106 protein-coding genes, 1 tRNA gene and 2 pseudogenes (2 of these 109 running past the window's edge) are annotated in these 115,343 nt (G+C 38.1%); 64 read left to right on the plus strand and 45 right to left on the minus strand.

Going from position 1 to position 115,343, the window contains the following annotated elements; all coding sequences use genetic code 11:
• Positions 1 to 539, plus strand: the 3' portion of a protein-coding gene (locus MED217_RS02230; protein ID WP_230199228.1) for a DUF1206 domain-containing protein. The gene continues 238 nt to the left of window position 1, outside the view; 539 of the gene's 777 nt are visible here — the last part of the coding sequence; its start codon lies off the left edge, out of view; its stop codon occupies positions 537 to 539.
• Between the two features lie 89 nt (positions 540 to 628).
• On the opposite strand, the gene MED217_RS02235 is transcribed toward MED217_RS02230, so the two are convergent.
• A complete protein-coding gene (locus MED217_RS02235; protein WP_009778849.1) occupies positions 629 to 2,023 on the minus strand; it encodes a dipeptidase in 1,395 nt (464 codons plus the stop codon).
• A gap of 321 nt (positions 2,024 to 2,344) precedes the next feature.
• Between MED217_RS02235 and MED217_RS02240 the strand changes: the two genes are divergently transcribed.
• The 23 genes from MED217_RS02240 to MED217_RS02345 all read left to right on the plus strand — a co-directional run bounded on the left by MED217_RS02240 (position 2,345) and on the right by MED217_RS02345 (position 26,544).
• A tRNA-Leu gene (locus MED217_RS02240) sits at positions 2,345 to 2,426 on the plus strand.
• A 393-nt stretch (positions 2,427 to 2,819) separates the two neighbouring features.
• Positions 2,820 to 4,607, plus strand: a complete 1,788-nt coding sequence (locus MED217_RS02245) for a ParB/RepB/Spo0J family partition protein (RefSeq protein ID WP_009778851.1) — start codon at positions 2,820 to 2,822, stop codon at positions 4,605 to 4,607.
• A gap of 258 nt (positions 4,608 to 4,865) precedes the next feature.
• Positions 4,866 to 5,027 (plus strand): hypothetical protein, encoded by a 162-nt coding sequence (locus MED217_RS18985; protein WP_154648891.1) that lies wholly within the window; start codon positions 4,866 to 4,868, stop codon positions 5,025 to 5,027.
• Positions 5,028 to 5,043: 16 nt separating this feature from the next.
• Positions 5,044 to 5,880, plus strand: coding sequence for a DUF932 domain-containing protein (locus MED217_RS02250; RefSeq protein ID WP_040533146.1), 837 nt, complete (start codon positions 5,044 to 5,046; stop codon positions 5,878 to 5,880).
• The gene (locus MED217_RS02255; RefSeq protein WP_009778853.1) at positions 5,858 to 6,283 is read left to right on the plus strand and encodes a DUF6660 family protein; all 426 of its coding nucleotides are present in this window, start codon (positions 5,858 to 5,860) and stop codon (positions 6,281 to 6,283) included. The genes MED217_RS02250 and MED217_RS02255 overlap by 23 nt, the downstream gene beginning before the upstream one ends.
• A gap of 138 nt (positions 6,284 to 6,421) precedes the next feature.
• Complete coding sequence (locus tag MED217_RS02260) at positions 6,422 to 10,855, plus strand: CusA/CzcA family heavy metal efflux RND transporter (protein WP_009778854.1); 4,434 nt, start codon at positions 6,422 to 6,424, stop codon at positions 10,853 to 10,855.
• A 22-nt stretch (positions 10,856 to 10,877) separates the two neighbouring features.
• Complete coding sequence (locus tag MED217_RS02265; protein WP_008613764.1) at positions 10,878 to 12,128, plus strand: efflux RND transporter periplasmic adaptor subunit; 1,251 nt, start codon at positions 10,878 to 10,880, stop codon at positions 12,126 to 12,128.
• Positions 12,129 to 12,224: 96 nt separating this feature from the next.
• Positions 12,225 to 12,563: a P-II family nitrogen regulator gene (locus MED217_RS02270; RefSeq protein ID WP_009778856.1), complete on the plus strand. Its 339-nt coding sequence runs from the start codon at positions 12,225 to 12,227 to the stop codon at positions 12,561 to 12,563.
• A gap of 15 nt (positions 12,564 to 12,578) precedes the next feature.
• Complete coding sequence (locus MED217_RS02275) at positions 12,579 to 13,001, plus strand: Fur family transcriptional regulator (RefSeq protein ID WP_008613756.1); 423 nt, start codon at positions 12,579 to 12,581, stop codon at positions 12,999 to 13,001.
• Between the two features lie 26 nt (positions 13,002 to 13,027).
• Positions 13,028 to 13,387, plus strand: coding sequence for a SpoIIAA family protein (locus MED217_RS02280; RefSeq protein ID WP_009778857.1), 360 nt, complete (start codon positions 13,028 to 13,030; stop codon positions 13,385 to 13,387).
• A 57-nt stretch (positions 13,388 to 13,444) separates the two neighbouring features.
• The gene (locus MED217_RS02285) at positions 13,445 to 13,636 is read left to right on the plus strand and encodes an SHOCT domain-containing protein (protein WP_009778858.1); all 192 of its coding nucleotides are present in this window, start codon (positions 13,445 to 13,447) and stop codon (positions 13,634 to 13,636) included.
• 57 nt (positions 13,637 to 13,693) lie between these two features.
• On the plus strand, positions 13,694 to 14,455 hold the full coding sequence (locus MED217_RS02290) for an AlbA family DNA-binding domain-containing protein (RefSeq protein ID WP_009778859.1): 762 nt from the start codon (positions 13,694 to 13,696) through the stop codon (positions 14,453 to 14,455).
• A 5-nt stretch (positions 14,456 to 14,460) separates the two neighbouring features.
• Positions 14,461 to 14,715 carry a zinc ribbon domain-containing protein gene (locus MED217_RS02295; RefSeq protein WP_008613749.1) on the plus strand — a complete coding sequence of 85 codons (255 nt, stop codon included), beginning with the start codon at positions 14,461 to 14,463 and terminating at the stop codon, positions 14,713 to 14,715.
• A gap of 57 nt (positions 14,716 to 14,772) precedes the next feature.
• Positions 14,773 to 15,663: a bestrophin family protein gene (locus MED217_RS02300; RefSeq protein ID WP_009778860.1), complete on the plus strand. Its 891-nt coding sequence runs from the start codon at positions 14,773 to 14,775 to the stop codon at positions 15,661 to 15,663.
• A gap of 6 nt (positions 15,664 to 15,669) precedes the next feature.
• Positions 15,670 to 16,110, plus strand: coding sequence for an MgtC/SapB family protein (locus MED217_RS02305; RefSeq protein WP_008613746.1), 441 nt, complete (start codon positions 15,670 to 15,672; stop codon positions 16,108 to 16,110).
• A gap of 1 nt (position 16,111) precedes the next feature.
• Positions 16,112 to 18,664, plus strand: coding sequence for a heavy metal translocating P-type ATPase (locus MED217_RS02310; RefSeq protein WP_009778861.1), 2,553 nt, complete (start codon positions 16,112 to 16,114; stop codon positions 18,662 to 18,664).
• A gap of 38 nt (positions 18,665 to 18,702) precedes the next feature.
• Positions 18,703 to 19,131: a Fur family transcriptional regulator gene (locus MED217_RS02315; protein WP_009778862.1), complete on the plus strand. Its 429-nt coding sequence runs from the start codon at positions 18,703 to 18,705 to the stop codon at positions 19,129 to 19,131.
• Between the two features lie 90 nt (positions 19,132 to 19,221).
• On the plus strand, positions 19,222 to 20,625 hold the full coding sequence (gene lpdA / locus MED217_RS02320; protein ID WP_009778863.1) for a dihydrolipoyl dehydrogenase: 1,404 nt from the start codon (positions 19,222 to 19,224) through the stop codon (positions 20,623 to 20,625).
• A gap of 97 nt (positions 20,626 to 20,722) precedes the next feature.
• Positions 20,723 to 22,072: a Na+/H+ antiporter NhaA gene (gene nhaA / locus MED217_RS02325; RefSeq protein ID WP_009778864.1), complete on the plus strand. Its 1,350-nt coding sequence runs from the start codon at positions 20,723 to 20,725 to the stop codon at positions 22,070 to 22,072.
• 10 nt (positions 22,073 to 22,082) lie between these two features.
• Entirely contained in the window at positions 22,083 to 22,874 is a 792-nt protein-coding gene (locus MED217_RS02330; protein ID WP_456237217.1) for a cation efflux transmembrane domain-containing protein, read from the plus strand.
• Between the two features lie 44 nt (positions 22,875 to 22,918).
• Positions 22,919 to 23,599 (plus strand): lipoprotein signal peptidase, encoded by a 681-nt coding sequence (locus MED217_RS02335; protein WP_009778866.1) that lies wholly within the window; start codon positions 22,919 to 22,921, stop codon positions 23,597 to 23,599.
• A gap of 2 nt (positions 23,600 to 23,601) precedes the next feature.
• Positions 23,602 to 24,600 (plus strand): sodium:calcium antiporter, encoded by a 999-nt coding sequence (locus tag MED217_RS02340; RefSeq protein ID WP_009778867.1) that lies wholly within the window; start codon positions 23,602 to 23,604, stop codon positions 24,598 to 24,600.
• A 12-nt stretch (positions 24,601 to 24,612) separates the two neighbouring features.
• Entirely contained in the window at positions 24,613 to 26,544 is a 1,932-nt protein-coding gene (locus MED217_RS02345; RefSeq protein WP_009778868.1) for a heavy metal translocating P-type ATPase, read from the plus strand.
• Positions 26,545 to 26,679: 135 nt separating this feature from the next.
• On the opposite strand, the gene MED217_RS02350 is transcribed toward MED217_RS02345, so the two are convergent.
• Positions 26,680 to 27,129, minus strand: a complete 450-nt coding sequence (locus MED217_RS02350; RefSeq protein WP_009778869.1) for a hypothetical protein — start codon at positions 27,127 to 27,129, stop codon at positions 26,680 to 26,682.
• A gap of 409 nt (positions 27,130 to 27,538) precedes the next feature.
• On the opposite strand from MED217_RS02350, the gene MED217_RS02355 reads away from it, so the two are divergent.
• From MED217_RS02355 to MED217_RS02370, 4 genes are all read left to right on the plus strand, one after another.
• Entirely contained in the window at positions 27,539 to 27,949 is a 411-nt protein-coding gene (locus MED217_RS02355) for a protein NO VEIN domain-containing protein (RefSeq protein WP_009778870.1), read from the plus strand.
• A 6-nt stretch (positions 27,950 to 27,955) separates the two neighbouring features.
• Positions 27,956 to 28,711: a hypothetical protein gene (locus MED217_RS02360; protein ID WP_154648892.1), complete on the plus strand. Its 756-nt coding sequence runs from the start codon at positions 27,956 to 27,958 to the stop codon at positions 28,709 to 28,711.
• 152 nt (positions 28,712 to 28,863) lie between these two features.
• Entirely contained in the window at positions 28,864 to 29,631 is a 768-nt protein-coding gene (locus tag MED217_RS02365; RefSeq protein ID WP_009778872.1) for a DUF6577 family protein, read from the plus strand.
• Positions 29,624 to 30,727: a nucleotidyl transferase AbiEii/AbiGii toxin family protein gene (locus tag MED217_RS02370; RefSeq protein ID WP_009778873.1), complete on the plus strand. Its 1,104-nt coding sequence runs from the start codon at positions 29,624 to 29,626 to the stop codon at positions 30,725 to 30,727. The genes MED217_RS02365 and MED217_RS02370 overlap by 8 nt, the downstream gene beginning before the upstream one ends.
• A 126-nt stretch (positions 30,728 to 30,853) precedes the next feature.
• Here MED217_RS02370 and MED217_RS02375 read toward each other — a convergent pair whose 3' ends face one another.
• The 31 genes from MED217_RS02375 to MED217_RS02525 all read right to left on the minus strand — a co-directional run bounded on the left by MED217_RS02375 (position 30,854) and on the right by MED217_RS02525 (position 57,679).
• Positions 30,854 to 31,678 (minus strand): RteC domain-containing protein, encoded by an 825-nt coding sequence (locus tag MED217_RS02375; protein ID WP_009778874.1) that lies wholly within the window; start codon positions 31,676 to 31,678, stop codon positions 30,854 to 30,856.
• A gap of 62 nt (positions 31,679 to 31,740) precedes the next feature.
• Positions 31,741 to 32,958: an MFS transporter gene (locus MED217_RS02380; protein WP_009778875.1), complete on the minus strand. Its 1,218-nt coding sequence runs from the start codon at positions 32,956 to 32,958 to the stop codon at positions 31,741 to 31,743.
• On the minus strand, positions 32,959 to 35,061 hold the full coding sequence (locus tag MED217_RS02385) for a copper-translocating P-type ATPase (RefSeq protein WP_009778876.1): 2,103 nt from the start codon (positions 35,059 to 35,061) through the stop codon (positions 32,959 to 32,961). It lies immediately after the preceding gene.
• An 18-nt stretch (positions 35,062 to 35,079) separates the two neighbouring features.
• Entirely contained in the window at positions 35,080 to 35,373 is a 294-nt protein-coding gene (locus MED217_RS02390; protein ID WP_009778877.1) for a hypothetical protein, read from the minus strand.
• 6 nt (positions 35,374 to 35,379) lie between these two features.
• Complete coding sequence (locus tag MED217_RS02395) at positions 35,380 to 35,976, minus strand: hypothetical protein (protein WP_230199229.1); 597 nt, start codon at positions 35,974 to 35,976, stop codon at positions 35,380 to 35,382.
• 44 nt (positions 35,977 to 36,020) lie between these two features.
• A complete protein-coding gene (locus MED217_RS02400; RefSeq protein WP_009778879.1) occupies positions 36,021 to 36,914 on the minus strand; it encodes a ribose-phosphate pyrophosphokinase in 894 nt (297 codons plus the stop codon).
• Between the two features lie 6 nt (positions 36,915 to 36,920).
• A complete protein-coding gene (locus tag MED217_RS02405) occupies positions 36,921 to 38,423 on the minus strand; it encodes a thymidine phosphorylase family protein (protein WP_009778880.1) in 1,503 nt (500 codons plus the stop codon).
• Positions 38,424 to 38,451: 28 nt separating this feature from the next.
• Positions 38,452 to 39,828 carry an MBL fold metallo-hydrolase RNA specificity domain-containing protein gene (locus tag MED217_RS02410; protein ID WP_009778881.1) on the minus strand — a complete coding sequence of 459 codons (1,377 nt, stop codon included), beginning with the start codon at positions 39,826 to 39,828 and terminating at the stop codon, positions 38,452 to 38,454.
• Between the two features lie 14 nt (positions 39,829 to 39,842).
• On the minus strand, positions 39,843 to 40,097 hold the full coding sequence (locus tag MED217_RS02415) for a hypothetical protein (RefSeq protein ID WP_009778882.1): 255 nt from the start codon (positions 40,095 to 40,097) through the stop codon (positions 39,843 to 39,845).
• 38 nt (positions 40,098 to 40,135) lie between these two features.
• Positions 40,136 to 40,978 (minus strand): ATP cone domain-containing protein, encoded by an 843-nt coding sequence (locus MED217_RS02420; RefSeq protein WP_009778883.1) that lies wholly within the window; start codon positions 40,976 to 40,978, stop codon positions 40,136 to 40,138.
• A complete protein-coding gene (locus MED217_RS02425; protein WP_009778884.1) occupies positions 40,975 to 41,811 on the minus strand; it encodes a universal stress protein in 837 nt (278 codons plus the stop codon). Before MED217_RS02425 ends, MED217_RS02420 begins: the two co-directional genes overlap by 4 nt.
• Positions 41,812 to 41,833: 22 nt before the next feature.
• Positions 41,834 to 42,607, minus strand: coding sequence for an SDR family oxidoreductase (locus MED217_RS02430; RefSeq protein ID WP_009778885.1), 774 nt, complete (start codon positions 42,605 to 42,607; stop codon positions 41,834 to 41,836).
• A 42-nt stretch (positions 42,608 to 42,649) separates the two neighbouring features.
• Positions 42,650 to 43,639 carry a 2-hydroxyacid dehydrogenase gene (locus MED217_RS02435; RefSeq protein ID WP_009778886.1) on the minus strand — a complete coding sequence of 330 codons (990 nt, stop codon included), beginning with the start codon at positions 43,637 to 43,639 and terminating at the stop codon, positions 42,650 to 42,652.
• Between the two features lie 10 nt (positions 43,640 to 43,649).
• The gene (locus MED217_RS02440) at positions 43,650 to 44,918 is read right to left on the minus strand and encodes an MgtC/SapB family protein (RefSeq protein ID WP_009778887.1); all 1,269 of its coding nucleotides are present in this window, start codon (positions 44,916 to 44,918) and stop codon (positions 43,650 to 43,652) included.
• 3 nt (positions 44,919 to 44,921) lie between these two features.
• Entirely contained in the window at positions 44,922 to 45,896 is a 975-nt protein-coding gene (locus MED217_RS02445; RefSeq protein WP_009778888.1) for an ATP-dependent 6-phosphofructokinase, read from the minus strand.
• Positions 45,883 to 46,803, minus strand: coding sequence for an alpha/beta fold hydrolase (locus MED217_RS02450; protein ID WP_040532535.1), 921 nt, complete (start codon positions 46,801 to 46,803; stop codon positions 45,883 to 45,885). The genes MED217_RS02445 and MED217_RS02450 overlap by 14 nt, the downstream gene beginning before the upstream one ends.
• Positions 46,800 to 48,158 carry a dicarboxylate/amino acid:cation symporter gene (locus tag MED217_RS02455; RefSeq protein WP_009778890.1) on the minus strand — a complete coding sequence of 453 codons (1,359 nt, stop codon included), beginning with the start codon at positions 48,156 to 48,158 and terminating at the stop codon, positions 46,800 to 46,802. The genes MED217_RS02450 and MED217_RS02455 overlap by 4 nt, the downstream gene beginning before the upstream one ends.
• Before the next feature lie 12 nt (positions 48,159 to 48,170).
• On the minus strand, positions 48,171 to 49,232 hold the full coding sequence (locus MED217_RS02460) for a class I fructose-bisphosphate aldolase (RefSeq protein ID WP_009778891.1): 1,062 nt from the start codon (positions 49,230 to 49,232) through the stop codon (positions 48,171 to 48,173).
• Between the two features lie 11 nt (positions 49,233 to 49,243).
• Positions 49,244 to 50,257, minus strand: a complete 1,014-nt coding sequence (locus MED217_RS02465) for a type II glyceraldehyde-3-phosphate dehydrogenase (RefSeq protein ID WP_009778892.1) — start codon at positions 50,255 to 50,257, stop codon at positions 49,244 to 49,246.
• Positions 50,258 to 50,276: 19 nt separating this feature from the next.
• Positions 50,277 to 51,632: an APC family permease gene (locus MED217_RS02470; protein WP_009778893.1), complete on the minus strand. Its 1,356-nt coding sequence runs from the start codon at positions 51,630 to 51,632 to the stop codon at positions 50,277 to 50,279.
• 7 nt (positions 51,633 to 51,639) lie between these two features.
• Positions 51,640 to 52,995, minus strand: a complete 1,356-nt coding sequence (locus MED217_RS02475; protein ID WP_009778894.1) for an NAD(P)/FAD-dependent oxidoreductase — start codon at positions 52,993 to 52,995, stop codon at positions 51,640 to 51,642.
• Positions 52,992 to 53,453 carry a universal stress protein gene (locus MED217_RS02480; RefSeq protein WP_009778895.1) on the minus strand — a complete coding sequence of 154 codons (462 nt, stop codon included), beginning with the start codon at positions 53,451 to 53,453 and terminating at the stop codon, positions 52,992 to 52,994. The genes MED217_RS02475 and MED217_RS02480 overlap by 4 nt, the downstream gene beginning before the upstream one ends.
• A gap of 29 nt (positions 53,454 to 53,482) precedes the next feature.
• Positions 53,483 to 53,998, minus strand: a complete 516-nt coding sequence (locus MED217_RS18420; RefSeq protein ID WP_009778896.1) for a hypothetical protein — start codon at positions 53,996 to 53,998, stop codon at positions 53,483 to 53,485.
• 16 nt (positions 53,999 to 54,014) lie between these two features.
• Complete coding sequence (locus MED217_RS02490) at positions 54,015 to 54,722, minus strand: lycopene cyclase domain-containing protein (protein ID WP_009778897.1); 708 nt, start codon at positions 54,720 to 54,722, stop codon at positions 54,015 to 54,017.
• Between the two features lie 16 nt (positions 54,723 to 54,738).
• Positions 54,739 to 55,017, minus strand: coding sequence for a DUF5676 family membrane protein (locus MED217_RS02495; RefSeq protein ID WP_009778898.1), 279 nt, complete (start codon positions 55,015 to 55,017; stop codon positions 54,739 to 54,741).
• 17 nt (positions 55,018 to 55,034) lie between these two features.
• Complete coding sequence (locus MED217_RS02500) at positions 55,035 to 55,253, minus strand: SHOCT domain-containing protein (protein ID WP_009778899.1); 219 nt, start codon at positions 55,251 to 55,253, stop codon at positions 55,035 to 55,037.
• A gap of 19 nt (positions 55,254 to 55,272) precedes the next feature.
• Positions 55,273 to 55,491 carry a heavy-metal-associated domain-containing protein gene (locus MED217_RS02505; protein ID WP_009778900.1) on the minus strand — a complete coding sequence of 73 codons (219 nt, stop codon included), beginning with the start codon at positions 55,489 to 55,491 and terminating at the stop codon, positions 55,273 to 55,275.
• 11 nt (positions 55,492 to 55,502) lie between these two features.
• Positions 55,503 to 55,772, minus strand: coding sequence for a hypothetical protein (locus MED217_RS02510; RefSeq protein WP_009778901.1), 270 nt, complete (start codon positions 55,770 to 55,772; stop codon positions 55,503 to 55,505).
• Between the two features lie 51 nt (positions 55,773 to 55,823).
• A complete protein-coding gene (locus MED217_RS02515) occupies positions 55,824 to 56,426 on the minus strand; it encodes a WG repeat-containing protein (protein WP_009778902.1) in 603 nt (200 codons plus the stop codon).
• A gap of 71 nt (positions 56,427 to 56,497) precedes the next feature.
• The gene (locus tag MED217_RS02520) at positions 56,498 to 57,079 is read right to left on the minus strand and encodes a helix-turn-helix domain-containing protein (RefSeq protein ID WP_009778903.1); all 582 of its coding nucleotides are present in this window, start codon (positions 57,077 to 57,079) and stop codon (positions 56,498 to 56,500) included.
• Between the two features lie 177 nt (positions 57,080 to 57,256).
• Positions 57,257 to 57,679, minus strand: a complete 423-nt coding sequence (locus tag MED217_RS02525) for an HYC_CC_PP family protein (protein ID WP_040532538.1) — start codon at positions 57,677 to 57,679, stop codon at positions 57,257 to 57,259.
• A gap of 198 nt (positions 57,680 to 57,877) precedes the next feature.
• On the opposite strand from MED217_RS02525, the gene MED217_RS02530 reads away from it, so the two are divergent.
• From MED217_RS02530 to MED217_RS02655, 25 genes and pseudogenes are all read left to right on the plus strand, one after another.
• Positions 57,878 to 58,312 carry a hypothetical protein gene (locus MED217_RS02530; RefSeq protein WP_009778905.1) on the plus strand — a complete coding sequence of 145 codons (435 nt, stop codon included), beginning with the start codon at positions 57,878 to 57,880 and terminating at the stop codon, positions 58,310 to 58,312.
• Positions 58,313 to 58,390: 78 nt separating this feature from the next.
• Positions 58,391 to 58,807 carry an HYC_CC_PP family protein gene (locus tag MED217_RS02535; protein WP_040532540.1) on the plus strand — a complete coding sequence of 139 codons (417 nt, stop codon included), beginning with the start codon at positions 58,391 to 58,393 and terminating at the stop codon, positions 58,805 to 58,807.
• A gap of 104 nt (positions 58,808 to 58,911) precedes the next feature.
• Positions 58,912 to 62,652, plus strand: a complete 3,741-nt coding sequence (locus MED217_RS02540; RefSeq protein WP_009778907.1) for an efflux RND transporter permease subunit — start codon at positions 58,912 to 58,914, stop codon at positions 62,650 to 62,652.
• A complete protein-coding gene (locus MED217_RS02545; protein WP_009778908.1) occupies positions 62,649 to 63,866 on the plus strand; it encodes a TolC family protein in 1,218 nt (405 codons plus the stop codon). Before MED217_RS02540 ends, MED217_RS02545 begins: the two co-directional genes overlap by 4 nt.
• Entirely contained in the window at positions 63,863 to 66,169 is a 2,307-nt protein-coding gene (locus MED217_RS02550) for a multicopper oxidase domain-containing protein (protein WP_009778909.1), read from the plus strand. The genes MED217_RS02545 and MED217_RS02550 overlap by 4 nt, the downstream gene beginning before the upstream one ends.
• Positions 66,170 to 66,171: 2 nt before the next feature.
• Positions 66,172 to 67,467: an APC family permease gene (locus tag MED217_RS02555; RefSeq protein WP_009778910.1), complete on the plus strand. Its 1,296-nt coding sequence runs from the start codon at positions 66,172 to 66,174 to the stop codon at positions 67,465 to 67,467.
• A 49-nt stretch (positions 67,468 to 67,516) separates the two neighbouring features.
• Entirely contained in the window at positions 67,517 to 67,903 is a 387-nt protein-coding gene (locus MED217_RS02560) for a DUF302 domain-containing protein (RefSeq protein ID WP_009778911.1), read from the plus strand.
• A gap of 38 nt (positions 67,904 to 67,941) precedes the next feature.
• Positions 67,942 to 68,571 carry a DUF3347 domain-containing protein gene (locus MED217_RS02565; protein WP_009778912.1) on the plus strand — a complete coding sequence of 210 codons (630 nt, stop codon included), beginning with the start codon at positions 67,942 to 67,944 and terminating at the stop codon, positions 68,569 to 68,571.
• Complete coding sequence (locus MED217_RS02570; RefSeq protein WP_009778913.1) at positions 68,572 to 69,024, plus strand: heme-binding domain-containing protein; 453 nt, start codon at positions 68,572 to 68,574, stop codon at positions 69,022 to 69,024.
• 18 nt (positions 69,025 to 69,042) lie between these two features.
• A complete protein-coding gene (locus tag MED217_RS02575) occupies positions 69,043 to 69,588 on the plus strand; it encodes a DUF3347 domain-containing protein (RefSeq protein WP_009778914.1) in 546 nt (181 codons plus the stop codon).
• Positions 69,589 to 70,142: 554 nt separating this feature from the next.
• Complete coding sequence (locus MED217_RS02580; protein WP_040533156.1) at positions 70,143 to 70,685, plus strand: potassium channel family protein; 543 nt, start codon at positions 70,143 to 70,145, stop codon at positions 70,683 to 70,685.
• A gap of 20 nt (positions 70,686 to 70,705) precedes the next feature.
• Positions 70,706 to 71,188, plus strand: coding sequence for a DUF4440 domain-containing protein (locus MED217_RS02585; protein ID WP_009778917.1), 483 nt, complete (start codon positions 70,706 to 70,708; stop codon positions 71,186 to 71,188).
• Positions 71,189 to 71,194: 6 nt separating this feature from the next.
• Positions 71,195 to 71,905: a PepSY domain-containing protein gene (locus MED217_RS02590; RefSeq protein ID WP_009778918.1), complete on the plus strand. Its 711-nt coding sequence runs from the start codon at positions 71,195 to 71,197 to the stop codon at positions 71,903 to 71,905.
• A 4-nt stretch (positions 71,906 to 71,909) separates the two neighbouring features.
• Positions 71,910 to 73,712 carry an efflux RND transporter periplasmic adaptor subunit gene (locus MED217_RS02595; protein WP_009778919.1) on the plus strand — a complete coding sequence of 601 codons (1,803 nt, stop codon included), beginning with the start codon at positions 71,910 to 71,912 and terminating at the stop codon, positions 73,710 to 73,712.
• Between the two features lie 54 nt (positions 73,713 to 73,766).
• A complete protein-coding gene (locus MED217_RS02600; RefSeq protein WP_009778920.1) occupies positions 73,767 to 73,961 on the plus strand; it encodes a hypothetical protein in 195 nt (64 codons plus the stop codon).
• A gap of 4 nt (positions 73,962 to 73,965) precedes the next feature.
• Complete coding sequence (locus MED217_RS19350; RefSeq protein ID WP_040532543.1) at positions 73,966 to 74,535, plus strand: helix-turn-helix domain-containing protein; 570 nt, start codon at positions 73,966 to 73,968, stop codon at positions 74,533 to 74,535.
• Between the two features lie 351 nt (positions 74,536 to 74,886).
• Positions 74,887 to 75,936, plus strand: coding sequence for a helix-turn-helix domain-containing protein (locus tag MED217_RS02610; protein WP_009778922.1), 1,050 nt, complete (start codon positions 74,887 to 74,889; stop codon positions 75,934 to 75,936).
• A 119-nt stretch (positions 75,937 to 76,055) separates the two neighbouring features.
• The gene (locus MED217_RS02615) at positions 76,056 to 77,036 is read left to right on the plus strand and encodes a glycosyltransferase family 9 protein (RefSeq protein ID WP_050759313.1); all 981 of its coding nucleotides are present in this window, start codon (positions 76,056 to 76,058) and stop codon (positions 77,034 to 77,036) included.
• Positions 77,037 to 77,135: 99 nt separating this feature from the next.
• Positions 77,136 to 77,270: pseudogene (locus MED217_RS19395) on the plus strand (helix-turn-helix domain-containing protein); the annotation flags it as partial.
• Between the two features lie 149 nt (positions 77,271 to 77,419).
• Complete coding sequence (locus MED217_RS02625) at positions 77,420 to 79,822, plus strand: TonB-dependent receptor (RefSeq protein ID WP_009778925.1); 2,403 nt, start codon at positions 77,420 to 77,422, stop codon at positions 79,820 to 79,822.
• A 2-nt stretch (positions 79,823 to 79,824) separates the two neighbouring features.
• A complete protein-coding gene (locus MED217_RS02630; protein ID WP_009778926.1) occupies positions 79,825 to 80,706 on the plus strand; it encodes a DUF4249 family protein in 882 nt (293 codons plus the stop codon).
• Between the two features lie 395 nt (positions 80,707 to 81,101).
• Entirely contained in the window at positions 81,102 to 81,665 is a 564-nt protein-coding gene (locus tag MED217_RS02635; protein WP_009778927.1) for a DUF305 domain-containing protein, read from the plus strand.
• A 265-nt stretch (positions 81,666 to 81,930) separates the two neighbouring features.
• On the plus strand, positions 81,931 to 84,189 hold the full coding sequence (locus MED217_RS02645; protein WP_009778929.1) for a heavy metal translocating P-type ATPase: 2,259 nt from the start codon (positions 81,931 to 81,933) through the stop codon (positions 84,187 to 84,189).
• 20 nt (positions 84,190 to 84,209) lie between these two features.
• Positions 84,210 to 84,422, plus strand: coding sequence for a heavy-metal-associated domain-containing protein (locus tag MED217_RS02650; protein ID WP_009778930.1), 213 nt, complete (start codon positions 84,210 to 84,212; stop codon positions 84,420 to 84,422).
• A 14-nt stretch (positions 84,423 to 84,436) separates the two neighbouring features.
• A complete protein-coding gene (locus MED217_RS02655) occupies positions 84,437 to 85,222 on the plus strand; it encodes a M90 family metallopeptidase (protein WP_009778931.1) in 786 nt (261 codons plus the stop codon).
• Positions 85,223 to 85,257: 35 nt separating this feature from the next.
• Here the strand turns inward: MED217_RS02655 and MED217_RS02660 are convergent, their stop codons facing one another.
• Entirely contained in the window at positions 85,258 to 86,472 is a 1,215-nt protein-coding gene (locus tag MED217_RS02660; protein WP_009778932.1) for a site-specific integrase, read from the minus strand.
• Between the two features lie 579 nt (positions 86,473 to 87,051).
• On the opposite strand from MED217_RS02660, the gene MED217_RS02665 reads away from it, so the two are divergent.
• Complete coding sequence (locus MED217_RS02665; RefSeq protein WP_009778933.1) at positions 87,052 to 88,125, plus strand: Fic family protein; 1,074 nt, start codon at positions 87,052 to 87,054, stop codon at positions 88,123 to 88,125.
• Positions 88,126 to 88,219: 94 nt separating this feature from the next.
• Positions 88,220 to 91,252 carry a carboxypeptidase-like regulatory domain-containing protein gene (locus MED217_RS02670; RefSeq protein WP_009778934.1) on the plus strand — a complete coding sequence of 1,011 codons (3,033 nt, stop codon included), beginning with the start codon at positions 88,220 to 88,222 and terminating at the stop codon, positions 91,250 to 91,252.
• A 60-nt stretch (positions 91,253 to 91,312) separates the two neighbouring features.
• On the opposite strand, the gene MED217_RS02675 is transcribed toward MED217_RS02670, so the two are convergent.
• From MED217_RS02675 to MED217_RS18425, 7 genes and pseudogenes are all read right to left on the minus strand, one after another.
• Entirely contained in the window at positions 91,313 to 92,335 is a 1,023-nt protein-coding gene (locus MED217_RS02675) for an aldo/keto reductase (protein ID WP_009778935.1), read from the minus strand.
• A 105-nt stretch (positions 92,336 to 92,440) separates the two neighbouring features.
• Positions 92,441 to 92,692: pseudogene (locus tag MED217_RS02680) on the minus strand (dienelactone hydrolase family protein); the annotation flags it as partial.
• A 133-nt stretch (positions 92,693 to 92,825) separates the two neighbouring features.
• On the minus strand, positions 92,826 to 93,281 hold the full coding sequence (locus tag MED217_RS02685; RefSeq protein WP_009778937.1) for a DUF6252 domain-containing protein: 456 nt from the start codon (positions 93,279 to 93,281) through the stop codon (positions 92,826 to 92,828).
• An 18-nt stretch (positions 93,282 to 93,299) separates the two neighbouring features.
• Complete coding sequence (locus MED217_RS02690) at positions 93,300 to 93,845, minus strand: hypothetical protein (protein ID WP_009778938.1); 546 nt, start codon at positions 93,843 to 93,845, stop codon at positions 93,300 to 93,302.
• Positions 93,846 to 93,901: 56 nt separating this feature from the next.
• Positions 93,902 to 94,552 carry a hypothetical protein gene (locus tag MED217_RS02695; protein WP_009778939.1) on the minus strand — a complete coding sequence of 217 codons (651 nt, stop codon included), beginning with the start codon at positions 94,550 to 94,552 and terminating at the stop codon, positions 93,902 to 93,904.
• A gap of 10 nt (positions 94,553 to 94,562) precedes the next feature.
• Complete coding sequence (locus MED217_RS02700; protein WP_154648894.1) at positions 94,563 to 95,855, minus strand: hypothetical protein; 1,293 nt, start codon at positions 95,853 to 95,855, stop codon at positions 94,563 to 94,565.
• Positions 95,856 to 95,865: 10 nt separating this feature from the next.
• Positions 95,866 to 97,173, minus strand: coding sequence for an OmpA family protein (locus MED217_RS18425; RefSeq protein ID WP_009778941.1), 1,308 nt, complete (start codon positions 97,171 to 97,173; stop codon positions 95,866 to 95,868).
• 116 nt (positions 97,174 to 97,289) lie between these two features.
• Here MED217_RS18425 and MED217_RS02710 point away from each other — a divergent pair, with 116 nt between their 5' ends.
• The 3 genes from MED217_RS02710 to MED217_RS02720 are packed head-to-tail and all read left to right on the plus strand — an operon-like array spanning position 97,290 to position 101,615.
• On the plus strand, positions 97,290 to 97,829 hold the full coding sequence (locus tag MED217_RS02710; RefSeq protein ID WP_009778942.1) for an RNA polymerase sigma factor: 540 nt from the start codon (positions 97,290 to 97,292) through the stop codon (positions 97,827 to 97,829).
• Positions 97,830 to 97,831: 2 nt separating this feature from the next.
• Complete coding sequence (locus tag MED217_RS02715) at positions 97,832 to 98,560, plus strand: tetratricopeptide repeat protein (protein WP_009778943.1); 729 nt, start codon at positions 97,832 to 97,834, stop codon at positions 98,558 to 98,560.
• A gap of 22 nt (positions 98,561 to 98,582) precedes the next feature.
• Positions 98,583 to 101,615, plus strand: coding sequence for a CHAT domain-containing protein (locus MED217_RS02720; RefSeq protein WP_009778944.1), 3,033 nt, complete (start codon positions 98,583 to 98,585; stop codon positions 101,613 to 101,615).
• Between the two features lie 267 nt (positions 101,616 to 101,882).
• On the opposite strand, the gene MED217_RS02725 is transcribed toward MED217_RS02720, so the two are convergent.
• The 4 genes from MED217_RS02725 to MED217_RS02740 all read right to left on the minus strand — a co-directional run bounded on the left by MED217_RS02725 (position 101,883) and on the right by MED217_RS02740 (position 105,869).
• Positions 101,883 to 102,770, minus strand: a complete 888-nt coding sequence (locus MED217_RS02725) for a dienelactone hydrolase family protein (protein ID WP_009778945.1) — start codon at positions 102,768 to 102,770, stop codon at positions 101,883 to 101,885.
• 17 nt (positions 102,771 to 102,787) lie between these two features.
• Complete coding sequence (locus MED217_RS02730; protein WP_009778946.1) at positions 102,788 to 103,969, minus strand: hypothetical protein; 1,182 nt, start codon at positions 103,967 to 103,969, stop codon at positions 102,788 to 102,790.
• A 110-nt stretch (positions 103,970 to 104,079) separates the two neighbouring features.
• Entirely contained in the window at positions 104,080 to 104,787 is a 708-nt protein-coding gene (locus MED217_RS02735; protein ID WP_009778947.1) for a LytR/AlgR family response regulator transcription factor, read from the minus strand.
• Positions 104,784 to 105,869: a sensor histidine kinase gene (locus MED217_RS02740; protein WP_009778948.1), complete on the minus strand. Its 1,086-nt coding sequence runs from the start codon at positions 105,867 to 105,869 to the stop codon at positions 104,784 to 104,786. The genes MED217_RS02735 and MED217_RS02740 overlap by 4 nt, the downstream gene beginning before the upstream one ends.
• A gap of 141 nt (positions 105,870 to 106,010) precedes the next feature.
• Between MED217_RS02740 and MED217_RS02745 the strand changes: the two genes are divergently transcribed.
• From MED217_RS02745 to MED217_RS02770, 6 genes are all read left to right on the plus strand, one after another.
• Positions 106,011 to 108,266 carry a GH92 family glycosyl hydrolase gene (locus MED217_RS02745; RefSeq protein WP_009778949.1) on the plus strand — a complete coding sequence of 752 codons (2,256 nt, stop codon included), beginning with the start codon at positions 106,011 to 106,013 and terminating at the stop codon, positions 108,264 to 108,266.
• A 1-nt stretch (position 108,267) separates the two neighbouring features.
• Complete coding sequence (locus tag MED217_RS02750) at positions 108,268 to 110,142, plus strand: sodium:solute symporter family protein (RefSeq protein WP_009778950.1); 1,875 nt, start codon at positions 108,268 to 108,270, stop codon at positions 110,140 to 110,142.
• Positions 110,143 to 110,188: 46 nt separating this feature from the next.
• Entirely contained in the window at positions 110,189 to 111,160 is a 972-nt protein-coding gene (locus MED217_RS02755) for a glycoside hydrolase family 130 protein (protein ID WP_009778951.1), read from the plus strand.
• A gap of 1 nt (position 111,161) precedes the next feature.
• Positions 111,162 to 112,220 carry a carbohydrate-binding family 9-like protein gene (locus MED217_RS02760; RefSeq protein ID WP_009778952.1) on the plus strand — a complete coding sequence of 353 codons (1,059 nt, stop codon included), beginning with the start codon at positions 111,162 to 111,164 and terminating at the stop codon, positions 112,218 to 112,220.
• An 8-nt stretch (positions 112,221 to 112,228) separates the two neighbouring features.
• Positions 112,229 to 113,350 (plus strand): glycoside hydrolase family protein, encoded by a 1,122-nt coding sequence (locus MED217_RS02765; protein WP_009778953.1) that lies wholly within the window; start codon positions 112,229 to 112,231, stop codon positions 113,348 to 113,350.
• 268 nt (positions 113,351 to 113,618) lie between these two features.
• On the plus strand, positions 113,619 to 115,343 hold the 5' portion of the coding sequence (locus tag MED217_RS02770) for a glycoside hydrolase family 20 protein (protein ID WP_009778954.1). 597 nt of this gene lie beyond the right edge of the window; only the first 1,725 of its 2,322 coding nucleotides appear in the window; it begins with the start codon at positions 113,619 to 113,621; its stop codon lies off the right edge, out of view.

Here is a 115,343-nt window from a genome sequence, read left to right on the forward strand (position 1 = left end):
GGCCGGGGGAGTCTTGGAGTGAAGCTAAAGGTTTTGTGAAACGTGCCGGTTTTATCGTAAGCGGAATTTTCTACGGAGCTTTAGGGTTTACAGCAGCAAAAATGGTTGTTTCCGGCAGTTCAGGTTCTGGTGGTAATTCGGCGGTTTCTACCTTGATGTCTAAACCTTACGGAGCATACTTGGTAGGCTTTGTAGCGGTTTGCCTTTTAGGAAAAGCCGTATTTCAAGTCTATAAAGCGTATTCCGGAAAATTTAGAGAAGACGTTAAAGAAAGTAGCCTTGATCAAAAGGAGCGTGAAGCACTTATACGTGCAGGGAAAATTGGATTTACCTCTCGCGGAATCGTTTCCGGAATCTTGGCATTTCTATTTTTCAAAGTAGCTTTAGGTAATGGTGCAGATGCCGGCGGAAAAGTTGCTGCTTTTGAATTTTTACAAGATAATTTTGGTGCAGCCGTAATGGGTATTGTAGCACTTGGTCTTGTCGCTTACGCCGTGTTTATGTTTATTCAGGCTAAGTATGCGCAGATCAGAATTTAGAATTCCAGGTTCAAAAGTGAACTTTTAAAATTAAAAAACCCGTTCAGCTTCAAGTTGAACGGGTTTTTTGTGGGTTGTATTGAATCTTATTACTCTGCAGTTTTAAGCTTGGTAAACTCGTGGTAAAAATGCGGAATCGTTTCAATGCCTTTAAAGAAATTCCATACGCCAAAATGCTCATTAGGCGAGTGAATTGCATCGCTATCCAGACCAAAGCCCATCAAAATGGTTTTGCTATTGAGTTCGCGCTCAAATAACGAAACGATAGGAATACTCCCGCCGCTGCGTTGCGGAATAGGCGTTTTGCCAAAAGTTTTTTCATACGCCTTTTCAGCAGCCTGATAGCCTATGCTGTCTATTGGGGTTACATAAGCCTGGCCGCCGTGATGCGGTTTAACCTTTACACGCACCCCTTTTGGCGCAATGCTCTCAAAATGGGTTTTGAAAAGTTGGGTGATCTCTTTCCAGTCCTGATCGGGAACCAGACGCATGCTTATTTTTGCATACGCTTTACTGGCGATTACAGTTTTTGCACCTTCGCCAATATAACCGCCCCAAATACCATTTACATCGAGGGTAGGTCTGATGCTGTTACGTTCATTGGTGGAGTAGCCGGCTTCCCCATAAACCGAATCAATATCGAGCGCTTTCTGATAGTTTTCTAGCGAAAAAGGAGCTTCAGCCATTTTTGCACGCTCTTCGGTACTTAGTTCTTCAACCTTGTCGTAAAATCCGGGAATGGTAATGTGGTTGTTCTCGTCGTGAAGCGACGCGATCATTTTGGTCAAAATATTTATAGGATTTGCCACCGCACCGCCGTAAAGTCCGCTATGTAAATCGCGGTTAGGCCCGGTAACTTCAACCTCCACATAGCTGAGTCCGCGTAGACCGGTGGTGATACTTGGTGTATCTTTAGCGATCATTCCGGTGTCTGAAATTAGAATTACATCGTTGGCTAGTTTTTCCTGATTGCGGGCAATAAACCAACCCAAGTTTTCGCTACCTACTTCTTCTTCGCCTTCGATCATAAACTTGACGTTACACGGCAGGTCGTCGTTTTGCGTCATATATTCTAAAGCTTTGACGTGCATATACATCTGGCCTTTATCATCACAGGCGCCACGCGCAAAAATAGCTCCGTCGGGATGCAGCTCTGTTTTTTTGATTACGGGTTCAAAAGGAGCGCTGTCCCACAAGTCTAATGGATCTGGCGGTTGCACGTCATAATGCCCGTAAACCAAAACGGTAGGTAGGTTTTTATCTTTAATAAGCTCCCCAAAGACAATTGGATAGCCTGGAGTTTTACAAATTTCTACAAGCTCACAACCCGCTTCTTTAAGGCGTTCTGCTACTGCGTCTGCAGTGTTGAACACCTCCTTTTTATAGGCTTTATCTGCGCTAATAGAAGGGATTTTGAGAAGTGTTATAAGTTCGTCGAGAAAACGTTTTTGATGTTTATCTACGTAAGTTTTTATGTCTTTCATATGTTTTATGTGCTTGTTTGCAAAAATACAGAATGGCTAAGGAATGATTTCCTAACAAATCTACAAAGCTTTATAAGGTCTCGAAGGTTGCTGAATAAGAGACTGCTAAAAATTATATGAGTAAAGCATTAAAATTTATTTCAAAAATGATTTTCATATTCAAAATCTTTCCTATATTTGCACTCGCATTTTTAGAGATAAGGATGCAAGTTTTTAACGGGAGTCCTAAGTACGTTAAAAATAGTATGCAGGCGTGGTGGAATTGGTAGACACGCTAGACTTAGGATTTAACCTAAGAAAAAGTGTTAAAATATTTAAAATGCGGATGTGGTGGAACTGGTAGACACGTCAGACTTAGGATCTGATGCCGCGAGGTGTGCAGGTTCGATTCCTGTCATCCGCACAAAAGCCGAAGAGAAATCTTCGGCTTTTTCATTTTAAAAAATGGGATTTTCTTCACGATTTTTGACCTTGGGTACAACATAGGTACAACATTTTACCTTTTTTCAGAACTGAATTGGCTTTAGTACTATATCCATTCATTTGATAACAAATCCTATTTTCTGTATTGAGGATTAATAAATTTTAGGTTATCTCAACCTCTGTTCTTCGTTTGAGGGGTTTATTATCATACAATATACACGCAAGGTAAACTCGTAAAATACTTCCATCAAAAGACTACGGCATAAAGCCAACGCTTCTTCCCCTACTCATTTATTCCGTTTCCTTTTGAGCCAAGATTTTATCTTCCGTTTGGTTTCTGCTCAAATATTGTTTAATCAAAAATTTGAGTATTATGACAACAAAAGCGAGTACCAAAATGAAGCGCAGTAGAGCGAAATCTACTGCCAAGAAAGAAGTAAACGGAAAGAAATCCGAAGTACTTCAAATTCAGAACTTACCATTGGGTAAAATCAAGCCTGACCTTGAACAGCCCAGAAAAACTTTTAATGATGATGCCTTGCAGCAGCTTTCTGAGAGTATCGAAAAGCACGGTGTGTTGCAGCCAATCACGGTAAGGCAACTAAATGGCCATTACATCATCGTGATGGGCGAACGCCGATATCGCGCAAGCAAGCTGGCAGGAAAGAAGACTGTGCCCTGTATCGTGAGGACTTATGAGACCAATGATATTCTGGAAGTTCAAATCATCGAAAATCTGCAAAGACAAGATGTTGAACCTACCGAAGAAGCTGAGGCGATTGCTTACCTAAGTGAAAAATATGCACCTACTGAAATTGCGAAGCGATTGGGTAGAACGGATAACTTCATCAGACAGCGACTTAAACTGGCTGGACTGATTGATGGTTTCAAACAATTTGTACGCAATGGCGAAATGACCATATCATTGGGTGTAGGTGTAGCGCTCTTTGAACCGGAACAACAGCAGATGATGCTGGAAACGATGGGCGAGGATTTCAGTGCCCATCAAATCAACAGAATGATTAAGGACCAGACCTATGATTTAGAAAAGGCATCTTTTGATGTGGCCGATAAAAAATTGGTCCCGAAAGCTGGGTCTTGTGTTGAATGTCCGTTTAATGCAGCTAATCAAGGTAATCTGTTCGGCGATGGTAAAATGGTCTGTACAAAAGCAGCCTGTTTTGAAACTAAGAAAAGTAAATCGTTCTTAAACCTGATTGAAAAGTCCAAGAAAGAGAATATCTTTTTAATCCCTGAAATACGACAGTATTGGGCAGATGACGAAAACAATCAGCTCATAATATCACAATTAGAAAAGAAGGGATTGAAAGTTTATCTACTGGATGATGTTGAAATTATAGAGCATCCGATTGAGCCAACAATCCAGGATATTAAGATAGAATATCAACACTATGATTATTCTGAAGAACAATTGAAAGCTGAACTTGAAGAAGCAAAACAGGACTATGATGAAGAATTTGTGAAATATAATTCAGCGAAAGAAAATGGATTTGTCAATGGCATTTTGTTCCATCCTGAAACGTACAGGAATAAAGAAGTCTTCATAAAAATTGTTGAAAAAACAAAAGATGAATCAACAGATTATTCGGCACCATTGGCCAACAGAAAAATGGCAGATTGTACGCCTGAAGAACAAATCATTAAAATCAACGAAAGAGAAATCCGCAAGAATCAAATAGAAAACAACAACCAGTTTGAAGAAGTTGTGCAGATGATTCGTGAAACAAAATACATTAATACGAAGAAGACACTTTCAATGGATGAAATGGTCGCATTCTCGATATCGCTCTTTGAAAATAATGTGGACTATATGAGTCAACAAAAGTATTTTTCAAAGTTCTTGGGCGACACTTCAAAGATGACTAAAGTTGAAATGGTCGAAAATTTCAAGAAGAAGTTCAAAAAGGAAATCTTTCACAAGTTGATACGCTATATGCTCACAAAGCAAGTGCATTTTGGCGAAAGCAATCACGTCAATAATCTGACGAACATTTCATTCTACAACGCAATGCAAGGATACTACAAATCTAAGATTGCCAGCATTGAAAAAGAATATGCCGATAAACGAAGCAAGCGTGAAGCACGTTTGAAAGAGCGCATCACAGTTCTTGAAAAGCAAATTCAGGAACTCAACGAGTAGCTTTTGTTGTTTGAAGAAGGGTCGGCATTCGTGCTGGCCCTTTTTCTTTTTTATGATAGTGTTTTAAAAGTATTTACAAGGAAGGGGTTATCAATCAATAGTTAGCGCAAAGGTAAACTCGTAAAATACACCCATCAAAAGACTACGGCATAAAGCCAACGCAACATCCTACGCTTATTTATTCCGTTTCCTTTTGAGCTGAGATTTTAGCTTCCGTTTGGGTACTGCTCAAATATTGTTTAATCAAAATATATCATTATGAAACGAGCATCTAAAAAACCTAAAATTTCGCTACAAGAGGCTGAAAAGCATTATCAGTCGAGTAGTGAAAATTATGACATTGATAGTGGCGAAAGTCACTTGGCTTATTACAGGGATAAGCATCCCAACTATTACCGAGTATTATCAGAAAATGTTTAATCTAAATTCAAAAGCTATGTATTTACAAAATTTGCAACAGGATGAAATTTTCGTACCATCAGAAATGAAATCCTTAAAAAGTCTGACACAGATGGAATCCCGAAGAGGGCTTGAAAATGCCATTATCTCTAATGGCAAAATCGTCAATGTGGTCTCGAACAGCTATGGCCATATTCCAAACCAACTTTTCTTCAAGAAAGCTGAAGAAATGCTGACCGATGCACAGCTGAACTTCCACAAACGCACCATCAACAAAAATGACAGGTCGTTCATTACCGACTTTATCATCGACGACAAAAGCCAGTTTACCGTCAAGAACGATAAGGATTTGATACTACCGATGCTTCGGTTCAAGAACTCTTATGACGGAAGTGAAAAGACCTCTGGACACTTCGGGTTTTATAGAGAAGTGTGTTCAAATGGTCTGCACGTTTCTCTGGCAGAAATCGAGTTTTCTATCAAGCATAGCAAGAATAATACACACCTCATTATGCCAAGGTTGAACAATCTATTCGATAAATTTCTGGACAATGAATTCTATACCATTACCAAGAAATTCGATAAGATGAAGGAATTTAAAATCATCGATACACAGGAATTTGTAAAGGCGATTCTCGACAGAACGAAATTGTTCAGATACGAGTGTAGCGACAAGAATAGCGACCCTTCAAAAAAGTCTCGTGAGGTCATAGAAATCTTGAACTACGAAGCCTTGCTACTGAATGAAGAACCAAATCTGTGGTTAGGTTACAATGCATTCAATTCAGTACTTCATAACGTTTTGAAGAAAAGCTTCGGCCAACAAGAACGGTTAGATAAAAAGCTGTTTGATGAAGTCTATGCTATGGCATAAAGTTAATATAGGTTTGTCCAGTACCTCAAACTGGATTTTTTCTGCCTTACCATTTTGCAACACAGTTGCACCAAAATATTTTTATCTTTGCATTGTGAAAGTTGTAGCAATCATTTTATCGTTTTATTTCTTGGCACTCAATGTAGTGCCTTGTAGCGATGCAGCAAATAGTGCCGATGATACCCAAGTTGTTACGGTAATAGATATTGATGGCGACCACGACCAAGACTGTGAGTTATGCTCGCCTTTCTGTCAATGTCATTGCTGCCACGTTCATACCATAAATTTTGGACTTGCTGCTTTTGAGCCGCTACAGCCTGCTATTCCTCAAGAATTCTTTGTCCATTTTGATGACCTTGGCAAAGATATTCCCCATTCCCTTTTTCAGCCACCACAGGCATAATTCAGTTTTTTTAAAGGATAATTATATCCTTTTTTGACCAAATCCTGGTTCTCATACTAGATCCTTGGTCCTATTGATAGATTTTGTTAGGCACAAAATTATTATCAAGAATTTTAACTGAATTAAATTTTTATTTATATGATTAATAAGATAATCGCATTTTCCATTAATAATAAATTTATTATTGGACTACTTACCTTAGCGCTGATAGGGACGGGTATTTGGTCCATGATGACCGTCAACCTGGGATCGGTGCCAGATATTACTAACAATCAGGTTCAGGTGATCACCCAGTCGCCAAATCTTGCCACAGAAGATATTGAACAATTTGTAACCTATCCCGTAGAACTATCTATGGGTAATTTACCAGGCGTTACAGAAATAAGATCTATCTCACGCTTTGGCCTTTCCGTAGTTACTATCGTTTTTGAAGACGATATGGGAACCTATCTTCCTCGACAGCTGGTACAGGAAAAACTAAACGAACTGGGCGAATCTATCCCTGAAAAATTTGGAAGTCCATCTATGGGTCCCATCTCTACTGGTTTAGGTCAAATCTATGAATACACTATAAAGCCAGAGGAGGGTTTTGAAAACAAGTATTCGCCTATGGAACTGCGCACCGTGCAAGATTGGGTTATCAAACGACAACTCACATTACTGGAAGGCGTGGTAGAGGTCAACTCTTATGGAGGCAGTATTAAACAGTACGAGGTCACTGTCAACCCAGATAAGTTGAATAGTTTGGGTATTAGTATTTCACAAGTGTATGAGGCTCTCGCTCGGAACAATGTGAATACAGGCGGTGCTTACATAGAAAAAAATAAAATGTCAAATTTCATAAGAGGTGAAGGTCTTATTCGCTCTTTGGAAGACATTAAAGATATTTCGATTATTAACGAGGGCAACATTCCCGTAACTATTGGAGATGTTGCAACACGCGTCCATTTTGGGAATCAGGTACGTTATGGTGCTTTTACGCAAGACGGTAAGGAAGCCGTGGGAGGAATAATAATGATGCTAAAAGGTTCAAACCCTAATGCGGTTATTCAAAATGTTAAGAATCGTATGGCAGAAATTGAAAAATCCCTGCCAGAAGGTCTCACTATCGCCCCTATCATTGATCGTAGTGAGCTAATTGCCAGAACGACCGATACCGTTAAAACCAATTTACTGGAAGGCGCCCTAATCGTGATATTTGCCCTTGTTTTATTGTTGGGTAGTTTAAGAGGTGGCATCATAACGGCCACGACCATACCGTTGTCCTTGCTTTTTGCCTTTATATTAATGAAGCAATTTAATGTATGGGCAAACTTAATGAGCTTGGGAGCTATAGACTTTGGGATTATTATAGATGGTGCCGTGATTATTATAGAAGGAACGGTGTATGAGATCCAAAAACGGATTAGGTCTGGAAAGCTAAAATTCAATCAAGGCGTAATGGATAAAGTAGCCTATGATGCCGGAACCACGATGATGGGTTCCGCATTTTTTGGACAGATTATAATTCTTATTGTATTCACGCCTATACTTTTTCTTACGGGGGTAGAAGGTAAAATGTTTAAGCCGATGGCGTACACTTTCGGTTTTGCCATGATAGGTGCTATTTTCTTATGCCTTACCTATGTCCCTATGATGTCTGCCCTATTTATGAAACCCATTCAGAATAAAAAGAACTGGTTTGGAAGGTTTGAACGCTGGCTGGAAAGGATAAGTGATAAGATAATTGGTGGAATACAAAGGGTATATATGCCTTTACTGAAAGGGGCATTAAAACTGAAGCTCATTGTTGTAGGTGCTGCTGCTGTTCTACTTGTATTAGCCGGTTTCCTTTTTTCCAGAATGGGAGGAGAATTTGTGCCTCAATTAGATGAAGGGGATATCGCGATGCAGGCTTTAATGAGACCAGGAAGTTCATTAACAGAGTCTATTGATGTTTCAAAAAAAATAGAGAATATCCTTTTAGAAAATTTTCCTGAAATTAAAACGGCAACAGCAAGAATTGGAGTGGCCGACATCCCAACAGATCCCATGCCGATGGATATAGCAGATATGTACCTGATTCTTGAAAAAGATAAGGATAAATGGACAACTGCTGAAACTAAAGAAGGACTTATAGCGCAGATCAAGGAAAAACTCAATAAAGAACTTACTGGGGTAAACCTTGTGTTTACGCAACCTGTAGAATTAAGGTTCAACGAATTATTAGAAGGGGTTAGAGAAGATATTGCGGTTAAACTATATGGAGAGGACCTGGGGGTGTTGTCGGAAAAGGTACAGGAAATGGCCAGTATTATCCAAACCGTGCCTGGTGCAGGAGACGTAAACGCGGAGCGAACATCAGGCCTCCCACAAATGACCGTTAAATTTAACCGTGATAAAATTGCCCAATATGGTCTGGATATTCAGAAAGTCAATGATTATATAAGTACTGCTTTTGCTGGAGGAACTGCTGGGGTCATCTTTGAAGGTGAAAAACGATTTGATCTGGTAGTAAGATTTGATGAAGATCATAGAAAGAATATTGATGATTTGCGTGGTATGTATATCGATCTTCCAGACGGAACTCAGGTGCCTATAAAAGAAATAGCAGATATTGAGTATGTTCCGGGGCCTATGCAAATTTCAAGAGATGATACCTACAGAAGAACCTATGTGGGTGTAAACGCCCGGGGAAGGGATGTAGAGTCTGTGGTGAACGACATTCAGCAAAAATTAGATGAGGAATTAGAATTGCCACCAGGTTATTATATTACTTATGGAGGGGAGTTCGAAAACCTTCAGAGTGCCAAAGACCGATTAGTGATTGTGGTACCGATAGCCTTATTCCTGATTTTCGTGCTTCTATATTTTGCCTTAAAATCTTTTTCCCAATCTATCATGATCTATATGGCGATACCATTGGCTGCTATCGGAGGTGTTTTTGCCCTTTGGTTAAGAGGTATGCCATTTAGCATTTCCGCAGGTGTAGGCTTCATTGTTCTGTTTGGTGTTGCAGTTTTAAACGGACTGGTACTAATAAATAGATTCAATTCTTTAAAAGAAGAAGGAGTAACCAGTCTAAGAGATAGAATTTTTACAGGAACCAAAGAACGAATACGACCTATTATGTTAACAGCAACAACAGATATTTTCGGTTTTTTACCAATGGCATTTTCCACATCTGCCGGTGCAGAAGTTCAACAACCACTTGCTACAGTTGTTATAGGTGGTATGCTTACGGCTACCTTGCTTACGCTGGTGGTTCTTCCTGTCCTTTATACATTTGTAGAGAAGAGACGGGAGAAAAAGGAACAGAACAAGCTTGGTTCTTCCAATTCACGATCTTTAGCCACAATTTTGATAATTGGATTGATGTTAGGCGGAACCTTTTCCGTAAATGCACAATCTGATGCAATGTCATCTGAATATTCACAACAGGATTCTTTACAAACTATTAGTTTGGAAGAGGCTAAAGAAATGGCAATCCAAAACTTTCCGCAATTAAAAGCTGCTCAACTTGAAATTGAAAGTGAGGAAGTATTGCGTAAAACCGCCTATGATTTTGGAAATACCCAAATCTTTACAGGAAAAGAAGAAGTAGGAAATGGCTCTGATGGGGTCTATACCCAAATTGGCGTCCAACAGCAAGGCATTGATATTTTTGGAATTGCCCCCCGGTTAAAATTGCAGAAAGAAAGGGTTGCCCTTGCTGAAAGTGCCTTAGAGTTATCTACTATTGAAATTGAACGTGAAGTAAGCAGGGCCTGGGCCTCGGTTTATACAACTAAAAGGACATTCCAGGTTTATAGAAAAATGGATTCAATTTTTGAAGATATTGAAAGGGCTGCAAGAATCAGGTATGAAACAGAGGCCACCTCCAAATTGGAATATCTTGCTACCTCCAACCAGGCGAACGAGGTTAAAATACAGCTGGAACAATCGTACCGAGATTACCTGAAATCAATACAGCGTTTAAACCTATGGTTCGTTAGTGACACAATCTATGATGTACCAGATTTGCCTGTTGAAACTTTAGACGAACCTTTAAACTTTCTGGTAGAGTCGCTTGAAAATCATCCGTTGCTACAGGTTTCGGAACAAAGGATAGATGTTGCCAAAGCGGTTACCAGAGAACGAAAATCTGAATTTTTGCCCAAATTTCAGGGTCAGTACGGTAGGCAGGAAATAGCCGGGCAATCGGGTTTCTTCCAATATCAAATAGGAATTCAAATTCCGCTGTTTTTTGGGCCGGAATTAGGCCGTACACAGGAAGCACAAGTAAATAGACAGATTGCAGAGCAAAACTTTTATCAGGATAAAATCGAACTGGAAACCGCCTATAAAAATATGCGTGAAGACTACATCAAATGGAGAAACTCATGGAATTATTATAGGGATGAAGCACTTCCGCTGGCCAAAGAGCAACAAGGTGGATCAGTGCTGGCCTTTAAGGAAGGCGCTATCGATTATGTGACATTTCTCCAAAATATAAGAGATGCCATTAGAATCGAGGTAAATGCCTGGAGTGCTTTTAACGATTATCTCGACAGCCGCTACCAACTGGAATATTACCTTAAGAATTCAAATTAAAAATTAAAATAAGAAAATCGATATGAATACAAGATCAATAAATATTCTAATGCTTGCCTTAACGCTCAGCATATTCTTTGGATGTAAAGAAAATCCTGCGGCAGGGGAAGATGCTTCCAGTGAAACTGCAACTACTAATACCGAAGAAGGTGAAAATCACGGTGAGGAAGGAGATGAAGAACACGGTGAAGAAGAAGGTGGGATGCGTTCGGTACATCTTTCAGAAATGAAATTCAATAGTCTGGGGATTAAAGTAGATACCTTGCCTAAAAAAGCTTTGTCGGGTATTGTGGAAGCCAATGGCCAGTTAGAAGTGCCGCCACAATATGAAGCTACCGTTACGGCAATTTTAGGCGGTAATATAACTTCTATAAAGGTTATTGAGGGGGATAAGGTAAATAAAGGTCAGGTGTTGGCTTATCTTTCTCACCCAAATTTAACCAGAATGCAGTCTGATTATATTAATGCATATAGTAGGATGCAATTTTTGGAAAAGGAATTTGAAAGACAGAAACGTTTATATGAAGCAGAGGTAGGATCTGGAAAATCTTTTCAACAAACCCAATCAGATTACCAGTCTGTACAAGGTGAAGTGCGGGGGTACGAATCGCAATTGCGCCAGTTAAACCTAAATGCTTCCCAGGTTAGAGACGGTGAATTATATGAATATATTCCGGTAGTAAGCCCAATTGGAGGTTATATTGAAAAAGTACTGGTACAGGTAGGACAATATGTAGACCCTCAGACCAGTATGTTTATGGTAGTTGATACTGAACATGTTCATGCCGATCTAATGGTTTTTGAAAAAGATATTTATAAGGTGAAAGAAGGCCAAAAGATTGCGTTTACACTGGAATCGGTTCCAGGTAGTAATTTAACCGGGGAAATTTATTCAGTGGGGAAACAATTTGAACAAAACCCCAAAGCGGTACATGTGCATGCAGAAATCGATAATAAAGAAGATTTTCTAATTCCGGGGATGTATATAAACGGAAAAATCAGGACCGGTGAAGAAGCTGTTCCTGCCTTACCGGAAGAAGCAATAATTGAAGAAGAAGGAAATCCCTACATCTTTACGGCCCAAAAACACCAGGAAGATGGTGAAACCGAATGGGAATTGAAACCAGTGCAGGTTAGAACGGGAATAAATGAAGATGGTTGGGTTGAAATTAAACTGCTGGAGCCTCTGCCTGAAGGTACGTTGGTTGCCTATAATAATGCCTATTATCTGGTTTCTGAAATGCAGAAAAGCCAGACTTCCCATGGTCATTAAATTAAAAAAATTAGATGGATGGACTCTCTGTTAAATGTTTGTCTTAATTAAAATTCCAGAGGGTTCATCCTTAATACTAAAATTAATATTACAGCAATGAAAGAAATAAAAGCATTTATAAAACCGAAACGAGTTCAAAATGTAATTGAAGCTCTTAGTGAAAGCGGATTTAAAAGTATGACCCTTTCCCAGGGAGAAGGAACGGGGGCTTTTAAAGCAAAAGGCGCATCACCTTCTTTAGATTTCCGTGTAACAGACAGTCCGGTGGTAAAGTTAGAACTGGTATGTCAAAACGAAGAAGCACAATCAGCAATAGATATTATCCTTGAGAATGCAAAAACAACTGAACCCGGTGACGGAATAATTTATCTTTCCGATATTGAAGATGCCTTCCAGATAAAAACCGGGGAATCCATAAAGCGTTACGATCCCTAAATACTTTTATAGCAAATGGAAAAAATAGTAAAAAAGTTGGAAAGCAAAGGCATCCGCCCTACGGCAATGCGCCTGATGACCTATAGACGGCTGGCACAACTGAATGTGGCCGTTAGCTTAGGCGACCTTGGAAAGGATTTCGAAAGCTCGGAAAGGAGTACGCTTTTCCGTACTATGAAGACATTTGAAGAAAAAGGAATCGTGCATCAAATTGAGGATGGCACCGGCATCATTAAATATGCCCTGTGCGAAGACAATTGTGAATGCGAGGTTGGCAACGACCTTCACTTACATTTTCATTGCAATAGTTGCGGGGAAACCGTGTGCCTTACAGAGCACAAAATCCCTCAGATAAACCTGCCCGAAGGCTATGTGGCAGAGGATATCAATCTGGTGGCCAAGGGAGTCTGTGAGAAATGTAGCAATGACTTGGATTAAGTTTTTTGATTTAAAAAATTGGAACAATGATGAAAATTTATAAGAAAGAAAGCAAGGTATATATGGTAGCTCAAAATAGATTGGATGCTACCGATTATGACAATTTGATATCTCAATTAAAAAACCATATACAGGCAAACCATAAAGTGTACTGGTATATTGAAATGGAAAATTTTGAGGGGTGGACCGCAAGTGCGTATTGGAAGGGCATTGAACTGAAACTTCCGAATGAAGAACGCGTTAAAAAGGTTGCATTGGTGGGAAATACAAAATGGAAGGAACAGTTTACGGAAGTTTTGATTCCCTTTACAAGGACACATATTAAATTCTTTAGCCCTGAAGAAAAAGATTTGGCCAAGGAATGGATGGAGAAAGGAAATCATTAAAAAAGTTAAATAAATTTAAACAGAAAGATTATGATGGACGACTGATATTTTGGGGGAATGCACTGGATATGGTGGGGGCTTTGGATAATCCTTATCTTTTGGATATTCTTAATTCCTTATCCCACCCCGGGACAAAACAGACGGAAGGATAAGGCTATGGAAGCCCTGAGAGATCGATACGCCCGGCACGAGATAAGCGATGAGGAATTTGAACAAAAGAAGAAAGTCCTTCAGGATAAGAAGAAGTAGTTATAAGGCACAGGCATCGAAAGCGATGGCACCTATGGTATATAAAAGAAGGTAAAAATGAAAAAACGGAAAGTATTTGTTTTTATATTCATTGGATTAGCCCTTGGCTTATTTATAATACAGCCCCTGGCTATTTCACTCCACATGTATGACATGCAGGGAGATAATGGCGAATGGTGGAAATCTCTGCTTGCTTCATATCAGCAGGAATTTAGAGTATGGGATTTGGATCAAGCCATAATCAAATTGCTATTTGGACTGCTGGGCATTGCCTTGTCGCTTATGTTTATGGTCAGGCAAAGAATATTTCAATTGACCGGAAGAAAAGATAAGCTGGAGGAGATCAGAGAGCTGATTGCGGCAGGAGAAAACCAGCAAGTAGAATTTAAATCTACCTTGAGATGGGATTTGAGGCAGTTTAAACCGAATAAGGCTTTGGAAGACGTAATAGCAAAAACAATTGCCGGGTTTATGAACACCCAAGGAGGGCATTTAATTATCGGAATTGATGATGAAGGTAGTATTCTGGGGCTGGAACAGGATTATGGTACTTTAAAAAAACCTGGCAAGGACGGGTTTGAGCAATATATAATGCAATTGGTGTCCCTCAAGTTGGGTACCCATTTTTGCACTTTGGTTAAAGTGTCTTTTCACCAATTTGAAGAAAAGGATATCTGTTATGTAAGGGTTCACAAATCACAAAAACCTGTGTATTTGAATTTGGGCGATCGTTCGCATTTCTTTATCAGAACAGGGAACGGAACCCGCGAGTTGGATATGCCCGAGGCGTTGGAATATATGGAAACATACTTAAACTAAACAATATGGGATTTTTAAAACATTTATTAAGAGGAAATTATGGTCATCATTCCAACAAGCATCAACGTAAAAATAATGACCCAAGATTTAATGAACCCAAGGTTGTTGTGAGATGTACAAAATGCGGCAAAGACAATCCTGAAAATGCTTCTTTTTGTCAACATTATGGCGAGCCTTTAGGTAAAGTAAAATGCATAAGTTGTCAAGAACCAATACCTATGGATGCAAAATTTTGTTCTAAATGTGGCAATGAAGTATAGTTTACATTATGAGAATAAGCAAACAACTTATTGAACGGACTTAAATAATTTTTAAATATGCTCTTAAATAAGCGGATATCAATTTTTGACTTCTTGAAAACCATAAAATTTGACCTGATATTTATCGGTAGTTATTCAATTCTGGTTGGCTATATAGACCAATATGGTTTTTTGTCAAAAATCTCTATTCCAATTGCAATAACCGGCGTTTTTGGTACTGCGGTGGCTCTACTTTTGGGTTTTCGAACCAATCAAGCCTATGAACGGTGGTGGGAAGCCCGTATTATTTGGGGGGCTATTGTCAATGATTCCAGAACACTGGTCAGGCAGTGTGTGTCTTTTTTTGCAAGGGATCAAGGAGGCTATCAAAAGATGGTGAAAGAGATGACCGATCGTCAGGTAATCTGGTGCTATGCCCTAGGGGAATCGTTGAGGAAACTACCCTTTTCCACTCGGGTTAAGGTATACTCAGAATCCTATGGGATTAAAGCATTTAATATTCCTAATGCTTTATTGTCACAACACTCTGAAACTTTGTTAAAGGCAAAAGAAATTGGTATGGTCAATGATTTTCAGCAGGTACAGATAGACAGTACTATAGCCAGGTTATGTGATTCAATGGGCAAATGCGAACGTATAAAAAATACTGTCTTCCCCAAAGCACACAGCTTATTGATTCATTTGATCATCTACGTTTTTGCTACAATGTTGCCTTTTGGATTGGACGATAAAAATATAGCAGTTGAAATCGCTATAACATTTATTATACCAGTCATTTTCATTGCCATTGAAAAAACATCCATACTCATGCAGGATCCCTTTGAAAACGACCCTTTGGATACACCCATGACTGATTTGGCCGAAACGATAGAAATAAACATTAAACAAATGATAGGTGAAACAGATGTTCCTGTAAAGAAAGAGCCAACAGATTATTATATTTTATAATACAAGATGAATACAATGGATTTTCAAACTGAAATAACACTGATACCGAGATTATTTGTCGCTCTTTTACTAGGTGTCCTGATAGGACTCGATAGGGAAATTGACGGAAATGCGGCAGGAATTAGAACGTATGCAGCCGTTTGCCTTGGGGCCGCATTAATTACAATAATCAATACTCATATTGAAGTAACTGACCAAACCCGCATTGTCGCCAATATTGTTTCCGGTATTGGGTTCCTTGGTGCAGGAATTATTTTTAGGGATAGCGCGAAAAATTTAATTTCCGGTTTGACTACCGCAGCTACAATTTGGGCCACTGCCGCGGTTGGTATATCAATTGGGTTTGGTATGTACCTCATTGGAAGTGTTACATCCGCTTTTCTTATTCTATTATTGGTTTCACATCATTTCCCTTTTTTGAAAAAACATAAAATAAACAACACCTAAAATGAAAAAATTACAACTGAAAATTCCGGTATTGCTACCTCAGGTGCCAAATGAAAAAGACACTTGTGTGCAAAGGCTCATTGCTGAATTAGAGGCCAAAGAGGGTCTTGAAAAAGTACATATAGTAGATGATCAGGAAGATACGGTGCCACAATTGTGCTTTCATTACGATCCGGATATAATTTCTATTGACCGAATTCAATCTTTGGCGGAAAATGCCGGGGCAGAAATTACAGAAAAATATGGTCATCTTCTTTTAGAGGTTGAGGGGATTAGGCATACCCGGCATGCAAGGACTTTAGAAAAGAGTCTGCTGAATATCAAAGGCGTTTTGGAAGCTTCCGCCAATGCCGGAGGAATGATCCGTTTAGAATATGATAAACGGGAAACAAGTTTTGATGAGATAACTACAAAGCTCGAAAAAGAAAACCTACAAGTTAAAAAAAGCTCCTCTGCTGAGAATAAGGGCTTTAAATCTGCCGAAAAGAATCCTCAAAATTTAAATAAAGAAAAGGTAAGGGATATAGAAGAACAAAAGCATAAAGATACTGATCTCCAGAATCATAGAGAAGCGGATAGCCACGGGGCCGGGGAAGAAAATTCCCACGCCCACGGAGGTATTTTTGGGAAAAACACCGAACTTATTTTTGCTATTATTTGTGGTGCTCTTTTGGGTATTGGTTTTGGTTTGTCCTACGTAACATCAATACCGGAATGGGTCAGCTTATCCCTATACATAGGTGCCTACTTTTTTGGAGGTTACTTTACAGCAAAAGAAGCCATACAGACCGTAGCCAAAGGTGGATTTGAAATTGATTTTCTCATGTTGGTCGCAGCTATAGGAGCAGCTATTCTTGGGGAATGGGCTGAAGGAGCTTTGTTATTATTTCTCTTTAGCCTGGGGCATGCCTTGGAGCATTATGCAATGAACAAAGCACGAAAATCTATAGCTGCACTGGCAGAACTGGCGCCAAAAACAGCTTTGGTTAAGAAAAATGGTAAAACGGAAGAAGTTGGTATCGAAAAACTCAATATTGGTGATATCATTGTGGTGAAACCAAATAGTAAAATATCTGCAGATGGCGTAGTGGTAGATGGGCAGAGTAGTGTTAACCAGGCTCCAATAACCGGGGAGAGTGTACCGGTAGATAAAGTTCCCGTAGAAGATGTTGAGAAGGATTACTCAGAGGTAGATGATATTAAAGATGAAAACCGCGTTTTTGCCGGAACGATCAATGGGAACAATACTTTGGAGATTAAAGTTATCAAAGCAGCCAAAGATTCAACGCTTTCCCGATTGGTGAAACTGGTTAACGAAGCTCAGACTCAAAAATCGCCTACCCAGTTGCTCACCGATAAATTTGAAAAATATTTTGTGCCGTCCGTCCTTATTTTGGTCGGGATTCTTTTGTTTGCTTTTTTAGTTATTGACGAACCCTTTAGCGCCAGCTTTTACAGGGCGATGGCCGTATTAGTAGCTGCAAGTCCCTGTGCGTTGGCAATCTCGACCCCAAGTGCTGTATTAAGTGGAGTGGCCAGAGCTGCCCGTGGCGGGGTATTAATTAAAGGAGGGCGCCCTCTGGAGGACCTGGGGGTTATTACCGCCCTAGCCTTTGATAAAACCGGAACTCTAACGGAAGGAAAGCCAAAACTTACCCAAGTGGTGCCACTTGGAAATATATCTGAAAACGAACTTCTCAAAATAGCAGTAGCTGTGGAAAGTTTGAGTGATCACCCCCTGGCCAAAGCTGTAGTTCGTGATGGAAAAGAGCGTCTGGAAGGCGAGGAAATCCCAAATGCCTCTAATTTAGAGGCAGTTCTGGGTAAAGGGATTAAAGCATCGTTTGGCAATGATAAAATCTATATAGGTAACCTCGACCTGTACGAAGGGCTTGATGAGAGTACACCTTCCGAAAAAATAGCTACGAAAGTGCGTGGTCTTGAAGGTGGTGGAAATACAACAATGCTTATACGAAAAAATGAAGAATATATAGGCATCATTGCATTAATGGATACCCCTCGTGAAGCCGCCAAGGGAACCCTCAAAAAATTAAAAGAAATCGGCATTAAACGAATGATCATGCTTACCGGAGATAACCAGAAGGTAGCAGACGCTGTAGCAGAAGAAATAGGATTGACCGATGCCTGGGGGAGCCTATTGCCGGAAGAAAAAGTGGATGCTATAAAAGAATTAAAAGAAAAGGAATCCAAGGTGGCAATGGTGGGCGATGGCGTTAATGATGCCCCTGCCATGGCAAACAGCACTGTAGGCATAGCTATGGGTGCTGCGGGAAGTGATGTGGCCCTAGAAACGGCGGATATTGCGCTAATGGCCGACAAGTTGGAAACCCTGCCCTTTGCCATAGGCTTAAGCAGGAAGGCAAAGGCGATTATCAGACAGAACCTTTGGGTAAGCCTTGGTATTGTTGCCCTACTTATACCTTCAACCATATTCGGCTTGGCAAATATTGGAATGGCGGTTGTAATCCATGAAGGTTCCACACTACTGGTGGTTTTTAATGCGTTAAGGCTTTTGGCTTATAAAAAAGAATAGAAAATCCGGACTTAGACTGTTTTTCGAAAGAATATAAAATGACAAAAACGGAAAAAAAATTATCGTCCAAAGGGATACGTTCCACTGAAATGAGGTTGAAAATTTACAAATACCTCAAAAGGAAAACTTATGCGGTAAGTTTAAATGAAATGCAAAAAGTCTTTATCCATAAAAATATCAAAACAGCCAATAAGACCACTTTCTATAGGACGATAAAGCTCTTTGAGAAAAAAAGCATGGTGCACCAAATTGACGATGGAACTGCTTTTGCAAAATATGCGCTTTCTGATGAAAACACCAATGTTAAACTCAGTACAGGTTTACATATGCACTTTCATTGTACCGATTGTAAGAAAACAATCTGTTTACCAAATAAAATATCGGAAGAGAGTTTGCCAGACCAGTATGAGGTGAACGATGTGAACCTGGTATTAAAAGGGATATGTAAAAATTGTAGTAAAAAATAATAGGTGGGAGTGCCTTAAGCCTGAATCCCAGCCCCCAATGGTCAAGCTTAAGGTTTTTTCCACCGTAACGAACTTAAAAAAAATATGAATATGGAAAAATTTGATGTAACTATAATAGGATCTGGCCCGGGCGGGTATGTAAGTGCGATCCGTTGCGCCCAATTAGGATTAAAAGTAGCCATTGTTGAAAGGTACAGCACGCTTGGCGGCACCTGCCTTAACGTGGGCTGTATCCCGTCAAAAGCCTGGCTTGAAGCCTCTGAGCATTATTACAAACTCAAACATCAATTCGAAAATTTTGGGATTGATGTAAAAGAAGCCAATGTCGATATCAAAAAAATGAACCAAAGGGTTCAGGATGTGGTACAGGAAATCATCAATGGCGTTGGGTATCTGATGAAAAAGAACAAAGTTACCGTCTATGAAGGCCACGGCACCATCAAGGACAAAAACACGATTGAGATTAAGGCCGAAGCTAAAACGGAAACTATAGAAACCGATAAAATTATCATTGCCACAGGGTCCAAACCCGCTTCCTTGCCCAATATTAAAATCGATAAAAAAAGGATAATCTCTTCTACCGAGGCCCTTGCGCTACAGGAAATTCCCGACCATTTATTGGTCGTTGGTGGAGGCGTTATCGGGGTTGAGATAGGTTCTGTTTTCGCCCGCCTGGGCTCTAAGGTGTCTATTGTGGAATATTTTGATAGCCTCATCGCCACTATGGATGGCGCACTGGGACATCAATTGCATCGTTCCCTAAGAAAACAGGGAATTGAGTTTTATTTGGAACATAAAGTGACCAATGCAACAGCAACGGACAACAAAGTTGAATTGAAAGCGGAAAACCTGTCCGATAAAAAAGAAATGAATTTAGAAGGCGACTATTGCCTTATGGCCATTGGCCGGAAACCGTACACCGCCAATTTAGGCCTTGAAAACATTGGCGTGGAAACCAATGAGAAAGGACAGGTAACGGTAAATGAGAACCTTGAAACCAATGTCAAGGGTGTATATGCCATTGGGGATGTAATCCGAGGGGCAATGCTTGCCCATAAAGCCAGTGAAGAGGGCGTTTTTGTAGCCGAAAGGATAGCAGATCAAAAGCCACATATCAATTATTCGCTTATTCCTAATATTGTTTATACCCAGCCCGAAGTGGCCGGGGTAGGCTTAACCGAAGAAGAATTGAAAGAAGCAGGAAGAAGTATTAAAACAGGCTCTTTTCCTTTTAAGGCAAATGCACGGGCAAAGATAAGTATGGACACCGACGGTTTTATAAAAGTAATTGCAGATAAGGAAACCGATGAGATACTGGGCGTGCATATGATAGGCCCTCGCATAGCAGACAGCTACACCGAAGCGGTGGTAGCGATGGAATTCAGGGCATCTGCCGAAGATGTTGCAAGGATGTCCCACGGGCACCCAACTTTTTCAGAAACCTTTAAAGAGGCCTGTCTGGCAGCCACCGAAGACAGGGCGTTGCATATTTAAAGTTGACCTAACAGTAAGTTCTTAAAAATTAAGACGCTACAGAGCTTTTTGAAAAATTAAGGTTTAAGTAATAAACTCAAAAAATAGATAAGATCAAATGGGGCAATCAGTTCGAAATCAATCCACTATTGGGTATATCAGGGAAACGGCAACAAAGTTCCTCGACAGGGAAACAGCTGGGGGGATTTTTTTAATAATTGCTACTATAGTTGCCCTTCTTTTAGCTAATTCACAGTGGGCAGGTGCCTATCATCATTTTCTTGGTGATGAATTGCTTTTTGAATTTTCCGAGCATCTTAGTTTTGGGCTAATAATTGAAGAATGGATCAATGATGGCCTAATGGCAATTTTCTTTTTGGTTGCCGGCCTTGAATTGAAGAGGGAGGTTATGGTGGGGGAATTATCTTCAATTAAAAAAGCCTCAGCCCCCTTGTTGGCAGCTTTAGGTGGTATGGCAGTTCCGGCCCTCATTTTTATTAGCCTAAATTTAGGCACTGAAAATATAAAGGGTTGGGGCATCCCTATGGCTACCGATATCGCATATTCACTAGGGATAATTGGCCTACTGGGGAAAAATGTCCCCAGGCAGTTAAAAACATTTTTAATAGCCCTCGCTATTGCTGACGATATAGGTGCCATATTGGTGATAGCATTGTTTTATAGCAACGAGTTGAGCTGGATATACCTTGGATCGGGCATGGGGGCATTTGGGTTATTATTATTAATGAATTGGACTGGGGTCAAAAATTTGATTTGGTATATTATTATAGGTATCATCTTATGGTATTGCTTCCTTAATTCAGGTATCCATCCAACAATTGCGGGAGTACTTTTTGCCATTACCATCCCAATAGTGCCCAAATTAGACAGTAAAAAATTCAAAGAAAGGACTGCCACAAACGTTACTGATCTTGAGAAAGCAGAGTTAGAAAAATTAAATCCTCTTCAGGATATAAAACAACGAAAAATTTTAAAAGCCATTAAAACAGATACTGAGAATTCAAGGCCTCCTTTGCTCAAACTGGAAAATTCCCTTGTTGATTTTAATGCTTTCTTTATCATTCCTGTTTTTGCAGTCGCGAATGCGGGAGTAAAGCTCGATGTAAATTTAATTGAGGTTGTTTCCGGTTCTTTAGGGTTGGGGATCCTTTTGGGATTAGCAATTGGTAAAGTAACAGGGATTGGTATTTTTACATTGATTGGGCAAAAACTTGGAGTTTCCGAATTACATATTACACTAAACTGGAAACATATAATTGGAATTGGTATGATTGCGGGAATTGGCTTTACCATGTCCCTTTTTATTACCAATCTCGCATTTAATGATCAGGAATTGATTAAAATTTCGAAAATAAGCATTTTGATAGCTTCATTACTTGCAGCTATTGGCGGTGCGGTAATTCTCTTATTAACTTCCAATAAAGGAAAGAAAAATATAGTTAAGTGATATGGGAGAAATGAACAAAAGTACTTTTATAGTAAGTCAAATGGACTGTCCTTCAGAAGAACAGATGATCCGGATGAAGTTGGAGGCTTATACACAAGTGAAATATTTGGATTTTGATATTCCCAACAGGAAATTGGAAGTATATCATGTGAATGGAATCGAAGATATACAAACATCAATAGCCAGTTTAAACCTTGGGGATTCCTTCCAAGGGACCGAAGAAGCCGATCCTCCCGTAATAGAAGACCAATCCAAACAGAAAACAATCCTTTGGTGGGTCTTTGGGATAAATTTCGGCTTTTTCATTATCGAAATGACCATGGGGTGGATCTCTTCTTCTATGGGCCTTATTGCAGATTCGTTGGATATGCTGGCAGATTCGATAGTATATGCGCTAAGTTTATTTGCAGTAGGTGGTGCCATTTCCAGAAAAAAGAAGGTGGCAAAATTCAGCGGGTATTTTCAGATGGCATTGGCAACACTTGGTTTTGCAGAGGTATTAAGAAGGTTTTTTACCAGTAGTGAAACACCAATGTTCCAGTGGATGATTGTAGTTTCCATTTTAGCCCTACTGGGGAACCTTATTTCGCTTTGGTTGATAAACAAGGCTAAAAGTAAGGAGGCCCATATGCAGGCAAGTGCCATTTTTACATCCAATGATATTATTGTTAATGGTGGTGTTATAGTAGCTGGGGTGCTGGTTTATTTTCTGAATAGTAAATGGCCCGATTTAGTGATTGGCGGCATCGTCTTCACGTTTGTAATGCGGGGCGCCATAAGAATTTTAAAATTATCTAAATAATGCAAATATATGTTGCACAAGACGTTGGGAAACAATAGGAAATTATGAATAAAAGTAGTGTAGCATTATTGATTTTACTGTTGTTGGCAATAGACCAGACCATAAAGATTTATGTGAAGACCCATTTTTATTATGGCGAGGAGTACTACGTATTTGGCCTGGATTGGTTTCGCTTGCATTTTTTGGAAAATCCCGGAATGGCCTGGGGCTTTAAGTTTGGGGAGGGATATCTGGCCAAGCTTGTTTTGATCCTATTTCGGCTGGCCGCCATTGTTTGGGGGACTTTTTATATCAAAAAGATGATACGTGAAGGATATGCAAAGGTTTTTGTAATCTGTGCAGCATTTATATACGCAGGTGCATTGGGTAATTTGATTGACGGTGCATTTTACGGACTGATCTTTGAAAAAAGTGATCCGGCAGTACAAAACGTTGCAGAAATATTCCCGTCAGGGGGTGGATATGCTGGATTTTTAAATGGCAATGTCGTGGATATGTGGTTCCTTCCCATTATTGATACAAGGCTTCCGGAATGGCTGCCATTTTGGGGAGGTAATCAATTTACTTTTTTTGACCCTGTATTTAATACCGCAGATGTCTGGATTAGCACGGGAGTGATTTTACTCCTGATCTTTCAAAGCCAACAAAAAAAAGACCAGAAAATATCGGAAAATAAAAAGTTGAAATATACTGAGGGTAACAGAAAAATTATAAACAACGATTAGTTATGAACGTTTGGCTTTGGGTAGTAGTATTGGGATTGGCAGCTTGGGCTGCCCATTGGGGTGCGGACCAACTCTTGACGCCTTTAAAGATGCTCCGTAAGCAATGGGGGCTTACAGCTTCTGCAGGAGCAGCTCTCCTTGCCATTGTGACCGCCAGCCCCGAGGTAGCTGTAAACGTTACCAGTGCAGCCCGGGGAGTATCGGAAATTGGTCTGGGCAACCTTTTGGGTTCCAATATAATTTCCATTCCGTTGATGGTTAGCATAGCCTATTTCGCTTCCAGAAAGCAATTTAAAAATAATAAGGAACACCAAAAACATCTGGATGCCAACCTACTGGCTCTGAACAAACGTTCTGTTTCGGTATTGTCCATCCCCTACCTGGCAATCATTGCTTTGGTAGCTATACTAACCCTTCCCAAAGCCTGGCGTGGATTACAACCCATCGATGGCTATATTATGCTGGCTGCCTATGCTGCTTTTTTAACGCATGCCATTATAAAAGGCAGGGAAAAGGGCGAAAAAGTAGAATGGGACAAAAAGAAAGTCTGGTTATCCGTGGCCGGGGCCCTGGCCATAGCTGTGGGTGCTTTTTTTATTGTTAAGGCAACAGAAAATATTGTTTCGGCCCTGAATATTTCTGAAATCGTTGGGGGATTGTTCATCACGGGTATAATGACCACCGCGCCTGAAATATTTAAGACCTGGAGCGTGGTGAAAGGAGGCGAAGTAACGGCAGGCACCACTAGTGTTATCGCAGATAATGCTGTTACGATGACGGTCGCCTTTTTCCCGTTGGCGCTGGTTACTACCCCTATCGAAGATTTCCAGTTGTTTTGGGTGAATCTTGCCTTCGTTGGACTGATGCCGCTTTTGTACTCCCTTTTTGTCCATCAAAGCAAGGAACTTCACGGTTTTAGCAGATGGCAGATATTCGCGTTCGATGCAGCCTATATCGTCTATCTATTGACAATGGTATTTTTTGTTCTAAAACTATTTTAAAATAAAACATATATGAAAAAGAAAAAACTAAATCTAAGAGACCTCAAGGATCCTTCAATTGAAAATAAGGTTTCATCACAACTGAGCATTAAGGAATACATCCCTTCCATATTCAGCTTTGTAATGTTGATAGCCGGAATTGCTATTGATTACTTTGAAGCATTTCCACATTTTAAAGGATGGATAAGAATCGTTTGGTATTCCGTCGCCTACATTCCAGTTGGCTTTCCCGTCATAAAGGAAGGGTGGAACAGTATCAAAAATGGGGATTTCTTTACTGAATTTTTTTTAATGTCCATTGCCACATTAGGGGCATTCGCTATCGGCGAATATCCCGAAGGTGTGGCCGTAATGTTGTTCTATGCCGTGGGCGAACTGTTCCAAAATGCAGCGGTCAACCGTGCTAAGGGAAATATAAAAGCCTTGCTTGATGTCCGTCCGAACGAGGCATTGGTTTATCGTGATGGCGATTTTGTTTCAGTCAATCCCGAGACTGTTGAGATTGGTGAAAAGATTCAGGTGCGTGTGGGCGAGAAAGTTCCGCTTGATGGTATTTTGCTTTCTGAAAAGGGTTCTTTTAATACCGCTGCCTTGACAGGTGAAAGCAAACCTGATACTATTGCTAAAGACGATACCGTTTTTGCTGGAAGTATCAACCTTGATGGCGTAATCGAAATCGAGACTACTAAAGAATTTAAAGACAGTTCCATTGCACGAATTCTGGATATGGTGCAGAATGCAACCGCCAGAAAATCAAAGACCGAATTATTCATTAGAAAATTTGCTCGGATATATACGCCTATCGTTGTCTTCCTTGCCATCGGACTTACGTTTTTACCCTACTTTTTTGTGGATGATTACGTGTTTAGGGATTGGCTGTACCGAGCATTGATATTTCTTGTAATATCCTGTCCTTGTGCGCTGGTCATTTCTATTCCCCTGGGCTATTTCGGCGGATTGGGTGCGGCATCCCACAACGGTATTCTTTTCAAGGGTGCTTCCTTTCTCGATGCAATGACCCAAGTGAACACGGTCGTAATGGACAAAACAGGAACCGTTACCAAAGGCGTTTTCAAAATCAAGGAAATCAATTCCATCACATTTGAAGAAACCGAGTTTATGAAGTACCTGATGGCGATGGAAGAACAATCTACACATCCCATTGCAAAGGCGATACTCGAATATAAAGCAGACGGCTCGGATTATGAAGCGACTGATGTTTCGGAAGTTGCCGGAAAGGGATTAAAAGGAAAAGTCAACGGAAAAACGGTGTTGGTAGGTAACAAAGCTTTGATGACCTCAAACAGCATAGAAGTCCCTTCGGAAACAGATGGTATCGTAGAATCAATTATTATAGTGTCCATTGATGGAACATTTGCAGGTTATGTAACCATTGCAGATGAACTAAAGGATGATGCACACCAAGCCATTAAACAAATTCGGGATTCAGGAATTTCCAAAATTATAATGCTATCAGGCGACAAGGATTCAATAACTCAACAAGTTTCAAAAGAATTGAACATCGATTGGGCAAAAGGCGGACTGTTACCTGAAGATAAACTTAATGAGGTTGAAGAGCTCAAAAAACAACCTAATACGAAAGTCGCATTTATCGGTGATGGAATTAACGATGCACCCGTTTTAGCAGCAAGTGGTGTAGGTATTGCGATGGGCGGCTTAGGAAGCGATGTCGCCATTGAAACAGCTGATGTTATCATACAGACCGACCAACCGAGCAAGATTGCACGAGCGATTAAAATTGGTCGTTCAACGCGACGAATTGTCTGGCAAAATATTGGACTTGCCTTTGGTGTAAAGGTTATTGTACTCATTCTCGGGGCAGGTGGATTAGCGACAATGTGGGAAGCTGTTTTTGCTGATGTGGGCGTTGCTTTCCTTGCTATTCTCAATGCTGTTCGATTGCAGAAGATGAAATGGGATTAAAAATGATATAATTATTTACGGGACAGCAATTAAACAAAAACATTTAGTGTACGTAAACCACTCAGCATATTGCCGCTTCATTCTTAGAAAAGCCCCTACAAAATTCTATAGAGGCTGCTGGACATTCCAATTTTGTTAGTTGCCCTCGCTCAACGAGAAGCTTCCGTCACCATTAAAAGAGCTGAGGCTGATTGTAACCGACCATATGCCAGACGCACCTGCATCAGTCACCCCAGAAAAGGAATCCGGTTCTGAAGCACCATCAAGAGACCTGTTCAATACAGTATTTCCGTCAGCATCCAAAACCAGCATATTAAAAGTGCCTTCGGCTGAGGCGGTTATATCCGAATTATAGTCCGCTGTGGTCAAATTGTTCATCCAGAGGAACGTCCTTGTGGCGCTTCCACCGTTACCTGTGAAGTCACCGTCCACATCACCATTAAAATCGTCACCATCATCAAACAATACAGTTCCGTCGACACTCACCTGAGCCATCGTGTCACTATCATCATCGTCACTACAGCCTACAAAGACCGTGGTAGCGACAATGGTTAAAAGCATAAAATAGAATTTCGTAATTCTCATAATTCATTAAGATTTGGTTATCATATATAAAACAAACATAACGGGAAAAACCCTATCCTTAGTATTTAATTTTTAATCTATAATTTGAATATCCATTCTTGTAAACTGTTTAAAACCCACTCAGCACATTCCCCTACATTCCACGCTCGCCTGCTGAAAAAAGTAGACGACCACTTCATTTCGTGAAATGAGCTTCACCACACAAATCTTGAACACAATTCCCAATTTCAGCTTCTCATTCCGTTAACCCTTCCCGATGGCTCTGGGAAGGAACATTTATCTTGAGTGTAATCGAAGGGCTACATTCCCGTGCCAAAATCGTGAATTAAATTCGCTTGAAATCCGTCTTATTTTTCACAAAGTCTATTTGTTTTTTAATTCAGTTATATTGTGTGAAATTTTAGCTTAAATGGAAAAACTAACGGAAAATAAAACCATTGAATTACTGATGCCTCATTTGGTTCAACAAGGCTATGAGATAGAGAGTTATTGCTTGGGCCAAACGAGAGGATATGATATTGTAGCTGTTAAGAATGGCAAAAAATTATTAATTGAGGTAAAAGGTGCAAAAGCACATAAGGATTCGCCAACAAAGCGACGAGATTATTTCAACTCTGGACAGATTAAAACTCATTTGGGTAAAGCAATTATTAAATGCTTAGAAACCAAAGTTGCGTTCCCAAATGCAAAAATTGCCATTGCGCATCCCGAGGATGAACAAATAAGAAAAGCAATAGCCAGTATTATTCCAGAGCTCAATAAGATAGGTATACAGCATTATTGGGTTAATGCTAATGGAACGGTAACCCTTGAAAAATAGTTGATTTTGAATACAACAATGAATTCCAAATTATCTTCTTTATTGCATTTCTTGAATGAGAACAGATATTATAATAAAAGGCTTCAGTCAAATTCTTATAACCGGTTTTTAGCGCCGTTCGATTCACTCGAAGATAAATTGTATTCAATTCTTCATCACGTAGCGAATACACAAAGCCAACCTAAAATTGATTTACTCGCACCTTTTTTTCAGAAAGTATATTCGAATAAATTACAGCTTCATAGTTTTAAGGCATTCATCGATTTTCTAACAGATAAAGAAAATGGTGCCTATAATTATGAATCTCTTTACTATGGTATGTTGAGACAAAAAGGATGGGGCAACAAAACATCTGCCTTATTTACCAAAACCATTTATCATTTACATAATGGTAAGTATGGATTTCAAAATTCAATATGGGACGATGCGCCGAAAATCATTGACAAAGAAGAAAAAATCTTCTTACCTGTCGATGCTGTAATTGAAGCAATTTTCCATCGTATTGACCCAACAATTAAATGGAATTTCCATAAAATTAATAAACTGCTACAGCATAATTATTCTTCTGAAGAAATGGAAGTTTGGGACGACCTTTGGTTCTGGGGATTTATAAATCAACGTGGTTCTGGTCTAACAAGAGAATTTGTTTGGAACGAATCCAAATATTGGGCATTACTTGAGACTGAAAAGAATAGTGTTGTGATTGAAGAGATAAAATTGAAATCGTTGCAATTCCTTTCCTTATTGAACCCAAAACAGTAACATATGTATTTGCTATTATCATATTCTAAGTTTGTCTGAATTTAGATAGGTTTAATTTCCAATTATTACCACTTAATCTATATAGTGGCAACAATTTGTTTTCAAATATTCGCCACTTTTTTGTATTTTTGGCAAAGTTTTGATTTTTAACTATGCCAAAGATTATTGAAAATAAACTGATAGAAGCTTTCAAAGACCGTAGTTCTTTTGATAGGGATGCGCTATATAACTTCTACCTGGATTTCGAACCGGATCTAAAAGAAAGTACATTTAGTTGGCGAATTTATGACCTGAAGAAAAAGGACATAATTAAAACCATTGGTCGTGGACTTTATGTTATTTCCTATAAACCTAAATATAAACCTCTTCTATCAGATAGTGTGTTCAAGATAGCCCGTAAAACCAATGAGCGTTTTGAAGACATAAAATATGCCATTTGGGAAACCCAATGGCTCAATGAGTTTTCTCAGCACCAGACGTCAAATCAAATGATTGTCGTCGAAGTAGAAAAAGAATTTGTAGACTCACTCTATTACTACCTAAATGATAATCTAAGAATGGATTTTTTCCTAAATCCAGATGAAAAGGAAATTCAATTCTATATTTCAGAAAGTAACGTGCCAGTTATTATTAAACGTTTGGTGACAAGGGCACCCATACAAAAAATAAAAAATAAAAAAGCGGTAGTGCCCATTGCAACACTTGAAAAGATTATGGTGGACCTGTTTGCAGATGAAACTCTGCTACATTTTTACCAAGGTTCTGAAATGGTAAACATCTACGAGAAAATAATTGATAGATATAGCATCAATTTTACAAAGTTGTTCAGCTATGCCAAGCGAAGAAAAAAAGAACAGGAAATAAAGCAGTTTATAAGCAACAACATTCCAAATTTTTTAGAAGATATTCAATATGATTAACAACAAAAGTTTTGAAAAGGAATGGCTGAATGGCTTCCGTGCAAAAAAGGAACATAAGGGAATCGATGTAACCATTCTGGAAAAAATGGTTCACGCACTATCATTACTCGAACATTTAAAAGTTTCAGGACTCGATTTTGTTTTCAAAGGGGGAACATCACTTGTGCTTTTGCTAAAAGAAGGGAACCGATTTTCTATTGATATCGATATTATATCGAGCGTAGAGCGTGATAAATTAGAAGAAATTTTGGATGTAGTTGTAGCCAATTCACATTTCAAAAAGCACGTGCTTAATGAGCATAGAAGTTATAAGGAAGGTGTTCCAAAGGCACATTACACCTTTGAGTTCGAGTCGGTATATAATCCAAACGTTCCTGGAACCATTCTATTGGATATCCTTTTTGACAGTCCGCACTATCCAGAACTTATAGAATCGCCCATTGAAACACCTTGGCTTTCCATTGATGGAACTGCTACAACAATTACTACGCCTTCGGTAAACGCTATTTGTGGCGATAAGCTAACAGCTTTTGCACCAGATACCATAGGCATACCATTCTACAAAGGCGACCAGTTATTTGCAATGGAAATCTGCAAGCAATTGTTCGACTTGGGAAAACTTTTTGAAAATATTACTGATGTAGCAATGGTAAAGAAAAGTTTTTCAGCTTTCGCGAAAGCAGAACTATCCTATCGAAGTTCGGACAAGGATTTTAGTAAAAGGAAACTCAATGAAAAGGATGTGCTATGGGATTCCATAAATACCTGTGCTATTATGGCAAGACGAGAACGTAACCCAACTGCTGAAAAGAAAAAGAAATTTGCAGATTTAAGCTCTGGCATACGAAGCTTTGGTAGCGCATTTTTAATGACAGGGAACTTTAGGATTGAAGAAGCATTGGCAGCTTCGGCCAAAGTAGCCTATTTGAATGCTATTATTCTACAAAAAGAAGATGTTGAAATAGAATATTATGAGAATCAGGATACAAAGGAATTGGTTATTAAAAATCCGGATTGGGCCTTTTTGAACAGATTAAAACGCCAACCCGATAAATCTATATTTTATTATTGGTACAAGGCGGTAGAACTATTGTAAATTAATGTGAATGGAATTAAAGTATATTATAGAAATCTGTGTCGCTATCGACATCGCAATTTTGGGTATAGCATATCCTATTATCGTGGATAAAATATCCAATATAGGTCACAAGTTTTCATCAAACTATCTGGCTAATGCTTTTGAAAATGAATTTCCGCAGACAAAACTTTTTGGGATATTTCCCGGAAGGTCAAGAAGAATAACAGTATTTGAATGGGTTTTGTTCTTTACAATCAGCTCGTTTATATTCTTAATATTAGACCGTGAACCACTTTTTATTGCCCCAGATGCTTGTAAGGCATAAATCAACTCAATTAGGTCTGTTTTTGAAGCAGTCCAACCAAGTCGCTCACCGTTTGATAGAGTATTCAGCTTATTCGGTATGCCATAGGATAATCCTCTCAAATTATTCAATTCCTCAGAGTAATGACTAATTAATAGGTCATATGCCATAATTTTAGCAATGGCATTATCGTGGCTTGTGGAAAATTCAGCATCCGTGTAAAAATGAGAGGTGTTTGAGACCAAACTGATATTGTCCTTACCTCTTAAAAAATAAAATTCATCCAAAAGCTCAGAACCCTCTCTGTAGTATTTGATAAAATCTATATTACGTCCATTACTTTCTTGTAGTCTGCTTATTTCAGAATCGATAAAATCCTGTTGAGATTTTATGGTTCCAGCAGGTCTGTTTATTAAGAAATTATAGAGTTTTGCATAAAACTTTAATCTACTGTAGACATAGGGTTTATGTTTTTTAAAGAAAATAATTTCGTTCTGTTTATCAACGAATTCATTTTCCCTAACACATATCCGTAGTTGTTGTAAGTATTGCCTGGAAATGGAAATTCCTTTTTCTACATTATTGAAATCATCTAAATTAGATTCTTCAACTACTTTTATTTCTTCTTTATAATTTTCTAAAATTGTTTGAATAAGTTTATGCACAATAGATTTGGGGCTTATTGGTTAGATTATTTTTTTAAGAATTTGTAATAATTCATTATTCTTTAAATAGGTGGTTTTTTTAGAAAAATGAGAAAACCAATAGCAACTAAAATAATGCTTCCTGCAATTAGAAATGGATAATAAAAACCACCGGTAACCAACCAAGTTCCTAAAATGGGACCTAAAATCTGACCAACGCTGTTTGTTGAACTTTGTATTGAAATATTTCGCCCTGTATTTGTTTTGGATAACAAGGATACCGCAGACAACAAATTAGGTGTAACCATAGCACCACCAGCAGCAAACACCACAATTAAACCGTACACAACAAATTCATTTTTGAAAAAAGGAAAGGCAATTAATGAAATTCCTGAAATGAATAACCCAAAGCCAATTTGCTTTTTAGTAGATAGAATCTTTTCCCCATAACTGGCAAATACAGGCTGCAAAACAGCCATTATTGTACCACACAGCATAAAACCAATACCAACCTGGTTGCTGTTAAACCCTAATTCGTCTTTACCGTAGATTGAAAAAACAGTTTCAAACAAAGTCACCACAAATTGGATGACAAATGATAGCGCCAATAGGACAAGGAAATATTGGCTGAACGAGAACCGAAAAGTGAATTTTTGAGTTGTAAATTTATGGATGCGAACAGAATTTTTTAGCCATTTTACAACAATGACTAAAACAATAGAACCTAATAATGCAGCGAATAAAAAAGGTGTGGAAAATCGACCCAAATGTAGTTGACCAATTGCATACTCAAAATGAAGGTCTGATTGCGAAAGAAAGCCACCGATAACGGGTCCAAAAATAACCCCTGAACTAATGGCTACACCAGACCAGGCCATTATCTTCGTTCTACGTTTTTCAGAGGTAATATCACTTAAATATGCGTTGCTTACAGGAATAACGGAAGAAGTGAAAACACCACCAAAAATCCGAGCGATATATAGCATAGTAAGTGATGTTGCAAGCCCAGTTAGCAATTGCATTATTACAAAGCCAATCAAACCAATAATAATGACGGGTTTACGACCATATCTGTCAGATAACTTTCCCCAAACGATAACAAAAATTAATTGAAATAGAGGATAAATACTGGTAAGCAACCCAATATGGAAGTTGATTAAATCGGTGTCGAGATTGTCTTTTAAAGCTAATCTTTCGGTATAGTAGGGAAGGGTTGGCAATAAAATACCATAACCCAACATCACTACAAATAAACTCAACAGGATTAAAGATATCCTGTTGAGTTTTTCTTTTTTGTCCATTTATTTTTTACCGATTTTTCGCTTTAATAATTGCGCATTAATAGCTACTATAATAGTACTTAAGCTCATAAATACCGCACCAACCGCAGGACCTAAAACAAAACCTGAAGAATATAATACACCGGCTGCTAAAGGAATAGCCACGACATTATATCCTGTAGCCCAAATCAAATTCTGAATCATTTTATTGTAGGTGGCTTTCCCAAAGAGAATTAAATTGGCAATATCCTGTGGATTACTGTTGACCAGAATAATATCGGCAGTTTCAGCTGCTACATCTGTACCTGAGCCTACTGCAATTCCTACATCGGCTTTTGCGAGAGCGGGCGCATCATTAACACCATCACCCGTCATAGCTACAAAATCACCTTTGTTCTGTAACTCTTCTACAATTTCAACTTTTTGATGTGGCAATACCTCGGCGTAGTAACCATCCAATCCAAGTTTTTCACTCACAGCCTTAGCGGTTTTTTCATTATCGCCAGTTGCCATTAGAACTTTAATGTTATTCTTTTTAAATATTTTGATTGCCTCGGCAGATTCTGGTCTTATTTCATCAGCAAGGGCGATGTAACCGGCCAATTTTCCATCAATTAAAACAAATACTACAGTTTCCGCTGCATCGCTGTAAGCATCTTCAGGAATAGTAATTTTCTCATCTCTTAGATAGCCTGGACTTACTACCTTAACTTGTTTGCCTTCCACATTTGCCTCTACACCTTTACCAGTAATAGCATTGAAGTTTTCTGGGCTAGGGATAGTAATATTATCTTCTTTTACTTTTTTGATAATACCAACTGCAATAGGGTGTTCTGAGCTTTGTTCCAATGCACTTGAAAGTCTTAAAATTTCCTCTGTTGAATAAGTCTCGTTAACAGACTCAATTCGAGTGACACCAAAATCACCCTTGGTTAGTGTTCCTGTTTTATCAAAAAGCAAAGCTGAAATTTTTCTGGACTCTTCAAACGCAGTTCTATTTCGGATAAGCAATCCATTTTGAGCAGATACTGCCGTAGAAATTGCAACCACCAGGGGAATGGCAAGCCCTAATGCGTGTGGACAAGCAATTACCATAACAGTAACCATTCTTTCTAAAGCATAGACAAATGGAAAGCCTAAAATCAGCCATACTGCTAATGTTCCAAAACCAATAGCCAAAGCGATATAGGTTAGCCATTTTGCAGCCCTATCTGATAGGTTTTGCATCTTCGATTTGGTTTTTTGCGCTTCCTCGACCATCTTAATGACCTTGTTTAGATAGCTGTCTTTTCCAGTATGTTCAACTTTTACTTTTAAGGTGCTATTGCCATTTACAGAACCACCAATAACCTTATCGTTTTCATCTTTTTTTACAGGTTTGGATTCGCCTGTAAGCATAGATTCATTTAGGTAACTTGAACCGTCTACTATAATCCCATCAGCGGGAACTTTTTCACCTGGTTTTACCAAAATCACATCATCTTTTAGTAAATCTTCCAAAGGAATGTCTTCTATGGTGTCACCTTTTACCCTGTGCGCTTCCGCAGGCATCATACTTACCAGTAACTGCAAGGCTTTTGATGCACCTAACACACTTTTCATTTCTATCCAATGACCAAGCAACATTATGGCTATAAGTGTTGATAGTTCCCAGAAAAAGTCTTCACCTCTTAAGCCAAATACAGTAGCTGTACTATAAAAATAAGCTACGGAAATTGCCATAGAAATCAAGGTCATCATTCCTGGTGCACCTTTTTTGACTTCAGACCAAAACCCTTTTAAAAATGGCCAACCACCATAAAAATATACAACAGTGGAAAGTGCAAAAAGGATGTATGGATTTCCTGGAAGTAAAAATTCATAACCAAAAAATTCCTGAATCATTGGTGAGAAGAACAATATAGGGATGGTAAGCACGAGTGTTACCCAAAACCGTTTTCTAAAGTCTGCAATCATCATTTTATGATGGTCGTGACCCATTTGACCGTGACCCGGATTGTGACCCGAATGGTCCCCACCTTTGTGGTTCATTTTAGAATGGTCTTCTTTTTTGTGTTTCATCTTCGAATGGTCCATTTTCGAATGGTCCATTTCGTTGTTTTTGTGCTGCTCGTGATTTTCCATTATAGTATTGTTTAAGTGTTATCGTAATTTTTTTCTCATTGCTTCCGATATGTTTTCGGCATAGACGCCATAAGCATCTACTAAAAGACCTTTAAGCTCTTTTTTGGAAGATATTGCATATAAAATGCTATTATCATCGGTACTGCTCATTCCTTCAAAGCGATATATTTTATCCACTTTAAAATCTTCTGGTCGAATCTCAATTTTCAGGGAAGCACATTCCAGACATTCAGGTTTTAAGTTGAAATCATAAGGGTATTCGTTTGTCTGCAAATCGTTAATAGCTTCTGAAAGGGTGTTATAATTTTTCATTTATTTTTATTTATAAGTCATTGTAAAATAACTGTTGTCTTCTTCGGTAAATTTTTGAAAGGTCAATAGACCTTGTGCATTTAATTTCTCGTTAACAGTATAATTGAGTTGCTTAATGCGAATTCCCAAGGCATAGGCCTTAATGTTAATTTTTGAATTAATATTATTTTCGCTATTATTAAATTTTCGGTCGTAAATTTTTATGGTACTTTTTGAGCCAAAAAAATTCAACAAGCCCGAATCAAAACTCATTTCCAATTCTATATCTTCAAGGTTGTCCAAATCGTAGAGCTCTTTAAATTTTTTAGAGGTGGTATTAATTTCGGTCTCCTTTGATTTTGGGTTTGAAAACGGAAAAGCCATTACCATTACACTTGCCTCATCAGGCTTACAGCGATAGGTTGTGGTGTATTTATCGGTCGATTTTTTGTCTTTATCAAACAATTCCGTAACCACCTTAATTTCATAGTATCCATTTTTCTCTATTGTTTTACCAGCTTCAAAAGTTTGTTTATTGAGAAAAGCACCTTTTTCATCAAAATTCTCACGAATGACCAATCTGCCTGAAATCTGCCCAATAAGCATTTCAGTTTGTCCAGTCATTGTGATGCTGAATAAAATAATCAGTACTATGAAGATTCGACTTCTCATATATGGCGCATTAATTTCTTTACCTCTTTTGCCAGTATATCGCTTAAATCTATGCCATTGGACGGATGCGGAATGGTATTGCAGGTCACTATCTTTTCTACTCCGGAATCCAACAAATCTTGATAGGCATTACCTGAAAAAACGGCGTGAATACCAACACATATAGGTGGTCTCATCCCTGCTTTTTTCAAATGCACCACGGTTTCAATCATCGTTCGCGCCGTAGAAATAATATCATCTACCAAAATAGGTGTAGCATCTTTATATTTATCCACATCGGGGACAGAGACTTCTACATCACGGTCACCGTGACGCACCTTTTGTAATACTGTAAATGGTGCTCCTGCATTTTTGGCGACTTCTGAAACCCATTGTTCACTTTCAGAATCGGGACCGATAAGTACTGGGTTTTCGATGTTTTCCTTTATCCAATCTGAAATAGCATCGGCAGCGTGAATTACTTTATTTGGAATTTGATACACTTCTCCTAATGAACTAATTCTGTGTAAGTGAGGGTCAACCGTGGTAATGCTATCGGCAAAACCTGAAATCAATTTTCCGAAGAAACCAGAAGTTACCCCTTCGCCTTCATTAAATACTTTGTCCTGCCTCATATATGCCAAATAGGGCGCTACCAAACAGGTGCACATTGCCCCTAATGATTTGGCAGTATGACTTAAAAAATAAAGGGGCAATAGTTTTTCGTCTGGTTCGTGCAAGGTGCATACCAGTACCACACATTTATCTTTAACATCAGATAAGATGCGTGTGTACGATTCCCCGTCAGGGAATTTACGCAAAATGGCTTTGCCCACTTCAGCATCCATTTTTGTAGCCATTAGTTCTGTGAGTTCTTCATTTCCGGGAAGACAGAATAATATTGTTTTCATAGTTTTTTAAATTATAGTTATGATGTCGTTATGGTTGTTTTTATATTCCAGAGCATAGTTGAGTTCGCCTTTGGATTCAGCATATATGGTATATAACAATTGGTCTATTTCGATTTTTTCATTTAAATGGACATTCAAAAGAATCCCTGCCGATTTAGATTGTGGTGCTCCAGAAAGCTTGGCAAGTTTTGCGATTTTTCGGTTATCAATTCGTTGCAAAACGCCTGACTTTTCAGCTTTAATTTCCATTTTATAAGGTGCTAAAACTGGTTTTGAAAATTGACCTTGCGCCTTACAAATGGCTATGAATTTTTCATATGCTTTTCCAGATTTGAGAATTTTATGTGCGGTTTCCAGTCCCTTCCCTTTTTCTACTTTTCCAGAAAGTTCTAATAGTTCAGTAGCTAAAAGCAACGCTCTTTCTGTTAAGTCTTTAGGTGCATCTTCCTCATTTTTCAAAACTTTTAATATATCTATGGCTTCTAATGTTGGACCGATACCCCTTCCAACCGGCTGCGTACCATCCGTAACTACAACTTTTACATTCAACCCTACAGCAGTTCCAACAGTTTCCATATGATTTTTTAGTTTTTCTGCCATTTCGGTACTGCGAACCTTGGCGGTTTCTCCCACGGGAATATCAATGACCACGTGAGTAGAACCAGCTGCTGCCTTTTTAGAGAGTACTGAAGCAATGAGCTGCCCTTCGCTATCAATATCCAAGGCTTTTTCAATTTTAATGAGCACATCATCGGCAGGACTTAACTGCGCTGTACCGCCCCAAACAAAACATCCGCCTTCTTTTTCTACTACGGTCTTTATTTCCTCGGAAGAGAGCGTAACATTGGTCAGTACTTCCATTGTATCTGCTGTGCCTGCTGGTGAAGTGATTGCCCGTGAGGATGTTTTTGGCATAGTAAGCCCATACGCGGCAACAATGGCAACTACCAATGGTGTTGTCCTATTGCCAGGCAATCCGCCAATACAATGTTTGTCCACCACGATATCCTTGTTCCAGTTCAGTTGCTTTCCGGAAGCAATCATTGCTTTCGTTAGGTCGGATATTTCATCAATATCCATTCGGTCGCCAGCACAGGCAGTAATAAATGCCGAAAGGTGGATGTTGGAATAATCGCCTTCAACGATATCGGTTATGATGTTGTTATATGCCTTGTAATCCAGCTTTTGATTGTAGATTTTTGCCCTAACGTGGCTTAAGGATTCAATAGGCTCTAAATGGGAAACATATAATGTATCATTTGGGGAAACATTCAGTTTTTTCGCAGCAGCATCTGATAGTCCGATTTCATTGGGCAAAAGGATATCAGAATTCAGAACATTAAGACTTGCAACGATTGATGTACTTGCGTTCGATATTCTTATTCGGGTAAGTGCCTCAAACCCTTCTGAAATACAGACGTGGCAATCTTCGCGCATATACACTACATTCTCGTTTTGGGTATAGATGCCGAGATGTTTGTATTTTAATATGTTTGAGTGTGTGTCCATATATTATTGGTTGTTGTGATTTTTCGATTTATTCTATTTCTTCGATAGTGTATAATTGCGGAATTTCTGCATCCCACCCATAAGTTTCCTTGATGCCTTTTTGCAATGCTTCTGCACTCTCTTTTTCACCGTGTATAATAAAAATGCGTTCGGGTTTGTTTTTTATACTGTCCATCCAGTCCATAAGCTCTGCGTGGTCTGCGTGTGCCGAAAGCCCTTCAATTTCTGCTACTTGCATTTTAAACGGCACCCATTTTCCATATACTTTTAGTTCTTTTTCACCTTCCAATAATTTTCTGCCACGAGTGCCTTCAGCTTGATAGCCTACAAAAAGTAAGGTGTTATTTGGATTTTGTGCCTGTGTTTCAAGATAGTTTAGCATTCTTCCCCCTGTGAGCATTCCGCTTCCTGCAATCACGATTTTTGGTTTGTTATCTGTTCTTATTTCCATTGTTTCACGATAACTGCTTACGACCGTAAAGTGAGAACACATTTCGTCACATTCGTTGTCCTCCAATCTGTGCCAATCGCGAGTTCTATGAAACAGTTCCAATACATTGGCACCCATCGGGCTGTCCATAATCATTTGTACTCTGGGGATTTTCTTTTCTTTCAATAATTTCCAAAAGATGAGCATCATTAGCTGGGCACGTTCTACCGAAAAGCTTGGGACAAATAAGCTACCATCTCTGTTGATGGTATCATTTACTAATTTTTCAATATGTGGAAGTGCTTCTATTTCATCGGGATGAAACCTTCCACCATAAGTGGATTCAATGAAAAGCACATCCGCTTTTTTTGGTTTAAGGGGTGGATAGAGCAATAAATCATTGGTTCTACCAATGTCTCCTGAAAAGACAAAACGTTTTCCGTGCACATCCAACTCAATATAGGTTGCACCCAGAATATGTCCGTTGTATTGGAAGCGAGCCCTAATACCATCAAATAACAGAATCCATTGTGATTGTGGAATTCCTTTAAAGTGTGGGATAGTTTTTTCTACATCCTTTAAATCGTATAATGGTTCTGCGGGACTATGTTTGGAATAGCCTTCCTTATTGGCACGTTCGGCTTCTTGCTCCTGTATTTTTGCACTATCATTCAAAATGATTTTTGCAATGTCCAAAGTAGGATTCGTACCATAAATGGGACCATTGAAGCCTTGTTTTACCAATCTGGGCAGATAACCTGTATGGTCCATATGACCGTGGGTAAGCAAAACAGCATCAATATCACCTACATTAACAGGTGGGTACTCCCAGTTTTTAAGGCGTAATTCCTTTAACCCTTGGAAGAGGCCACAGTCTATAAGTATCTTTCTATCTCCTGTATCCACCAAATATTTTGAGCCAGTCACGGTGCCTGCCGCTCCCAAAAAGTGGATGTTTATTTTTTTGTTTTTCATCGTTATAGTATTTATTAATGTCCACCACAACAGGAAGGCGTATTTCCTTTGTCTTGGTTCGATTTGCTCAATTCCGCTATTTCGTTATATAGATTGCGGGAATCCTCTTTTATTACGAGTGCCAACTTCTTTACGGATTTAGGCTCGAAGTGTACCATACCCAATAATATTTCGAGGGCTTCTTCAAGTAGTTTAGAATCATCTTCCAATGCTTGGTAAAATGGCTCTAAATCTATACGGTTCTGTTCTTTCAGTTCTTCTGTTTTCATTTGTCCTATTTATTTAGATTAAAAATTTAAGTAGTGCTCTAATGAATTCCACATAATTCTCTTGAATCTTCGAGAACCTTTTTGTGTCTTTTTTTATCAATTCCTATTTTTTCCAAGAGCTTCGGACTTTCGTGAAGCTCTTTACAGAGTACGATGCCTTCATCTAATAATTTTGTTTTTTCAGCTTTAGTAAGCGTTGTTAAAGCGGTTAAGGGATGTAGCCCAGATTTATCTATTCTGTCCTTGAGACCATTTCCTCTTGGATAATCCCAACTGCTTAAAAGCATTCCAACACATTTCCCGTACTGAATGGCATCGGTTGTGAAACGCGTATTGGTGTACACAGCTCCTTTATGAAGTTTAGCCTCGTGACCTTTTTGGTGTTCCCATTGCTTTTCTACGTCCAAAAACCGTGAATGGATATATAATGGGATTTTTACATTACAAAACCTGCCTTGGTCGCTATGGTATTTGCATTCAATCATATAGTGTTTGTTTTCTTTTTGGGCGATAACATCAACTTCGTGCTGTACACAATTACCTTGAACAATAACTCCCACCTTTGTGCTAAAGCCTTCCATCTCTAAAATCTTACCGACAAATTTTTCAAAAGGAAATCCTGATGGCCCTAATTCCATTATCGCTTTTTTTAGCTTGTATTTTGAGGCACTTACGCGAGATTTACGCTTAAGCATTTTAAATGCCATCTGATAGATTTTTTTTGTGGTAATTCCATCATAGAGTTGGCCTTCGACTTGTTCAACTATTTGCTGAATTAATTCTTCGCTCGCTTGTGAACGCCTTAAGGAATTGATAAGCTTATCTACATCAAAGGCTACCACATCACCAGAATACTTCACTATGTTGATTGGATTTTTCATTTTTTAATATGTATGGTCATTACTGGAAGCACGGAATGATTTGTAACGCCTTCGGCAATACTTTTTGAAAATAGGCTCAAAAATCCCGTTTTTCCGTGAGTGCTCATTGCAATTAAATCTGCGGGCTGATGTTTTAAAAATGTATTGATGCCTGCTTCTACGGAAGACTCATTATGGACGCTCATTGAGAAGTTTTTTAGATTGGGGAATTTTTCAAGAAATTCCTTTACAGGATTTAAGCCAAGCTCTATGCTATTAAAGTCAGTTTCTGTGTTTACTCGTAACAAATGGATTTTAGCATCGCATTTTTTGGCTATTGACAAGATTTCTTGAAATGGATGCGTGACATCCTCTTCAAAAGAAGAAACAAATAGAATGTCCTTGAAGGGAAACGTTACATCCTCTTCTTTGACAACGATAATGGGTGCATTGGCTTTTCGAACTATTTTTTCAACATTACTACCCGTAATTTCTCTAATGACACCTTTGGTTCCACTGCTGCCGGTAACGATGAAATCGTGATGGAAATGACCAGAATGTTCTAAAATATCTTTCTGTCCCGAATCAAATTGAAGAAAAGTTCGACATTTAAGACCTTCGTGCTCAGCCTTTTTTTCCAGTTCCCGCAATTTTGATTTAACGACTCCAATTTCCTTTAAAGTTTCGGGATACCTTTTTTCTTTTTGTTTATCCAGTTTTACCCAATCAACAGGGGTAGTCATTTGATGTAAAAAGTGTATCTCTGCATCGTATAGTTTGGCTATTTCGATACCAAGATTTGCTGCTTTAGTGCAGTTTTTCGAGAAATCGGTAGGTACGAGTATGTTTTTCATAATTTTAGTTTTATTGTTTTTCTTATTGGGCGGTATAGCCACCATCGATAACCAGTTCGGAACCGGTCATAAATTTGGATTCATCAGAGGCCAGATATACAACTCCGTACCCTATATCGTCAGGTTCTCCCAAATGACCAATTGGATGTAAACTTTCCAATTGTTTTTTGCCTTCTTCTACGTCACCTTGAGCCTTGAGAAAATTCTCTACCATTGGGGTCCAGATATAAGCAGGATGGATAGAATTGATACGGATGCCATAGCCTTGTTTAGCACAATGTAGGGCGGCAGATTTAGTGAAAATGGTAACACCGCCTTTACTTGCGTTATACGCAGGTAAATTGGGGTCACCGATAAGTCCTTCAATGGAAGAGAAGTTAATGATGGAACCACCTTCATCTGTTTTCCTCATACCTTTTATACCATATTTGGTGCCTAAAAAAGTGCCATTTAGGTTTATATCTATAAGGTTTTTCCAATCTTCAAGGGTTACATCTTCAACTGTTCCTCCGAGCCCTATTCCAGCAGAATTTGCTAAAATGTGTAATTTCCCATAAGTTTCAAGGGTAGTTTCAATAACGTTTTTCCATTCATCTTCTTTGGCAACATCTTGTTTAATGAATATGGCCTCACCACCGTCTTCTTTTATTTGTTGAACTACTTTTTTACCACCTTCTTCGTCTATATCGGACACGACTATTTTTGCTCCTTCTCGTGCCAATAGTTTAGCACTTGATTTTCCCAAACCAGATGCTCCTCCTGTGACAATGGCTACTTTATTTTTTACTCGTTTCATAATTTTAAGATTTAAGTGTTACTACTATTTTTTGCTTCTTAATCAAGAAACTTCGTTTCCTGAAACTTTGCCTTTTTCAAAACAATCCAGATTATATATTGTGGTTTCAGCAATATTTGTCAATGCAGTTTCGGTTAAAAAGGCCTGATGACTGGTAATTAAAACATTATTAAAAGTCATTAAGCGTGCAATGACATCGTCTTGCAAAATGTCATCGGAATGGTCTTCAAAGAACAATCCTTCTTCTTCCTCATACACATCTATTCCGAAATACCCAATTTTTTTAGTTTTCAATCCTTCGATAACAGCTTTGGTATCGACCAATCCACCACGACTTGTATTGATAAGCATTACGCCTTGCTTCATTAATGAAATATGTTTTGCATCAATCAAGTGTTTCGTTGAAGACGTTAGTGGTACGTGTAAGCTTATGATATCGGACTGCTTACAAATAGTTTCACAATTGGTATAGATTACATTGTAAAACTTGATTAAATTTTCATCCTCAATGACATCCTGAACAAGTATTTTACAACCAAAACCGTGTAGTATTTTTACCAATACAGACCCAATTTTTCCTGTTCCAATCACGCCGACGGTTTTTCCATTGAGGTCGAAACCGGTAAGACCGTTCAATGAGAAATTCTGGTCACGAACCCTGTTGTGTGCTTTAATCAATTTTCGGTTTAATGCAAGTATGAGCGCCATTGTATGCTCTGCAATGGCATAAGGGGAATAGGCTGGAACACGTGCCACCTTCATATCCAGTTCAGCTGCTTTTGCTAAATCCACGTGATTGAATCCTGCTGAACGCAGAGCAATATATTTTATGCCAAAAGCATTGAATTTTTCAAGAATGTGTGCCGAGGCATCATCGCCCGTAAATAGACTTACTGCTTTAGAACCCGTTGCGAGAATAGCAGTTTCTTGAGTTAAACGACTCTCAAGCAGCTTTAATTGATGCTTGCCATCATTCGCTTTTACGAGATACGGCTCTTCAAACTTATGCGTGCTGAATACTGTTGTTTTCATTTCACTTTTTTTAATTTCCTAACTGTATTAAAATATATACTAACCCTACGATGACAACGGTTCCAAAAATTAGCATCACGAGTTTCCCGGTCTTTTTAGAACCTTTGAAATAGGTAATACCAAGTTTTACAATCATATTGCTTATGGTTGCTGTTATAATGACATTGGTGGCCAGCGTGAGTTTTTCTTCCAATGACCCAAATTTTGCCATACTAATAGTTATTGCATCCGTATCTGCCAATCCTGCAATTAGGGCTGAATAGTATAAACCGCTTTCGCCAAAAAATTGATTTCCATAAAAAACTGCAAACAGGATGACCACATAAATACCACCAAACCCAAGGGCGTTCCAAATATTGAGCGGATTACCCAGATTGATAGCTGTTTTTGTGACATCTGTATTCTTTTTGATGAATAAGAGTGCGCTTATCAAGCAGATAAGGGTAAGAATAGTAAATGGAATGACTAAATTTAAAAGTATGGCACTATTGAAAATATAGGCCAGAATCGCAAGTCTGGGAAACATAATTGCGGAAGCTATAATGATACCCGCAGCATATTCTTTTGAAAGTTCTGGCGATTCCTTACTTCGCGAAGCATATATCCAAGCTACTGCGGTACTTGAAATCAATCCGCCTAAAATAGCAGTGAGCAGAATACCACGTTTAGAACCTACATATTTTACAAGAAAGTAACCAATGAAATTCAGAAATGACACTATCACTATTATCGCTCCAATCTCAAAAGGGTTAAGTAATCCCTCTGGACCATAATCTTGATTTGGTAAGAAAGGCAAAATAAGAAGCGCAATAATTGAAAACTTAATAAAAGCAAAGAGCTCTTCAGAAGTAATATTCTTAATGAATGTATTAAAGGTCGTTTTCAATGATAACAGCGTAACCACGACTACTGCGGTCGCAACTGCTTCCTTATGCAAATGATTGGCAACCATAACACCCAAAATTAGCGTAGCGAACAAGGCCATATTGGTGGTAATACCAGTCATAATATGCTTTTGTACTATGGAAAGATGACTCAAAGACAGAAACAAAAGAAATGCTGCCGCAATGATAATGACCAACCAAGGTGTATAGGTTGTGGAAAGATTTCCCAATATAAAACCAATAATGGCAACAATTGGGAAGGTTCTTATACCTGCAAAGCCTTGTTCTTCCTTCAATTTATCATATTCACGTTCCAGCCCAAGAATAAGGCCAATGCCCAGACTGATGAGCAATCCAAGGATGAAAGGGTTGATATTTTTAAAGGCTTCTATCATTTCTTACTTTCCAAATAATTCTAAAAGTTCATACAATTCATTATCTACTTGATGTTGCTTGACCACCACTTCAAAAGGGGTTAGATGCAATTGATTATTTAAGACTCCTACCATTACATTTTTTTTACCTTGTAAAAGTGTTTTCACAGCCGCCACTCCAAGTCTAATGCCTAACATTCTATCTAAAGCTGACGGATTTCCACCTCGCTGGACGTGCCCAAGCTTCGTAATCCGTAAATCGACATTGGGATTGACTTCCTTTATTTTTGATGAAACAAGCTCGGCACCTAATTCATCGCCTTCTGAAACCACGACAAGGAAAGCATCTTCGCTATCGTAATTCTTAACCTTGTCCAATAGATAAATAAAGTCCTTTCCACTCTCGGGAATAAGGATGGAATCGGCACCTACCATTAACCCGGAATGAATAGCAATGTAGCCTGAATCCCTTCCCATTACTTCAACAATAAATACACGGTTGTGAGATTCGGCAGTATCTTTTATTTTATCAATATTTTCAATGGCAGTGTTTACAGCCGAATCAAAACCAAGGGTGTAATCAGTACCAAAAATATCGTTGTCTATAGTGCCAGGAATGCCTATAAACGGAATGTCGCATATTTCTGAAAAAGCTAATAGCCCTTTAAAAGTACCATCACCACCAATAGCAATTAAAGCATCTATGTTATTTGCTTTTAAAGTTTGCAATGCTTTTTTACGACCCTCTAATTCCAGAAATCGTTTGCTTCGTGCTGTTTTTAGAATAGTGCCACCTATTTGGGTTATTTTTTTTAGTTCGTGAGATTTTAATGGTATCAAATCACCATCTATCAACCCTTCATACCCTTTTCGAAAACCACTTATTTTTATGCCTTTTGCTTCAGCGGATTTGGCAATGGCGTATAGTGCAGCATTCATCCCAGGGCTATCGCCTCCAGATGTGAATACGCCTATATGTTTAATTTTATTCGTGCTCATTGGGTATGGTTTTTTTTAACTTTTTTTCAGAAATAGTAAAATCTTTAATAGTGTTCCAAACAAATTCTGCTTCTTTCAGAAAGAACTGATGGTCTCCTTCAGATGAAGTAATTATTTGTGCGTTTTTAAATTCCCTCGATAATTTTAAGGCATTTTCTAAAGGTGCAGTAATGTCTTTTTCTCCGTGAATAAAAAGCACATCTTTATCCTTAATTTTCTTTACAATTGCATATAAATCTGTTTTTAGGATGACCTTTGTAAGAGAATAATAATAACTCATCCAATGATGCTTTTTTGCATCTTCATAGACATCATCCGTGAGGTTAACAGGCTTGAATGCACGTGACATAAATATGGGATGAATCATACAAATGTATTTTGAGAATTTGCTTGTTGAAATCCTATCTACAAAGGAATGAGAAGACATAATTTCTTTAAACTCATCAGCGTTCTTGTAAACAGGTATGCTTATAAAAATTCCTGCCTTGAACCAAGTTGGTTGCTTTTCCAATATTGCTAATGAAATCATAGCTCCCATAGAATGTCCTGCAATAATGATATTTCCATCATTGAATCCTTCTTTGTTAAGAATCAATTCAAGGGCTTGCAATTGTATTGAAAGGGAATAATCACTTTGTGGTTTTGGCGAATCACCAAAACCTAGCAGGTCGACTAAAAGTAGCTTATGCGTAGTTGTAATACTTTCTAAATTGCGTTTCCAATAATGCAATGAGCCTGTTAAACCGTGTAACAAAACAAGTTTGTTTTCTCCAGAGCCTATTATTTCATAATTCAACAGTGTTTCTTTGGCATCATAAGCTGGTTGCTTACCAATCTTATAATGCTGATAGCTGGCAATAGCCACAACAGGAAGAATGAACACTATGGATATGAGTAGTAATGTCATTGTTTTGAAATTGATTTATTATTCGTTTTCTCACTAACCAAGATTGGGGTTTTACCATAGAATCTATTGAAGACCATACAGGCAGTTAAATCACCAGTTACATTTACAGCAGTCCTAAACATTCCCAAGAGTCTTTCTACACCAATGATAATGATGATGCCTTCAGCAGGTATGCCGACACTTCCCAAAACAGAAGCGAGTATAACCACACCACCTCCTGGAATGGCAGGTGTACCAATGGATGCAGCGACGATAGTTACAATGACCACTATAATATTGAGTAAACTCATTTCCAGTCCGTAAGCTTGGGCAATAAAAAGAGTTGTAATAGTTTGATATAGTGCAGTACCATCCATATTGACGGTCGCCCCTATAGGTATGATAAAATTGCTAATAGTCTTGTCCACTTTTAGTTCTTCTTCGGCGGTTTTTAGAGATAAGGGCATCACAGCGGCAGAACTTGTGGTTGAAAAAGCCAATAATTGAACATCCCTTATTTTTTTTAGGAAATGCAATGGGTTTTTCTTTCCGAGAAGTACGATGAGTCCCAAATAGAAAATTACCAATAAAAGAAGACCGAGAAGTACTACCCCAACATAGTACGTTAAACCTGATAAAGAACTTAAACCAACACTAGAGGTAAGCTGCGCCATTAGTCCGAAAACAGCAATAGGTACTAGAAGCATTGACCATTTTACTACTGTCATACAGACTTCCTGAATGGCACTTAAAAGAAGCTTTACTGGGCGCAGTAAGGCATTTTCAAGTGATAGCACAGCTACACCAATAATGATTGTGAAAATCACAATACTTAACATTTCACCACTAACCATAGATGCTAAAGGGTTCTCTGGAAGTAAGTTTGATATGGCATCTGGAATAGTTTCAAGGCCGAAGGAAAGCTCGGGATTTTCCGTTGGAACAGCAGTAATTTCATTATGTTCAGCTAGAGCTTGTTGATGTAAAAAGCGACCAGGTCTAAAAATTTGAGATAGTATTACACCCAAACTTACCGAAACTATGGTAGTGCCTAGAAAATATAATAAAACGCCACCACCTAATTTTTTTAGACTGTCCTTTTCATTACTTGCGATTCCTGTGATGATAGAAGCCACAATCAAAGGAATCATAATCATTTGAACCAGTTTTAGAAAAAGTACGCCAGGCAATGCCAGCCAATTCCCTGCGATGTCTGCTGTTTCTTTAGTAATCCACCCGTTTTGAGGACTTAACAGCAATCCAAAACCAACACCCAAAAATAAGGCAATGATAACCTTTAGCCATAGACGACTTTCTACCAATTTTGAGAGGTAGTGATTGAATGATTTAAGTGATTTTACTTCTGTGTCGAACATTCTTTTTTATTGTTATGCAATGCTAATTTTAGTATCCAAATAAACTTTCTGAACGGATTGTAATACTTCCACGCCTTCGCCGAAGGGCTTTTGAAACGCTTTTCTTCCCATTATCAATCCAGAGCCACCAGCTCTTTTATTGATAACGGCAGTTGTTATTGCCTCCACCAAATCAGACTTACCTTTAGAGCCACCACCGGAATTAATCAATCCGATTTTTCCCATAAAGCAATTAGCCACCTGCAACCTGCACAGGTCGATGGGATGTTCTGTTGTCAGCGTCTCATACATTTCATCATCATATTTTCCAAAACCGATTTCTTTGAAACCAAAGTTATTTGTAGGTAATTTTTGCTTAATGATATCTGCCTGAATGGTTACCCCAATATGATTTGCTTGCCCTGTTACATCGGCAGCAGCGTGATAATCTTCTTTTCCAGTTTTGAAAGCTTCGTTACGGGTATAGCACCATAAAATGGTAGCCATACCTAAATTGTGGGCTTCTTCAAAAGCTTCAGCTATTTCTTTAAGCTGTCTATTGCTTTCTTCGGAACCAAAATATATAGTAGCACCGACAGCAACTGCTCCCATATCCCACGCAGCTTTTACTTTACCAAATAAGGTTTGGTTATATTTATTAGGAAATGTGAGCAGTTCATTGTGATTAATCTTTACGATAAAAGGGATTTTATGGGCATATTTCCTAGCGTTCAATCCCAAAGCACCAAACGTGGAAGCCACCCCATTACAACCGGCCTCAATGGCGAGTTTTATAATATTCTCTGGGTCAAAATAATCAGGGTTTTTATAGAATGAAAAGGCCGCGCTATGCTCAATACCTTGGTCCACAGGAAGGATACTTAAATAGCCTGTGCCACCAAGATTTCCGTAGTTATACAATTGCGAAAGGCTTCGCAGTACCTGCGGATTTCTGTTGCTTTGGGTAAATACCTTATCTAGGCTCGTTCTACTTGGGGTTTGCAATTCATCCTTGGTTATTTTTTCACAAACGTGATTCAAATAGAAGTCTGCTTTTTCCCCTAACAGTTGTGTAATATTTATGTCTATTTTCATTGTATTAATGATTAATGAATTCCTAAACTTTCATTTGTTTTAGCGATAGATTTGGCACCATCTGTTTCAATTCCTGTAAGTGCTCTGATGGCATCAATCGTTTCTGGGATTACAATGGCTTGGTTATCGACCACGTAGGCATAAAAAAGCTCATCTCCCACTACCTTCAGCATATCTTCCCAAAGGGCTACTTCGTACATATCGCCCCAAGGTCTTCCCATATCCAAGAACATTTCTTTAATGGTGTTGTTTGAAACCAGGCCTTGGTCATATTGAATTAGTTTGATACGACTAGACGTTTTAAAAGCATTTAAGACTTCTTCTTTCGAGACTTGCTTTTTTAACTTCACGTTCCAATAGTGCATATGGCTTAATGTTTCTGGAACTTTTACTGCGGAAGTGATGACGTCCAAATCAGGATCTACGCTTTTAGCGTCAGGACCTTGATGGCTTGGAATATCTCTTTCTGGAAGCATTGTGTTCATAATTCCGCCCAAATGACTTTCCCAAGGGTCTGTAGCTCTTCTTAAAAGTGTACCTCTGGCATAATCCAATAAATCGGCTCTTTTTAAAGCGGTCAAGGTTCTTAAAATAGACGTAGTATTACAGGAAACTACTCTTGTCGCATTCAAGTTTAGAGCTGATTTGTAATTATTTTCTGCACTAAAGGAATGCCCTGTGGTTTCGTGTTTTTCGCCACCGTGTAGAATAAATTTTATATTCTGTTCTTTATAAATCGCTACATTTTGAGCAGCAATCTTTTTAGGCGTACAGTCCACTACAAGGTCTGATTTCTTTAAAAGTTCCTGCATATTGCCTTTAACAGAAATCCCTTCAGATTTCATATTATCAGCTGCATCTTGAGTTGCTGCGTATATGTTGTAATTCTTTCTTACGGCATTTTGAATTCGCCAGTCGCTAATGATATCACATACTCCCGAAAGCTTCATATCGTTTTGTAAGTTGATGGCATCTGCCACCCTTTTTCCAATGACTCCGTAACCTATAACTGCTACATTTTTCATATAAATTGTTTTTAATTAATTATGTTTTTTTGTTTTTGTCACTTGTATTCTTCATTCCCATTGGCATATTACCTTCATCGTCTGTGTGTGAAATCATAAAAAGGCGTTCTGCAACAAGTATTAGAACAATCCCAATCGCTGCTACGATAAGCACCAAAGGATCGTTCAGATATTTTATATAAAGAAAAGCTGCCAATACCGCAATGTCCAATACGATGGCTATTAATGGGATGATAGGCTGAAAAACCACTTTGTTTTTAAGGTGACGGAACAGCCCCCAATGGATAGCGATATCCATAATAAGGTAAAAAATAGCCCCAATGGATGCTATCCTTGTCAAATCGAAAAGCACGGTCAGTAAAATGGCGAGGGAAGACGTGAATACTAGTGCTGGATTTTTTAAGCTACCAAGTTTGGTTAAAGAAGGCACCTGTTTCATATTGCTGAGCATTGCCAACAAGCGTGAAGAGGAAAAGATACTGGCAATGACCCCAGAAACCGTGGCAATAATGGCAATGCCAATGGTAATCCAGGAACCCCATTCCCCAAAAACAGGTTTTGCGGCGGCTGCAAGGGCATAATCTTTAGCTTCGATTATTTCAGGAATGCTTAAACCTCCCGCAACAGCTAATGCCAAGGCTACATATATCAGTGTGCAGATAAGTATGGAAAACACGATAGACCTACCAAGATTTTTATGCGGGTTTTTAATATCGGCCCCTTGGTTCGTGATAGTGGTAAAGCCTTTATAAGCAAGGATAGATAACGCCAAAGCGGCCACAAATCCGAAGCCTTGTGGTAATGTCTCAGTATTTTTGGGAATATAGTTTCCCGTAATATCGGCAAAACCTGAAATTGCAAGGCCGGCAATAGCTAAAATTGCTATTCCCACTACCTTTATAATAGCGGTAAATGTCGCGGTGGCACCAATAACCTTATTGCCCAGGATGTTCACTATATAAGCAACAACAATTAGCCCAACACCCAGGGTAGAGGCATAACCTGCATAGGACTCGGGAAATAGTCTCAACGTATATGCTCCAAAAGTGCCCGCCACCAGACTTTCGGAAACTACCATTGATACGTACATCAGCAAAGAATAAAACCCTGTTGTTGTTCCAGGTCCATAGGATTTGTTAAGGAATTTAACCACACCTCCAGACGATGGAAAAGCATTTGAAAACTTGACATAGGAATATGAGCTAAAACCCACCACAACAGCACCTGCAATAAATGCAATGGGAAATAGATCACCCACCAACTCTGCTATTTGCCCCATAAGGACAAATATGCCAGCACCAATCATTACGCCTGTACCAAGAGATATGGAACCTAATAAGGAAAGCTTATTATTTTTATCTGTGGTGTTTTTCATTTCAAAATTATTTTTCCCTGTTTTTAATCGAAGATTTCGGTTTAAAGTTTCTAATAATCAGGCGGTTGCTCTTTTCATAAGTGAAATAACTTACCGCCCAATTAAAACCAACCATCAATCTATTTCTAAATCCACTTATGGACATCAAGTGAACAACGGACCACAGCAACCAGGCGAAATAGCCTGCAAATTTAAATTTGCCCAAATCGGCAACTGCCTTGCGTTTTCCTACAGTGGCTAAGGAACCTTTATCTTTATATTTGAAAGGTTTTATGGATTTGTTATTTATGATATTTAATATCGAATCGCCCAGGTATTTACCTTGTTGAATAGCGGTCTGTGCTACTTGTGGATGTCCTTTTGGGGTTTCTTTGGAAATGAGTGCTGCGATATCACCTATGGCAAAAATGTTTTCGTAGCCTTCTACTTTTAAATTAGCATCGGTTTTAATCCGGTTGCCCCTGACTATGTGTTTTTCATCAATACCATTTGGGAATTGTCCTTTTACGCCAGCCGTCCAGATAAGATTTTTAGCCAAAATGGTCTTACCACTTTTGGTAGTGACTTCGTTGCCGTCATAATTGCTTACAGCTTCATTTAATAATACCTTTACATTCAAATCCTCTAAATATTTGAGGGTTTTCGATGATGCCTTGTCTGACATTGTGCCTAACAACTCATCAATGGCTTCTATTAGATAAATATTCATAATGGAAGAAGGGTACTCTGGGTAATCTTTGGGAAGGATGTATTTGCAAAACTCTGCCAAAGCTCCTGCCATTTCTACGCCTGCTGGACCACCACCTACTATTACAAAATTTGTCAGCGCGTCGCGTTCTTTATCATCACAAGTAATAGCTGCCTGTTCCAAATTTTGCAACATCATATGACGGATGTTGAGGGAATCGCGAATATCCTTCATCCCCAAACTATTTTCGGCCACAGAATCCATCCCAAAGAAATTGGTGGTCGTGCCAGTAGCCAACACTAAATAGTCATAAGAAACACTTCCCTTATTGGTCAATATAGTATTTGAATCAGGTTGAATTTCCTCAACTTCAGCCAAACGAAAGAAAACATTTTTATAGCCATTGATTTGTTTTCTGAATGGAAATACAATACTGTCAGGCTCCAGGGCACTCGTTGCCACTTGATATAATAAAGGCTGAAACTGATGGAAGTTATTTTTATCGAGTAAAACCACTTGAACTTCTTTGTGTTTCAGTTTCTCAACCAATGCCAAACCTGCAAATCCTCCACCAACGATAACCACACGAGGTAATTTAGTATCTGGAAGACAGATTTCATCTGTTATCTTACAGGTGGATTCCAACGGAATGCTATGTGTTTGCTTTTCTTTCATTTTTTATTTCTATCTCTTGCAATGAGTACTGAACATTTGGCATTTGTGGTCAAATATTGGGATACAGAGCCCAATACTAAGCGTGAAAGTGCACCGTGACCCTGAGAGCCTACTACGATTAAATCTGCACCCCAATCTTCTGCTTTTTCATAAATAGTACTTTTGGGCAGGCCACTAACAACACTTGTGGTTATGGTAAGTGCCTTGTTTTCGGCCTTGATTTTATCGAAAGCTTCTGAAACGATTTTGTTTCCCAATTTTTGAGCGTTACTTCTAATTTCTTCTATGTAATTTCCTATCCTGCCGCCCATAGTATGCAATCCCAGGCCGGTTGTTTTCGGAACTTCATAAACATTTATAATATGAATTTCACTATTTGAGGATAAAGTCATTTTCTTAAGCTCGTTAATGGCTACTTTACTAAAATCTGAACCATCTATGGCCAATACAATTTTCATAATTTGAAGGTGTTATTAATTGAGATGTCCTATGCCTTATTCTTGTTTATAAATGTTTGGGCATCTTCTTTCGATATGAAGTAAAAAACACTTCCGCTGTTTTTATCCTGAACAATAATTGCCGAAGCTTTATCTACTTTTGAATCATTAAGAGGGTTTACGCCAAAACGGACATCACCCAGATTTTTCTGTAATTTTTCAACACAATTTTCACAACAACCGTAATAAGTAGTTCCGTTGGCTTCAATAGGTATTTGCGTTACGCCCATAAACCTGTCGTTTACCATACACACTTTGTCGTTTGGGACAATTTCATAGTTTTGGGCAGCAGAATTGTTTTCTTTTATCTTTTTAGAGACTTCGGTATTTAACTGTAGTGCACTTTCAGTAACTTCTTTGTTCTTGTCGGCACAAGATAGAAGCAACATTGAGAGCAATAAAAGCATTACAAGACCTATGGACAATCGATAAATCTTTTCCACTGGGTTTTTACGGACTATGACTTGCATCTTACTGTTTTTTTTATTTAAAGGGATTTGTTTCATTTTATATAGTTTTAAATTAATTACGTGCTTTATTTAAGTGTATAAGTTTTCGCCAATAGATGTGTTCGTACAATCCAGACCAGTACATTCCAAAGGTGAAGGCGAACAATAATTCTTCAAAGGGGATTCCCAGAACCAGAATATGGGTTAGGCTGTCAAGGTTCCAGTACAGCTCAACATATTGCGGATAAAATGGAAGGATACTTCCAAAGTATATGAAGTATAATACCGTAAACAAGATGCCCCCAACCCATATCTTTCTTTTTAAATCTGGGCGACAGTATAATGTTGCTAAACCACCTAGGAACATCGCTATAGTACCACAATAAATATGGTTTAATGATGTAAATAGTGCTAATATTAAAAACACGATTGCTGGTACAAATAAGATGTATATATGCAAGCGATGTCTTCTGTGATTTCGCTCTGTATGTGTTATTTCTTGAAAGGTTTGTTTAAAAATAAGATTATAAAGTACCACACCTATACCACCGATTGCAAAAGAAAAAATGAGACTTTCGATATCAAACCTTGTTTTTTCAGCCAAATCAAAAAGCGAAGGTGGCATCCAATATTCTGGCACAAACAATGGTTCTGTTAAGCCAAAAGGCAATGTAATCAGGCTCATCTTGAGCATTTCTTTTCTAGAATCTTTCTTGAAGAGATATATTACTGCCCAAAGCGCCAGGATAATTAATGACCATATAAACCAGACGTATTGCATAAAATGTTACAAGCTTTTATTTTTTTATTTTAAGTTGTGCGTTGTAAAATGCCGCAATACAGGCACCAACCAGCCAACCCAGTATGAAGGTCTGTATGATTCCTAAACCAGCTTCCCACAGTGGAACATCCATTCTGATTATACTTGTAGTGTCCAATCCGTGCAAAAGGCTGTTGAAAAAGTCGATTGTGGCTTCCCTACCTGCAGTTGACATCACTATCATACAGCCCAAATAGATTAATGCTCCGGTTAGACCAAAAGCAAACCCGAGTTTTTTTACGTTTAATCGGTACATAATTTTATAGTTTTGAATTAATTATCTGATTTTAGAATCTTTTTTGATTCTTCATATTCCTCCTTTGTAATGAAGCCTTCAGCAAATCTTTTCTTAAGAATGTCTAAAGGATCTTCTTTTTTTGTTTTTTGATATGGTATATCTGTTGGAATGAAAAATATCCAAGCCAATAAAATAATCCATATAATCCACCATATTAGGTGCATACCCCCAAAGTGTCCGTCGTATAAATGCATAATTTTTAGTTTTAAATTGTTATTGATTTATTTTTGAAATTGTATATCCGTTGAGTTCATCAAGTTGCTTTTGTATGTCTTCAACCGAGAGCGTTTCGTTCATAGTGATAATTGTAGCACCTTTTGGTGCCAAAAAAATCTCTGCTTTTTCGATATTAGGATGATTCTCCAAGGTTTTCTTGACCCTTGCAACGCATCCGCCACAACTGATTCCGCTTATTTGAAATTTTTGTTTCATAACATTTGCTATTAATGATGTTGATGTCCTTTTCTTTTCTCTGTTGAACCATCATCAGACTGCTTTTCATTATGTTCGTGATTATTATGGTTTCCATTGTTGTGTCTGTGTCCTCCGTGGCCGTGAGACCCGTGAGGCATAAACAGGTGAATGGCGAACATAAATAATATGAAGATGAAAAGGGAAGAGCCTCCTCCTATACCAAAAGAAGGTGCTAAAAAGATGAACAGAAGCGGTAAACCACAGCCTATAATCATCCATATCCAGTGATTGTTTTTCATAATCTTTAGTTTTATTACTTTTTTATTTTTTCTTTAAGTGAATACATCTTACTACTTGATTTTTCTTAAGTTCCATTTATTTTCATCGCTTTTTACTGCTATCAGATTATCAGAAATAAATTTAGATGTGATAACAGGTGGTTCTTTGCTTTTAGAGTATTTTGGGGAAATATGTAAAGCCAATTGGGTAAGGTGGTCTAGAGAATTTCCGTTCTCATCGATGACCACCTCAAAATAATGGTAGTTAACAACATCTTTTTTAAAAATATCATTAAAGCCTATGGTCTCTTTATGTACTATTAATGCCAAGGTCTTGTTACCTTGAAAGTTTAAGACATTTAGAAACTGTGGTTCGATACTTATGTTTCCTTTTTTGTCAATAAACCCATAAAGGAGTATATCATCTTTTTTCTGCGCTATAATACATTTTCCATTACTGAACAGAGGATAGTAGCCTTTGTCGGTTTTGGTCTTTACCAAGTCTTGTCTAAAATCAATGATTATAGAGCCGTTTTGGTCAATAAATGCCCAGTTATTTCCTTTTTTTACTGCTGAAAGACCATCGTGAAAAGGGGATACAAAGTCAATGTTTTCTATGGTTTGTCCAATTCCCAGTATTGGGATAATTAATAATGTGAGGAAGATTGTTTTCATTTTTTATACATTTTAGTTTGATGAAAATAGCGAATGACATAAGCCTTTATCTGCACAACTTTCGTTCATATCTACATAATTTCATCGTAATAATTTCGCTTCCAATTTTCTGTGTTTTTGTAATCTGTCATACTCATTCCAACCACATCCTTAAATTGTCTGGATAAGTGATTTACACTGCTGTAATCCAATAAGTACCCTATATCAGAGAAGGAATGCTGTTTTAGCTGTATGAGTTCCTTGACTTTTTCAATTTTTAATTTTATAAAGTACTTTTCAATGGTGGTCTTTTCCTTAGATGAGAACAGTTTGCTCAATGCCTTGTAATCTCGGTGAAGGGTTGATGATAAATGTTCTGAGGTCTTAACTTTTAGCGTTAGCGGTAGCTCATCAAGTTGTTCGATTAGAATAATTTTTATTCTTTCAACAAGCATATCTTCTTCACTTTTTACTATCTCAAAACCATTTGCGTGCAGCACTTGGGTAACCTCTTGGTTAATTTGTGCCTTGCTTAGGTCTGGTGCTTCTACTAAAAGCTTTCCTAGCTCTAGGGAAAGGACCGTTATTCCTAGTTCTTGTAGTTCTTGCTTAATTACTTTTAAGCAACGACTACACACCATATTTTTAACCCAAAATTCTTTTGGTTGTGTCATATCTAATAGGGTATTGTTATTGGGCTTTTGCTCAATAGCCAATCCTGTAATTGTATGTTTACAGGGTAATTTGCAAATAAAACTGTAGGGAATAGGGTACAACAGTTTACAGCCAAAGACTAAGCGCTGGCTATAACCAATTGTGCAGTAAAAGGGCTTTTACTGCTATGTAGAAAATCAAATTAAGTAAATCTCGTATAGAGTATGGATGTCCTTAGACAACAAGGGCGGCCTGTAGGCCTCGAAAGGAACTATATTTTTATCTAGCCCTTCAAAAAGGTTAATGTAGGAGTAAATAAATGTTTTTAAGAATACTAATTGGTCAGCTTCTAAAACCGTAGTTGATTTTTTGAAGCTGTCATTAGCTTCTTTAAGTATAGTCTGATTGTCGCAACAATCCTTTTCTTGTAATGATGTACATTTTTTAAAAGGATTATTTTCCTTTTGAACCTTGTCCTTGCAAGCTTCAGCTCTGCTGAAGAATGCCATATCCACTAACTTATTACAGCAAAAATGCATATTTACTGTAAAGAAAGAGGTTGATAGCCAAATAAATGCTGCCAAAAAGAAAGACAATATTTTTGTAAAAAATGTTTTCACTAGGTAAAGTTAAGAAATTTTGTTTAACATTTAAGTAAAATAAGTTTTGCTTTCAATACGCTCATTATTAATATTTTATGAATGTTAAACAAATTTCCATTCATACAAATATAAATCTAAAGATTAAACAGAATAATGACTTTTGTCATATTTCAGTAAAATACAGATTGATATGTTTGTAGAATTAAATACTTAGTTATGAAGAAGATACTGATTGCGATACTGGCAATTACAATTGTACAGTCAATATTTTCTCAAGAGAGAATATCTGAACTTTCTTTTGAATATGAAGCGTCTTCTAGAGGGTTCTATCAAAGAATTAAAGTTGAAAAAGGTATACTTTTTTTTCAGGAGAACAGAAATAAAAGTAAAGATGTTACTGTTGAAATAGATGAAAAGCAATGGGAAAAATTAGTTGGATTGGTTAAAAAAGTAGAGCTTGAAAGTCTTTCCTTATTTAAGGCTCCATCTAAGAGAAGGGAAATTGATGGTGCTGCCATTGCAAAATTGAAAGTGATTAAAAACGAGAATGAATTCACGTCTACTAACTTTGACCACGGCAACCCGCCATTGGAGATTAAAAACCTTGTAAATTATATTATTTCATTAAGTCAATCAGGTAAAAAGGATTGATATTTTACTCAAAAAAATAATCTAAATTTATGTTAAACAAAATTAAAATGTTGAAATTTTTGTAGCTTTGCAGAACCAATGAAGAAGGTTTTTTATAAAATAGTATCCTTTTGTATGGCACTTTTAGTGTTCCTATCTACATTGTCTTTCACAATTGAAAGTCATTATTGTGGGGATGTTTTAGTGGATACTTCAATGTTAGATGCTGTAGATACCTGTGGTATGGAAACCCAACAAAAAACTGATTCTTCGGAATGCAGTTTGGCTAAAAAAGACTGTTGCAGTAACGAGCAATTAGTTGTTGATGGTCAAGATAACTTAAAACTTTCTTTTGATAAATTAAATAAAGAGCAACAGAAATTAGTTGCTACATTTATTTACACCTATGTAAATCTGTTTGCAGAACAACAAACAGAAAAACCTACTTTCACGGATTATTCTCCGCCTCCCTTGGTCAGGGATGTTCAAGTTTTAGACCAAACTTTCCTTATTTGATTTTTAAGTAATTAGTACTGTAGTCCAACATTAAATTGTATGGACTAAACTGCTTGGTTTTTGTTTTAGACAACAAAATTATAATTACTTAAAAACTCATTTATATGCTAAATAAAAGCATCAAATTTTTAATAGAAAATAAACTAGTAGCGGTTCTGTTACTAGCCTTATTCGTGGCTTGGGGTATTGTAAATGCACCTTTTGAATGGAATACTGGTTCCTTACCACGTAATCCTGTAGCGGTGGATGCCATTCCCGATATTGGCGAAAACCAACAAATTGTATTTACGAAATGGGATGGACGTTCGCCACAAGATATTGAAGACCAAATAACCTATCCGCTTACCACTTCACTTCTTGGTATTCCTGGGGTAAAGACCATACGGAGTTCTTCGATGTTCGGTTTTTCCAGTATTTATATCATTTTTGAAGAAGACATAGAATTTTATTGGAGTCGAAGCCGTATTCTCGAAAAATTAAATTCGTTGCCCGCTGGATTATTACCCGACGGAGTGAATCCCGCACTGGGTCCGGATGCTACAGGTCTAGGGCAAATTTATTGGTACACATTAGAGGGTCGTGATGAAAATGGAAATGTGACTGGTGGTTGGGATTTACAGGAACTTCGTAGTATTCAAGATTTTTACGTGAAATATGCATTGTCCTCGGCGAGTGGTGTTTCAGAAGTAGCCTCTATTGGTGGTTACGTTTTAGAATACCAAGTAGATGTCAACCCAGAGTTGATGAAACAGTATAAAATTGGCTTAAATGAGGTTGTTAAAGCAGTTAAACAAAGTAATCAAGATGTAGGCGCCCAGACCTTAGAAATCAATCAGGCTGAATATCTAATCCGTGGTTTAGGGTATGTTAAGTCTATTTCAGACCTGGAGAATGCAGTAGTTACTTCAGAAGATTTTACCTCTATACGCTTAAAGGATATTGCCAACGTCTCTCACGGCCCTGCGACAAGAAGAGGGCTTTTAGATAAGGAAGGTGCTGAAGTTGTTGGTGGTGTTGTAGTAGCCCGTTATGGCGCTAACCCTATGGCGGTTATTAATAATGTTAAGGAGAAAATAAATGAACTAAGTTCGGGCTTACCTTCTAAAACACTGAACGATGGAAGGACATCGCAGTTGACCATTGTTCCTTTTTATGATAGAACCGAACTCATACAGGAAACATTAGGAACACTTGATGAAGCATTGACTCTAGAAATTTTGATAACCATTTTCGTAATTATCATTATGGTATTCAACCTTAGAGCATCTGTATTGATTTCAGGACTATTACCTGTGGCGGTATTGATGGTTTTTATATCAATGAAGTTATTTAATGTAGATGCCAATATTGTCGCCTTATCTGGTATCGCCATCGCCATTGGTACAATGGTAGATGTGGGAGTTATTCTATCTGAAAATGTATTGCGTCACATAGATGAAAATGACCAGAACCTACCAATGAATACAGTAGTATATAACGCCACAGCCGAGGTTTCTGGTGCTATTCTAACTGCTGTTATGACTACAATAATAAGCTTTATTCCTGTATTCACTATGATAGGAGCTGAAGGTAAGTTATTTAGACCTTTGGCTTTCACAAAAACAGCGGCACTCACAGCATCTCTTATAGTGGCATTATTTCTTATACCACCTTTTGCAGCCTATTTTTTCAGAAAGCGTAATGTGAAAATTTCTTTTAGATATATTCTCAATATTGCTTTAGTAATAATGGGTCTGTTAGCAGTAGTTTTTGGCTTTACCCTTGGGCTTATACTGATTGCATTTGGTATTGTTGGTTTACTGTCTATTAAAGAAAAAATATCGGCAGATAGAGCCAATATAATCAACATATTTATTTCAGCCTTTGCCATTGTATTCTTGTTGGCGGAATATTGGAGACCATTAGGTGTAGATAGAAGCATTTTCTGGAACTTAATATTTGTAGGCCTAATATGCTTTGGCCTGTTGGGTATATTTACGCTTTTTAGGAGCTATTACGTGCGCATATTAAATTGGGCGTTACGCAATAAACTCTTGTTTCTATCGATACCTACTGCTATTGTTGTCTTCGGTGTTATGATAATGCGGAATACGGGTAAGGAATTTATGCCATCACTTAATGAAGGGTCTTTTCTTTTAATGCCCACATCAATGCCCCACGCTGGAGTTGAAGAGAATAAGCGCGTATTGCAACAACTAGATATGGCCGTTGCTAGCATCCCAGAGATTGAAACGGTGGTTGGTAAATCTGGACGTACAGAATCAGCCTTAGACCCTGCACCGTTGTCAATGTATGAAAATGTAATTCAGTACAAGTCTGAATACATTTTAAATGATAAAAGAGAAAGACAACGATTTAAAGTTAATGAAGATGGTCTCTTTATGTTAAAGGATGGTAGCTTGGTTACAAATCCAAATGTTGAATTGGAAGTAGACGAAGGCAAGTATGATGCCACCTTATTAAAAGACCCTTTTAACATTACCGATAGACAACTTATACCAGATGACGATGGTGAGTATTATAGAAATTGGCGACCAGAAATTGAATCGCCTGATGATATTTGGAAAGAGATTGTTAAAGTTACAAAACTTCCCGGAGTTACTTCAGCACCTAAATTACAACCTATTGAAACCCGATTGGTAATGCTTCAAACGGGTATGCGAGCGCCAATGGGTATCAAAGTGAAAGGGCAAGATTTAAATGAGATAGAAGCCTTTGGAGTGCAATTGGAGGATATATTAAAACAAGCCGACGGTGTTAAGGATGAAGCCGTTTTTGCAGACCGAATAGTTGGTAAACCTTACCTTTTACTAGATATCGATAGAGACAAGCTTGCTCGTTATGGGATTTCCATACAGCAGGTACAGCAAGTGATACAAGTGTCTATAGGTGGTATGGTGCTTACACAAACTGTTGAAGGCAGGGAGCGATATGGAATACGTGTACGTTACCCAAGAGAACTACGTGCAAATCCTAATGACTTAAGAGATATTTATGTTCCGGTAGAAAAGGGCAACCCAGTACCCATAAGTGAATTGGTTACCATTCGTTATGAGCAAGGACCACAAATCATAAAAAGTGAGGATACTTTTTTAGTAGGTTACGTGCTCTTTGATAAGTTGGATGGTTATGCCGAGGTAGATGTGGTAGAAAACGCCCAAGCGCTCATACAAGAAAAGATTGACAATGGCGAATTGACCGTTCCAAAGGGTATCAATTATCAATTTACGGGAACGTATGAAAATCAGTTACGAGCAGAAAAAACATTGAGCGTGGTAGTACCTCTGGCTTTGGCTATTATTTTTCTAATCCTATATTTCCAGTTCCGTTCTGTTGGAACGTCATTAATGGTCTTTACTGGAATTGCTGTCGCCTTTGCGGGAGGTTTTTTAATGATTTGGTTTTATGGCCAGGATTGGTTTTTGAACTTTAGCTTCTTTGGTGAAAACCTACGAGACCTGTTTCAAATGCACACTATAAACTTGAGTGTTGCCGTTTGGGTTGGGTTTATTGCATTGTTTGGTATTGCCACAGACGACGGTGTGGTGATGGCAACCTACCTCACACAGACCTTTGATAAAAACAAGCCTAAAGACAGAAAAGGAATAAGAGCGTCAGTAATTGAGGCTGGAGAAAAGCGTATCCGTCCTTGTTTGATGACGACGGCAACAACCATTCTTGCCTTGTTACCAGTACTCACTTCAACAGGTAGAGGAAGTGATATAATGATACCAATGGCTATTCCATCCTTTGGAGGAATGTTAATTGCGCTTATAACCCTATTTGTTGTACCAGTATTATTTAGCTGGAAACACGAATTTCAATTAAAAAGAGCTACAAAATGAGATATGTAATTGTAATAGTACTTGCTTTTTTTGCTTTAGCCAAAACGAATGCACAAGATTTGACAACGTACATTCAGGAAGCTGAGAAGAATAATCCAGAGATTCAAGCTTTTGAATTGCGGTATAATATAGCTGAAGAAAAAGTTAATGAAGCAGATTGGTTGCCAAATACCGTTGTGGGAGTAGGTTATTTTATAAGTGAACCCGAAACCCGTACAGGAGCGCAACGCGCACGTTTCTCTGTCAAGCAAATGTTACCTTGGTTTGGAACTATTTCGGCAAGGGAAAATTACGCAAGCTCAATAGCGGAAACTCAATATGTAGATATTGTCATTATGAAGCGCAAATTGGCACTTTCAGTTTCTCAATCCTATTATAAACTATATGCTATTAGAGCAAAACAATTGGTTCTTGAGAAAAATATCGACCTTTTAGAAACCTATGAACGTTTAGCATTAACATCGGTAGAAGTTGATAAGGCATCAGCTGTTGATGTACTTCGTCTTCAAATTAGGCAAAATGAACTTGTACAGCAAAAAGAAGTATTGGAGCAAGATTATTTGGCAGAACAAACAGCTTTCAACAATCTTTTAAATCGGGATGAGGATATTGCAGTAACCGTAGTTGAAGAGATGTTTATTCCAGATGAGGATGCTTTAATCTTAACTGAAAACCTTCAGTTAAACCCAGAACTCATAAAGTATGATAAGCTATTTGAATCGGTTGAACAATCGGAGTTGTTAAACCAAAAAGAGAGTGCGCCCAATATCGGTTTTGGTTTGGACTATGTGCCTGTGTCAGAACGTCCAGATATGAATTTTTCCGATAATGGTAAAGACATTGTGATGCCTATGGTTTCTATTTCAATTCCCATTTTCAATAATAAATATAAGTCAGTGACAAAGCAAAATGAATTGAAACAATTGGAAATAAAATCACAGAAAGAAGAGAGGCTCAATAACCTTGAAACACGTCTTGCACAAGCTATTTATAATAGAAATACAATGAGAATTAAGTTTAATGTACAAACAGACAATTTAAAGCAGGCGAATGACGCCGAAGAAATTCTCATTAAGAATTACGAAACCGGAACTATAGATTTTAACGATGTGCTCGATGTACAAGAATTGCAGTTAAGGTTTCAAATCAATTTAATCGAATCTAATAGAGGGTATTATACAGAATATGCCATCATAAATTATTTGACAAAATGAAAACAATAAAAATTATTACGCTATTACTTTTCACAACTTCAATTTTTGCCCAAGTAGGCACAAACGGAAATGATAGAAAGGAAGATGGGCGACCTGTTAAGGAGTATAACCTTACCATTGAGGAAAACGAAATGACACTTGGTGGTGTTACTGCCAATGCAATGACCTTAAACGGTGGTATTCCTGGTCCTGTTTTAGAATTTAATGAGGGAGACCTTGCCATTATTAACGTCACCAACAAAATGGACGAAGAAACCTCTGTGCATTGGCACGGATTGATACTTCCCAATTTTTACGATGGCGTACCCTATTTAACCACACCGCCTATTGAACCAGGAACAACTTTCCAATATAGAATCCCAATCAACCAATCGGGTACGTATTGGTATCATTCCCATACAATGTTACAAGAGCAGAAAGGTGTTTACGGGTCTATCATCATTCACCCAAAAGAGAAAAACTTGGAATATGATAAAGATTTGGTCGTGGTATTATCAGATTGGACGAATGAAAAGCCAATGAACGTATTGCGAAACCTTAAAAGACGTAACGAGTGGTATCAAGTTAAAAAAGGAACGGCAGTTCCATTGAGTAGAGTCATAAAAGAAGGTGCCTTGGGAGCACAATTCAAATTCTGGCGAGATAGAATGGAAGGTGCAGATATAGCAGACATTTATTATCCCGCATTCTTGAGCAATGGTAAATCTCTCGCAGAATATCCAGAATTTAAACCGGGAGAAAAGGTAAGACTTCGCTTCATCAATGCCTCGGCTTCTACTTACTACTGGGTTGATTTCGGTGGTGGTAACCCTTTGTTGGTTGCCAGTGACGGAGTTGATGTGCAACCCGTTTCTAAAAGCAGATTTCTCTTTGGTATAGCTGAGACGTATGATGTTATCGTTACCATTCCCGAAGGTACTATAGAGATTACCGCTACGGCACAAGATGGCTCTGGTCATACCTCTGTACAATTAGGTAGTGGCACCCTTTATCCAGCCAAAAGAATAGACAGACCTGATAAAGTAGAGATGATGAAACAAATGGGAAAAATGGATATGAAAATGGGAGCCCCTGCAATGGTAGGTAACAAAAAGAAGAATACACCTGAAGTTTTAATGCAGAAGTATGGAATGAAGATGGATATGAAAGATGGCCAGATGAAAACTGGAATGCACGATAAAATGTCAATGAACGATGGTAAAATGGGTAATCAAAAAGATATGAAAGCAAATGACCATATGGGTCACGATATGCAAATGATGCAGAAGGATACGGCCTCTTTTGATTATAGCGCACGGAAAACCTACTTCAACTACGACTTTTTAAAGGCAAAGAAAAATACCACATTCAAAGCTGATTTGCCTGTAAACGATATTCTGTTGAACCTTACCGGAAATATGCAACGTTACGTATGGAGTATGAACGGTGTACCACTTTCAGAGACCGATAAAATAAAAATCAAAAGTGGAGAAGTAACCCGAATAACACTCAACAACTTAACGATGATGCACCACCCAATGCATTTGCACGGTCATTATTTTAGGGTCATCAATGAAAATGGGGAACGTTCACCATTAAAGCATACCGTCAATGTACCGCCAATGCAGAAAGTGGTTATAGAGTTCTACAATGAAGAGTACGGTGATTGGTTCTTTCATTGTCACGTCCTATATCATATGATGGGTGGTATGGCAAGGGTGTTTAGTTATGATACCCCAAGGGATAAAAGAATGGAAGATTTTCCCGTTCAAAAACTCATCGATGAAACAGACCATTATTATTCTTGGGGATTGGTTCGTGCAGGCTCAAACTTTAACGAACTCTTTTTAACATCCAGCAACATCCGCAATGAATTTGGATTGAGAGCAGAATTCGATTATGACAAAAACCTTGAGGCGGAAGTAAATTACAATAGGTACCTAAATGACTGGGTACGTCTCTATGTAGGTGTAAACACCGAAACGGAAATACCTGATTCCTTTGATGAGTTAAATACTGTTGGTCTTATTGGGGTAAAATACTTTACGCCCTACAGGTTCAATGTAGATGTGAGTATGGACCATCAACTACGCCCAAGGGTACGCCTGGATAGGGAGCTATTGATTTTTCCTAGGATTTTTCTGGAAGGCGAATACGAATACAGAGCAGACTTTGGATGGGTCAATGATTTAGGAGATAGCTCTTATGAGAGCGAAACACAATGGTTGGTAGGTCTTTCGTACATCTTCTCTAGAAATTTTTCAATACAAGGAAACTATAACAATCGATACGGCTGGGGTGGCGGTCTATTAGCACGATTTTAAAAATGGCAGAGTATAAAAAAAATAGTCTCAGTTTAACAGGTGCGGTATCGTTAGGTACAGGTGTGATGATAGGTGCCGGAATATTTGCATTATTGGGTCAGGTAGCCGAATTATCTGGGCAATGGTTCCCATATGCATTTTTGATAGGAGCCATTATTTCAGGATTCAGTGCCTACACGTATGTTAAGATGTCCAATGCCTACCCTTCAGCGGGAGGAATTGCTATGTATTTAAAAAAGATATATGGTAAAAGTGCATTGACTGCCTCAGGAGCTTTATTAATGGCTCTTTCAATGATAATCAATGAAAGTTTGGTAGCCCGAACCTTTGGTTCGTACACATTGCAGTTATTTGATGTAGGGGAAAATAGTGTATGGGTGCCCATTTTAGGGGTAATACTATTGGTAATTGCTTTTCTAATTAATATCTCTGGTAATAATATCATAGGAAAGTCTTCTTTGGTAATGGCAATCCTTAAAATTGGTGGTATAGCCATATTTGCCATTGGTGGACTTTGGGCAGCAGGATTCTCGTTTTCAGAAATTGTTCCTTCAGAAAACCTAACTGAATATCCGTTAACCAACTACTTAGGTGCTCTGGCATTATCAATTTTAGCTTATAAAGGTTTTACCACAATTACCAATAGTGGTGGTGAAATTATCAATCCTAATAAAAATGTAGGTCGAGCTATCATTATTTCATTGCTTATTTGTACGGTCGTATATATGTTGGTGGCCTTTGCAGTCTCATCTAACCTTTCTATTGATGAAATAATAAAAGCTAAAGACTATTCCTTGGCGGAAGCATCTAGACCTGCTTTTGGAAAGTATGGACTCTGGTTTACAGTCGGTATCGCTATCGTGTCAACAATTTCAGGGGTTATTGCCAGTATTTTTGCTGTTTCGAGAATGACGGCAATGTTGACCGAAAAAGAACTGATACCTCATAAGCATTTCGGGATGCCAGGTCGGTTACAAAAGCATATGCTGGTGTATACGGTTGTCTTAGCATTAGCACTTACCATTTTATTTGACCTAACAAGAATTGCCTCATTGGGAGCAATATTTTACTTAATAATGGATATCGGAATTCATTGGGGCGTACTAAGAAACTTAAGGCAAGATGTAGATGCTAAACCGGCAATATTGATAACTGCAATTTTTCTCGATGTAGTCGTTCTCGGAGCTTTTTTATGGATAAAAGCGAGTAGTGACATTTTAGTTGTGGTTGTTGCAGCAATATTGATGGTGTTAATCTATTTCGGCGAGAAATTGTTTTTAAAAACTAATACTACCTAATGATAGCAAAAAAAATGGAGTAATAATTAATTCAAAAATAAATAGAAATATGAGCTACTACTTTAATAAGACAATCAATGGAACCTTTGAAGGGATTATTGATAAAGTTACACAAAAATTAAAAGAAGAAGGTTTTGGAATACTCACAGAAATTGACGTATCAGAAACCCTGAAGAATAAATTAGACGTGGACTTTAAGAAGTATAAGATTTTGGGAGCGTGCAATCCACCCTATGCCCATAAAGCGTTACAAGCTGAGGATAAGATTGGAACGATGCTACCCTGTAATGTTATAGTTCAGGAAATTGAAGCAGGAGTTTTTGAAGTTGCTGCAGTAAATCCTATGGCATCTATGCAGGCTGTAGAGAATGAAGATTTAGAGAAAATTGCGGACGAGATTTCGGCAATGTTGGAAAACGTCATTGAAAAGCTATAGAACACTAAAAATAAATACAAACATAAATCAAAAACAAAATGAGCAAATTAAAATTAGTATTAGGGATAGTTACAATAGCATTTGTAACCCTAACAGTAGTGTCTTGTAAGGACGCTAAAACAGACAAGAATAATTCAACAGAGCATCATTCAGAGATGAATGCGGATGGAGACCATTCAAAAATGAATCACGACAATAGTGATGGTCACCACGATGGAGAGAAAAAGGAAATGGCAATGAGTGGAGATGGCAATCCACAAGCAGTCTTAAATGACTACTTCAACTTAAAAGATGCCTTGGTAGCAGATGATAATGCCAAAGCCAAAGAGCTGGGAGCAATCCTTGCAACATCCTTAGGCAAGCTTGATATTTCAAAATATACGGGTGCCCAGAAATCAGATTTAAAGGACATTGTTGAGGATGCGGTAGAACACGCAGAGCATATATCAGAAAGTGATATCGCACACCAGCGAGAGCATTTCAAAATATTGAGCAAGGATATGACTGATATGGTAGCAATCACAGGAACAAAGAATACTCTATATCAACAATTCTGTCCAATGTACGATGGGGGTAGCGCTTGGTTGAGTATGAGTGAGGATATCAAAAATCCATACTACGGAAGCAAAATGTTAACCTGCGGAAAAGTTCAAAAAGAAATCAATTAAATGAAGGCTGTAAAAATCATAGCAATAGTATTGTTGGTTGCCTTTGTGGTCATACAGTTTATTCCTGTAGACCGCAATCAAAGCGACAGTGTCCCAAAAACCGACTTTATGTTGGTGAATGATGTCCCAAGTGATATCAAGGACAAGTTGCGGGTCTCTTGTTATGATTGCCATAGTAACAATACACAATACCCTTGGTACAACAAGGTGCAACCTGTGGCTTGGTTTCTTGAAGGACATATAAAAGAAGGAAAATCAGAGCTAAATTTTAACGAGTGGGATGCTCTATCAAACCGTAGAAAAGCCAGTAAGCTAAGGTCCATCATTAAACAAATTGAAAGTGGTGAGATGCCTTTAGCTTCTTACACCTTAATTCACAAGGATGCCATTTTTTCAGAAGAAGAAACTAAGCAGGTTGTTAAGTATATGGAAAATTTAAAAGATAGTTTATAAATAAAAAAAACAGATAAGATGAAAAATTTAAAAATGAATATAGCAGTGATGCTATTGTTAGCAGTTTCTTTTACCAACGCACAGGAAAAAGAAAAAATGGGTCACAAACATCATCACGATAAAATGATGAATATGAAGAGTGATTTAAAGTCCGAAGCGATTTTAAGTGATTATTTCAATCTAAAAGACGCATTGGTAGCGGATGATTCAAAGAAAGCAGCTGCGACAGGTACTAAATTGGCGGCTTCACTAAAAGCATTTGATACGTCAAATTATACCGAAGAGGAGCAAAAAGAATTGACTGATATTATTGACGATGCTATGGAGCACGCAGAGCATATTGCAACAAGCGATATTGGTCATCAAAGAGAGCATTTTAAAACATTAAGTAAGGATATAACGGATATGGTGGCTATCACAGGTTCAAAGAATATGCTTTACCAGCAGTTTTGCCCAATGTATGATAAAGGCAGTGCTTGGTTGAGTGCAAATGAAGAAGTTAGAAACCCATACTATGGAAGCCGAATGCTAAAATGTGGTAAAGTACAAAAGACTATTCAATAGAAACTCTATAGGGACCATTCTATCATACTGGTTTGTTAGTTAACAGTAGATAGGAAGGTATTATTAGACTTCGGAATAGCAAAAGTCCTGTCGTGGGAAGGAAAATGTTGATGGTTAGTGTTAGTTCCTTCCCGTGTCAGGCACAAGATTTTTGAAAAAGAAAGGTTGATTTGGTTAATAGCAGCCTGCATAAGGGAGAGGGAATAAATCCCCCTAGATTACTAGTATCTCTCTTCCTATGTCAGGCAAAATAAAAAGTGAAAAAGAGAACTCATAGAAAAGTACTGGATTATGGAAGTAATGCCTGTTTTTTTGATTGATGGATAGAGTTTGACTCTCATAATCACGTGTTAACCGTGTGGATTTAAGTACAACATAAGGTTTTAAAACTATGAAAGATTGTTGCAAAGACGGATGCCATCAAAAAGCAGAAAAATCTATTATTAAAAAATGGTTCAACTATTTAATCTATGTAATACTGTTAATAATAAATGGTGGTGCATTAGTACTTCAATTATTTGATTAAAGGATTAATAAAAGTGAATAAGGAAGATATGGCAAAAACACCTGAAAGTACTAGTTTTTATGAGCAGCTCTTTAAAAAAGTATTGTTCACCACAAGCGTAGTTGTTGTTTTGTCATTAAGCTATGTATTATGGGTTAATGAAAACCCCGACAGCTTGTTTCTACCAGTGTTGGTAGTTGGGTTGGCCTTTGTCAAAACGATTTTTATTGTTAGGCTCACTTTTCTACAGTTAAGTAAAATAATAGGAGAAAGCCATCAGCTTACACACGTTCTAACATTATTTGCAGTGTTAATTGTTTTGATAATCCTATCATTTTCAGCAGATTATTTAGCATTGTACGTATTGAATTCAGAAAATTTTAAGTCAGCAACATCAATTAATGGTTCATTCCTTCTAGAATTTTTTGAATTTACATATTTCAGTCTAATCACTTTTTCATCCGTTGGCTTTGGTGATATAGTGCCTTTAACTATTTCTGGTAAACTCTTGGTAATTATGGAAGTTTTCTTGAGCTTTTTTGTTTTGGTTTTTGGTATTGCCAATATTAATAGAATACACGTTGACAAATAACCCGTTTAATAACTATAATTATGAAAGTACTTAAATTAATTACACTAATGACTGTTCTCATTACAACAGTCAATTTTACAAATGCACAGAATAGTGAGGATACAATAGATAAGCAAGATGTTATCGAAGTAATGAAATCATACAAAGATGCATTACAGAATCTTACAACTGAAGGCACATTCGAGTTGTTTGCTAAAGATTCTGAGGTATATGAATCTGGAGGTGTAGAAGGGAGCTATACTCACTATATAGAACATCATTTGGGACCAGAATTAGGGCACTTTAAAAGTTTTGTATTCTCAGATTACGAAATTGATGTGCAAGTAGATGCGCCATATGCCTTTACTACAGAAACCTACATCTATACCATTGTTTTAATCCCTGACGATAAGGGTAATTCCCGTACCATAAAGAAAAAAGGAGTTGCAACATCAATTTTAAAGAAGGTGGAAGGAAAATGGAAAATTATTAAAACACATTCATCATCAAGAAATAAAAAATAGCGGCTAATGATAGGTAGAAAAACGGCACTAAAAATTAGAAAGACTCATAGATACTTAGGTCTTTTCATTGGCATCCAATTCCTAATGTGGACTATCAGTGGTTTATATTTTAGTTGGACCGATATAGATGATATACACGGTGACCAGTTTAAGAATTTACAGTATCAGCCAAAGGCATTTCAAAACCTTTTAAGTCCTGCTCAATTAGACGTGCCAAAAGGCATACGCACAATAGAACTAAGAGATATAAATAAAATACCCTATTACTGGATAAATGAACAACAGCTTTTCAATGCCTTAAATGGAGAACTAAAATCAGAAATAAGCAAAGACGAGGCAGTTTATGTAGCAAAACAGTATATGAAGAAAGAATTAGAAATTATTAATGTGGAGCGTATCACAGAAGTAGGCAAACAGCACGAGTATCGAGAAAGGCTATTGCCGGCTTATGTGATATCCTATGCAGATAATGAAGCTTTAAAAGCCTATGTGTCAGTAAATGATGGGAAATTCCAAACTGTTAGGCATCGCCGTTGGCGTTGGTTCGATTTTCTATGGATGACACATACAATGGATTATGAAGGTCGAGATAATTTTAACACCACCGTTTTAAGGGCATTCTCATTATTGGGATTAATAACAGTATTGAGTGGGTTTTTACTATGGTATACATCATCACCTACAATCAGAAAGATAATAAAAAAGAAAAATAAATAATATTATGAATAAAAACATCATATACATAGGTGTTGCATTAATTGTTGGCCTGCTAGGGGGCTATCTAATCTTTGGTGGAGGTTCTGCTGATACTGCAACAAACAAGGTAAAAGACGACCACAATCATTCAGAGGAAATTGCATCAGGTCAAATGTGGACTTGTTCGATGCACCCACAGATAATGCAACCTGAACCGGGTGATTGCCCGATATGTGGTATGGATTTAATACCTGCAGAAACAGGTGCCGATGGGTTATTGGCAGACCAGTTTAAAATGACTGAAAACGCAATGGCATTGGCTAATATTCAAACAACCGTAGTAGGGTCAGGAGCCATTGAAGCGGGTACACTTAAACTATCGGGAAAAATAAGGGAAAATGAAGAGTCCAATGCTGTTCAGGTAACTTATTTTGCAGGAAGAATCGAAAGGCTTTACGTGAACTCTACGGGTGAAAGAGTTGGTAAAGGGCAGCGTTTGGCAACTATTTATTCGCCGGAATTGGTGTCCGCTCAACAAGAACTCTTAACAGCTGCTTCCCTAAAGGAATCTCAACCAGAATTATATTCAGCTGTCCGAAACAAACTCAAATTATGGAAACTTTCAGAAAAGCAAATTAATTCTATTGAGCAGGCAGGAAAAGTGCAGGAATACTTTCCTGTATATGCCACTGTTTCAGGAACCGTTACTCATAAAATGGTGGAAGAAGGTGATTATGTAAAACTGGGTCAACCGCTTTACAAAATAGCAAATTTAAATACTGTTTGGGCAGAGTTCGATGCGTATGAAAACCAAATAGCTTCATTAAAAGAAGGCCAAAGTATTAAAATTGTTACTAATGCCTATCCAAATCAAGAGTTTAATGCTAAAATTTCATTTATAGACCCACTTCTTAATTCAGCTACAAGAACCATAGTTGTACGTGCTGTATTAAATAATAGAAAAGACAAATTTAAACCAGGAATGTTTGTAGAAGGAAAGGTTGAAGGGACTGAAATGCAGATGAACGAAGCCATCAATGTACCAGCAAGTGCAGTAATGTGGACAGGAGAACGTTCTGTGGTTTACGTTAAGACTAACCCTAATGAGCCAGTTTTTGAAATGCGTGACGTATTACTTGGTAATGCTAGTGGAGACACCTATACCATTATCGAAGGGTTGCAAAATGGTGATGAAATCGTAACAAATGGAACATTTACTGTAGACGCTGCAGCTCAATTGCAAGGAAAGAAATCTATGATGAATGCTGAAGGGGGCAAAACAATGACAGGACACGAAGGGCACTTAGGGATGCAAAATGATGGTTCGGGAGATAAAATGAACAACACAAGTCATTCAGAGATGAACAAAAGAATAGAAGTTGCCAGCAAATTTCAAAATCAATTAAAAAGGGTTTTTGAAGACTATATTCTTCTAAAGGATGCCCTTGTTAATGACAATGCCACAGAAGCACAGACTGCAGCAAAAAAAATAGGTCAGAATCTAGCAAAGGTAGATATGAAATTATTGACTAATGAGGAAGCACATAACCATTGGATGACGATTCAAAAAGAACTGAAAAACTCTGCAAATGCCATTGAAAATAATTCAGATATAGCCACACAAAGAGGTCATTTTAAGCATCTTTCTGCTCATATAACAAGTGGTATAAAGCTTTTTGGAGTTAACCAAAAAGTATACCGTGATTTTTGCCCTATGGCAGATAACAATAAAGGTGCATTTTGGTTAAGTCTCGAAGAAGAAATTCGCAATCCGTATTACGGAGAAGCAATGCTAAAATGCGGTGAAGTAAGGGAGACTATAGAATAGATAATCTCATAGGTTGAATCAATATTTACCTAATACCATAAAAAAATAAACGCAATGGTAAGAAGAATGATGATGAGTGAAAGTAGAAGAAATAGAAGAAAAGCAGAAAGGAATAAGCGCATATACAAAAATAATATTTCTAGAAAAGATAAAATTATTGGTGTATTGGCCATTATTATCGTATTCCTTATTGCCGCCATTGCTGCATATTATTATTCGCTTTCAAAAGCTGGATTAAAGTTATTTTAAAAAAATGAGCTCTATAATTCACATAAAGAATATGGTCTGTCCAAGATGTATAGAGGCGGTTTCCGGTATTTTAATAGGGTTGAATATTCCATACAGTAGTATAAGGTTGGGTGAGGTAGAATTAGTATCGCAGCTTAATAAAGAAAAAAGGGAAATTTTATCTAACACACTTAAAAAGAAAGGGTTTGGTTTAATAAACAATCGGAAGGGCCAACTTATTGAGAAAATGAAGAATTTGGTGGTAGGTAAAATCTATCACTCGTCAGAAGGATTGAATGTTAAATGGCCGGACTTTATAAGTGAAATATTGCGTCTAGATTACAAATATTTAAGTTCGCTATTCTCTTCGGTCGAGAGCATCACTTTCGAGCAGTACATCATCAACCAAAAAATTGAGCGTATAAAAGAACTTATAGCCTATGATGAATTAACATTAAGTGAAATAGCTTTTCAATTAAATTATAGCAGCGTTGCTTATTTGAGTAACCAATTCAAGAAAGTAACGGGAATGACGCCAACGCAATTTAAGAAGAGTACCATTCATAACAGAAAATTTTTGGATGATGTTTATTAATAATTTTTTTCAGAAAAGTATACGACTTATTATTAGCCAGTTTGCTGACATACAACTTTAACTTCTTATTCACTAAAAAGTATAATGAATTACAAAAACTGATAGGTGCTAGTATAGGTCCAGTTACACTCCTAATAGCTTTGGTGACACCTTATGCCGTTCAGTTTTCTCATATGTTCGATAAGCAGCCTCTTTTAATATAAGGATAGATTAGATTGAAATTCAGGGTACATTTTCTTTCTCAAAATAGATGTCTCTTATAATGATTTGTGAAAGGCATCCTGTTCCAAGATTTCGTTAAAATGCTTGTGATATAAAATTTTCAAATATTATATGATTAAATTATAATCAATGCTTAAAATCATTCAAATAGTTGCCTTGGTACAAGGCCTTTTCCTCCTACTGGTCTTTTACAAGAACAAAAGAAAATATAGAAAAATAACCTTTTGGCTTTTTTGTGGAGGTATCATATCAGTGCTGTTATACATAGTTGGTGATGACGATAATAACCTTTTCGTCGAAGATGCAGATTGGTTCTTCTTTGACAGCTCATTATTTCTTACATTTCTTTTTTTATACTTCAAGTATTTAAATTCTGATAAAGAGGTTTTTTTAAAAAGGGACTATTTGTTTTTCTTACCTAGTATATTTTTATTTTTAAGTGAAACATTGGAGATTTTTTCAGAACGGGAAAACGAATTTTTAGAGATTGCTGAGACATTGATCGAGTTTGTGTTTTTGGGTTACTTAGTCCATATCTTATACGATTTACTTAGAACTAAAAGGGCTAATAGGGTTTTGTATTTCGTTGTTCCTATTATTTTAATAATGAGCATTTCATACATAAATGGTGTTTTCGATTTGTTTGAGATGGAGCCCATTTTGTTTTTTGATGATGATGATTTTAATACCTATCTGATTCTTATCGTTGCGTTCCTATTTTATTTCATAACGTTTTATTTAATTTTGAGGCCAAAGGAGCTTATACCTAACGCCAAAATTACCAAATACAAATCTTCAAGCTTAAAACCTGAGACTATTGAAAACTATAAAAAAGCCTTGATCCAAATAATGGAAAAGGAAAAGCTGTATATGGATTCTAGGTTATCAATCCATAGGGTTTCAAATAAATTAAATATTCCAAGGCAATATATTTCTGAAGTTCTGAACATACATATGAATATCAGTTTTCAGGATTTTGTCAATGGATATAGGATTGAAGCCTTTGTCGTTAACCTGCAAAACAACCAGTATGCTCATTATACCCTTTTCGGAATTGCCTCAGAAGTTGGTTTTAGCTCTAAGTCCTCCTTTAATGCCACTTTTAAGAAAATCAAGGGGATGACACCTTCACAATTTAAGCATTCCATTGCTAAAAAAAATGAAACTGGTACAGAATAAGCATTCTGGACAACAGGAAAATAATCTGGTACACTTGGATGTCGTTCTTTGAAGGAATTTAAATCCTTCTAAAATTGTTAATTAAAAGGCTAAATCCGCTAAAGAATAGAATATTTGGTATGCTAACAGGTTCTTTTAGAAACTCCAAAAGAATCAATCTATTAGAAAGTCTTCCTAGAGATTCAGAAATTAAAGTTTTAATTACAAGACCAAATCATAGGTTAGGTAATCAACTCTTAATAACCCCTTTAATACAAGAGATTAATAAACAATTTCCTAACTGTAAAATACATTTAATAGTCAATGGAAACCTTTCTTACATATTGCTCTCCAATTATCATTGTGTAGAGACAATTTTTAACCTTCCTAAAAAGCCATTTAATAATATTATAGACTATTTGAAAAAGTCTATAAGCCTAATCTCAAATCAATATGACATTGCCATTGTGGGATGTGAGGATTCGAATTCAAGCAAAATATTTGTTAAGTTGTCAAGAGCTAAATTCAAGATTTACAACTCAGGTACCACTAAGCTCAATAGACCTGAACATATTGCAAAAATCCCCATCTATAATTTAAGAAAATTTTTGGGTCCATCAGACTATCTCACCGATAGGTATCCGAAGCTATCAATAAAACTATCTAGACAAGAAATAGAAAAAGGAAATCAACGAATTAAAGCCTTATTTAATAGCAACAAAAAAACTATTTGCATTTTCACTTTTGCTACAGGAAATAAATGTCTATCGAAAAAATGGTGGTTAAAATTTTATAAAGAACTAAAAACTGAGTTTACCGATTTTAACGTTTTAGAAATATTGCCAAATGAAAATGTATCTCAAATCAATTACGAGAGTGTGCATTTTTATAGTAATAACCTTAGGGAAATAGCCTCGGTAATTGAAAATTCTGTTGTTTTCATTGGAGCAGATAGCGGTATAATGCATTTATCATCGTCCACAAATACGACTACATTTGGTTTGTTTAATGTTACCGACCCAAAAACCTATGGACCTTATGGAGGTAACAATATACCCTTAGATACTAATTCTGTTAAATTAAGCGAGATAATAGAAAGAATCAAGGAGGCAATCTTCTAAAATAGGTTGTATGAAGTTAATAGTTGTTTTCACACTAAAGCCAAAAAGTCAATCGTTTGCAAAAAATCTCCAGCGAAAGACCAATATGCGCATTATACTCTTTTCGGAATCGCACCGGAAGTTGGTTTTAGCTCTAAGTCTTCATTCAATGCTACTTTTAAGAAGGTCAAGGGATTGACGCCGACACAATTCAAGAATTCAATTCCTAAAAATAAGATAATCGGTACAGAATAAGCATTCTGGACAACAGGCAAATAATCTGGTGCACTTACCTGTCGTTCTTTAAAGGCTATTAAGCACGTCATAATAGTCAATGATCTAATTTTTATTGTCTGATTAGTGTCAGAGTAAAATAATTCTAATTTAAAACAATTAAACTGTAAATGAAACATCCCACTCAATTATTCAGGAAACCATTTTTATCATTACTTTTTATCTTAATTAACACCACGTTATTTGCCCAAGAGAAATATACCATACGGGGAAGTATCAGTGATGTAATTAATGGCGAAACAGTATTGGGAGCATCGGTTTACTTAAAAGGAACCACTATAGGAGCAACCACAAACGAGTATGGTTTTTATTCTATTACAGCACCAAAAGGAACATATACACTAATCGTTTCCTATTTAGGTTACAAAGAGATTAAGAAAGAAATATCACTTACCGAGGATATAAAGTTAAATTTTGAGCTTGAAGAGGCTTCAAACACTTTAGAAGAGGTAATTATTACAGCAGATGAAGGCATAGAGAAACTTAATGTAAGAAAACCGCAGATGGGAGTTGTTGCCTTAAAAGCGGAAACAATTGAATTAGCACCTGCTGTATTGGGTGAAGTAGATCTTATAAAAACCATCCAGCTTCTGCCGGGAGTATCAAACAATGGAGAAGGTTCAGCAGGCTTTAACGTAAGAGGTGGCGCAGTAGACCAGAATTTGGTACTTTTAGACGAAGCCATCATTTATAACACATCTCACTTTTTCGGATTATTTTCTGTCTTTAATAATGATGCCATAAAAAATGTGAAGCTTTATAAGGGCGACATTCCTGCAAGATTTGGAGGCAGGACGTCTTCGGTATTGGATGTAAGACAGAAAGAAGGTAATAATAAAGACCTGGAACTCAATGGTGGTATTGGATTAATTTCAAGTAGGCTTGCAGTAGAAAGCCCAATGTTTAATAAAAAGGGCTCCTTTCTTTTGGCTGGAAGAACCACTTATGCTCAGCTTTTTTCTGGTTTGTTGGACGATTTGGGAAATAGTAATATTAGTTTTTACGACTTAAATCTCAAAACCAACTATGAAATTAACGAAAACAATAAAGTCTATTTGTCGGGGTATTTTGGTAGGGATGTATTTAATATTTCTGGTCTTTTAGACAGTAATTATGGCAATGCCTCTGCCAACCTGCGTTGGAATCATATTTTTAATGACAAACTTTTCTCTAATTTATCGCTTATTTACAGTAAGTATGATTATCAAATAATACTAGATTTTGATCAATTGGATTGGATTTCAGATATAGAGAATTTCAATGTAAAGTACGACCTTAACTATTATGCAACCGATAAATTAAAAATAGATTTTGGCCTAAATGGTATTTCCTATAATTTAAATCCAGGAGAGATCGTGCCGTCTACCCCAAGTTCTTCAGTTAACCCTTTGATATTAGACCAGAAAAATGCTTTTGAGGCTGGCGCTTATGTAAGTGCAGAGCATACAATTACAGATAAGCTTACCGCAAGGTACGGATTGAGATATAGTACGTTCAACAGACTAGGCCAGCAGACTATCACTAATTATGCCAATAACCAGCCCGTAGTTTACAATCAAGAATTAGGGATTTATCAAAGCGGTACAGCGGTTGGTAGCACACCGTATTCAAGGGGGCAAACAATCAGGAAATTTGGGAATTTAGAACCACGATTGGGATTATCATATAAATTAACCGATAAATCATCAGTAAAGGGAAGCTATACGCGTACGGCTCAATATCTACATTTACTGTCAAACACAATATCTGTAACCCCTTTAGATGTTTGGACACCCAGCGGACCCTACATAAAACCACAGCTATCAAACCAATACGCCCTAGGGTACTACCGCAATTCCAACGATAACAAATATTCATTTGAAGTAGAAGCCTACTATAAAACAACAGATAATCGTATTGATTATATTGACGGAGCCAACCTATTAGGAAATAATACCATAGAAACGGAAATTTTAAATGGGGAGGCAAGAGCCTATGGTTTAGAGTTTCTTTTAAGAAAAAACAAAGGCCGTTTTACCGGTTGGCTGGCATATACACTAGCTAAATCTGAACAACGCTCATTTGGGGGCAATGCCGGAGGTCCTGGTATTAACAACGGCAATTGGTACAATACACCTTATGATCGCACACACGATATATCTCTATCAGGAGTCTATAAATTATCCGATAAATGGACATTTAGTTCCAACTTGGTCTATCAAACGGGTCGCCCGGTTACCTATCCTTCCGGTCAATTTGAATACGAAGGATCTTCTATTGTCATCTACGACGAGAGGAACGCTAATCGCCTGCCTGCCTACCATAGGTTAGATATTGCAGCAACATACAAACCCAATCGCAGACCAGATAAACGGTGGAAAGGAGAATGGGTTTTTAGCATTTATAACTTATATAACAGAATGAATGCGGCGTCGATTACTTTCAATCAAAATTATAATACTGGTGTAAATGAAGCCTTAAGAACTTCGATTTTTGGTATTATCCCATCAATAACGTATAACTTTAAATTTTAGTCATGAATTCAAGAATAAAAAAAATAATCAACAAATTAAGATCTAAAGCAACGGTAACGATTATACTTCTAAGTTCAGTTATTTTTTCCTGCACAGATGTAGTAGATGTGGCTGTGCCAACTGAAGCCTCTCGTCTTGTTATAGAGGCGTCTCTAGATTGGGAAAAAGGCACTTCAGGAAATGATCAAACAATTAAACTTAGTCTTACCACACCGTTTTTTGATACAGCCCTAGATCCGGTAGTCGGTGCATCTGTAAGCGTTGAAAATGTCACAAATGGAGAAGTTTATGTGTTCGAGGATCAGCAAGATGGAAGGTATACTATTTCAGATTTTGAGCCTATTGTTAATAATGTCTATAATTTGGAGATAATCTATAACGATGAGACCTATATCGCACAAGAAACATTAATACCAGTTCCTGAAATAAACAGGATAGAACAATCACGTATAGGTGGCTCAGATGAAGAGGAGTTAGATCTTACTATTTATTTTGACGATCCCGAGAATGAAACAAATTTTTACTATGCTACCTTTTTAGAAGGCGATGATTTATTCCCTCTAAGGGTGGTTGTATCAGATGAATTTACCAATGGCAATGAAGTATCTATTTTTTATGAAGAAAATGAGGCCGATGCAGAAGACGAAATATTACCTGGAGATATGGTGGATATCAACTTGTATGGTATTTCTGAGCTCTATTATGACTTTTTGCATATACTTATAGAACAAAGTGATAACGTTGGTGACCCTTTTGCAACCATACCAACAAGACTAAGAGGAAACTTCATAAATCTTCAGAACCCAGATAATTATGCCTTCGGATTTTTTAGAGTCACTGAGGTCGTAAATCAAGTTTATACTTTTGTCGAACAGGAAAACTAATAGTATTACAGAAAATTAGAAGTTATGGGAGAACCGACGTTTCTAAGATTTTTTTTAGAGCATCTTGTTATAGGTCCTGTCTACATAAAGGATAAGTCATAAATGATTATTTTATAAATGATAGTATATTGTGAGCACAAATTTGTTCTAAATCAGATTGCTCAAATCATTATTGTTTAGTAATACTTCTGGTGTTTTAAACTATTATAATTTAATATTTTCTAACATTTCAAATGAGTTAAAATATTATCCATTGTAGTTCATACTTGTTTTCTATAAATCTTAATTTTAATAAATTAAACTAATTAAAATAACCAAATTTTAATAAATTAAACTAATTAAAATAACCAAATTTTAATAAATTAAACTAATTAAAATAACCAAAAATATAAACTATGGAAAACAACGAAAAAAAGCCAAATAATTATTTAAAGTTTTTCGCAATGATTGGCACCTCAATGGTTGCGATGTTCTTTTTGATGTACACACATTCATATCAGATTATTGACCATTTCTGGTACAGTGAGACCCGTTTTTTTATGACCCTGATTATGGGTGGGTCGATGGTCATTATTATGCTTCTGTATATGTTAAATATGTACAAAGAGAGAAACAAGAATATTATGATTTTGAGTCTAGGGGTTTTATTGATTGCAGGGGGGATTTGGCTAGTTCGAAGTCAAATAACAGTTACAGGTGTTGACTATATGGAAGGAATGATACCCCATCACTCTATAGCAATTTTAACTAGCGAACGTTCTAAAATAAAAGATGTCAGGGTAAGGAAACTTGCCGATGAAATCATCAAGGCGCAACGTAGGGAAATAATGGAAATGCAATGGTTAATCAATGACATCAAGGAAAATGGAATAGTGGAAACAGAAAGTGAAAGGCAAAATAGACCTGTGCCAAAATTTGAAGGTAAACTAGATGAGGAAACAAAAAATCTAAACGATTAAAAACATAAGTATACATCATCGATTAAGAGAAAAAGGATTTACCTTAAATAATCTTTCCAATTAGGGAATGGCTTTAGAGGTTGAAAATCTTTTTTCTTTTAGAGGTCGATGGATTCAAAAAAAAATTAACTGCCAGCCTGCAAAAAGCTCTTTACAGGAACCACAAGTCAATTTTTCAGCAAATTTAACAACTCTTTCAGCGAATAACGTAACAGCTTTCCCGTGTTCTATTCCGAAATTTGTGAAATACAAAACGGAGTAATAAATGGAAGCAACCAACATATTCAAAACCAAACCCAAAGAACAAAAAACAGGCATAAAAAAATCCTTTCCAGTTACGGGTATGACCTGTGCGGCCTGTGCCAGTAGTGTTGAGTCGATTCTTTCCCATACTGATGGCGTAAACAAGGCCATCGTAAATTTTGCCAGCAATTCGGTTTTAGTCGATTACGATGAAACCATTTCTGAAGAAAAACTTCAGAACGCACTGCGTGAAGTGGGCTATGATATCATTATCGATGCAGACGACCCAGTGGAAGCACAACAAGAGCTTCAGCAAAAGCATTACCAAGACATTAAAAACCGAACCATTTGGTCAGCTATTCTGACGCTGCCCATCTTCGTACTTGGAATGTTTTTTATGCAATGGGAACCTGGTAAGTGGATTTCTTTGGTATTGGCTATTCCCATTCTCTTCTGGTTTGGGCGTAGTTTTTTTATCAATGCTTTCAAACAGGCCAAACGTGGCAAGGCGAATATGGATACCTTGGTGGCTTTAAGTACGGGCATTGCATTTTTGTTTAGTGTGTTCAATACCTTATTTCCGGAATTTTGGTTAAATCGTGCTATTGAGCCACACGTTTATTACGAAGCGGCCACGGTCATCATTACCTTTATTTCCCTTGGAAAATTATTGGAGGAAAGGGCAAAATCGAACACTTCATCCGCAATAAAGAAACTGATGGGATTACAGCCCAAAACGTTGAAGATTATTGAGAACGGCTTAGAAAAGGAGATTCCGATTTCCGAAGTCCAAGTTGGTCAGACCATCTTGGTACGCCCTGGAGAGAAGATTCCTGTTGATGGTGAAGTTTCAAAAGGGAGCTCTTATGTAGATGAGAGTATGATTACGGGAGAACCTGTTCCAGTACAAAAATCCAAAGAAGAGAAGGTGTTTGCCGGTACCGTCAATCAAAAAGGAAGTTTTCAATTCAAGGCAGAAAAAGTGGGAGGTGAAACCCTGCTTTCCCAAATCATAAAAATGGTACAGGAAGCACAGGGCAGCAAGGCACCTGTACAAAAATTGGTCGATAAAATTGCTGGAATATTTGTTCCTATCGTATTGGGGATTTCCATTGTTACCTTCATTGTCTGGATGTCAGTAGGAGGCGATAATGCCTTCTCACAAGCCTTATTGACCTCGGTAGCCGTATTGGTTATCGCTTGTCCCTGTGCCCTGGGCTTGGCAACGCCGACTGCCATAATGGTGGGTATCGGCAAGGGAGCGGAAAATAATATTTTGATAAAAGATGCCGAAAGTCTAGAGCTTGGACATAAAGTGAATGCAGTAATCCTTGATAAAACGGGTACGATTACGGAAGGAAAACCATTGGTAACCGACATTTTTTGGAAGCATAAGCTTGAAAATAAAAATGAATACAAGGAAATTCTTTTGGCTATCGAATCACAATCAGAACATCCTTTGGCAGAAGCGGTAGTCAATCATTTAAAAGAGGAAAATATTGTACAAGCAGAAATTACTTCCTTCGAAAGTATCACGGGAAAAGGTGTAAAGGCCAAATCAGAGAATGGTTCAAAATATTATGTGGGCAACCATAAACTTATGGTCGAAAAGAATATTCAAATCGACGCTTCTTTGATACAAACAGCAGAAAGTCTGGAAGAGAAGGCAAAAACAGTCATATTCTTGGGTAACGAAAATCAAGTGCTTGCGATACTGGCAATTGCGGACAGGATTAAAGAAACTTCAAAAAAAGCCATCGCTACGCTTCAAGAAAGGGGCATCGAGGTCTATATGCTCACGGGAGATAACAATAAAACGGCTTCCGCCGTGGCAAATCAGGTGGGGATTTCAAATTACCAGGGCGAAGTAATGCCTTCGGACAAAGCCGCTTTTGTTGAAAAATTACAGACAGATGGAAAGATAGTCGCAATGGTAGGCGATGGTATCAACGATTCGCACGCTTTGGCGCAAGCCAATGTGAGTATTGCAATGGGTAAAGGTTCGGATATAGCAATGGATGTAGCGAAAATGACCTTGATAACATCGGATTTACAATCCATCCCAAAAGCATTGGAATTATCAAAAAGAACTGTTTTGGGCATACGTCAGAACTTATTTTGGGCATTCATTTACAACATCATTGGTATTCCAATCGCAGCAGGGGTTCTTTATCCCGTAAATGGATTTTTATTAGACCCGATGATTGCAGGTGCAGCAATGGCATTCAGTAGTGTATCCGTTGTTGCAAATAGCTTAAGACTTAAACGAGTAAAACTTTAATAATAAATAAATTCAATACTATGAAAACTTTAAAATTTAAAACAAATATCAATTGTGGTGGGTGTGTATCGAAAGTAACCCCTTTTTTAAACAAACAAGAAGGTGTAGAAAGTTGGGAAGTAGATACCTCTAATCCTGATAAAATCCTAACCATTGAAAGCGATGGTGCAACCGAAGAAGACGTAAAATCAACTTTGCAAAAAGTAGGATTTAAGGCGGAACCTGTAGATTAATACGTTTTTTTAATATGGCTTACATTTTAATTTTAGTTGTGATTGTTCTCTTTGCTGTTCATTTTTATAGAAAAGCGAAACGCCATAGTGTAAAGCCATTTCCAGAGGATTGGCACAAATTACTGATGGATAATGTGCTGTTTTACAGAAACCTTTCAAAAGATAGGCAGCTTATTTTTCAGCAAAAAATGATGCAATTTTTAAGTGAGGTCTATATCGATGCTGTGCAGTTTGAATTGGAAGAATTGGATAAGATTTTAATTGCGGCAAGCGCAGTAATCCCTGTTTTTGGTTTTAAAGAATGGCATTACACCAACTTAAGCGGTATCCTTTTATATCCAGATTATTTTAATGAGGATATGCAATTTAGTAGTAAGGATAACTCAAGAAATATTGGTGGAATAGTTGGGAATGGACGTTTTGAGAAGCAAATGATTTTATCTAAAAAAGCATTGTACCACGGCTTTAAAAACACAACCGATAAAAGTAATACTGGCATACACGAATTTGTGCATCTTATTGATAAGCTGGATGATAGTACAGATGGAGTTCCAGAGCGATTATTAGAACATCAATATGCATTACCTTGGTTGAATTTAATTCATAAGGAAATGGAAGCCATAAACGACAATCATTCTGATATCCGAAAATATGGAGGTACAAATCAAGCTGAATTTTTTGCAGTAGCTTCAGAATATTTCTTCGAGCGTCCAGACTTACTCAAAAAGAAACATCCCGAATTATACAAGATGTTGGTTAAATGTTTTAATCAGAAACTTATAGGTTCAATTGAAGTATAGTACACCTTAAGAGGTAAAGTTTGCTGTAGGACAATTCAAAAGTTAACAACGCTATCTAAAGCATCATCTGCTTCTTTATGGATAAAATTTGCCTGATAATTCAGTGTAGTTTTCAAGTCACTATGCCTATATAGTTTTTGTAACATTAAAGGATGAATAGAATCACCGGCAATATTGCCAAAAGTATGTCTGGCAATGTGCATTGTAATCTTCTTGTCTATTTTTGCTTTTTTGGCAATGGATTTTAAGTTATCGTTAAATTTTTTGGTTGCCGTTTTTCTTTTATTATAAATGTCTTTTGCATCATCCAGATTGGCCTTTTTCAATTCAGGAAAAACAAAATCGGTAGCGTGTTTTTTATCATCTCTGTAGAAATCTAAAATACTTAGAACCTTATCTGGAATTTTTAAGGACAGTAGTTTTGAGTTTTTATTCATTCTATAATGAAGCCTATTGTCGTATATGTCTGACCACTTTGTCCAGAGTACATCTGTAACCCGCATTCCTGCAAAATAGAAACTGAAAAGCCAAACATTCCTTGTATGGATTTCATTACAGGTTAGATTATCTAAAGCTTCAATAGCTCTTACCTCAATAATATTCAACCCTATTTTTGTAGTCTCAGGAAACTTGATTTTAATTTTGTCACCACCGAAAGGATATAGTTCCCTACTGACTATTTTTAGCTTTATAGCTCTGTTGAATAATAAGCGGATTAGGACAAGAATATTCATTATTGAAGTCTCTGCAAGGTTGTGTTTAACTTTGAGGTATATCATTAATTTTTTAAGAAAACGCTCGTCAATTTCTTGAAATGAAAGCTGTTTAGATTTGTGAAATTTTACAATGTAACTAATCAATGCGCTGTCCGTAGATAGACGGTTTAACTTTTCTGCAACTTCCAGTTCGTCCAGATGTTCTTGTGCCAGTTCAAAGAAAGTTGAGGAATTCCCTGAGGCATAAATTTCTTTTTTAATCTGGTTTGCTGAAGCATCTTTATATTCGGACTGTAAATCAATAAGTGCCTTATTGGCATCAGAAAGTTGTTGTGATAGCAACTTGTTTAGGCTATCAGCATTTGGGTTTGATTTTTTTACCCGAAGGTTTTTCTCGTCCCATTCCTCAATATCAATATAATGACCTACATATTGATAGGTGGAACGACGGTTTTTTGTAATTCGAATAGCCAACGGATATTGCCCCTTGGTGTTCGGTTTTTTGCGTAGAACTATTTTTGCATTTGATGACATAATTGACCTGTTTTGAGTACGAAAGTCAAATCAGGTACAACATAGGTACAACATTGTGTTTTTTGCTCAATTTTTGCTGTACAATTTCTATAAAGATACGAATTTATTGGGCTTTTTAGGTACAACATAGGTACAACAAATGCTGAAATCAACTGATATTAAATGACTTTAAAGAAAATGAAAAAATGACTAACTCATTGAAAATGAGCGTTTTTGTGTTTCTTTGGTGCAATATACGCTAGACTTAGGATCTAGTGCCGCAAGGTGTGAGAGTTCGAGTCTCTCCGCCTGTACAAAGAAAAACCTCTGATGAAAGTCAGAGGTTTTTTTATTTTCTATTCTTAATACATTTCTTTCTCAATTGTGTTAGTCTGTTTATTTTATAGGTTTTGATAGGAAGCAAAAGAATATGTTTCTGTATTTCAATGGGGTGGAACTATTATCAAACAGCTACCTCTTAACTTACTGTAGCAAAAGCAATGTGTCTTCTTTGCTATATGTCGATGTATTGCAAAGATTTCGACATATATTTACAGTATGTCGATGTCTTCGACATAGTTGTTTTTAAATGTCGATATCATGTACAACCCTGAAGAAGCCTATAACGACCTTCCTTTATTACCTCCAGTTGTTGAGGTTGAAACTAAGAAAATATTAAAGCAAGCCATTGTATCTAATAAAATATTAGCGGAGTTGAAGGGTAGAGCAGATGAAATACCTAATCAATCTATGCTGGTAAACGCCATTACCTTGCAGGAAGCAAAGGATAGTTCTGAAATTGAAAATATAGTGACGACACAGGACACTTTGTATAAAGCTTTTTCGTCTAATATTTCTACTACAGATGCTCAGACAAAAGAGGTTTTAAGATATCGTCAGGCATTATGGGAAGGATATACTGATTTAAGTAAAAGACCACTCTCTACAAATTCCTTTATTCAAATCGTACAGACTATTAAAGAGAACAATTCAGGCATACGTAATGCACCCGGAACAAAAATTACGAGTAATGGTAAGACTATTTATACGCCACCTGAAGGTGAGACTGTAATTAGAAGTCTTCTCAAAAATCTGGAAGATTATATTCATGCAGATGATGATGTTGATCTTCTTATAAAATTGGCAATAATGCATTACCAGTTTGAAGCGATACATCCCTTCTTCGATGGAAATGGGAGAACTGGTAGAGTAATCAACATGCTCTTTATGGTTGAGAACGGGCTTTTAGACACTCCTATACTTTATCTAAGTAAATACATCATCGAACATAAGAATGCCTATTATACAAACCTTAGAGGTGTAACCGAAAATTCAGCGTGGGAAGCCTGGATTCTCTTTATTTTAAAGGGAATAGAAGAAACGGCATTATACACTTTAGAAAAGATTAACTCCATTAATAGTTTGATGCATGAAACTATAGTTTTCGCAAAAGAGCAACTTCCTGCTCGAGTGTATTCTAAAGAGTTGATAGAACTGTTATTTGAACAACCCTATTGTAAAGTTAAATACCTGGTGGATAATGGAATTGCTAAACGTCAAACTGCAGCGGAGTACCTTAATGCGCTTGAAGCAATTGGAATCCTAAAATCACAAAAAGTCGGAGTTGAAAACCTGTATTTAAATGTAAAATTGTTTGAGCTTTTAAAGCTATAAGAGGGAATATTGATTGAATATTTGCCTAAAACGTTTTTTTTTTTTTTGAACTTATACCTCAGTAAATGTGTACTTTAGAAGGTGTGTTCAAAATATGAAAGCTAAACTACTTATTGCGCTCTTGTTGATTTTGCTTCAGCCTATTCTTGTTGAAGCTCAAAACCGTACCGTAATAAGCGGAAGCATTTATGATGCAGAGACCAAAAAGGCACTTCCTTATGTGAATATTGGCTTTTTAAAGGAAAGTATAGGTACTGTTTCTGATGAAAACGGAGAGTTTCATTTAGCTGTTGATGCAACCACTATTGGGCAAAATTCTAGCTTGCAAATTTCTTATATCGGTTATAAAACACTAACGCTTTCTGCTGCTGAATTTTTCTCGCAAGCAGCGGGAGATTCAAAATTTTATCTAGAGCCAGAGCCTTTCAGTTTAGCAGAAGTTGTCCTAACTAACGAGTTACGAAAAGAAAAGAATATTGGTTCGTTAAGGATCAAGCAAGGCGTGACAGGTTATTGGCTTAATCCCGAAGCCTTAGGAGGTGAGATTGCCACAAGGTTTAAGGTTGAAAATAAAAAGACCAAGCTTCACGATCTCAAATTCAACATCACAAAGAATAATTCGGGTGGTATTAAAGTGCGGGTTAATGTCTATAACTATAAAGAAGGTTACCCGGCAGAGAATATCTTAACTCAAAATATCATTTATGAAATCAGAGGAGATGGCGTGCAGACCATAAACCTTGAGCCTTATGATATTTTAGTTGATCAAGATGTCGTGGTTTCTTTAGAATTGATTGAGGTTTACGGTAGATATATAGATTTTGAAGTTGGAGGTTCAGACTATAAAACATTTTCATTTACCAGACTTTATAACCAAGATGATTGGGAACGCGTGAACCAAGGTTTGATGTTTAGTCTGAGAGTGTCTTATCCTAGCGAGAATGGCAAAGTGATCCCACGAACTCGAATTACACCTAAAAACCTTACGGTGTATTGGGATGCTTCAATAAAAATGAGTTCAGACAGTCGTGATGTTGATGAGGAATTAAAGCTGTTGCGAAAATATTTAGATCATCTGAACTATGCTTCTGTAAATGTGATCGTTTTTAGTGCGCTTAAGATGGAAGAGAGGGCATTTTCAGTGAAAGATGGAGATTCAAAAAATATTATCAAGTTCTTAGAAAGTGTTACCTATGATGGTGAGGTAGATTTTGCAACTATTTTAAAAGACAATACAACTGAAGCCGATGCCGCATTATTATTTTCAAACGGAAACACGATTTTTTCAGCGTTGAATCAAGAGGTATATCTGCCAACCTATAGCATAAGCTCTAGCCCTGAGGCAAATCATGAAAGCTTACAAAAAGCTAGTTTTTACGGCGAAGGACATTACATCAATTTAGAAAGCTTATCTGTTAACGAAGCGCTTGAGCGGATGCTTACGTTTCAGGCAGACAATGAATCATTTGAAGATAATCACAAAAATACCATCACAGGAGGGATCTATACCGAAGATACTATTGCTATTCCGCAAGCGGCCATTCGAGTTAAAAATACATTGAAAGAAACACTAAGTGATAATCTGGGTAATTTCAGTATATCTGCTGATAAAGGTGATGTTCTTATCATTGATGCCTTAGGTATGTATGAAAAACAACTAGTGATTGAAGCCGATACAAACCTGCAGGTGGCGTTAAAGCCTAACACTACAGTTTTAGACGAAGTCAATATTTACACAAAAATCAAGCAAGAGTCAGAAACTAGACTCACTCCGTATGGAGAGAAAAAAGTTGATGCCATTGGGTATACGGTAGATGAACTTACAAAGAATCAAATTTTACCAACTGATACGCGCCTCGATGATATCATTGGCAGAATTCCGGGAGTTTTGATCTCGGGGGTTGGAACAAATAAACGCTATAGTTTTCTCAATAATGTTACAAGTACTACAGGGATGTTTGTAGATCCTAATCCTGCTATTGTGATTGATGGCACTCCATATTCTCAGGGAAACGGTTTAAGCAATTTGCCTCCAATTAACGTGCAGAATATAAAAAGCATCAGAGCAATAAAATCTCTTGCAGGAACTAATCGGTATGGTAGTATTGCAGCTTTTGGTGCGATAGAAATTATAACACAGGACGGCGTAGTAAATACTCAAGATAAGCATCAGGCAAACAAAAACCGTGCACTTATTAAAGGTAACGACTATCGTGAGCAAGAGGTATCTCTCTGGGAAGAGGTCAACAATACGTCGAGTTACACAAAAGAGTTAGAAATGGCTTCAACTTTTAAGGAAGCTCAACGTATTTATGAAAAGCAGAAATCTGTGACGCAGATGACTATTCCTTATATTTTAAATGTTTCAGATTACTTTAAAAAATGGGACGCTGATTACTCCTATGTTGTCTTGACCAATATTGCAGCACTAGCAAGTGACAATCTAAAAGCATTAAAAACTTTGGTTTTTAAACTTGAAGAACGAGGGAATTTTGATAAAGCACAGATGGTCCTTGAGCGTATTTTAGAATTACGTCCTAGTGATGCTCAAACGTATCGGGATTTGGCAATGAATTATCAGGAAACCCACAAATATGAGAAAGCTTTTGATTTATATAAGCGAATGCTTGCAAATGCCATACCTGAAGCCGATTTCTCAGGATTACGTGAAGTGATAATTGATGAGTTGAAGCATTTGCTCGCGTTACACCGCAGTAAAGTTGATTTTAAAAGCTTACCTGCAGACCTACTCAAAGCAGGATTTAAACAAGATATTCGTTTAGTTTTTGAATGGAACGATCCCAACACAGATTTTGAATTACAATTCGTAAATCCTCAGAAAAAGTATTTTAAATGGTCGCATACGCTGTTTGATAATCGAGACCGACTTCTCAACGAAGTGAATAAAGAGTATGCTGCAGAAGCTTATCTTATAGACGACGAGGAGCCTGGAGAATGGATCATCAATCTGGAAGCCTTTGATCAAGAGGATTCGAATAATCCCAACTTTTTAAAATATACGATTTATAAAAACTACGGATCAAGGGACGAGACCAAATTGACTAAAGTTATTCAGCTAAACACACTGAATTCTAAGGTGACTTTAGATCGTATTGACTATAAATAGCCTTCGAGATTTCAACAAAAAACCTCTGATGAAAATCAGAGGTTTTTTGTTTTTTAAAAATTACTGTCTATACCTAGATTGGCGTTGTACCATCCAGCCGGGATAAAGTTTCGGTTTTGGACTCACCGCATCTATTTTTTCTAGATCTTCTTTGCTCAAATTGATTTCGGTAGACTTGATGTTTGATTGAAGTTGGTCTATAGTTTTTGCGCCAATGATCGTGCTAGTAACGCCTTTTTGATGGCGTACCCAAGCCAATGCAATTTCTGCTACTGAAACCTGATGTGTAGCTGCGAGTTCTTTCATCGCATCAACCAAGTTAAACGCTTTGTCTTTATCAATAGGCGGAAAGTCAAAATCGGCTCTTCGAGATCCTTTTTCACTGCTGCCTTCTCGAGAATATTTTCCGGTAAGAAAACCACCCGCTAACGGACTCCAAGGAAAAATCGCCAGATTATGATCTTGAGCCATCGGTACCAATTCGGTCTCAATATCTCTGGAAACAGCCGAATAATAATATTGCAAACCAATGAATTTTTGCCAGCCTTTGTGCTCAGCGATGGCTTGTGCTTTAGCAACCATCCACGCCGGCCAGTTGCAAATGGCGATATAACGCACTTTTCCGGTAGCAACGATATCATTGAGCGATTGTAAAATTTGTTCTACAGGTACTTTAGCATCTACACCGTGTACATATAAAATATCAATGTGATCCAGCTGTAAACGCTTTAAACTCGCATCAACCGAATTGAAAATATGATAGCGAGAAAGACCTACATCATTAGGGTTTTCGCTCATTGGGCCCAAAACTTTAGTTGCGACCACAACTTCATCGCGATTGATTCCTAGATCTTTCAGTCCTTGTCCTAGTAATTGCTCTGATTGCCCAAAGGAGTACACATTAGCCGTATCAATAAAATTGATTCCGGCGTCAAAAACCGCTTTGAGCATCTGGTTCACTTCTTTCTGAGGTACCGATGCGATCTGGCTCCACGTTCCTGCATCTACTCCGCCAAAGGTCATCGTCCCAAAACAAAGTTCAGATACCATAAGACCGGTATCGCCTACATAATTAAATTTCATGTTTTAAATTTTCCTTTAAAGTTATGCAGCGCGGGCTTCTTCTGTTTTAAATTGAGGTTAAAGTTTGAGAGCACGCATTTTAAACCTTCAATCAAAAAAGATTAATCAGGACAGATGTTCTTTAAAAAAGGCAATGGTACGTTCCCAGGCGAGTTCAGCGGCTTCTTTGTCGTAACGGGGTGTGGTATTGTTGTGAAAGCCATGATTTACATCAGGATATAAAAACATCCCGTATTCTTTATTGTGCGCTTTTAGCTTGGCTTCATAAGCCGGCCATCCGGCATTTATGCGCTCGTCGAGACCGGCATATTGCAATAAAAGCGGCGCTTGAATTTGATCAATATCTTCTGTGGGTTGCATGGCATGTATTAATATCTTAAGAACAACTATAAGAAGTTTTAGCTAAGGCAGGTGTGTAAAAAAAAGCCCCTCAAATGAGGAGCTTTAAAAAAGGCGTTTCACAAAACTTAAAATTCTTGTACTTCCTGTCTCAATAATGAACGGAGAAACTTCCGTTTTCTATGGTGTAACTGGCTGCTTCAGAGTTCATAGGTTTGCTCGTGAAATTAAAACTTCCCTTGATGTATTTGTTTTTAGTATCGTGGGACTCGATTATCAGCTGGCCGGCATTTGCAAATGAGAAATCTTCGTCTGTTTTTTGGTATTTACCCTGAATACCCATATCGTAACTGTATGTGCCGGCACCAGTATCCTGTGGTAAAAAAAGTTGAATATCCTCACCGTTACCCATACTGCCGCTTAATAACAATGTATTGGTGATTTCTGTAATGTGTCCTTCTGCAAATTTTGCAGTAAAGTCTTTGCCGTTAACGACCGCCGTAAAACTATTTTTGGACAAGTTTTTACCTGCTTTTGAATTTTGACAGGCAGATACGATTATCAGCAGCAAAAGCGCGATTGCCGCAAATGATTTCTTTGTTGTCATAGATTTAGTTTTAATGATTTAAATCCAGACGATAAGGTTGGCCTCTTCAATTTTACCGCTGCTACCCATGGGTATGGCTTTAATTTTAACCAAATATTTGCCCTTGGTGAGATTACCAGGATAAACGCCTTTTTCAAGTGGATTACCTTGCGCAAAAGTGAGTAGTGGGATAACGTCAAAGGCCTCTACAGGTTCGAGCATTTCACCGGGAAAAAAGGTAAGCGGTTCGCGTTTTACACTGCGCATCAGTTTTCCGTCTTTGTAGATCTCGGTCACAAAGGAGAAGAGTGCCACGCCACGGCCTTGTTGATCTTTAGGCAAGCCTGCTCCTTTAAATACAAATTGAATCTGATGTTTATTTGTTTTAAAATTCTTAAATAGATCTACAACGTTGCCTTGATTGAGGCGTAGCTCGACCGAAGATTTTCCGTTAACGAGCAGTTGACCTGCAACCTGAGCTTTTTGGCTAGGCGAGATGCTTCGGTTTAAACTGGTTTTTGAGATTTGCGCTTGGGCGAAAGCGACGCTAAAAACGATTGCGAAAAGAAGAGTTATTTTTTTCATGATTAAAAATGGAATTAATAAAAGTTTTAAAAGTGATTAGGTGTTTTTGGAGTTAATTATTCGACCCATATTTTGTCTATTGCATAATTCACTCCGGTGGCCGGAAAACCATAAAATTGGATCAGGACACTATCTACATCGGCAATGTCAAAAGCAGATGGGCTATCGGTCGTAGCTTTCTTGGCTGTTAGCTGTTCAAGCGGAATACTGATTACTTTTTTGCTGTTTACCCCCATAGCATTTATAGAACCTTGAAAGGGAAGGTGATTTTCTCTGTTACCTCTCCAGAATGCCCGGTTTGCACCATTAGACCACATATTGAGATAGACCCGGGCAAAATTGGTTTTGCCTTTCAAGCTGATTTTGATGGTTTTGTAACGGGATAAATCCATATTAAGCGCTCGCTCCCGGTTGCCACCATAGGTAATGTTCATTGAACTTGCAGTACCAAAGCCGGTACTGCTAATGAGAGTACCTTTTTGAATAGTGAGTTGAAAAAGCTGTTGATAAGGATTTTCGGTCACATTATACGTGATGTAGCGTGTGCCTCCCAGAATGTTTTTTCCGGGTTGTTCAATTTTTATTTTTTCGGCTTTTAGCGTTGTAATTTGCTTCAGAGGGCCGGTTGTAAAATCGTCCCATACCTGTTGTGCTTCTGCGAAAGCGAAACAGTGAACAACAAAAAGTAGATTGATAAGAGTTCTCATAATTTCTTTTTTAAAGAGGAAGCAACTCCATTGTGTAGTGATACCCGAAGCGTATTTTACCTTTTTTAGGTTCGATAATATCGCCATAGCCACGTACATAGCGCTTACCGCCAATGCTCTCCAGCCAAAAAGTGTCATTACTATTGGGTAGGCGTCTTCTGCCATTTGTCCCGTTTACCAGAGGATAATCTTCAGCACGGGTCTGGCCGCTTAAAAACTTTAAAACTTCTTTGAGTTCAATATTTCTCTTGGCGTTTATTCTTTCGTTTTCGGCAAAAACTAAAGCACCTCCTTTAGAAATAACCGGAAACTCGCGAAAAACAAATTGCATTTTTGCAGCGTACCGGCCTGGCTGAAATAAATTGATAGGATAGATAATGGGATAAACAGCGCTGTTGTTTATTTGTATGGCAGTACCTACCGGATAATTTTCTTTAAATCTGGCATCTGGGGTATATAAGCTTGACCGGTGTTCTGATACTTTTTGATCTCCTGTCTGTATATTAAAATTGCCCGGTTTTACATCAACTCCCATTGTTTGAAGTGAAGGGACAACATATACAAAACCCTGCTCTCGGTTAAATAAGTTATCAGCCCCATTACACTTAAAACTGTTTAAAGTGATTTTGAGCTTAAATTTAGGTTGGGGTGCAGTACTTCTGTCTGTTGTGGATGAGGTTGTGGTATTTTCCCTGACACGGGTACCGTTCCAGCTGCCGTATTCGTTAGCGTCAAATTTTCCTTTAAACGTGTTGTTGTCTGTGAAAATAAAGCTGCAAGTACGGGGTTCACGGCCTAGTGCGTTGGTATAATTGCCGGTAAAAATTTTTGTGCCAGCATATTTTCCCCAGATCATTCCACCTTTATCTCCATAATGTCCAGCAACAATTCCCGTAGGGCTGTGGATTAAGAAGAGGTCTTCATAATCAGTGTTCCATTGCCCTTTGAGATAGTGTTGCTTCACATCAGCCACAAGGTTACCGTCCCAAGAACCACCTTCGAGTTTGTATGTCCATCCCCATTTTCCGGTAAAGCCTTTGGCGGTTTTGGTAAACTTGAAATGGCCTTCTTTTCCATTATTGTAAAACACCCCAATGAGTTGATTATTACTAACGTACATTGATCGAATTCCGCCCAAATCACGGTAAGTACCCACTACATAGTTGGCTTTTTGATGTAGGATGATCTGGCCAAAATTAGTATTGTAAGTGCCAGTCCAATCTGTAGCTGTATTGGTGTCTTTAGCATGTGTCTGGCTCAATGACAGAGCTGTCATAAACAGAAGTAATAGTATACGTTTCATATGTTTAGGATTAAAGTTTAGAAATGGTCACACGACGGTTCAAGGCTTTGGCTGTAACAGTGTTTTCTGTTGAAACGGGCTCAGAAGATCCTTTGCCGGCAGTTTGAAGTCTTGAGCTATCTATACCAAATTCACTAACTAATGCCGCTTTTACCGCTTCGGCTCTGCTTTCAGACAAAGGCATATTTAAAGCAACATCTCCGTCAGAATCAGTATGTCCTGTAATAAGATAATTGCCGGTAGCATCGCTCTGGATGGCTTGTGCGATTTGCTTAATACTGGCATATGAAGCAGGCTGAATGCTGGCGCTACCACTGTCAAAAGTGATTCCATAAGCAGTATGGGTTCCATTTTTAAAAAGGCGCTCACCGCTCTCGACACCTGTGGCAAACTTGACATTGCCCAGATAGAAGTATTCATTTTTAGGACTCACGTTACTTTCAAAACGCAGCGTGCGGTAGTTTATCTCGCTCTCTGCCCCACGTGGAATGTCGAGCACTTTATCCTGATCAACATAGACTTTGATGCGACTGCCTTTTTTAAGAATGGCAATGTGATAGGGGACACCACTTTTCCCGTTTTTTGAAAATGCAGGATGGTTGTTGCTGCCTGAAACATTCATGCCTTTTTGAACGGTTTTCTTATTTAGCACTACCGCGCGAGTTGATGACGAATTGCTCAGGCTTATGGTGGTCACTTGTTTTCCGTAACTAAACTTATCCATATACATGTTGGGGTTCTCAAGTTCAGATAGTACCACATTTACATAGCGTTTAAAGGCATAGTTTTCTGCATTAAAGTCATACAGCATATCAAATTCTAGCGTAAAGTCTTTTGGTAAATCCTGAGGAATTCCTTCAAAAACATAAGTTCCCAAACCATTACCTATGCGCAACCATTTACCCGGTAGTGTAGAAAGTGTAACTACCTCTGCACTCGAGTTGGTATTCCATTTTTGAGGTAAATCACCCAAGAGATCTTCAGAGAAATCTTCAAAAGCCACAAGGTTTGTGCCTGGTACAAAGTCGTATTTGCTGTAAGCTTCAAAGCCCTTTTCCTCATAGCTTTCTGCAGTATCCTGAGGATACTCCATTTCATCCATCTCCATATCATCAGTCATAGGAAACTCTTCATCTTCATCCTCATCTTCGAGTCCTAATATTTTATCAACCTGTTTGTCGGCCTTGTCTTCCAGACTTTTTGTGGTTTTATCAAGTTTTTGCTCTAGCTTCTTGGTAAGCTTTTTTAAGAACTGGGCCTCAATAGTACCAGTGTAGCAAAAGGCCATCAGTACCAATAAAAATGTAAGGTGTTTCATAATATTTAGTTTTTAAGATTCACTCTTTTATGTATTCATTAGGAAAAGGTTAACATCATTTTTAAAAAATTGTATTTTTAAGTTTACGTGTTAACATTTTTCCATATGCTTCATTAATGATTGAAGAACCAACTCTAGAACAATTACGAACAGGAGATTCTGAGGCCTATACTAAAATTTATGAAGCTTATCGAGATAGCTTTCTTGGCTATGCCAGAAAGTATGAGCTTTCAGAGGAAGATGTCTTGGAGATTTATCAGGATAGTGTAGTAAAACTCTATGAAAATGTGATGAGCAGAAAGCTTAACAAGCTCACCAGTAGCCTAAAAACCTATTTGTTTAGTATTGGGAAGTTTAAGATTTATGAACAGTTGCGATACCGTAAGAAGCGAGTCAGTAGGGAAGAATCAGATTTTAAGACTGAAACTTTTGAGCAATCTTATTTTGAAGAACATCAGCTTACAGAACGCCAGATCGCGTTACGTAAACATTTTGAAACCTTAGGTGTACGCTGCAAAACACTGTTGAACTGCTTTTATCTCAAAGGCATGAGTCTGGAGGAGATCAAGCAAGCAGAACAGTATGAAAACGTCAATACGGTAAAGGCGGCAAAGTCTAGGTGTATGAAACAATTAAAAGAAAAAATGATCCCCTAATCATGAATAAAGAAGAACTTGTTGAACGTTATTTTTCAGGAATTCTAAGTGAAGATGAGGCACGCCGACTCCAGAAGGAGCTACAAAAGGATGCTGCTTTTTCAGAAGCCTTTGAGTTGGAAAAAGAGCTACAGGCAGTCTTGGTATCCAAAGGCAAAAACGATTTAAAGTCGAGGCTGTCTCATTTAGAGGCTGATAAGTACCTTAAAGATCAGTCGTCCCAAGGTTCCAATTGGTTGCGGTATGTGGCGGCAGCTGCTATAGTGATTGGTCTAAGTATTTTTGGGGCGCTATATATGGGTAACAATGCCACTCCAGAAGAATTGTATACAGAAAATTTTGAACCCTACCGCAATATCATTGCACCCGTGGTACGTGGTGGAAATGCTGAGAGTCTACTCGAAAAAAGCTTTGCGGCCTATGAGCGGGGCAACTTTGAGCAGGCCGAAGAAGCATTTGAAACCCTTTATGAAGCAAGCGGGGACCGGTATTTACTTTTTTACCGGGGTAATGCTCTTTTGGCTTTGGATCGTGTAGAAGAAGCTATTACTGTTTTTGAGTCGCATCAGGAAACCCAAGATAATTTTTACTATAAATCCAGGTGGTATTTGGCTCTGGCCTATCTAAAACACAATAAGCCCGAAATGGCTCTTACATTGCTTAAAGAACAAGTAAGTCAAAAGGCGTTTAATTATAGAGCTGCAGAAACCCTATTAAGTAAATTAGAATGACTTGCTTTTATAAATAGTATATATGGTTTTAAAACTAGCATTTACCCGATTTTTACTCGTTTGCTTTTGTAGCATTTCTTTTGTTTCTGCACAACAAATAGATACCAGTTCGTTGGACTATAAAAGGCAAGTAGCAGCATTAAAAACCTGGAAAAAACAAGAGGCTGCAGATCGTGGTTACCAGCGAGCAACTCTTGAAAAGCTCAATGATCTAAAATCCTATTTTTCTCAGGTTCCGCAAGGTAAACCTTATATTACCACCCTGATGGAGACCGCATTATATTATGAGCGTGAGAGGACCATAAAAGAGGCACTTCCAAAATACGAGTTGGCTCTTGAGGCCTTTAGAAAATCTTCCCTTAAGGACACCTGGCTAGTCAATAAACTATTAAACCGATATGCAGGTGCTTTATACGAGGCCGGAAAAAATCTTCAGGGGATCGCAATAACTAAAGAACTACTGGCTTTTAATAAAAAACACTATCAAGAGGAGGTGGGCAGAACATATTTAAACCTCGCTGCTATGTATACTAAATCTTCTAACAGGGAGCTGAGCTTAATCTATAACGACAGCGCATATCAACACACTAAAGAATCTGGTCTTGCAGATAATACTAATTTGGGAGCTTTTATTCAGTTTAATAAGGCCATGAGTTTAAGGGCTACAGGGGCCTATCAAGAATCCAGAGAGGCAATGCAACGCGCAAATAAGATTTATGATTCATTGAATTATCATACCATACCTTCTCGAAGGGTTAACTATTTATTGTACAATTCCTATGTGTTAAATGGCCCAGGCACGTTGCAGGCTTCAAAAGCATCAATAGAAGAAATTAGAGAGGCACTGGCTATTTTCGATTCTATAAATCCTTTAAACTACAATGCATATTATTTAAACATCCTTTATTCTGAGAACCTGTTTGTTTTAGAAGATTATAAAAAGGCATTAGAAGAAAATAAAAAGGGTATTGAAGTTTTAATACACAATTTTGGCATATCAAACCCAGACCTTTCTTTATCCTACGTACAGCAGGGACGTATCTACAATCGTTTACATGAAATAGATTCTGCGCGGATCTATTTTGAAAAATCTCTTTCCTTTTTTCCAAAGAGTAAAGACGAAGAGAATAAATATCGTTTCTCAGAGGTGGCACTTGAAGTGGCTTTGTTTTACGCACAACAAGGTGAAAGACAGAAAGCGATAGACCTTACACTGGCTGCTTTAAATTCGCTAAGCGTGGGTGTTAAGCTCAATTCTATTTTGCAAAATATAGATTTTTCTAAAATCCCTGCACACCCTGAGCTGGCTTCCCGTTTTTTTTTACAATCTAAAATATTAGAAAACCTTTATAAAGAAAATGAAGACCTAGCTTTGCTTGATCGAGCTTCACAGGCAATGCTTGATTGCCTAAAAGCTGTTAATCAGAGTAAAGAGGCTTTATTTAATCTCAAAAGCAAATCACGATTTTATGAACTAAAAGGGAACTATTTTGATAATGCCATTCGTATAACCCATGAGCTCTATGCAAAAACGCAACAAAAAGAGCACCTCAGAAGAGCGTTAGTGATTATGGAACTACATAAAAATGCCACCCTGCGTTCTCTTATTAATGACAGCAGGCAATACCTTGATAATTTAATTCCTTTGAAGGTGAGATCTGAAGAATTGGAGCTGCAGGCAGAAATTAATATTCTCGAAGAGCAACTGCAGCAACCCTATGATTCTCTTGTGCCTGCATTGGTTAAAGAACATGCTGCGCTTAAGGCAAGTGTCTTGGCCAAAAAAGAGGCTATGCATCAATGGCTTCTGCGAATCAAGAAGGAATACCCGGAATACTATGAATTGCAGTATAAAAACACAGACTGGATTGCATCTATTCAAAATGAAATTGATTCTTGGATGGAATCTTCGTCAGATGCGTTGACTATTCAGTTTTTTGAGAGTGAAACGTCGTGGTTTGTTATTGCAAGGAAAGGAGCAGACTTTAAATTTCTAAAGCTTGATCGAAGCGAGGCATTCAATAAGAATATAGATCAGTTTTTACTTGCGATTTCCAGTCCCGGAGAAATAGAATTTGCAAATGAAGGACTGGCCATTTACAGTCGGTTATTAGCACCTTTAGGTACAGGTTTTCTGTCAGCCCGGGATTATTTCATAATTCCAGATGGGACGCTGTCTTTCCTCCCTTTTGAAAGTCTCATTTCTAAGAAGCCGCAAAATGTTGGAGCCTGGAGTGATTATGCATATTTGATTAAAGAGCATCGATTTTCATACCTCAATTCTCTCTTAGAAGCCACCTATCAAAATCGCGAGCAGGTCTCCCAATCGGTGATGGTTTTTGCTCCTTTTGCATTTGTATCAGATCAATCAGGAACCATGAGAAGTTTGGCTAGCACCCATGGTTTGGGAGCGCTTGATTTTACAAATGATGAAGCCGAGGCTATTTATAATTTAAAAGAGGCTAAAATATTCAAAGCCTTCGATGCTACCGAAACTGCAGTCAAAGAACAAACAAAAGCCTTTGCTATATTACACTTGGCCACACACGCTGTGGTTGATGGTGAAAACCCTATGAGCTCCAAATTGATTTTTGCTAAGGACTCTTTAAACGACGGGTATTTGTACAATTATGAACTTCCTACATTAAATCTGGATGCTGATCTAGTCTGCTTATCAGCTTGCGAAACCGGTTTAGGGCAATATCAAAAAGGAGAAGGTGTTTTGAGTCTTGCTCGCGGATTTCAGTTGGCTCAAATCCCAAATATTATGATGACCCTTTGGAAAATTCCCGATGCTTCCTCTAGTGCCTTGATGACGGGTTTTTATGAAAATCTGGAAGATAATCGTTATGCAGATGCACTCCACAAGGCAAAATTAAATTTTGTGGATCAACAGGATGATACCTATGCACACCCGTATTATTGGAGCGCTTTTATTCTGGTAGGTCAGCCCGCCGAAAACACTATTTCTCACGTAATTATTTATACTATAGTGGGAATTTTGTTGGGGCTTGTTTGCTTTTATTTTATACGGAAACGTCGAAAAGGCGTTTAAAAAAAGGCGATTTTTTTAGTAGATTGTACACATATAAAAACATCAAGAGGGGTGATGGAGAAATTGATACGTTGATTTCTTAATATCAAATGAAGTACAAGAAAACATTCTTGCTTCCGAAAAAATAAATAGCGCAAAGCTCTACTATCTTTGAAAAGATATTCTAGTTGCCGCAAAGCGCTGCGCACAACGCAATTGAATAATTGCCCAAAGCTTCCGCAGCAGTACAAATAAAATAGCTCAGGATTATCTGGAACTTTGTGAAAGTTAATTGTTGAGGTGTTCTTTAAAAAAGGCAATGGTACGTTCCCAGGCGAGTTCAGCGGCTTCTTTGTCGTAACGGGGTGTGGTATTGTTGTGAAAGCCGTGATTCACATCAGGATATAAAAACATCCCGTATTCTTTATTGTGCGCTTTCAACTTGGCTTCATAAGCCGGCCATCCGGCATTTATACGCTCGTCGAGACCGGCATATTGCAATAAAAGCGGCGCTTGAATTTGATCAATATCTTCCGTAGGTTGCCCGCCATAAAAGGGAACGGAAGCTTTTAAAGTAGGCACTTTTACCGCCATCATATTGGAGATTGATCCCCCAAAGCAAAAGCCTACAACGCCTACATTTCCGTTACAGTCCTCGTGATTTAGAAGATACTCATAAGCAGCGATAAAATCTTCAAGCATCTCTTTGCTGTCACGTTTGCGCTGCATCGCACGACCGTCATCATCATTACCGGGATAACCACCTAACGGACTCAACGCATCGGGTGCAATGGTGATAAAACCTTCAAGTGCTGCGATACGGGCTGTGTCTTCGATGTAGGGGTTGAGTCCGCGATTCTCGTGTACTACTACAATACCGCCTAATTTTGTTCTGGCGTCTTTAGGTTTTGAAAGTAAAGCTTTTATGCTTCCGCCGCCCTTAGGAGAATTGTAAGTGATGAACGTTGAATCCAGATTGGGATCGTTAGGTGCGATTTGCCTCGTGGTTTCATAATCTGGCATCAAAAAACTTAAAAGCGCAGGCACAGTGATGCTGCTAGCTGCAAAAAGCGATAAACGCTCTACAAATTCTCGACGTTCTAGTTTATTATGCGCATAAGCGTCATACAGATCAAAAACTTCTTGTTGAATGTCTTCTTTTTTGAGCGTTTTCATATTCAGATTATTTTAGGTTATTGCGTTATATACATCACGGCAGAATCTTCGATATATTTTGAAGGGTTAAAAACGGCATTAAAGTTAGAATCTACTTGATCGATGCTGCTTTGCAACTCGAGTAGTTTGGTTCTGAATTCATCAGCAAAGGCGTCATTTTTAGAAAACTGCGTAATAAGTTCTTGGTACTTGCCTATGTTACTTTTCATACGTAAGGTAAGTTGACCAAAACGCTGGCGTAGCGATTGTGTTTTTACCATAAAGCGTTCTACTTCGGTAAGCCAGTCTTTATTTCCTTCTTTTTCCCATTTTGAAATACGGTCGTTTATCGCCTTTCTAAAGTTGTTTTTTAAGGTTTCACGTTCACTGTCTAAGGTTGCATTTTGATATTGCTTAACCGCGCTCATATCTAGCCCGTAATATTTTGCTTGTTCTTCTAGCAAGCGCTTGTATTCGTCTTCAAGCTTATTAAGCTCTTCATTGATGCTGGTCCACTCGTTGTCAATAATGCTCTGTTGCTGGCTGAACTGACTCGCAGTATTGAGCACGTTGAGCATTGCCGGAGTTTGATCACGCAGATCGCGACCGGTTCCTCCTACGATTTCCATTGCTGAAGTGATTCCTGTAGAAAAAGTTTGAAAAAGCGAACCATAAAGCGGCACGTTGCTCGCAGGCTCATTTAAAACCGTGATGCTTTTATTGATGAGATCAAGCCAATTGTCCTTGCCTTTTTTACGCTCGTACCATTCTTGATATTCCTTAAACCAGGCTTCATACGCAGGATAATTCATAGGATTATTTATCGCAGCTACTTTGCTGAAGAATTCCTGAGAAGAAAGTAGCAAGTTGCTGGGTTTAATATCGCGATGAATGCTCATCAACTCGGTAAAAGCGAGTTGACCATTCAGTTTAAGCTGAATTTTTCTTGAATTTTCAAGAAGGGTGATGCGGTTTTCCTGTTTAGAAATGATGCTATCCAGGCTTCCCAAACGCTGACTGGTGCGATTAGGGTTTAAGTCTGAAAACTCGCCCTGAAGCGATTTTAGTTTGATCGCATTATCTTCTAATTGTTTGTTGAGGTTGAGCAGTAAGGAGTCACGCTCTTTTATAATTTGTTCCGAAACCTGATCTTGACCGTAGCTGCCTGTAATGGCAAATACACCAAAAATCATCAGGAAAATTCGATTCATGTAATTCATACAGTTAATAGTTTAAAACCAAAAATAGCGAATTAACCTTTGGTAAACTGTTAACATTTCAAGGCCTAAACTAGTTCATAATCTAGGAGTTACACGAGGGCTTTAACATTTTAATTTCCTGATTGCTTGTGAAGTATAGCGTTTTTAGCATCTTCGAGATAGTTGCGGCCTATGGTATAACGCTTGTTTGCAATCTCGACACTATTGCCTTCAACAGCTTCTACTTTATTGATATTTGCCGTGTACGAGCGATGAATACGCACAAACTGATTGCTGGGTAATTCATCGGTAAAGCTGCCCAGTGTTTGATGCACGACATAATTGCCGTTAATAGTGATGATTTTGATATAATCTTTGAGGCTTTCTACGAGAAGAATATCGTCGAGATATACTTTTTTCATTTTCTTCTTATCTACCTTAACAAAGATCGACTCGTTTTCTGTTGTAGTTTTTGGGCTTTCTTGCTTTTTTGCAAGGGCTTTATTGGTGGCTTTTAAAAAGCGTGGGAGCGAGATGGGTTTAACGAGGTAATCCAGAACTTCGAGTTCAAAACCTTCAACAGCATATTCTTCGTGCGCTGTGGTTAAAATGACCATAGGCTTGGTGTCTAGGCTTTTTAAAAAGCTAAGGCCGTCAAGCACCGGCATATTGATATCTAGAAAAAGAAGGTCTACCTCGTTGCTGCGTAAAAAGTCTAAGCTTTCTATAGCGTTGTCAAATGTTTTTATGATTTCCAAGCCTTTGAGTTGTGCAATATGATTTTTAATCACATTGATGGCTAGGGGTTCATCGTCTATGATCACACATTTTAAACTCATAATAATCTCAATTTTAAATATACTTTATATTCATTGTCCTCTTCATAAATTTTCAACTCATAATCCTGAGCTCCGTAGCCCAATTTAAGGCGTTTTTCAACATTTTCAATCCCAATACCGCCGGCATCAGGTATTTTATTGCGTAACTCTTTTTGAGGCAGGGTGTTGCTCATTTTAAAATATAAAAACGAATCTTTGATATCGAGATGAATGTTGATTTTTACTTTGCCTATATTCTTGCTGGCACCGTGCTTAAAGCCATTCTCAATAAAATGAATGAGCAACATAGGGGCGATATTTTTGCCTTTGGGGTTGCCTGTAACTTCAAACTTTAAATCCAGTTTTTTGTTGTACCTGATGTGCTCAAGATCAAGATAATTTTGAATAAACTTGATTTCTTTGGCCAGCGGTTGCCTTTTTTCTTTGGTTTCATACAACAAATACCGCATCAAGTCAGAAAGTTTTAAAATGGTTTCCGGCGTATTTTCAGATTTCTCAAGACTTAAGGAATAAATGTTATTCAAGGTGTTGAAGAAGAAATGAGGAGAGATCTGTGAACGTAAAAAACGCAATTCGGTTTCCAGATTTGACTTAGCCAGATTTGCAGCGATTTGTCTTTCGCGCAGCCAATCTATCGTAATTTTGATAGCAGCTCCAAACGAGATTACATACAATTCGCCCAGCATCATGACCACGACATAATTCACTCCAAGACTTGTGGTTTCTTCGGGCCCTTCTGGCCAAACATTGTTACTGATCAAGAAATAGGTAAGTTCATATTTAATGATTACCATAATAAAAATCGCACCAATAAGACTCAGGCTAAAAAGGATGTATTTGCGCTTATAGATAAACATCGGGATCAATACATACACCGTAAAATAGGTGAGTGAGATGTGAATAGGAAACCCTAATATGTTGGCTTTAAAGGAGTATAGGTAGTCATTGTAATAACTTCCCCAACGCAAAAAATTGAATAAAAAATAGACAATCCAAAAAATCAGATGGTGCGTAAGATTAATTTTATAACCCGTATTTGCATTGAGCAAAAAGTTATTTCTAAAAGAATGGCGAAGGGGCATAGGTCAAAAGTCGGTTTTTAAGCTGTTTAGCTTTTGAAAACTGTTGTTGGTCTAATAAAAGCTAGAATCCGGGATAAGATATTACATATTTATTAAAATTCTTAACAGAATACGCCCATTGAGGCGCAAACAGGCATACAAATGTTAAAAAAAACTTTCTATATTCTTCTAATTTTTGGAGTTGCAGCGTGTAAAAATGATGCAGAACCTCAAGCTGAAGCAAAAACAGATTTAAACCTTACCTCCAGTGTAGATCCGTTTATCGGTACAGGAGGTCATGGGCATACCTATCCCGGTGCTACCGTGCCTTTTGGGATGGTGCAGGTGAGTCCAGATAACGGTACAAACGGCTGGGACTGGTGTTCCGGTTATCATTATTCTGATTCTATCGTTTCAGGGTTTAGCAACTTGCACTTAAGCGGAACCGGAATTGGCGACCTTGCCGATATTCTTTTTATGCCTACCAACAAGGAGGTAGATCTTACCGGAAGCTATGAGAAGCCTGCAGACCGACCTTATGCTTCAAAATATTCACACAAACGCGAGAGTGCCGAGCCAGGCTACTACTCGGTGTATCTTGAAGATTCGCAAATAAAAGTGGGGCTTACCGCAACACAACGCACTGGCTTTCAGAAATACAATTATGAAGGAGCGGGAGAAGCTTCAGTTGTACTTGATCTGGGCTTTGCGATCAACTGGGATGCGCCAACCGAAACTGCGATAAACATTGAAAATGAAACTACAATAAGTGGATATCGCCACAGCACAGGGTGGGCAAAAAATCAGAAAGTGTTTTTTGTAGCCGAATTTTCAAAACCGATTGCCAGACATATTTTGGTTCAGGATAAAAAAGTGATCGAAACAGATAGCGTTGCCGGAAAAATCACAGCCGCCCAGTTTTTCTTCAATATTGACGGGAGCCGTGATGTGAGCGTAAAAGTTTCGGTTTCTTCGGTAAGTGTGGCTAACGCTAAAGCGAATTTTGCTGAAGCGGCCGATACCGATTTTGAGACTGCTAAGGCTGAAGCTAAAAAGACCTGGGAAAAGCAACTCGAACATATCGTAGTTGAAACGCCTACCGATTCTTTAAAAACGATTTTTTATTCAGCATTGTATCACACCCAGATTGCTCCGGTAACTTTTGGAGATGTAAATGGGGAGTTTCGATTAGAAAATGACAGCATTGCTAAGGCCGATTTTACGGCATATTCTACGCTTTCTTTGTGGGATACCTTCCGTGCAGAAAACCCATTACTTACGCTTTTGGAACCAGAAAAAGTAAGTGATATGGTAAACTCGATGCTTACGTATTATGAGGTGAACAAGAGTCTGCCGGTGTGGACACTCTACGGAAATGAAACCAACACTATGACGGGTAATCACGCGATTCCTGTGATTGCAGAAGCTTATTTTAAAGGGATTAAAGGTTTTGATGCAGAAAAGGCTTTTGAGGCGATGAAAAACACGCAGATGCGTGACGCACGCGGACTCAAATTCCTTAAAGAGTATGGGTATATTCCTTGGGATAAAATCGATGAGAGCGTCACTTTTAATCTGGAGTACGCATACAACGACTGGTGTGTGGCGCAAATGGCAAAAGCTTTAGGCCATGAAGAAGATTATCAATACTTCAAGGAGCGCTCCAAGTCTTATGAAAACTTATACGATGCCGAAACCGGCTTTATGCGTGGGAAGTCTTCAACAGGAGAGTGGCACGAGCCCTTTGATCCTAAATTTTCAAGACACCGCGAGAATACAGATTACACCGAAGGGAACGCGTGGCAACACAGCTGGTTTGTACTTCACGACACCGATAATTTTATAGCGCTTCACGGCGGTGCCGAATCCTTTACCGAGATGCTCGAGCAGTTGTTTACAGAGAGTTCAGAAATTACCGGAGAGCATATCTCTAATGACATTTCAGGTTTGATAGGTCAATATGCACACGGTAATGAGCCAAGTCACCACATAGCCTATTTATTCAACCGTGCGGGTAAGCCTTGGAGAACACAATATTGGATAAACCAAATTCTTAAAACGCAGTACAACACTACGCCTAATGGATTGAGTGGTAATGAAGATGCCGGTCAAATGTCTGCCTGGTATGTTTGGAGCTCGATGGGACTGTATCCTTTTAATCCTGCAAGTGCGACGTATGAAATAGGAAGTCCGGTTTATGAGAAATCAACCATCAATCTTCCTTCAGGAAAAACCTTTACCATAACTGCAGCAGGTGTTTCAGAAGACAATTTCTACATACAGTCGGCTACACTTAACGGAGAGGCGTTTAACCAAACCAGCATCACGCACGAGCAAATCACAGCTGGCGGTGAGTTAAAATTAGTAATGGGAGCAACACCTAATAAAAATTGGGGTGTAGCAGCACAGGCAGAGTAATATGGATAGTATTGATGTAATTATAATTGCAGTTTACCTGCTGCTTACTATTGGGATTGGAGTTTACGTAGCAAAGAAGGCCTCAAAAGGACTTGACTCTTATTTTCTAGGAGGTAAAAGTATCAAGTGGTACTATTTAGGCTTGAGTAACGGCTCGGGAATGTTTGACGTTTCCGGAACGGCTTGGATGGTAGGAATCCTCTTTTTATATGGGGTTAAGAGCTTCATGTTTATGTGGATGTGGCCCATTTTTAATCAGGTTTTTGTGATGATGTTCTTGGCCGTTTGGATACGTAGATCTAACGTGATGACCGGTTCAGAATGGATTCTCTCGCGTTTTGGCGATGACAAAGCCGGCCGTGCTTCGCATTTGATCGTAGCGATCTTTGCGGTGGTAGCTTCGGTAGGATTTATTGCCTACTTTTTTGAAGGAGCCGGTAAATTTATGACGGTGATCTTACCTTGGGATGTAAGTTTGGTTCTGGGCGATGTCACACTTTTAAATGCGGAACAAGTCTATGCGCTAATTCTTATTTTACTTACAACGATCTACACGATCAAGGGCGGAATGTTCTCTGTAGTTTCTACCGAAGTATTGCAGTTTGGGATTATGGTTCTTGCGGGAATTTTGGTAGCCGGATACACCTTTTTCTCCTTTACCGATGCTGAAATTACAGCCTTGATTCCTGAAGAATGGACTACAGTAACTTTTGGTAGCCAGCTCACCGGATTCTGGGCAGGTGATTTTGAAGAATTCAACACGCTCATTGATACGCAGGGTTATAAGATGTTTGGCGCTTTTGTGGGGATGAGTCTGTTTAAAGGATTCTTTGCAAGTATTGCCGGGCCAACGCCTAGTTATGATATGCAACGTATTTTATCTACACGCACCGCCAAAGATGCAGCCTATATGAGCGGATTTACCAACTTGGTTTTGTTCATTCCGCGGTATTTGATGATCGCTGCAATTGTACTTTTGGGTCTGGTTTACATCGCACCAGAGTTGGCAAACTCAGGAGGTGTAACCAGTAATGATCTTGAGGTGATTCTTCCGCAGGTGATCAATAATCACGTTCCGGTAGGAATCAAAGGGCTGTTGCTTGCAGGATTGTTGGCGGCTTTTATGTCTACGTTTTCGGCTTTTGTAAATGCAGGTCCTGCTTATATCGTAAATGATATTTATAAGAAATATTTTAAACCTGAAGCTTCAGATAGGCATTATGTAAAAGCAAGTCACGTGGCTTCTTTTGCAGTGGTAACTCTAGGGGTCATTATGGGATTCTTTGCAGATTCGATCAACTCGATCACCCTTTGGATTACGAGTTCGTTGTACGGTGGTTATGTAGCTGCCAATTTCTTAAAATGGATCTGGTGGCGTTTTAACGGCTGGGGGTATTTTTGGGGGATGTTGAGCGGTTTGATAGTTGCGACGCTTCAGTTTATGATAGATCAAGGTGCATCAACGTATGCAGAAGGAAGCTTCTTGTACTGGTATGCACATATTCCGGCAATTTATTTATTTCCGGTAATTCTCGGCTTTTCCCTTTTAGGATCTTTTCTGGGAACCTATCTGACTCCACCAACGGCGACAAAAACCTTAAAGCGTTTTTACACTTCGGTACATCCTTGGGGCTGGTGGAAACCGGTGCGCGAGCAATTAACCGAAGAAGAGCAAGTAGGAAAAAATAAAGATTTTGGCTTAGATATGTTCAACTGTATCGTGGGTATAGTATGGCAATCAAGTATGATTTTACTGCCTATTTATTTGGTGGTTAGAGATTATGAGAAAACTGCAGTAAGCTTTTTAGTATTTGGGGTAACCTCGCTTATTCTAAAGTTTACGTGGTTAGACAAGGTTAAAAAATTAAAAAACTAAACAAGAAAAAAGACACCGTAACAGGTGAATAATAGAAGTATATTTTATGAGTACAACGCAAATCCCTTGGCAAGACAGACCGGCAAACAGCACAGATGTAATGTGGCGTTATGATGCAAATCCTATTATAGACAGGTATGCAATTCCTAGTTCTAACAGCATTTTTAACTCTGCGGTAGTGCCGTTTGAAGATGGGTATGCCGGGGTTTTTAGATGTGATAACAAAGCGGTGCAAATGAATATTTTTGCAGGCTTTAGTAAAGATGGAATCGACTGGGAGATCAATCACGATCCGATCGAGTTTGGTGCCGGAAATACAGAGATGATCGAGTCTGATTACAAGTACGATCCGCGTGTTTGTTTTATCGAGGATCGCTATTGGATCACATGGTGTAACGGTTATCACGGTCCTACCATTGGTATTGGGTATACCTTTGATTTTAAAGAATTCTTTCAGTGCGAAAATGCCTTTCTCCCCTTTAATAGAAATGGTGTATTGCTTCCGCAGAAAATAGACGGGAAATACGCGATGTTAAGCCGCCCGAGTGATAACGGTCACACGCCTTTTGGAGATATTTACATCAGCTACAGCCCAGATATGAAATATTGGGGCGAGCACCGTTGTGTGATGAAAGTCGCGCCGTTTACAGACAGCGCTTGGCAGTGTACAAAAATTGGTGCAGGTCCTGTACCTATTTTAACTGATGAAGGTTGGTTGCTGTTTTATCACGGGGTGATCAATACCTGCAACGGATTTAGATATTCGGTAGGAGCGGCGATCTTAGATAAAGACAGCCCGGATAAAGTATTGTATCGCAGTCAGCCGTATTTATTAGCGCCTGCAGCGCCTTACGAATTGGTAGGTGATGTGCCTAATGTGTTGTTCCCTTGTGCTACATTGCATTCTGTAGAAGAAGATAAGGTGGCGTTGTATTACGGAGCGGCAGATACCGTAACTTCGGTAGCTTTTGGAAAACTGAGCGAGATCATAGATTTCGTTAAAAATAACAGCTTATAATATGATTAAGAACACAATTTCACTACTGTTTCTATTAGTGTCTTTTTTGAGTTGTGCTCAGGAACAAGTGCCACGTTCTTATGTGGCACATCATATAGAAACACCTCTTGAGATTGATGGCAAGGCCGATGAAGAAGTCTGGCAGAAAGCACCATTTTCTGCATCGTTCATCGATATAGAAGGTGTAAAAACACCCAAGTATGATACGCGTGTAAAAATGCTTTGGGATGATGAAAACCTATATTTCTATGCCGAACTTAAAGAGCCGCACGTGTGGGCAACACTAAAGCAACGTGATACGGTAATCTTTTACAATAATGATTTTGAGATTTTTATAGATCCTGACGGCGACACGCATAACTATTACGAGTTTGAGATGAATGCCCTCAATACGGTTTGGGATTTACTTCTGGTAAAACCCTATCGCGAGTCGGCTCCTGTACTCGACAGTTGGGATATTCAAGGCTTGCAAACTGCAGTTTCTATTGATGGAACTTTGAACGATCCTACAGATACAGATGCGGGTTGGAGTGTTGAGATTGCGATGCCTTGGGAAGTCTTAAAAGAAGCTAGCGGAAGCAATGACCTGCCCACAGATCAATTTTGGCGCATTAATTTTTCTCGTGTGAATTGGGATCACCAATTAGACGGCGAGACCTACAGCCGTAAAAAGGATGCTGAAGGCAACTTTTTACCCGAATACAATTGGGTGTGGTCGCCGCAAGGTGTGATCAATATGCACGAACCCGAGCATTGGGGCTATGTGTATTTTTCTACCAAGCCGGTTTCAGACGAAGTTACGTTTGAAATTCCGCAGGAGGAAAAAATACGCTGGAAATTGTATGAATTTTACCGTGCTCAAAAAGCCTATTTTTCTGAGCATAAAGCTTGGGCAACTTCGCTTGAAGCAATTGAGGCTGAAAGCTTTCAGCTAGATCAAAAAACTATAACTCCGGTTTTGGATAATCATAACTATGGTTGGTCTATAACTGTCGAAAGTCCATATTCTGATGCGAGCTATCGCATTCAGGAAGATGGCAAATATTCAAAAATTAATTAAGGAAATCTATGAAACTAAAACTTGTAATCGTAGCGCTATTCACGATAATAGCTACTTCTTGTATTGATAATATGCATCCTGCAGGAAGCAAAGAAGAGGCTGCAGAGCCTACAACTGCTGCTGCATCTGCTGCATCTGACGATTTTAAATTCTGGACTTGGACGACTGCAGATCCTAAGCGTAGCGATGATTCTTATGTAGAGGAATTTAAGAAGTATGCTGAAAATGGTCTGGATGCTGTTTTGATCAATACCAATGCAGATGCAGATTTATTAGCCCGCCTTACTCCTTTAGCAACCGCTGAAGGTCTTGAGGTGCACGCTTGGATGTTTACGATGAACCGCCCCGGAGACACGGTAGCGCTTAAACACCCGGAGTGGTATGCGGTAAGCAAAGAAGGAAATTCAACGTTTGACCATCGTCCGTATGTAGATTATTATCAGTTTTTATGCCCTACGCGTGAGGGATCGCGTAATCACATTTTAGGTTTGATCGACAAGCTTACTCAGGTAGAAGGTGTGAGCAGTTTCCATCTGGATTACATTCGTTATCCAGATGTGTTCTTACCAATAGGTCTTTTACCAAAATACGATCTCGTTCAAGACACAGAGTTGCCTGAATATGATTTCTGTTATTGCGACGCTTGTATTGCAAAGTTTGAAGAAGAGCATCATAAAAATCCGTTAGAATCACACAACACGGCGATCGATATGGAGTGGAAACAATTCCGTTTAAATCAGATCAAAGCTGTTGTTGACGATGCCTATGAGATTGCGCATAAAAACGGAAAACTCTTAACAGGAGCTGTTTTTCCTTATCCTGAAATGGCAGACCATATGGTGCGTCAGCGTTGGGATAAATGGAACATCGATGTGGTTTTACCTATGATCTACCACAATTTTTATAACGAAGAGATCGACTGGATTGGCTTTGCTACCGGTCAGGGTGTAAAAGATCTTGAAGGAACAGGTACAGAATTGCATACTGGTATTTATGTGCCAGAAATGAGTCCCGAAGATCTTGCAACGGCCATTCAGCTTGCAAAAGATAACGGTGCAAAAGGAGCATCCTTTTTTGACGGAAATGCGCTTACGCCAGAATTACTTGAGGTAATTAAGGCTGCAAACTAAGCCTGGCATAAGGCTTTATATGTGTGTTTAGATTCGCTTAGAGATTCTAAAACCAAGAACGAATCTTTATTGGCACCGCCAAAGGGTTTAATACTTCGAGGCTTGCCTCGAAATTGAAAATTCGTTTCCAATCAATGCCTTATGGGCTTGCCCTGAGGAAGTTTACTTAGGTACAGCTAGTCCCGGAAAACAATTTCTGGGACAACTGTACCTTATGCTATGTAATAGAATGGCTTGTCTTAGATTCAAAATATTGAAATACTATTTTATGAAACCTATAAAAACACTCTTTTTTCTTTTAGCAATTGCCTTGATAGGTTGTGCCGAAAAGGAGCATCCCTCTTTTACTGAGGCTGATCTGGTTTTAATTCCTCAACCTAAATCTTTGGAGTTGCATTCCGGGAGTTTTGAGATCACTCCAGAAACGCAATTTGTTATTGCAGAAGATAGTCTTGAGGTTCTAACCGGTATTCTCAATGATCTATTAGTGCGGTCTGCAGGCTTTACGCTAGGAGTTACTTCAGAAAAAACTTCAAATAGCATTCAGTTAAAACGGAATGACACTTTAGAAAGTGAGGCTTATTCGCTCAAGGTTACTAATGAAAAAGTGACTTTAGGAGCCAACTCTAAACTAGGTTTCGTTTACGGTTTAGAAACCATCAGACAACTGCTTCCAAAAGAGATTGAAAGTACTTCAGAGGTTTCAGATCTAGCATTATACATTCCTAATGTTTCAATTGATGACGCACCGCAATACCCGTATCGCGGAAGCCATTTAGATGTCTCTCGTCATTTTTTCGGTAAAGAATACATCAAAAAACATCTGGATCGTATGGCTTTTCTAAAGCTCAATACCTTTCATTTTCACTTGGTAGACGATCAGGGCTGGCGCATAGAAATTAAGAAGTATCCTAAACTTACAGAAGTTGGAGGTTTCCGCGTAGACCAGGAAAACAAACACTGGAATGCCCGCACTCCAAATGATCCGGATGACGAAGCAACTTTTGGTGGTTTTTACACGCAGGAAGACATTAAAGAGATCGTAGCCTACGCAAAAGAAAAAGGAATTCGAGTGATTCCTGAAATCGAGATGCCCGCGCACGTGATGAGCGCGATCGCGGCGTACCCTTGGTTGTCGTGTAAAGAAGAACCTATCGCAGTGCCTTCGGGAGGTGTGTGGCCCATAACCGATATTTATTGCGCAGGTAAAGAATCTACTTTTGAATTTCTTGAAGATGTGTTAACCGAAGTAATGGAACTTTTTCCGGGAGAATACATTCACGCAGGCGGAGATGAAGCAACAAAAACCGACTGGGAAACCTGCCCACATTGCCAAAAGCGCATGCGCGAAGAAGGTCTTGCGAATACCGGCGAATTGCAAAGTTATTTTATGAAGCGCATTGAGAAATTTCTAAGCGCTCACAATAGAACCTTGATCGGTTGGGATGAGATTCTCGAAGGTGGTTTGCCACAAAAAGCAACGGTGATGAGTTGGCGTGGTTTTGAAGGAGGTTGGGAAGCGACCAAAGCCGGTCACGATGTGATTATGACACCGGTGAGCCATATGTATTTTGATTATTATCAAGGCAGTCCAGACTATGAGCCGGTAGCCTTTAATGCGTTTCTTCCGCTAGAAAAAGTGTATGCGTTTAGTCCGGTGGTCGACTCGATGAGCGTAGAACAAAAGAAACACGTTTTAGGAGGGCAGGCCAATTTGTGGTCAGAATATATTCCTACCGAAGCGCATTCAGAATACATGTTATTTCCAAGGTTAACAGCGGCTGCAGAAGTACTTTGGAGTCCAGAAGAAAAACAAGATTGGCAAAACTACGCGCAGCGTGTGCGTAAAATGATGCAACGTTTTGACGTGATGGATATCAATTATGCAAAAAGTGCGTTTGCTATTCAACCGGAGTCTGAAATTGATTTAGAAACCGGTAAGATAACGGTGGCTTTACAATCAGAATTTCCGGAAACTGAAATTCATTACGCA

The organism is Leeuwenhoekiella blandensis MED217, assembly GCF_000152985.1.
Taxonomy (GTDB): domain Bacteria; phylum Bacteroidota; class Bacteroidia; order Flavobacteriales; family Flavobacteriaceae; genus Leeuwenhoekiella; species Leeuwenhoekiella blandensis.

Excerpts from the sequence above, each read along its gene's own strand:
- MED217_RS02235 (WP_009778849.1), bottom strand. The coding sequence starts at position 2,023 with ATGAAAGACATAAAAACTTACGTAGATAAACATCAAAAACGTTTTCTC.
- MED217_RS02245 (WP_009778851.1), top strand. The coding sequence starts at position 2,820 with ATGACAACAAAAGCGAGTACCAAAATGAAGCGCAGTAGAGCGAAATCT.
- MED217_RS18985 (WP_154648891.1), top strand. The coding sequence starts at position 4,866 with ATGAAACGAGCATCTAAAAAACCTAAAATTTCGCTACAAGAGGCTGAA.
- MED217_RS02250 (WP_040533146.1), top strand. The coding sequence starts at position 5,044 with ATGTATTTACAAAATTTGCAACAGGATGAAATTTTCGTACCATCAGAA.
- MED217_RS02255 (WP_009778853.1), top strand. The coding sequence starts at position 5,858 with ATGAAGTCTATGCTATGGCATAAAGTTAATATAGGTTTGTCCAGTACC.
- MED217_RS02260 (WP_009778854.1), top strand. The coding sequence starts at position 6,422 with ATGATTAATAAGATAATCGCATTTTCCATTAATAATAAATTTATTATT.
- MED217_RS02265 (WP_008613764.1), top strand. The coding sequence starts at position 10,878 with ATGAATACAAGATCAATAAATATTCTAATGCTTGCCTTAACGCTCAGC.
- MED217_RS02270 (WP_009778856.1), top strand. The coding sequence starts at position 12,225 with ATGAAAGAAATAAAAGCATTTATAAAACCGAAACGAGTTCAAAATGTA.
- MED217_RS02275 (WP_008613756.1), top strand. The coding sequence starts at position 12,579 with ATGGAAAAAATAGTAAAAAAGTTGGAAAGCAAAGGCATCCGCCCTACG.
- MED217_RS02280 (WP_009778857.1), top strand. The coding sequence starts at position 13,028 with ATGATGAAAATTTATAAGAAAGAAAGCAAGGTATATATGGTAGCTCAA.
- MED217_RS02285 (WP_009778858.1), top strand. The coding sequence starts at position 13,445 with ATGCACTGGATATGGTGGGGGCTTTGGATAATCCTTATCTTTTGGATA.
- MED217_RS02290 (WP_009778859.1), top strand. The coding sequence starts at position 13,694 with ATGAAAAAACGGAAAGTATTTGTTTTTATATTCATTGGATTAGCCCTT.
- MED217_RS02295 (WP_008613749.1), top strand. The coding sequence starts at position 14,461 with ATGGGATTTTTAAAACATTTATTAAGAGGAAATTATGGTCATCATTCC.
- MED217_RS02300 (WP_009778860.1), top strand. The coding sequence starts at position 14,773 with ATGCTCTTAAATAAGCGGATATCAATTTTTGACTTCTTGAAAACCATA.
- MED217_RS02305 (WP_008613746.1), top strand. The coding sequence starts at position 15,670 with ATGAATACAATGGATTTTCAAACTGAAATAACACTGATACCGAGATTA.
- MED217_RS02310 (WP_009778861.1), top strand. The coding sequence starts at position 16,112 with ATGAAAAAATTACAACTGAAAATTCCGGTATTGCTACCTCAGGTGCCA.
- MED217_RS02315 (WP_009778862.1), top strand. The coding sequence starts at position 18,703 with ATGACAAAAACGGAAAAAAAATTATCGTCCAAAGGGATACGTTCCACT.
- lpdA (WP_009778863.1), top strand. The coding sequence starts at position 19,222 with ATGGAAAAATTTGATGTAACTATAATAGGATCTGGCCCGGGCGGGTAT.
- nhaA (WP_009778864.1), top strand. The coding sequence starts at position 20,723 with ATGGGGCAATCAGTTCGAAATCAATCCACTATTGGGTATATCAGGGAA.
- MED217_RS02330 (WP_456237217.1), top strand. The coding sequence starts at position 22,083 with ATGAACAAAAGTACTTTTATAGTAAGTCAAATGGACTGTCCTTCAGAA.
- MED217_RS02335 (WP_009778866.1), top strand. The coding sequence starts at position 22,919 with ATGAATAAAAGTAGTGTAGCATTATTGATTTTACTGTTGTTGGCAATA.
- MED217_RS02340 (WP_009778867.1), top strand. The coding sequence starts at position 23,602 with ATGAACGTTTGGCTTTGGGTAGTAGTATTGGGATTGGCAGCTTGGGCT.
- MED217_RS02345 (WP_009778868.1), top strand. The coding sequence starts at position 24,613 with ATGAAAAAGAAAAAACTAAATCTAAGAGACCTCAAGGATCCTTCAATT.
- MED217_RS02350 (WP_009778869.1), bottom strand. The coding sequence starts at position 27,129 with ATGAGAATTACGAAATTCTATTTTATGCTTTTAACCATTGTCGCTACC.
- MED217_RS02355 (WP_009778870.1), top strand. The coding sequence starts at position 27,539 with ATGGAAAAACTAACGGAAAATAAAACCATTGAATTACTGATGCCTCAT.
- MED217_RS02365 (WP_009778872.1), top strand. The coding sequence starts at position 28,864 with ATGCCAAAGATTATTGAAAATAAACTGATAGAAGCTTTCAAAGACCGT.
- MED217_RS02370 (WP_009778873.1), top strand. The coding sequence starts at position 29,624 with ATGATTAACAACAAAAGTTTTGAAAAGGAATGGCTGAATGGCTTCCGT.
- MED217_RS02380 (WP_009778875.1), bottom strand. The coding sequence starts at position 32,958 with ATGGACAAAAAAGAAAAACTCAACAGGATATCTTTAATCCTGTTGAGT.
- MED217_RS02385 (WP_009778876.1), bottom strand. The coding sequence starts at position 35,061 with ATGGAAAATCACGAGCAGCACAAAAACAACGAAATGGACCATTCGAAA.
- MED217_RS02390 (WP_009778877.1), bottom strand. The coding sequence starts at position 35,373 with ATGAAAAATTATAACACCCTTTCAGAAGCTATTAACGATTTGCAGACA.
- MED217_RS02395 (WP_230199229.1), bottom strand. The coding sequence starts at position 35,976 with ATGACTGGACAAACTGAAATGCTTATTGGGCAGATTTCAGGCAGATTG.
- MED217_RS02400 (WP_009778879.1), bottom strand. The coding sequence starts at position 36,914 with ATGAAAACAATATTATTCTGTCTTCCCGGAAATGAAGAACTCACAGAA.
- MED217_RS02405 (WP_009778880.1), bottom strand. The coding sequence starts at position 38,423 with ATGGACACACACTCAAACATATTAAAATACAAACATCTCGGCATCTAT.
- MED217_RS02410 (WP_009778881.1), bottom strand. The coding sequence starts at position 39,828 with ATGAAAAACAAAAAAATAAACATCCACTTTTTGGGAGCGGCAGGCACC.
- MED217_RS02415 (WP_009778882.1), bottom strand. The coding sequence starts at position 40,097 with ATGAAAACAGAAGAACTGAAAGAACAGAACCGTATAGATTTAGAGCCA.
- MED217_RS02420 (WP_009778883.1), bottom strand. The coding sequence starts at position 40,978 with ATGAAAAATCCAATCAACATAGTGAAGTATTCTGGTGATGTGGTAGCC.
- MED217_RS02425 (WP_009778884.1), bottom strand. The coding sequence starts at position 41,811 with ATGAAAAACATACTCGTACCTACCGATTTCTCGAAAAACTGCACTAAA.
- MED217_RS02430 (WP_009778885.1), bottom strand. The coding sequence starts at position 42,607 with ATGAAACGAGTAAAAAATAAAGTAGCCATTGTCACAGGAGGAGCATCT.
- MED217_RS02435 (WP_009778886.1), bottom strand. The coding sequence starts at position 43,639 with ATGAAAACAACAGTATTCAGCACGCATAAGTTTGAAGAGCCGTATCTC.
- MED217_RS02440 (WP_009778887.1), bottom strand. The coding sequence starts at position 44,918 with ATGATAGAAGCCTTTAAAAATATCAACCCTTTCATCCTTGGATTGCTC.
- MED217_RS02445 (WP_009778888.1), bottom strand. The coding sequence starts at position 45,896 with ATGAGCACGAATAAAATTAAACATATAGGCGTATTCACATCTGGAGGC.
- MED217_RS02450 (WP_040532535.1), bottom strand. The coding sequence starts at position 46,803 with ATGACATTACTACTCATATCCATAGTGTTCATTCTTCCTGTTGTGGCT.
- MED217_RS02455 (WP_009778890.1), bottom strand. The coding sequence starts at position 48,158 with ATGTTCGACACAGAAGTAAAATCACTTAAATCATTCAATCACTACCTC.
- MED217_RS02460 (WP_009778891.1), bottom strand. The coding sequence starts at position 49,232 with ATGAAAATAGACATAAATATTACACAACTGTTAGGGGAAAAAGCAGAC.
- MED217_RS02465 (WP_009778892.1), bottom strand. The coding sequence starts at position 50,257 with ATGAAAAATGTAGCAGTTATAGGTTACGGAGTCATTGGAAAAAGGGTG.
- MED217_RS02470 (WP_009778893.1), bottom strand. The coding sequence starts at position 51,632 with ATGAAAAACACCACAGATAAAAATAATAAGCTTTCCTTATTAGGTTCC.
- MED217_RS02475 (WP_009778894.1), bottom strand. The coding sequence starts at position 52,995 with ATGAAAGAAAAGCAAACACATAGCATTCCGTTGGAATCCACCTGTAAG.
- MED217_RS02480 (WP_009778895.1), bottom strand. The coding sequence starts at position 53,453 with ATGAAAATTGTATTGGCCATAGATGGTTCAGATTTTAGTAAAGTAGCC.
- MED217_RS18420 (WP_009778896.1), bottom strand. The coding sequence starts at position 53,998 with ATGAAACAAATCCCTTTAAATAAAAAAAACAGTAAGATGCAAGTCATA.
- MED217_RS02490 (WP_009778897.1), bottom strand. The coding sequence starts at position 54,722 with ATGCAATACGTCTGGTTTATATGGTCATTAATTATCCTGGCGCTTTGG.
- MED217_RS02495 (WP_009778898.1), bottom strand. The coding sequence starts at position 55,017 with ATGTACCGATTAAACGTAAAAAAACTCGGGTTTGCTTTTGGTCTAACC.
- MED217_RS02500 (WP_009778899.1), bottom strand. The coding sequence starts at position 55,253 with ATGCATTTATACGACGGACACTTTGGGGGTATGCACCTAATATGGTGG.
- MED217_RS02505 (WP_009778900.1), bottom strand. The coding sequence starts at position 55,491 with ATGAAACAAAAATTTCAAATAAGCGGAATCAGTTGTGGCGGATGCGTT.
- MED217_RS02510 (WP_009778901.1), bottom strand. The coding sequence starts at position 55,772 with ATGAAAAACAATCACTGGATATGGATGATTATAGGCTGTGGTTTACCG.
- MED217_RS02515 (WP_009778902.1), bottom strand. The coding sequence starts at position 56,426 with ATGAAAACAATCTTCCTCACATTATTAATTATCCCAATACTGGGAATT.
- MED217_RS02520 (WP_009778903.1), bottom strand. The coding sequence starts at position 57,079 with ATGACACAACCAAAAGAATTTTGGGTTAAAAATATGGTGTGTAGTCGT.
- MED217_RS02530 (WP_009778905.1), top strand. The coding sequence starts at position 57,878 with ATGAAGAAGATACTGATTGCGATACTGGCAATTACAATTGTACAGTCA.
- MED217_RS02535 (WP_040532540.1), top strand. The coding sequence starts at position 58,391 with ATGAAGAAGGTTTTTTATAAAATAGTATCCTTTTGTATGGCACTTTTA.
- MED217_RS02540 (WP_009778907.1), top strand. The coding sequence starts at position 58,912 with ATGCTAAATAAAAGCATCAAATTTTTAATAGAAAATAAACTAGTAGCG.
- MED217_RS02545 (WP_009778908.1), top strand. The coding sequence starts at position 62,649 with ATGAGATATGTAATTGTAATAGTACTTGCTTTTTTTGCTTTAGCCAAA.
- MED217_RS02550 (WP_009778909.1), top strand. The coding sequence starts at position 63,863 with ATGAAAACAATAAAAATTATTACGCTATTACTTTTCACAACTTCAATT.
- MED217_RS02555 (WP_009778910.1), top strand. The coding sequence starts at position 66,172 with ATGGCAGAGTATAAAAAAAATAGTCTCAGTTTAACAGGTGCGGTATCG.
- MED217_RS02560 (WP_009778911.1), top strand. The coding sequence starts at position 67,517 with ATGAGCTACTACTTTAATAAGACAATCAATGGAACCTTTGAAGGGATT.
- MED217_RS02565 (WP_009778912.1), top strand. The coding sequence starts at position 67,942 with ATGAGCAAATTAAAATTAGTATTAGGGATAGTTACAATAGCATTTGTA.
- MED217_RS02570 (WP_009778913.1), top strand. The coding sequence starts at position 68,572 with ATGAAGGCTGTAAAAATCATAGCAATAGTATTGTTGGTTGCCTTTGTG.
- MED217_RS02575 (WP_009778914.1), top strand. The coding sequence starts at position 69,043 with ATGAAAAATTTAAAAATGAATATAGCAGTGATGCTATTGTTAGCAGTT.
- MED217_RS02580 (WP_040533156.1), top strand. The coding sequence starts at position 70,143 with ATGGCAAAAACACCTGAAAGTACTAGTTTTTATGAGCAGCTCTTTAAA.
- MED217_RS02585 (WP_009778917.1), top strand. The coding sequence starts at position 70,706 with ATGAAAGTACTTAAATTAATTACACTAATGACTGTTCTCATTACAACA.
- MED217_RS02590 (WP_009778918.1), top strand. The coding sequence starts at position 71,195 with ATGATAGGTAGAAAAACGGCACTAAAAATTAGAAAGACTCATAGATAC.
- MED217_RS02595 (WP_009778919.1), top strand. The coding sequence starts at position 71,910 with ATGAATAAAAACATCATATACATAGGTGTTGCATTAATTGTTGGCCTG.
- MED217_RS02600 (WP_009778920.1), top strand. The coding sequence starts at position 73,767 with ATGGTAAGAAGAATGATGATGAGTGAAAGTAGAAGAAATAGAAGAAAA.
- MED217_RS19350 (WP_040532543.1), top strand. The coding sequence starts at position 73,966 with ATGAGCTCTATAATTCACATAAAGAATATGGTCTGTCCAAGATGTATA.
- MED217_RS02610 (WP_009778922.1), top strand. The coding sequence starts at position 74,887 with ATGCTTAAAATCATTCAAATAGTTGCCTTGGTACAAGGCCTTTTCCTC.
- MED217_RS02615 (WP_050759313.1), top strand. The coding sequence starts at position 76,056 with ATGCTAACAGGTTCTTTTAGAAACTCCAAAAGAATCAATCTATTAGAA.
- MED217_RS02625 (WP_009778925.1), top strand. The coding sequence starts at position 77,420 with ATGAAACATCCCACTCAATTATTCAGGAAACCATTTTTATCATTACTT.
- MED217_RS02630 (WP_009778926.1), top strand. The coding sequence starts at position 79,825 with ATGAATTCAAGAATAAAAAAAATAATCAACAAATTAAGATCTAAAGCA.
- MED217_RS02635 (WP_009778927.1), top strand. The coding sequence starts at position 81,102 with ATGGAAAACAACGAAAAAAAGCCAAATAATTATTTAAAGTTTTTCGCA.
- MED217_RS02645 (WP_009778929.1), top strand. The coding sequence starts at position 81,931 with ATGGAAGCAACCAACATATTCAAAACCAAACCCAAAGAACAAAAAACA.
- MED217_RS02650 (WP_009778930.1), top strand. The coding sequence starts at position 84,210 with ATGAAAACTTTAAAATTTAAAACAAATATCAATTGTGGTGGGTGTGTA.
- MED217_RS02655 (WP_009778931.1), top strand. The coding sequence starts at position 84,437 with ATGGCTTACATTTTAATTTTAGTTGTGATTGTTCTCTTTGCTGTTCAT.
- MED217_RS02660 (WP_009778932.1), bottom strand. The coding sequence starts at position 86,472 with ATGTCATCAAATGCAAAAATAGTTCTACGCAAAAAACCGAACACCAAG.
- MED217_RS02665 (WP_009778933.1), top strand. The coding sequence starts at position 87,052 with ATGTACAACCCTGAAGAAGCCTATAACGACCTTCCTTTATTACCTCCA.
- MED217_RS02670 (WP_009778934.1), top strand. The coding sequence starts at position 88,220 with ATGAAAGCTAAACTACTTATTGCGCTCTTGTTGATTTTGCTTCAGCCT.
- MED217_RS02675 (WP_009778935.1), bottom strand. The coding sequence starts at position 92,335 with ATGAAATTTAATTATGTAGGCGATACCGGTCTTATGGTATCTGAACTT.
- MED217_RS02685 (WP_009778937.1), bottom strand. The coding sequence starts at position 93,281 with ATGACAACAAAGAAATCATTTGCGGCAATCGCGCTTTTGCTGCTGATA.
- MED217_RS02690 (WP_009778938.1), bottom strand. The coding sequence starts at position 93,845 with ATGAAAAAAATAACTCTTCTTTTCGCAATCGTTTTTAGCGTCGCTTTC.
- MED217_RS02695 (WP_009778939.1), bottom strand. The coding sequence starts at position 94,552 with ATGAGAACTCTTATCAATCTACTTTTTGTTGTTCACTGTTTCGCTTTC.
- MED217_RS02700 (WP_154648894.1), bottom strand. The coding sequence starts at position 95,855 with ATGAAACGTATACTATTACTTCTGTTTATGACAGCTCTGTCATTGAGC.
- MED217_RS18425 (WP_009778941.1), bottom strand. The coding sequence starts at position 97,173 with ATGAAACACCTTACATTTTTATTGGTACTGATGGCCTTTTGCTACACT.
- MED217_RS02710 (WP_009778942.1), top strand. The coding sequence starts at position 97,290 with ATGATTGAAGAACCAACTCTAGAACAATTACGAACAGGAGATTCTGAG.
- MED217_RS02715 (WP_009778943.1), top strand. The coding sequence starts at position 97,832 with ATGAATAAAGAAGAACTTGTTGAACGTTATTTTTCAGGAATTCTAAGT.
- MED217_RS02720 (WP_009778944.1), top strand. The coding sequence starts at position 98,583 with ATGGTTTTAAAACTAGCATTTACCCGATTTTTACTCGTTTGCTTTTGT.
- MED217_RS02725 (WP_009778945.1), bottom strand. The coding sequence starts at position 102,770 with ATGAAAACGCTCAAAAAAGAAGACATTCAACAAGAAGTTTTTGATCTG.
- MED217_RS02730 (WP_009778946.1), bottom strand. The coding sequence starts at position 103,969 with ATGAATTACATGAATCGAATTTTCCTGATGATTTTTGGTGTATTTGCC.
- MED217_RS02735 (WP_009778947.1), bottom strand. The coding sequence starts at position 104,787 with ATGAGTTTAAAATGTGTGATCATAGACGATGAACCCCTAGCCATCAAT.
- MED217_RS02740 (WP_009778948.1), bottom strand. The coding sequence starts at position 105,869 with ATGCCCCTTCGCCATTCTTTTAGAAATAACTTTTTGCTCAATGCAAAT.
- MED217_RS02745 (WP_009778949.1), top strand. The coding sequence starts at position 106,011 with ATGTTAAAAAAAACTTTCTATATTCTTCTAATTTTTGGAGTTGCAGCG.
- MED217_RS02750 (WP_009778950.1), top strand. The coding sequence starts at position 108,268 with ATGGATAGTATTGATGTAATTATAATTGCAGTTTACCTGCTGCTTACT.
- MED217_RS02755 (WP_009778951.1), top strand. The coding sequence starts at position 110,189 with ATGAGTACAACGCAAATCCCTTGGCAAGACAGACCGGCAAACAGCACA.
- MED217_RS02760 (WP_009778952.1), top strand. The coding sequence starts at position 111,162 with ATGATTAAGAACACAATTTCACTACTGTTTCTATTAGTGTCTTTTTTG.
- MED217_RS02765 (WP_009778953.1), top strand. The coding sequence starts at position 112,229 with ATGAAACTAAAACTTGTAATCGTAGCGCTATTCACGATAATAGCTACT.